This is a genomic window from Vibrio sp. QJM3NY_39 (assembly GCF_057785895.1).
This window is the reverse complement of the sequence record NZ_CM173505.1, coordinates 1,439,062-1,554,404: the sequence shown is the minus strand read 5'-3', so window position 1 is coordinate 1,554,404 and position 115,343 is coordinate 1,439,062. Positions and strand designations below refer to the sequence as shown.

At 43.3% G+C, this 115,343-nt stretch carries 101 protein-coding genes and 4 pseudogenes (2 of these 105 only partly in view); 53 read left to right on the top strand and 52 right to left on the bottom strand.

Going from position 1 to position 115,343, the window contains the following annotated elements; translation table 11 throughout:
* The 6 genes from AC3CHU_RS07010 to ihfA all read right to left on the bottom strand — a co-directional run.
* Positions 1–963, bottom strand: partial view of a sulfite oxidase gene (locus AC3CHU_RS07010; RefSeq protein ID WP_488525329.1) — the 5' portion only. It extends 264 nt beyond the left edge of the window; only the first 963 of its 1,227 coding nucleotides appear in the window; its start codon is at positions 961–963; its stop codon lies off the left edge, out of view.
* Positions 960–1,265 carry a c-type cytochrome gene (locus AC3CHU_RS07005; protein WP_488525328.1) on the bottom strand — a complete coding sequence of 102 codons (306 nt, stop codon included), beginning with the start codon at positions 1,263–1,265 and terminating at the stop codon, positions 960–962. Before AC3CHU_RS07005 ends, AC3CHU_RS07010 begins: the two co-directional genes overlap by 4 nt.
* Before the next feature lie 440 nt (positions 1,266–1,705).
* Positions 1,706–2,572, bottom strand: a complete 867-nt coding sequence (locus AC3CHU_RS07000) for a DUF302 domain-containing protein (RefSeq protein ID WP_488525327.1) — start codon at positions 2,570–2,572, stop codon at positions 1,706–1,708.
* 151 nt (positions 2,573–2,723) lie between these two features.
* Positions 2,724–3,389, bottom strand: a complete 666-nt coding sequence (locus AC3CHU_RS06995; protein ID WP_488525326.1) for a Rossmann-fold NAD(P)-binding domain-containing protein — start codon at positions 3,387–3,389, stop codon at positions 2,724–2,726.
* A gap of 39 nt (positions 3,390–3,428) precedes the next feature.
* Entirely contained in the window at positions 3,429–3,920 is a 492-nt protein-coding gene (locus AC3CHU_RS06990; RefSeq protein WP_065205653.1) for a hypothetical protein, read from the bottom strand.
* Between the two features lie 453 nt (positions 3,921–4,373).
* Complete coding sequence (ihfA, locus tag AC3CHU_RS06985) at positions 4,374–4,670, bottom strand: integration host factor subunit alpha (RefSeq protein WP_004734853.1); 297 nt, start codon at positions 4,668–4,670, stop codon at positions 4,374–4,376.
* 653 nt (positions 4,671–5,323) lie between these two features.
* On the opposite strand from ihfA, the gene AC3CHU_RS06980 reads away from it, so the two are divergent.
* The 3 genes from AC3CHU_RS06980 to AC3CHU_RS06970 all read left to right on the top strand — a co-directional run bounded on the left by AC3CHU_RS06980 (position 5,324) and on the right by AC3CHU_RS06970 (position 7,396).
* On the top strand, positions 5,324–5,779 hold the full coding sequence (locus tag AC3CHU_RS06980) for a Fur family transcriptional regulator (protein WP_479275411.1): 456 nt from the start codon (positions 5,324–5,326) through the stop codon (positions 5,777–5,779).
* A gap of 62 nt (positions 5,780–5,841) precedes the next feature.
* On the top strand, positions 5,842–6,402 hold the full coding sequence (locus AC3CHU_RS06975) for an LbetaH domain-containing protein (protein WP_122056208.1): 561 nt from the start codon (positions 5,842–5,844) through the stop codon (positions 6,400–6,402).
* Complete coding sequence (locus AC3CHU_RS06970; protein ID WP_488525325.1) at positions 6,392–7,396, top strand: CobW family GTP-binding protein; 1,005 nt, start codon at positions 6,392–6,394, stop codon at positions 7,394–7,396. Before AC3CHU_RS06975 ends, AC3CHU_RS06970 begins: the two co-directional genes overlap by 11 nt.
* A gap of 204 nt (positions 7,397–7,600) precedes the next feature.
* On the opposite strand, the gene AC3CHU_RS06965 is transcribed toward AC3CHU_RS06970, so the two are convergent.
* Positions 7,601–8,497, bottom strand: a complete 897-nt coding sequence (locus AC3CHU_RS06965; RefSeq protein ID WP_488525324.1) for an EamA family transporter — start codon at positions 8,495–8,497, stop codon at positions 7,601–7,603.
* A 73-nt stretch (positions 8,498–8,570) separates the two neighbouring features.
* Between AC3CHU_RS06965 and AC3CHU_RS06960 the strand changes: the two genes are divergently transcribed.
* Complete coding sequence (locus AC3CHU_RS06960) at positions 8,571–9,953, top strand: aminotransferase-like domain-containing protein (protein ID WP_488525323.1); 1,383 nt, start codon at positions 8,571–8,573, stop codon at positions 9,951–9,953.
* A gap of 108 nt (positions 9,954–10,061) precedes the next feature.
* On the opposite strand, the gene AC3CHU_RS06955 is transcribed toward AC3CHU_RS06960, so the two are convergent.
* Complete coding sequence (locus AC3CHU_RS06955; RefSeq protein WP_488524348.1) at positions 10,062–11,255, bottom strand: ISL3 family transposase; 1,194 nt, start codon at positions 11,253–11,255, stop codon at positions 10,062–10,064.
* Between the two features lie 314 nt (positions 11,256–11,569).
* On the opposite strand from AC3CHU_RS06955, the gene cqsA reads away from it, so the two are divergent.
* Positions 11,570–12,751 (top strand): alpha-hydroxyketone-type quorum-sensing autoinducer synthase, encoded by a 1,182-nt coding sequence (gene cqsA, locus AC3CHU_RS06950; protein ID WP_488525322.1) that lies wholly within the window; start codon positions 11,570–11,572, stop codon positions 12,749–12,751.
* Between the two features lie 187 nt (positions 12,752–12,938).
* Here the strand turns inward: cqsA and AC3CHU_RS06945 are convergent, their stop codons facing one another.
* The 3 genes from AC3CHU_RS06945 to AC3CHU_RS06935 form a co-directional block, all read right to left on the bottom strand.
* On the bottom strand, positions 12,939–14,987 hold the full coding sequence (locus AC3CHU_RS06945) for an ATP-binding response regulator (RefSeq protein WP_488525321.1): 2,049 nt from the start codon (positions 14,985–14,987) through the stop codon (positions 12,939–12,941).
* 255 nt (positions 14,988–15,242) lie between these two features.
* Entirely contained in the window at positions 15,243–16,058 is an 816-nt protein-coding gene (locus AC3CHU_RS06940) for a TauD/TfdA dioxygenase family protein (protein WP_488525320.1), read from the bottom strand.
* Positions 16,059–16,338: 280 nt separating this feature from the next.
* Positions 16,339–17,241: a Vmh family MBL fold metallo-hydrolase gene (locus AC3CHU_RS06935; protein ID WP_488525319.1), complete on the bottom strand. Its 903-nt coding sequence runs from the start codon at positions 17,239–17,241 to the stop codon at positions 16,339–16,341.
* 175 nt (positions 17,242–17,416) lie between these two features.
* Between AC3CHU_RS06935 and AC3CHU_RS06930 the strand changes: the two genes are divergently transcribed.
* Together AC3CHU_RS06930 and AC3CHU_RS06925 are read left to right on the top strand one after the other, a co-directional pair.
* Positions 17,417–18,310, top strand: a complete 894-nt coding sequence (locus AC3CHU_RS06930) for a LysR family transcriptional regulator (protein ID WP_488525318.1) — start codon at positions 17,417–17,419, stop codon at positions 18,308–18,310.
* Between the two features lie 128 nt (positions 18,311–18,438).
* Positions 18,439–18,840: an ACT domain-containing protein gene (locus tag AC3CHU_RS06925; protein WP_488525317.1), complete on the top strand. Its 402-nt coding sequence runs from the start codon at positions 18,439–18,441 to the stop codon at positions 18,838–18,840.
* A 106-nt stretch (positions 18,841–18,946) separates the two neighbouring features.
* Here AC3CHU_RS06925 and AC3CHU_RS06920 read toward each other — a convergent pair whose 3' ends face one another.
* On the bottom strand, positions 18,947–20,833 hold the full coding sequence (locus tag AC3CHU_RS06920) for a methyl-accepting chemotaxis protein (protein ID WP_428783476.1): 1,887 nt from the start codon (positions 20,831–20,833) through the stop codon (positions 18,947–18,949).
* 347 nt (positions 20,834–21,180) lie between these two features.
* A complete protein-coding gene (locus tag AC3CHU_RS06915) occupies positions 21,181–21,897 on the bottom strand; it encodes a DUF1826 domain-containing protein (RefSeq protein ID WP_488525316.1) in 717 nt (238 codons plus the stop codon).
* 291 nt (positions 21,898–22,188) lie between these two features.
* Between AC3CHU_RS06915 and AC3CHU_RS06910 the strand changes: the two genes are divergently transcribed.
* From AC3CHU_RS06910 to AC3CHU_RS06875, 8 genes are all read left to right on the top strand, one after another.
* A complete protein-coding gene (locus tag AC3CHU_RS06910; RefSeq protein ID WP_146454729.1) occupies positions 22,189–22,761 on the top strand; it encodes a YceI family protein in 573 nt (190 codons plus the stop codon).
* A 405-nt stretch (positions 22,762–23,166) separates the two neighbouring features.
* Positions 23,167–24,351 (top strand): YbfB/YjiJ family MFS transporter, encoded by a 1,185-nt coding sequence (locus AC3CHU_RS06905; protein ID WP_488525315.1) that lies wholly within the window; start codon positions 23,167–23,169, stop codon positions 24,349–24,351.
* Positions 24,352–24,406: 55 nt separating this feature from the next.
* The gene (locus AC3CHU_RS06900; protein WP_488525314.1) at positions 24,407–25,063 is read left to right on the top strand and encodes a glutathione S-transferase family protein; all 657 of its coding nucleotides are present in this window, start codon (positions 24,407–24,409) and stop codon (positions 25,061–25,063) included.
* A 171-nt stretch (positions 25,064–25,234) separates the two neighbouring features.
* Positions 25,235–25,930 (top strand): VC0807 family protein, encoded by a 696-nt coding sequence (locus AC3CHU_RS06895; protein ID WP_488525313.1) that lies wholly within the window; start codon positions 25,235–25,237, stop codon positions 25,928–25,930.
* A gap of 372 nt (positions 25,931–26,302) precedes the next feature.
* The gene (locus AC3CHU_RS06890) at positions 26,303–26,578 is read left to right on the top strand and encodes an HU family DNA-binding protein (protein ID WP_004734824.1); all 276 of its coding nucleotides are present in this window, start codon (positions 26,303–26,305) and stop codon (positions 26,576–26,578) included.
* A gap of 40 nt (positions 26,579–26,618) precedes the next feature.
* The gene (locus AC3CHU_RS06885) at positions 26,619–26,765 is read left to right on the top strand and encodes a hypothetical protein (RefSeq protein WP_004734823.1); all 147 of its coding nucleotides are present in this window, start codon (positions 26,619–26,621) and stop codon (positions 26,763–26,765) included.
* A 724-nt stretch (positions 26,766–27,489) separates the two neighbouring features.
* Positions 27,490–28,392: a VirK/YbjX family protein gene (locus AC3CHU_RS06880; RefSeq protein ID WP_488525312.1), complete on the top strand. Its 903-nt coding sequence runs from the start codon at positions 27,490–27,492 to the stop codon at positions 28,390–28,392.
* Positions 28,393–28,660: 268 nt separating this feature from the next.
* The gene (locus AC3CHU_RS06875; RefSeq protein ID WP_371722122.1) at positions 28,661–30,364 is read left to right on the top strand and encodes an FAD-dependent oxidoreductase; all 1,704 of its coding nucleotides are present in this window, start codon (positions 28,661–28,663) and stop codon (positions 30,362–30,364) included.
* Positions 30,365–30,516: 152 nt separating this feature from the next.
* Here the strand turns inward: AC3CHU_RS06875 and AC3CHU_RS06870 are convergent, their stop codons facing one another.
* The 3 genes from AC3CHU_RS06870 to pnuC all read right to left on the bottom strand — a co-directional run bounded on the left by AC3CHU_RS06870 (position 30,517) and on the right by pnuC (position 32,794).
* Complete coding sequence (locus AC3CHU_RS06870) at positions 30,517–31,197, bottom strand: Crp/Fnr family transcriptional regulator (RefSeq protein ID WP_488525311.1); 681 nt, start codon at positions 31,195–31,197, stop codon at positions 30,517–30,519.
* Positions 31,198–31,322: 125 nt separating this feature from the next.
* The gene (locus AC3CHU_RS06865; protein ID WP_146454737.1) at positions 31,323–32,051 is read right to left on the bottom strand and encodes a nucleoside phosphorylase; all 729 of its coding nucleotides are present in this window, start codon (positions 32,049–32,051) and stop codon (positions 31,323–31,325) included.
* Between the two features lie 8 nt (positions 32,052–32,059).
* Positions 32,060–32,794, bottom strand: a complete 735-nt coding sequence (gene pnuC, locus AC3CHU_RS06860; protein WP_054546503.1) for a nicotinamide riboside transporter PnuC — start codon at positions 32,792–32,794, stop codon at positions 32,060–32,062.
* Positions 32,795–33,165: 371 nt separating this feature from the next.
* Here pnuC and AC3CHU_RS06855 point away from each other — a divergent pair, with 371 nt between their 5' ends.
* The gene (locus AC3CHU_RS06855; RefSeq protein ID WP_017075162.1) at positions 33,166–33,366 is read left to right on the top strand and encodes a hypothetical protein; all 201 of its coding nucleotides are present in this window, start codon (positions 33,166–33,168) and stop codon (positions 33,364–33,366) included.
* A gap of 43 nt (positions 33,367–33,409) precedes the next feature.
* Here the strand turns inward: AC3CHU_RS06855 and AC3CHU_RS06850 are convergent, their stop codons facing one another.
* Entirely contained in the window at positions 33,410–34,501 is a 1,092-nt protein-coding gene (locus AC3CHU_RS06850; protein ID WP_488525310.1) for a transporter substrate-binding domain-containing protein, read from the bottom strand.
* Positions 34,502–34,712: 211 nt separating this feature from the next.
* Positions 34,713–35,132, bottom strand: coding sequence for a PaaI family thioesterase (locus AC3CHU_RS06845; protein ID WP_488525309.1), 420 nt, complete (start codon positions 35,130–35,132; stop codon positions 34,713–34,715).
* A gap of 35 nt (positions 35,133–35,167) precedes the next feature.
* On the opposite strand from AC3CHU_RS06845, the gene AC3CHU_RS06840 reads away from it, so the two are divergent.
* Positions 35,168–35,446 carry a DUF134 domain-containing protein gene (locus tag AC3CHU_RS06840; protein WP_009846970.1) on the top strand — a complete coding sequence of 93 codons (279 nt, stop codon included), beginning with the start codon at positions 35,168–35,170 and terminating at the stop codon, positions 35,444–35,446.
* 41 nt (positions 35,447–35,487) lie between these two features.
* On the opposite strand, the gene nqrM is transcribed toward AC3CHU_RS06840, so the two are convergent.
* A complete protein-coding gene (gene nqrM, locus AC3CHU_RS06835; protein ID WP_017075166.1) occupies positions 35,488–35,685 on the bottom strand; it encodes a (Na+)-NQR maturation NqrM in 198 nt (65 codons plus the stop codon).
* Positions 35,682–36,143 carry a NifB/NifX family molybdenum-iron cluster-binding protein gene (locus AC3CHU_RS06830; protein WP_488525308.1) on the bottom strand — a complete coding sequence of 154 codons (462 nt, stop codon included), beginning with the start codon at positions 36,141–36,143 and terminating at the stop codon, positions 35,682–35,684. The genes nqrM and AC3CHU_RS06830 overlap by 4 nt, the downstream gene beginning before the upstream one ends.
* Before the next feature lie 476 nt (positions 36,144–36,619).
* Here AC3CHU_RS06830 and AC3CHU_RS06825 point away from each other — a divergent pair, with 476 nt between their 5' ends.
* The 8 genes and pseudogenes from AC3CHU_RS06825 (at position 36,620) to AC3CHU_RS06790 (ending at position 46,640) form a co-directional block, all read left to right on the top strand.
* Entirely contained in the window at positions 36,620–37,342 is a 723-nt protein-coding gene (locus AC3CHU_RS06825) for a DUF1007 family protein (protein ID WP_488525307.1), read from the top strand.
* Positions 37,343–37,419: 77 nt separating this feature from the next.
* Entirely contained in the window at positions 37,420–38,517 is a 1,098-nt protein-coding gene (locus tag AC3CHU_RS06820; protein ID WP_488525306.1) for a nickel/cobalt transporter, read from the top strand.
* A gap of 298 nt (positions 38,518–38,815) precedes the next feature.
* Positions 38,816–39,319 carry a YcxB family protein gene (locus tag AC3CHU_RS06815; protein WP_065605588.1) on the top strand — a complete coding sequence of 168 codons (504 nt, stop codon included), beginning with the start codon at positions 38,816–38,818 and terminating at the stop codon, positions 39,317–39,319.
* A 95-nt stretch (positions 39,320–39,414) separates the two neighbouring features.
* Positions 39,415–40,140: a metallophosphoesterase family protein gene (locus AC3CHU_RS06810; RefSeq protein WP_488525305.1), complete on the top strand. Its 726-nt coding sequence runs from the start codon at positions 39,415–39,417 to the stop codon at positions 40,138–40,140.
* Positions 40,141–40,326: 186 nt separating this feature from the next.
* Positions 40,327–41,381: pseudogene (locus tag AC3CHU_RS06805) on the top strand (FUSC family membrane protein).
* Between the two features lie 669 nt (positions 41,382–42,050).
* Positions 42,051–43,019: a nucleoside hydrolase gene (locus tag AC3CHU_RS06800; protein ID WP_488525304.1), complete on the top strand. Its 969-nt coding sequence runs from the start codon at positions 42,051–42,053 to the stop codon at positions 43,017–43,019.
* Between the two features lie 801 nt (positions 43,020–43,820).
* Positions 43,821–45,440, top strand: a complete 1,620-nt coding sequence (locus tag AC3CHU_RS06795; RefSeq protein ID WP_488525303.1) for an endonuclease — start codon at positions 43,821–43,823, stop codon at positions 45,438–45,440.
* A 279-nt stretch (positions 45,441–45,719) separates the two neighbouring features.
* A complete protein-coding gene (locus AC3CHU_RS06790) occupies positions 45,720–46,640 on the top strand; it encodes an IS5 family transposase (RefSeq protein ID WP_488524388.1) in 921 nt (306 codons plus the stop codon).
* Positions 46,641–46,875: 235 nt separating this feature from the next.
* On the opposite strand, the gene AC3CHU_RS06785 is transcribed toward AC3CHU_RS06790, so the two are convergent.
* The gene (locus AC3CHU_RS06785) at positions 46,876–47,787 is read right to left on the bottom strand and encodes a LysR family transcriptional regulator (RefSeq protein WP_488525302.1); all 912 of its coding nucleotides are present in this window, start codon (positions 47,785–47,787) and stop codon (positions 46,876–46,878) included.
* A 121-nt stretch (positions 47,788–47,908) separates the two neighbouring features.
* Between AC3CHU_RS06785 and accD the strand changes: the two genes are divergently transcribed.
* On the top strand, positions 47,909–48,775 hold the full coding sequence (gene accD, locus AC3CHU_RS06780) for an acetyl-CoA carboxylase, carboxyltransferase subunit beta (RefSeq protein ID WP_488525301.1): 867 nt from the start codon (positions 47,909–47,911) through the stop codon (positions 48,773–48,775).
* Positions 48,776–49,067: 292 nt separating this feature from the next.
* Positions 49,068–49,310, top strand: a complete 243-nt coding sequence (locus AC3CHU_RS06775) for a hypothetical protein (RefSeq protein WP_017075180.1) — start codon at positions 49,068–49,070, stop codon at positions 49,308–49,310.
* A gap of 429 nt (positions 49,311–49,739) precedes the next feature.
* Here AC3CHU_RS06775 and AC3CHU_RS06770 read toward each other — a convergent pair whose 3' ends face one another.
* Positions 49,740–50,102: a NirD/YgiW/YdeI family stress tolerance protein gene (locus AC3CHU_RS06770; RefSeq protein ID WP_114633338.1), complete on the bottom strand. Its 363-nt coding sequence runs from the start codon at positions 50,100–50,102 to the stop codon at positions 49,740–49,742.
* A gap of 446 nt (positions 50,103–50,548) precedes the next feature.
* A pseudogene (locus tag AC3CHU_RS06765) lies at positions 50,549–52,356 on the bottom strand (PLP-dependent transferase).
* A gap of 142 nt (positions 52,357–52,498) precedes the next feature.
* Here AC3CHU_RS06765 and AC3CHU_RS06760 point away from each other — a divergent pair.
* Positions 52,499–52,954 carry an Lrp/AsnC family transcriptional regulator gene (locus AC3CHU_RS06760; RefSeq protein WP_488525300.1) on the top strand — a complete coding sequence of 152 codons (456 nt, stop codon included), beginning with the start codon at positions 52,499–52,501 and terminating at the stop codon, positions 52,952–52,954.
* A gap of 11 nt (positions 52,955–52,965) precedes the next feature.
* On the opposite strand, the gene AC3CHU_RS06755 is transcribed toward AC3CHU_RS06760, so the two are convergent.
* Complete coding sequence (locus AC3CHU_RS06755; protein ID WP_488525299.1) at positions 52,966–53,592, bottom strand: type II secretion system protein; 627 nt, start codon at positions 53,590–53,592, stop codon at positions 52,966–52,968.
* 409 nt (positions 53,593–54,001) lie between these two features.
* Here AC3CHU_RS06755 and AC3CHU_RS06750 point away from each other — a divergent pair, with 409 nt between their 5' ends.
* The 10 genes and pseudogenes from AC3CHU_RS06750 (at position 54,002) to folM (ending at position 63,827) form a co-directional block, all read left to right on the top strand.
* Positions 54,002–54,910, top strand: coding sequence for a dienelactone hydrolase family protein (locus AC3CHU_RS06750; protein WP_488525298.1), 909 nt, complete (start codon positions 54,002–54,004; stop codon positions 54,908–54,910).
* A gap of 287 nt (positions 54,911–55,197) precedes the next feature.
* On the top strand, positions 55,198–56,001 hold the full coding sequence (locus AC3CHU_RS06745; RefSeq protein ID WP_488525297.1) for a MetQ/NlpA family ABC transporter substrate-binding protein: 804 nt from the start codon (positions 55,198–55,200) through the stop codon (positions 55,999–56,001).
* 217 nt (positions 56,002–56,218) lie between these two features.
* Positions 56,219–56,899 (top strand): haloacid dehalogenase type II, encoded by a 681-nt coding sequence (locus AC3CHU_RS06740; RefSeq protein ID WP_488525296.1) that lies wholly within the window; start codon positions 56,219–56,221, stop codon positions 56,897–56,899.
* 82 nt (positions 56,900–56,981) lie between these two features.
* Positions 56,982–57,071: pseudogene (locus tag AC3CHU_RS06735) on the top strand (Lrp/AsnC family transcriptional regulator); the annotation flags it as partial.
* 468 nt (positions 57,072–57,539) lie between these two features.
* Positions 57,540–58,592 carry a polyamine ABC transporter substrate-binding protein gene (locus AC3CHU_RS06730; RefSeq protein ID WP_488525295.1) on the top strand — a complete coding sequence of 351 codons (1,053 nt, stop codon included), beginning with the start codon at positions 57,540–57,542 and terminating at the stop codon, positions 58,590–58,592.
* Positions 58,589–60,979 (top strand): putative bifunctional diguanylate cyclase/phosphodiesterase, encoded by a 2,391-nt coding sequence (locus AC3CHU_RS06725; protein WP_488525294.1) that lies wholly within the window; start codon positions 58,589–58,591, stop codon positions 60,977–60,979. The genes AC3CHU_RS06730 and AC3CHU_RS06725 overlap by 4 nt, the downstream gene beginning before the upstream one ends.
* 453 nt (positions 60,980–61,432) lie before the next feature.
* Positions 61,433–61,930: a 2-amino-4-hydroxy-6-hydroxymethyldihydropteridine diphosphokinase gene (gene folK / locus AC3CHU_RS06720; RefSeq protein WP_488525293.1), complete on the top strand. Its 498-nt coding sequence runs from the start codon at positions 61,433–61,435 to the stop codon at positions 61,928–61,930.
* 157 nt (positions 61,931–62,087) lie between these two features.
* Complete coding sequence (folX, locus tag AC3CHU_RS06715) at positions 62,088–62,465, top strand: dihydroneopterin triphosphate 2'-epimerase (protein ID WP_108208096.1); 378 nt, start codon at positions 62,088–62,090, stop codon at positions 62,463–62,465.
* Positions 62,466–62,475: 10 nt separating this feature from the next.
* A complete protein-coding gene (gene folE, locus AC3CHU_RS06710; protein WP_488525292.1) occupies positions 62,476–63,114 on the top strand; it encodes a GTP cyclohydrolase I FolE in 639 nt (212 codons plus the stop codon).
* Complete coding sequence (gene folM, locus AC3CHU_RS06705) at positions 63,111–63,827, top strand: dihydromonapterin reductase (RefSeq protein WP_488525291.1); 717 nt, start codon at positions 63,111–63,113, stop codon at positions 63,825–63,827. The genes folE and folM overlap by 4 nt, the downstream gene beginning before the upstream one ends.
* 415 nt (positions 63,828–64,242) lie before the next feature.
* Here the strand turns inward: folM and AC3CHU_RS06700 are convergent, their stop codons facing one another.
* Both AC3CHU_RS06700 and AC3CHU_RS06695 read right to left on the bottom strand, forming a co-directional pair.
* Complete coding sequence (locus AC3CHU_RS06700) at positions 64,243–64,680, bottom strand: RidA family protein (protein ID WP_488525290.1); 438 nt, start codon at positions 64,678–64,680, stop codon at positions 64,243–64,245.
* Complete coding sequence (locus tag AC3CHU_RS06695) at positions 64,680–65,732, bottom strand: quinone oxidoreductase family protein (RefSeq protein WP_341634922.1); 1,053 nt, start codon at positions 65,730–65,732, stop codon at positions 64,680–64,682. The genes AC3CHU_RS06700 and AC3CHU_RS06695 overlap by 1 nt, the downstream gene beginning before the upstream one ends.
* A 130-nt stretch (positions 65,733–65,862) precedes the next feature.
* Between AC3CHU_RS06695 and AC3CHU_RS06690 the strand changes: the two genes are divergently transcribed.
* Entirely contained in the window at positions 65,863–66,786 is a 924-nt protein-coding gene (locus AC3CHU_RS06690; protein WP_488525289.1) for a LysR substrate-binding domain-containing protein, read from the top strand.
* 76 nt (positions 66,787–66,862) lie between these two features.
* On the opposite strand, the gene AC3CHU_RS06685 is transcribed toward AC3CHU_RS06690, so the two are convergent.
* The 3 genes from AC3CHU_RS06685 to AC3CHU_RS06675 all read right to left on the bottom strand — a co-directional run bounded on the left by AC3CHU_RS06685 (position 66,863) and on the right by AC3CHU_RS06675 (position 68,541).
* The gene (locus tag AC3CHU_RS06685) at positions 66,863–67,231 is read right to left on the bottom strand and encodes a hypothetical protein (RefSeq protein WP_488525288.1); all 369 of its coding nucleotides are present in this window, start codon (positions 67,229–67,231) and stop codon (positions 66,863–66,865) included.
* 15 nt (positions 67,232–67,246) lie between these two features.
* On the bottom strand, positions 67,247–68,119 hold the full coding sequence (locus AC3CHU_RS06680; RefSeq protein WP_488525287.1) for a patatin-like phospholipase family protein: 873 nt from the start codon (positions 68,117–68,119) through the stop codon (positions 67,247–67,249).
* Positions 68,120–68,202: 83 nt separating this feature from the next.
* Positions 68,203–68,541: a hypothetical protein gene (locus tag AC3CHU_RS06675; RefSeq protein ID WP_017074550.1), complete on the bottom strand. Its 339-nt coding sequence runs from the start codon at positions 68,539–68,541 to the stop codon at positions 68,203–68,205.
* A 534-nt stretch (positions 68,542–69,075) separates the two neighbouring features.
* Between AC3CHU_RS06675 and AC3CHU_RS06670 the strand changes: the two genes are divergently transcribed.
* Together AC3CHU_RS06670 and AC3CHU_RS06665 are read left to right on the top strand one after the other, a co-directional pair.
* Positions 69,076–70,584 carry a DUF3360 domain-containing protein gene (locus AC3CHU_RS06670; protein ID WP_488525286.1) on the top strand — a complete coding sequence of 503 codons (1,509 nt, stop codon included), beginning with the start codon at positions 69,076–69,078 and terminating at the stop codon, positions 70,582–70,584.
* 680 nt (positions 70,585–71,264) lie between these two features.
* The gene (locus AC3CHU_RS06665) at positions 71,265–72,347 is read left to right on the top strand and encodes an MBL fold metallo-hydrolase (RefSeq protein ID WP_488525285.1); all 1,083 of its coding nucleotides are present in this window, start codon (positions 71,265–71,267) and stop codon (positions 72,345–72,347) included.
* A 183-nt stretch (positions 72,348–72,530) separates the two neighbouring features.
* Here AC3CHU_RS06665 and AC3CHU_RS06660 read toward each other — a convergent pair.
* A pseudogene (locus AC3CHU_RS06660) lies at positions 72,531–72,638 on the bottom strand (alpha/beta fold hydrolase); the annotation flags it as partial.
* Positions 72,639–72,648: 10 nt separating this feature from the next.
* A complete protein-coding gene (locus tag AC3CHU_RS06655; protein ID WP_488525284.1) occupies positions 72,649–73,791 on the bottom strand; it encodes an MFS transporter in 1,143 nt (380 codons plus the stop codon).
* Between the two features lie 649 nt (positions 73,792–74,440).
* Between AC3CHU_RS06655 and AC3CHU_RS06650 the strand changes: the two genes are divergently transcribed.
* Together AC3CHU_RS06650 and AC3CHU_RS06645 are read left to right on the top strand one after the other, a co-directional pair.
* A complete protein-coding gene (locus tag AC3CHU_RS06650; RefSeq protein ID WP_488525283.1) occupies positions 74,441–75,466 on the top strand; it encodes a hypothetical protein in 1,026 nt (341 codons plus the stop codon).
* Positions 75,467–75,615: 149 nt separating this feature from the next.
* Entirely contained in the window at positions 75,616–76,809 is a 1,194-nt protein-coding gene (locus AC3CHU_RS06645) for an ISL3 family transposase (protein ID WP_488525282.1), read from the top strand.
* 88 nt (positions 76,810–76,897) lie between these two features.
* Here the strand turns inward: AC3CHU_RS06645 and AC3CHU_RS06640 are convergent, their stop codons facing one another.
* Positions 76,898–77,824 carry a hypothetical protein gene (locus AC3CHU_RS06640; protein ID WP_488525281.1) on the bottom strand — a complete coding sequence of 309 codons (927 nt, stop codon included), beginning with the start codon at positions 77,822–77,824 and terminating at the stop codon, positions 76,898–76,900.
* Positions 77,825–78,121: 297 nt separating this feature from the next.
* Complete coding sequence (locus tag AC3CHU_RS06635; RefSeq protein ID WP_488525280.1) at positions 78,122–78,994, bottom strand: alpha/beta fold hydrolase; 873 nt, start codon at positions 78,992–78,994, stop codon at positions 78,122–78,124.
* A 712-nt stretch (positions 78,995–79,706) separates the two neighbouring features.
* Here AC3CHU_RS06635 and AC3CHU_RS06630 point away from each other — a divergent pair.
* Together AC3CHU_RS06630 and AC3CHU_RS06625 are read left to right on the top strand one after the other, a co-directional pair.
* Entirely contained in the window at positions 79,707–80,291 is a 585-nt protein-coding gene (locus AC3CHU_RS06630) for a hypothetical protein (protein WP_488525279.1), read from the top strand.
* Between the two features lie 133 nt (positions 80,292–80,424).
* On the top strand, positions 80,425–80,970 hold the full coding sequence (locus AC3CHU_RS06625; protein ID WP_488525278.1) for a hypothetical protein: 546 nt from the start codon (positions 80,425–80,427) through the stop codon (positions 80,968–80,970).
* Between the two features lie 238 nt (positions 80,971–81,208).
* Here AC3CHU_RS06625 and AC3CHU_RS06620 read toward each other — a convergent pair whose 3' ends face one another.
* On the bottom strand, positions 81,209–82,000 hold the full coding sequence (locus AC3CHU_RS06620; protein WP_488525277.1) for a hypothetical protein: 792 nt from the start codon (positions 81,998–82,000) through the stop codon (positions 81,209–81,211).
* 66 nt (positions 82,001–82,066) lie between these two features.
* Positions 82,067–82,948 carry a hypothetical protein gene (locus tag AC3CHU_RS06615; RefSeq protein ID WP_016789042.1) on the bottom strand — a complete coding sequence of 294 codons (882 nt, stop codon included), beginning with the start codon at positions 82,946–82,948 and terminating at the stop codon, positions 82,067–82,069.
* Positions 82,949–83,451: 503 nt separating this feature from the next.
* Between AC3CHU_RS06615 and AC3CHU_RS06610 the strand changes: the two genes are divergently transcribed.
* Positions 83,452–83,595, top strand: a complete 144-nt coding sequence (locus tag AC3CHU_RS06610) for a hypothetical protein (RefSeq protein ID WP_170962378.1) — start codon at positions 83,452–83,454, stop codon at positions 83,593–83,595.
* Positions 83,596–83,829: 234 nt separating this feature from the next.
* Positions 83,830–85,302 (top strand): group II intron reverse transcriptase/maturase, encoded by a 1,473-nt coding sequence (gene ltrA, locus AC3CHU_RS06605; RefSeq protein WP_488525098.1) that lies wholly within the window; start codon positions 83,830–83,832, stop codon positions 85,300–85,302.
* 198 nt (positions 85,303–85,500) lie between these two features.
* Here ltrA and pheT read toward each other — a convergent pair whose 3' ends face one another.
* The 7 genes from pheT to AC3CHU_RS06570 all read right to left on the bottom strand — a co-directional run bounded on the left by pheT (position 85,501) and on the right by AC3CHU_RS06570 (position 96,301).
* The gene (pheT, locus tag AC3CHU_RS06600; RefSeq protein WP_488525276.1) at positions 85,501–87,906 is read right to left on the bottom strand and encodes a phenylalanine--tRNA ligase subunit beta; all 2,406 of its coding nucleotides are present in this window, start codon (positions 87,904–87,906) and stop codon (positions 85,501–85,503) included.
* Positions 87,907–87,924: 18 nt separating this feature from the next.
* Positions 87,925–88,908 carry a phenylalanine--tRNA ligase subunit alpha gene (gene pheS, locus AC3CHU_RS06595; protein ID WP_004734764.1) on the bottom strand — a complete coding sequence of 328 codons (984 nt, stop codon included), beginning with the start codon at positions 88,906–88,908 and terminating at the stop codon, positions 87,925–87,927.
* A 391-nt stretch (positions 88,909–89,299) separates the two neighbouring features.
* Positions 89,300–90,472: a diguanylate cyclase gene (locus AC3CHU_RS06590; RefSeq protein WP_488525275.1), complete on the bottom strand. Its 1,173-nt coding sequence runs from the start codon at positions 90,470–90,472 to the stop codon at positions 89,300–89,302.
* A 289-nt stretch (positions 90,473–90,761) separates the two neighbouring features.
* The gene (locus tag AC3CHU_RS06585; protein ID WP_488525274.1) at positions 90,762–91,994 is read right to left on the bottom strand and encodes a hypothetical protein; all 1,233 of its coding nucleotides are present in this window, start codon (positions 91,992–91,994) and stop codon (positions 90,762–90,764) included.
* Between the two features lie 9 nt (positions 91,995–92,003).
* Positions 92,004–92,825 (bottom strand): outer membrane lipoprotein-sorting protein, encoded by an 822-nt coding sequence (locus AC3CHU_RS06580; RefSeq protein WP_488525273.1) that lies wholly within the window; start codon positions 92,823–92,825, stop codon positions 92,004–92,006.
* A gap of 44 nt (positions 92,826–92,869) precedes the next feature.
* Complete coding sequence (locus AC3CHU_RS06575; RefSeq protein ID WP_488525272.1) at positions 92,870–95,395, bottom strand: efflux RND transporter permease subunit; 2,526 nt, start codon at positions 95,393–95,395, stop codon at positions 92,870–92,872.
* Between the two features lie 120 nt (positions 95,396–95,515).
* The gene (locus AC3CHU_RS06570; RefSeq protein ID WP_017074568.1) at positions 95,516–96,301 is read right to left on the bottom strand and encodes a TetR/AcrR family transcriptional regulator; all 786 of its coding nucleotides are present in this window, start codon (positions 96,299–96,301) and stop codon (positions 95,516–95,518) included.
* Positions 96,302–96,854: 553 nt separating this feature from the next.
* Here AC3CHU_RS06570 and AC3CHU_RS06565 point away from each other — a divergent pair.
* Both AC3CHU_RS06565 and AC3CHU_RS06560 read left to right on the top strand, forming a co-directional pair.
* Complete coding sequence (locus AC3CHU_RS06565) at positions 96,855–97,622, top strand: hypothetical protein (RefSeq protein ID WP_488525271.1); 768 nt, start codon at positions 96,855–96,857, stop codon at positions 97,620–97,622.
* Complete coding sequence (locus AC3CHU_RS06560) at positions 97,543–98,328, top strand: hypothetical protein (RefSeq protein WP_488525270.1); 786 nt, start codon at positions 97,543–97,545, stop codon at positions 98,326–98,328. Before AC3CHU_RS06565 ends, AC3CHU_RS06560 begins: the two co-directional genes overlap by 80 nt.
* A gap of 173 nt (positions 98,329–98,501) precedes the next feature.
* Here AC3CHU_RS06560 and AC3CHU_RS06555 read toward each other — a convergent pair whose 3' ends face one another.
* The 4 genes from AC3CHU_RS06555 to AC3CHU_RS06540 all read right to left on the bottom strand — a co-directional run bounded on the left by AC3CHU_RS06555 (position 98,502) and on the right by AC3CHU_RS06540 (position 106,090).
* Positions 98,502–98,996, bottom strand: coding sequence for an outer membrane beta-barrel protein (locus AC3CHU_RS06555; RefSeq protein ID WP_017077897.1), 495 nt, complete (start codon positions 98,994–98,996; stop codon positions 98,502–98,504).
* Positions 98,997–99,138: 142 nt separating this feature from the next.
* Complete coding sequence (gene hrpA, locus AC3CHU_RS06550) at positions 99,139–103,224, bottom strand: ATP-dependent RNA helicase HrpA (protein WP_488525269.1); 4,086 nt, start codon at positions 103,222–103,224, stop codon at positions 99,139–99,141.
* 66 nt (positions 103,225–103,290) lie between these two features.
* Positions 103,291–104,484, bottom strand: a complete 1,194-nt coding sequence (locus AC3CHU_RS06545; RefSeq protein WP_488525268.1) for an ISL3 family transposase — start codon at positions 104,482–104,484, stop codon at positions 103,291–103,293.
* A gap of 292 nt (positions 104,485–104,776) precedes the next feature.
* A complete protein-coding gene (locus AC3CHU_RS06540) occupies positions 104,777–106,090 on the bottom strand; it encodes a MipA/OmpV family protein (protein ID WP_065205457.1) in 1,314 nt (437 codons plus the stop codon).
* Between the two features lie 81 nt (positions 106,091–106,171).
* Here AC3CHU_RS06540 and AC3CHU_RS06535 point away from each other — a divergent pair, with 81 nt between their 5' ends.
* The 3 genes from AC3CHU_RS06535 to AC3CHU_RS06525 all read left to right on the top strand — a co-directional run bounded on the left by AC3CHU_RS06535 (position 106,172) and on the right by AC3CHU_RS06525 (position 109,447).
* Positions 106,172–106,762 (top strand): VC1380 family protein, encoded by a 591-nt coding sequence (locus AC3CHU_RS06535; protein WP_372243796.1) that lies wholly within the window; start codon positions 106,172–106,174, stop codon positions 106,760–106,762.
* 6 nt (positions 106,763–106,768) lie between these two features.
* Positions 106,769–108,850 (top strand): metallophosphoesterase family protein, encoded by a 2,082-nt coding sequence (locus tag AC3CHU_RS06530; protein ID WP_488525267.1) that lies wholly within the window; start codon positions 106,769–106,771, stop codon positions 108,848–108,850.
* A gap of 147 nt (positions 108,851–108,997) precedes the next feature.
* Entirely contained in the window at positions 108,998–109,447 is a 450-nt protein-coding gene (locus AC3CHU_RS06525; RefSeq protein ID WP_372243794.1) for a TerB family tellurite resistance protein, read from the top strand.
* Positions 109,448–109,480: 33 nt separating this feature from the next.
* Here the strand turns inward: AC3CHU_RS06525 and AC3CHU_RS06520 are convergent, their stop codons facing one another.
* The 6 genes from AC3CHU_RS06520 to AC3CHU_RS06495 all read right to left on the bottom strand — a co-directional run bounded on the left by AC3CHU_RS06520 (position 109,481) and on the right by AC3CHU_RS06495 (position 114,616).
* Positions 109,481–109,918: a hypothetical protein gene (locus AC3CHU_RS06520; RefSeq protein WP_017077881.1), complete on the bottom strand. Its 438-nt coding sequence runs from the start codon at positions 109,916–109,918 to the stop codon at positions 109,481–109,483.
* A gap of 2 nt (positions 109,919–109,920) precedes the next feature.
* Positions 109,921–110,625, bottom strand: a complete 705-nt coding sequence (locus AC3CHU_RS06515) for a winged helix-turn-helix domain-containing protein (protein ID WP_488525473.1) — start codon at positions 110,623–110,625, stop codon at positions 109,921–109,923.
* 440 nt (positions 110,626–111,065) lie between these two features.
* The gene (locus AC3CHU_RS06510; protein ID WP_474355600.1) at positions 111,066–111,761 is read right to left on the bottom strand and encodes a hypothetical protein; all 696 of its coding nucleotides are present in this window, start codon (positions 111,759–111,761) and stop codon (positions 111,066–111,068) included.
* Positions 111,762–111,777: 16 nt separating this feature from the next.
* Positions 111,778–112,134 carry an antibiotic biosynthesis monooxygenase family protein gene (locus AC3CHU_RS06505; protein WP_488525266.1) on the bottom strand — a complete coding sequence of 119 codons (357 nt, stop codon included), beginning with the start codon at positions 112,132–112,134 and terminating at the stop codon, positions 111,778–111,780.
* A 325-nt stretch (positions 112,135–112,459) separates the two neighbouring features.
* The gene (locus tag AC3CHU_RS06500; RefSeq protein WP_004734743.1) at positions 112,460–112,990 is read right to left on the bottom strand and encodes a 3'-5' exonuclease; all 531 of its coding nucleotides are present in this window, start codon (positions 112,988–112,990) and stop codon (positions 112,460–112,462) included.
* 87 nt (positions 112,991–113,077) lie between these two features.
* Positions 113,078–114,616: a sensor domain-containing diguanylate cyclase gene (locus tag AC3CHU_RS06495; protein WP_146458133.1), complete on the bottom strand. Its 1,539-nt coding sequence runs from the start codon at positions 114,614–114,616 to the stop codon at positions 113,078–113,080.
* Between the two features lie 350 nt (positions 114,617–114,966).
* Here AC3CHU_RS06495 and AC3CHU_RS06490 point away from each other — a divergent pair, with 350 nt between their 5' ends.
* Positions 114,967–115,343 carry the 5' portion of a DUF2760 domain-containing protein gene (locus tag AC3CHU_RS06490; RefSeq protein ID WP_488518719.1) on the top strand. Its footprint extends 256 nt past the window's final position, so 377 of the gene's 633 nt are visible here — the first part of the coding sequence; its start codon is at positions 114,967–114,969; its stop codon lies off the right edge, out of view.

Sequence of the window (115,343 nt, the reverse complement as noted above, 5' to 3'; positions counted from 1 at the left end):
CCAAGCATGACCACTGACTTTGACCTTCTTACCTAACGTAAACTCAGTGCCACTCTTTGGCGAAGTAATTAACGATTTAACGATCATCTCTTCAATGATTCGGAAATCTTTGTTATCCACTTTCTCACCCGGAGCGATTGGGTTCTTAGGCACTTGATAAGCAGGAGCCGCCATCTTGTGCCCATCATGGATCTTATTTCGAATACTGATGCCAGTCGTGCATTTCTGAGAAACAGAAGCCGGTCGGCCGCCAAATACCGTTCGTAGCGGGTAACCATGAAGATAAGGGATCGGCTCGCCATTCATTTCCCATGCGATTAACGCGTTATCGTTCATCGCAGCTGCAATGGGAACGCCACGTGAAATCGCCTCACCTTTACCACTCAAGTGTTTATCAAAGCCATGGTTACCGACGTAAACCGCATCATCTTTAATTCCACAGTCTTTAAGCACATCACTCAGCAACACACCTGTCCACTGTGAACAATAGACGCCAGCATTGCTCCATTGATTGCCTTTAGTGCTTGGATAGAAGTTATTACGGCTGTTACCACCACACTCCAACACAAGGCTTTGTGTGTGATGTTTAAACTTAGATTTCAACTCTGCGATCGTATAGGTTTTGCTTTGCTTTACCGATTCACCTTTCACCTCGAAGGTCCAAGTATCTGGGTCCATCTCCGTAAAATCTGGCATCAAGCCATTCCAACGAACAAAGGGAACATCAGCAGGAGTCACGGCTGGCGCAAGCATACTTTCTGGCGGATACGCATTCAAAGGGTTGGTATTTAAAACGGTGTAGTAATCCGGTAGATCTTCTGCTTTTGCCCACGTTAATGCATTGATGTCCAGTGCAACTAAACCTTCAGGTCGATTCGCGGCAAATACCCACGACACCGGCAATGCAGATACTGCGGTTGCTGAAAGCGCGGCTTTAAGGAACTGTCTTCTATCTAAACTCATTGCGGTGACCCTGTGTTATTCAGTTGGTAAAAGTAATTGGCTAGCTTCTTGATGTCTTCTTCTGACAATAGCTGTGCGACTTTGGGCATCGTTTTGTCCTCACGCTTACCACTTTTAAAGTCAGTCAGTTGCTCAGTAAGGTAGACTTGGTTTTGCCACTTAAGGTTAGGGATAGAGGGAAACGAGGTGTCGTTGTTACTGCCATGACAAGCAATGCACATATTGGCGAGTTGCTGGTACTCCGCTGCCGAAGCGACAGTCGATAAAAAGAGTAACATCAAAGCTAAAGCGGACTTACGCAAAGCTTCTCCTTAGATTTAGATCAATAAAATAGATTAACTGGCTGTTTATTGAGCGCATTACAGCAAATCATTCGGGAGATTTAAATTCAATTAGATTTAACCTCTGTTCAATTTCACTGAACGGATTTAAAAAACAAATAAGGTGCGTTGAATACATACTGCCTAGCTGTCCATTTTAAATGTACGGGTAATAAATGAAGACGGGCGTCGATGTATGGAGACAAGATAAGGTGCTGGGAACAAAGTTGTATGACTGAGCTGAAATGGCAGGTATTGATCGACTGTGGAGAATAACTAGACATAAGAGCTCTGCTTGACGGGCGTAAACAGAGCTCATGCGATGGTAATTGGTAATTGGTAATTGGTAAACTATGGATATAGATATACAGACTTACTGAAACCGCTTAGCAAACAAATAGCGCTTCTAGTAAAAACACCCCCTACTTCGATACTGCTCCGCCAAGGGTTTTGCTTAATCGAAAGTTAATGATCTTGTGAGATATTGCGTTATCGCCGTAATGCAGTTCCGACATATCGACAATGTCGTTATAGAGCACAATAACCTTGCCTTCTTGCTCGATAACAAGAACCTTTTGACCAAAAGCATCTAAACCAATGCTAGGAAAATCAGTCATCGCGGTCGCGCCAGGAGCTGGCCCTCCAAACACCAACAAAGTTGCTTTAGGAATCGATTGTCCAATCGATTCGGCCCGAGCCTTGTAGTCCCAATTCATAAACCAAACCGTGTCATCTTGTTCAAGAACATCTCGCTTAATATTCTTTAAGGTCGTCTCAAAGTCATAATCAGATTCAAGCGCTTCAATGCCATACCCTTGCTCTAAGGTGTCACTATTAACCGCAGAAGCGTTGTCTAGCCCACGAACAAGCTGCTCAACCTGCAGTTGGTATTGTGTAAGCGTGGTTTCATCTGTGATCCCATGTCTTTTTTGAATAAACTCCGCGTCTGTGTAGACCGTCTTTTGAATCCCGCCTTCCATGCAGTTTAAAACTCGAAAAGGCAGATCGAGTCCTACTTCTGGGTTGAGTTTTAGTAATGCGGTATTAAGAGCGTCATTGGTGTAGAAATCCACACGACTTGGAGCCAAATACTCTCCTGCTTGTTCCGCTAAACGAGAATGGTCGATAGTCAGCACATGATCTAAATTTTGCCCTTGGGCATTAGCTTCGACGGTCAAAGCATTCTGATCGACGGCTTGTAGCTCAGAGACATAAGCAATGGGATCAACTGTTGACTCACATCCCATCAAAGGTAACGCCAGCAACATCATTAAAGAACGATTTTTCATTGATAACCTCTTAATTTTTAATCACATGCCCAACAAAGCTATGCCTATACCTATACCTATACAGTATCAGTATCAGTATCAGTATCAGTATCAGTATCAGTATCAGTATCAGTATCAGTATCAGTATCAGTAGAGTGAACGCTGATTCACGCTAAGAAATGAGCTGATTCATCGCAACCGAGTTCAATCTTTCAACCTGATTGGAATGGGGCATCATCGATATCGTCAAAATGCTTTGAGCAATAACAGACGACTCAATCGGGACATATTTACTTAGATTGCCGATCATTAGCGGCTTAACAATTTTCAATAAACCTTGCAGAAATTTTTCATCCGTTCTTTTCTCATCACGGTCGCCCGCTAAAGGCCCGGGATGTAAAAAAGTCGTTTGTTCAAAACCCAGAGATTCGACCTTTGCTTCCATTTCACCTTTGCAACGAAGGTAATGGGAACGAGCGTTAATATCCGCTCCAAGGCATGACACAACAATGATGTGACCTACGCCAAGCTGCTGCATTTTCTCAGCGGTAGCTGTGACTAAATTGACATCAATTTCGCGCAGTTTTTCTTTCGTGCCAGCTTTCTTAATCGTGCTACCCAAAGCAATGATGCCAATCTCAGGCGGTTGATCCATTGTGACGTCTGGAGAGAATGACAGCGCTTCGTCAATCACTTGAGTCAACTTAGAACCTTCAACAGCCAATCGATGTCGAGACAATGCATAAACGCGATTTACCTCATCACTTTTAAGCAGTGCAGCAAGCGTTTCTTTACCGACTAGGCCACTCGCACCAGCAATAATTATTGATTTGTTCATATTAGTTTCACCATTTAGTCGATTAACACTTACTGTGTACTATTCAATTTCTTCAAGCATTGCGTTAGGTATGATGCTTTCGATGGCAATGTACTGCTCAACATCGAGTAACAAGAAACAGCCATAAGCCAAACCACTCCAACCTAAGATCGACAACGTCAGCATGGCGAACGTCTTTCTCCAATCTTGATTAAGCCGCTTCGAAACAAAGGTGTAGCTTGGAATTCCCACCAGAACAGGGGCTAAAACAGCCATCGTGAGTTGACCGTATTTATTCCATCGCTTCATAAAGCGTCTCAGCTTGGGCTTAAAAGCAACGGTTTTGTGGCGATTAAAAATGCTCGAATAAACTGGCGCGACCTTCCACCCAACATAAGCTGCCAGTAATGCGGGAAGTAGATTAAATAATAGCATTTCAGGGTATGAATATGACATGAGTGCTGCCAGAGCAGGCCCTGAATACGTTTTCCAAAGACTCAATAGCGCCATTGAAAACCCAATGAATAGATAACTTTCCAATGCTAGTGTCATAGATGCGATTCTCTCTTTGAACTGCCTGTTTGAAAGGCTCTGTGCAGAAGTTTTCTGATTTTCAGCCACCCTTTCACTCTGTACTGCTGACACAATAAACAAAACAAACCGATCGGTCTAGTATTTTTTGTATCTGTTTACACTGAGTTCCTAGTACAAGCATAAGAAGCAAACTAGACAATTGGGTGAACTTTAAAAGTATATGGTGCAGATAAAGTTATTACAGGATCGGAAATACATCAGTCTTAAACTGTGGGATTGAGAGAACCAACCGTGAAATCAACGAATCTTAAGAGATGGGCATAATGATGGTGAATGGTGAATCTAGGATTGGGTTTGGAATTTGGAATTTGGAATTTGGAATTTGGAAGCTTAAAGCCGTTAGAGATTGAATGGGTGTTTTTCCTTGGGATAGATACAAAAAGACCACGCTAGGCGTGGTCTATTGCTTGGCTACTTCTCGATTTTAATATTCTCGACTCGGGCCTTTAGTTTTTGTCCCGGTCTAAAAGTAACAACACGTCGAGCAGAAATTGGAATGTCTTCACCAGTTTTCGGGTTACGACCAGGTCGCTCGTTTTTCTCACGAAGATCAAAGTTACCAAAACCAGACAGTTTTACCTGTTCGCCATTTTCAAGTGCCTTACGAACTTCTTCGAAAAACACTTCAACCGTTTCCTTGGCATCCCGCTTGCTGTATCCGAGTGTTTCAAACAGGTTCTCAGCCAAATCGGCTTTAGTGAGTGCCATAAAACTTTCCTCAAAGCTATGTTATACATTGCTACCATCGCCAGTAGCGCCAAAGCATTTACCCTATTCAATCAATGAGATAAGGTCGTTTACAAGGAAAGTGTATGCCAAGCTTCTGATTTTCGCCAACTTTTTTATCTCAACTATTTAATTATTCTTTCAAATCAGAAAGATAAGTCGCTTGTAAATTCACATATATGGCTAAAAAACATCTACTTAACCACCATCAAATAGAACAACATGCCTATTAATTGACTGAAAATAGAATTTAATACTTTAGAGGCCTAAATGATAATTTTTGAAACTTTTCTCCGATACCCAATAAAATCAGCCACTTGATTTGATATCGAACTCAACAGAGGTTACTAAATAAGCGTTATTAAATATGAGATTTGTATCATTTCAGCATTTAATTCGAATTAGCCTATATCAACACGTGTGCATTTAGGGTTTTACCCGACAATCACAACGTCATAAAAAAGCTTCTTTGGCACAACATGTAAAATGACTGGCAATAAACAGATAATATTCATCTACAAAGTAAGCCTGAAAAGAGAGATCCCACCTAAGAGGTTCTTTAAGTAAAAGTTCGTTCCTTGTGATTATATGTTATGTTATAACACATCTATATCATCACTAATTTTGTGGATTGAATGAGAGACATCGAAGCGATCATCGAGCACGTAAAACAAGGCTGTAAAACAAACGGAAAACAGTTTACCGCTAAGAGATTGTTGATACTGCGTGCACTGGTTCATGCCGATAGAGCGCTGTCTGCGTATGAACTCGTTGAATATTGTAAGGAACACTTTGATCAACACGTTCAAGCGATGTCGGTTTACCGGGTGTTAGAATTTCTCGAAGAGCAGCACTTAGCGCACAAACTAAAAGTCTCCAATAAGTACATACTTTGCGACCATATCCTTTGCGATCATGAACACGGTATCCCGCAATTTTTGATTTGCTCTAAGTGCGACAAAATCAGCGAGCAAACCATCGCCCCTTCCATTATTCGCGATCTTCAATCTCACGCAAAGCAAGAAGGCTTCACCGTAATAAGCCCGCAGTTAGAGATCAGCTGCGTATGCGATAAATGCGTCGATACATAAATGCCCAGCGCCATCAATGGTGGTATACCCAGTGGCATTACGAAAAAATAAAAGAGCTCAATATGTTAAGAAGAAACCCTAGCGGCCATATGCCAAACGTGTCCGAAACTGCCTTCATTGATCCGACCGCCATCATCTGCGGTAAAGTCATCATTGAAGATAACGTGTTTATCGGCCCCTACGCCGTCATTCGTGCCGACGAGATAAACGAGAAAGGTGACATGGAAGCGATTGTGATTAAGCGCGACACCAATATTCAAGATGGTGTGGTTATTCACTCTAAAGCAGGAGCAGCGGTTACCATCGGAGAACGCTCTTCTATCGCTCACCGCTCCATCATTCATGGGCCTTGTGAAGTCTGTGACGATGTCTTTATTGGCTTCAACTCGGTGGTATTTAATGCTGTGATTGGTAAAGGTTGCGTGATTCGCCACAACTGTGTAGTAGATGGGCTCGATTTACCGGAAAGCTTCCATGTGCCACCAATGACCAATATAGGGTCAGGGTTTGATTTAAATAGCATCTCAAAAGTGCCACCCGAATACTCTGCATTTTCAGAGTCTGTGGTTTCAGCCAACCACACCCTAGTTCAAGGCTATAGGAGAATTGCCAATGAGCTCTGATAAGTCACCTATGTTAAGTATTCCAACCAACATTATTACCGGATTCCTGGGAGTAGGAAAAACCTCTGCGATTCTCAACTTAATGAAGAACAAGCCAGTAAATGAACGCTGGGCTGTGTTAGTGAATGAGTTTGGAGAAATCGGCGTTGATGGCAGCTTGATTCAAGGTAACCAGACCACACAACAAGTGTTCATTCGTGAAGTACCCGGTGGTTGCATGTGTTGCGCGGCAGGTTTACCGATGCAAATCGCGCTCAACCAATTGCTATCAGAAGCAAAACCAGACCGACTATTGATCGAACCAACAGGGCTTGGGCATCCTAAAGAAGTACTGCAAGTTTTGTCTTCTGAGCACTACCGTAAAGTCCTGTCACTACAGAAGAACGTCACCTTAGTCGATGCGCGTAAGCTCTCTGATTCTCGCTACTCAAATCACGATACCTTCAATCAGCAAATCACCATTGCCGATACGGTGGTTGGTAACAAGGTCGACTTATATCAAGATGGCGACGCCGAAGCACTGGCTGATTACGTCACCGAGATTTGTCACCCGAATACCAAGTTGGTCTTCGCTCACCATGGAAAGATCCCTTTTGAAGAGTTCGAAGGAGACACTAGTTTTTTCAGTCGACAAGCGCACCATCACCACCACATCCATAAACAAGAAAAGCCGCTCGCTTCAGAACTACCCATGCCAGAAAGCGGCATGATCAAAGCGACCAACCAAGGTGAAGGTTTTGAAAGTGTTGGTTGGCGATTCTCAGCAGAGAAACTGTTTGACCACCAGCGTTTGAGACACTTTTTAGTTGGATTAAAAGCAGAGCGAATGAAAGCGGTATTCATTACCCCAAGTGGTATCTTCGGCTACAACTTAACAGAAGATGGTTTGACGGAATCAGAGCTCGATGAGTGTGCCGAAACCAGAATTGAAGTGATCGGGTACCAAATAGATGAAGACCTAGAGTGCCAATTGCTCAAATGTATGGTGACTTGATCGCCTAGTTTCCTGATCGTTTAGTTAATAGAGTTCTGAATTAAGAGCTAGTTAATTGAGAGCAAGTGAATAGAGTGCTGTTAATTGATGCTTTAAGTAACTTCACTTCTTCGACATAAACTAAGACCTCGCAAGTGCGAGGCCTTATTTTTATTCAAAGCATTTGAACTCTATCCGTTTCATTGAATGCTGCCCACTCATCAATCACTTTTGCTCGGCAAGTGTTTGTGTCGCTTTGGTATTCGATGCCTTAGCAGGCTTCACAATCAAACCGATACCGACGAGAAACAATATAGATGCAACAACTTGAGCGACTGACAATACTTCGTCATACATAAAGTAACCACTTATCAACGCGAATATTGGCACTAGCAAGGTTAACGGCGCTGTCGTGCTTAACGGGTATTGGATTAACAGCTTATTCCACACCCAATAACCAAATAGCGTGGTTGGATAAGCCTGAAACAGCACCGCAATCGTCGTGTTCCAATCCCATTGTTCAATACCCTGCCAGATAATTTGGTCACCGTGTAACATCACGGCAAACAACACCAATGGCACCGGAGCAAACAGCATCCCCCACACATTAAATGCAAAAGCCTGAGTGGTTTTAGATGCCTTAACAATCACGCCCATCAAGGTCCAGCTGCATGCCGCTATCATAATCAAGATAACACCATTGAGTGTCACGTTGCCCGTTGCTGCCGAAACCAACACTGCTAACGCACACATGGCTAGCATCGCACCCATTAGTTTGCGAACGGAAGCACTCTCCTTGAACACCCACACGCCAACCGCCATGCCGATTAATACGTTGGTTGAAAGCAATACCGATGAAAGCCCGGAAGACAAACCCGCAGTAATCGACCATGAAGCCATACCCCAAATTCCCACACCGAACACAAAGCCATAACTGACTAAGTAGCGCCAAGCAACATTAGGTCTCGCCACGAAAAATATCACCGGAATCACCGCTAGCGAAAAACGCGCAGCAGTGGCCAATAATGGATGAACGTTGGTCACACCCATTTTGATCATCGCGAAATTGAACCCCCAAATTGCCATAACGAATACCGCTAACAACAAATCATTTCTTTTCATACTCACCCCTCCTTTGTTTTGAATGAGTATCCCTTGAACAATAAAACCAGTACAGTTAATAACGGTCGTGACAATGAGCATCTACAGAAAGCTAGCCAATCAGTTTATCGATGAGATAGAAACCGGCAAAAGACCGGAAGGCGGACGCATGCCTTCGCTGCGTCAATTGGCCAAGCAACAGGCCATCAGCATGTCGACCGTGGTGAGCTGTTACCAAGAGCTAGAATCCCAAGGTTGGATCCACTCTCGACCTCAAGCTGGGTATTTTGTTTCGCCACATAAACCTTCTCATTCAACCCCTGAGTGGGCACAGTTTGAAAGCAAAATATCCATCGTTAAACCAACCTCTTCGACACATAACACCACCAATGGTCCTTTGGGTGTATCCAGTACCACCAACGATGAGCAAACAACCATTGAGTTGGAACGCAGCTTTCGTCGCTCAATCAAACGGATGGGCGGCAGGCTCAACCATTACCCTGATACACAGGGCGATCCGATGCTAAGACAGGCTTTATCTACCCACTTCGCCAAGCTCGATGTGCACTTTTCACCAGAAGAAATGGTGATCACTGCTGGCTGCATGTCGGCGATTAAAGCTGCTCTTGAATCGTGTACCAAAGAAGGTGATACCATCGCTATTAGCTCGCCATGTTTCAACGGTATTCTGGAATTGCTCGGACAAATGTCGCGAAAAATCATCGAGATCCCGTCTTTGGATGATGGTGTCGACCTACAACAGTTGGAAACACATCTGAAAAACAAGCGTGTGGATGCCGCTATCTTCTGTACCTCACATATGAATCCTCAAGGGATCAATATGTCGGCCAGTCAAAAACAAAAACTGGCTGAATTGGCGAATAACTATCGAGTACCAATCATTGAAGACGATGTGTATCTAGAGCTCTCATATTCTTCACACACACCACTACCTGCAAAATACTATGACAAAGGTGGGTACGTGCTGTGGTGTGGTTCAGTATCGAAAAGCCTGTCGCCAAGTTATCGTTTAGGCTGGTGCTTGCCAGGAAGGTACATAGACGAGTACAAGGCTCAGTTTTCTGCTGCGAGTTATGGCGTTGCCCTGCCCACTCAGCTTGCGGTTGCTGACTTTATCGAATCAGGCCAATACGCTAAACACATTCGAAGAAGGTGTGCTCAAATCCTTTCATTACGCCAGCAATATCTAAGCTATTTGGCTCAGCATCTTCCTCAAGATGTGAAGATAAGTAACCCACAAGGTGGCATGGTGCTTTGGTTACAAATACCCAACTTGAACCAATCAACCTTTGCTCAGGCAGTTGCCGACCAGAACATTGATATCAGACTTGGACACCTGTTCAGCACTCTCGACCTTTACAGCAATTGCTTACGCATCAATATTGGTTACTCGTTAGAGGGGAAAGCCAAGCAGCAATTAGACGACTTAATAGAACTGATTCACATTCATAGGTAATACGTGCTAATTCATAGGTAATACGTGCTAGTTAATAAACAAAGCTAGCACACCGTAGCTTTTCATAATCGACCTTTTCATAGCCATTCGAGCACCGAATTTTAAGGTTCATCGCGGCTTTCCGGGGAAAGCCGCTTTTATCTTCAAGAAGAAGTAGTCTGTATCTCGATACCCATACCCCATTCGCTTGATTAACTTTATCTTGTTGTTTATCCCTTCCAGTGTGCAGGTGTTCAACGGATAACTTGCCGATGCGATAATGCCGTGAAGATAAGGACTCAGTTTTCGTGCGAACTCTTTCAATGGCTTAATTCCACTCTCTTGCACTTGTTCCCACCACGTGTCCCAGAGCCCCTTCGCGTGCCCTTCGGATTCACAATACCAAAGCTCTTTGAGTTGGGCTCCGAGTATATAAGTGGTCATTAAGTCCTTATTGATATTCAATATTTCAGTAAGATAGCTATCTTGACGTGTATTTAAGTTGCCTCTATTTTTCAGCAGTACCCACCGTGAGCGCTTCACCCATTGCCTCGCTTTTTTATCTTGCTTGAGTTTGTTGGCTTGGTCGACTCTGACTCTATCCATCACCTCGCGACCGAACTTAGCAACAACATGGAATAAGTCGTAAACGATTTTTGCGTTCGGGCAGTGCGCTTGAACTTCAAGGTCAAAAGCCGTATTCATGTCCATCGCTACTGCTTCGATATTTACCCCATTCTCGCCTAGCTGCTCGAAGAACGGCCGTATGTCCTTGCGGCTGCGGCCTAATCCAACCCAAATGACTTGATGAGTCTTCGCATCAGCGATGACGGTGGCATATCGATGCCCTTTAAAGATGGCGAACTCATCCATCACGAGCTGCTTTAGCTCACCCCATTTCACTGGCGGCACCACTTGTCGAAGTCGGCGTTTATCTATTTCTTTAATGGTGTGCCAATGAACGCCCGTAATTTGGGATATATGCTTAATGGGAAGCAGGGGTAGCAGTTGTTCTATATAGCTTTTTAGGCGCTTTGTTATACGAGCATAAGGCTCTAACCAAGAGAGAGATTCTGTTTTTATGCCGCAGTCACGACACTTAATCCTTCGAGTTTGAACGGAAAGTTCAACAGGCACACCGAGCAACATGGCATCCTTTACGTGACGCCATTGATACTCATGGATAGCCTCGGCCTCAAGACCACAAAGGCATTTAGCCTCAGAGCTAGGTTTAAGAGTCAGGGTAATAAGTGATGCTGTCTGGAGAGACTTTACTATTTGAAAGCCTTCCCAGAATGAAGATAGGAAAGTATGATTCGGCATAGAAACGGTAGTTTGTGTATGATTTTTGTTTGGCGACTAAACCATATCACTTACTACCGTTTTTGTTTTTAGTTCCCGCTAATCCGCGATGAACCAATTTTAATAGCCTTTTATCATAAAAAAGAAGGCTATTATTCCCATCTAAACTAGGTTAAAGCCCCGAACCGTAAGGAAATTCACTCGCCTCAAAACCCTTAAATACTGAGTTTGCAAGCACGCACAAAATTATGCAACTTGGCCAATGACACCTCACTTTTAATCGTCAATATACAACCGTCAGCGCTGGCGTTATCCTGTATTTGAAGAGAACTATTATGAGTGATAAAACCAAAAAAAAACCATTACCTTCCTTTATTGAAGAACGCTTGAACTTCTATATTCAAGACCTGATTACCCAGAACCAAAGTCAGAAACACTTGGTGTTGGGTAAACGTCCACCGTGCAACGCCGTTGTCATGCAGAGCAATGATTACCTAGCCCTGTCGCACAACAAGCAGATCCAACAAGCTCACCAAGCGGCGATCAGTGAAAACGATGACAACGTGGTGATGTCGGCCATTTTCCTACAAGATGAGCAGTCTAAACCTGCGTTCGAAACTGAGCTCGCGAACTATGTCGGAATGGAGAGCAGTTTGCTTTCTCAGTCTGGTTGGGCAGCTAATATTGGGCTATTGCAAACCATCTGCCCACCGGGCACACCTGTGTACATTGACTTCTTTGCACACATGTCGTTATGGGAAGGCATTCGCGCTGCAGGCGCCCTCGCCCACCCGTTTATGCATAACAATATGAATCACCTGCGCAAACAGCTAGAGCGCCACGGCTCAGGCGTTATTGTGGTCGATTCGATTTACAGCACAATCGGCACCATCGCCCCACTACGCGACATCTACGAAATGGCGCAAGAGTTTGATTGTGCCGTTGTCGTTGATGAATCGCATTCACTGGGTACGCATGGAGAAAATGGTGCTGGCTTAGTTCACGCATTGGGCCTCACTAACCAAGTCGACTTTATTACCGTTAGCTTGGCTAAAACCTTTGCCTATCGTGCAGGTGCTATCCTTGGGCCAAAGCAGCTTTCAGAAACCTTACCTTTTGTCGCGTATCCAGCTATTTTCAGCTCGACCGTGTTACCACAAGAGGTGGTTCGTTTAGAGAAAACATTAGAGGTAATAAAAGGTTCAGAAGACAAACGAGAAGCCTTATTCAAAAGCGCTAAATCGCTTACTACTGGCCTCAAACGGATTGGCTTTAACATCCGCAGCGAGTCTCAAATCGTAGCACTAGAGTGTGGTAGTGAAACAAACACCGAGCGTGTTCGTGATTTCCTCGAAGAACGTGATGTATTCGGTGCGGTTTTCTGCCGCCCCGCGACGGGCAAGAACAAAAACATCATCCGCTTTTCGGTCAATGCCGACATGACACCAAGAGATATTGACCATGTGCTCACGGTTTGTCATGAAGCGTACAATCATCCGGAATTAGAGTTCGTGTGATTGTAAGGGCAATTCACACAAAAGGATTCTTTGAAAGATAAGACCCCTTCCGATAATCAATATAAACGGCAGGACTGAATGGACGCTATCATGTCGCTATACAAAAAGAGCCCAGCGAATAGCTGAGCTCTATCTTGTGTCTTTGTTCGCTGACAAAATGGTCGTGTGCTTCAACCTATGGCATTCACTAAATCCAGTGAGCAATCTTATCGAACAGGCGGTTTTTATCTGCCGGTTTGACGATAAAATCTGACATGCCTGATGATTCCATTTTTTCCAATGTCACAGGAGAACTGTCACCCGTGTGAGCAATAATTGGCACTGAAGAGTATGCTTTGTTAGCGCTTCGAATTCGACGAGAAGCTTCAACACCGTCCATGATTGGCATCTCGATATCCATCAGAATTAAATCAATATCATCGCTGTCCAACGCGTCTAAGGCTTGTTGCCCATCTTCTTTCTGCACGACATCAAAACCCTGCTTTTCCAATAACATTGCGGTAAATCGGCGCAGAGATTCGTTATCATCGACCACCATAATCGTGCGCTTATTGGTAACCTCTAACGGTTTTACAGAAACTGATGGCATCACATAGTTGGAGTCGAAAAGTAAGCGTTCGATGGTCGCCTTGGTATTCAGTAACCAAACTTGTGTTTCCACCCAAATAGGTTCAAAAGCAACGTTTCGGACACGTTTAATTGGGTGACGTTCATACAAATAGATGATTCGAGCTTCAGTGAATGAAAGTAAAGATTCAATTCTATCGAGGCAACTTGCTCTTAAATCCAAGCTCTCCATGTCAACGAATATCAAATCGAATTCGAACTGGTATTCCTTCTTTTTAAGCGCTGATGCTACATCCAACACCGTGAGCTCAAACCCCATAAAACGGGCTACCTCAGTCATTTTATTGGTGAGAACTTTCTGGTCACTCACCATTAGCACACTCTTAAGTTTAGTCAGTTCATTCTTGATTTCTTTCACCGAATGGGAAGACAAAGATGGAAAAGTCATCGTGAACTGTGTCCATTGTTCCACTTCAGACTGACATTTAATTTCACCACCAAACGAGCGCATTACCTTCTGACAAAATGGCAAACCTAAGCCGTAATTACCCGATTGGCCAGTAGTATAAAAGTCCTGAAAAATGCGTCGAATCACATCATTTGAGATGCCTGACCCGTTATCGGTAACCATTATTTGATTGGCCACTTCATCACTACACATGGTGACATGAATATGAAAATCTTCAGGGCTGCGATGGTGGAATGCGTTCTTGAACAAGTTATACATCACGTACTTCAACAGAGTGTCGCTACCCAAGAAATCAAAGTTACTCTGTACGTCTAAAGAGATTGCTGATTTATCGGCTGAACGCTTGTAGTTAAAGCTGTCTATCGCACCCTCAATCACCGCTTGAGCTGAATGCTTCTTGAAGGTAGATCGAGATACTCGGTTTTCATCAATTGAAGTCAGTAACAGGTCAATCGTCTCGTTACCTGAGTGAATGATCTCCATCGCTTCATCGCCCACTTCACGTAACTGTATGACTTCTTCGTTGCTTAAAGCATATTGCCCTTTGTGATCACCACTTTTAGGGTTCGGTAATATGGACTGCATAACATCAATAGAGGTCAACAAACCGCTCAGGGGGTTTCGCATCTCGTGCGCGATACCGGCTCCAAAAGATTTCGCCAACGACACCTTATTCTCGTGTTCCATCTGATTGCGGAAGTAGAACAAGTTGCCAAATAAGTAGATAAACAAAAAGATTGGCACATGCGTCCAATCCATTGTGAGTTCTAGGTAGAAGCCTTGTGCAATCCAAGCGCACAAGGTCGCCATCCCAATACCGGCAAAAGTTTGTGCAAACATCACTCTCGTCACGTGCACTAATAAAATATGGAGGAAAATGGCAGACATGAATGACATAACCCAAACATTGGACCAATTATTCATTAGTAACATGTAGAAGAAGAAAAACGGCAAGCAGAGGGTTACGGCGACTTGATAATAAACCGGAAGGTATTTTCGCCATTCAAATGGGACACGATTGCGATAGATAATGCCGAAAAACAACACTGAGCAAAACAAGCGCAGCATTAAATTTTCATAAGGTTGAGGGAACAAGAACTCCCACACTATGTAGTAAATTGGGAAGCCGACAAAGCCCATCCAACCCACGAGAGTAAGGTTTGGTTCTGCGTACTGATAAACTTTACGAATAGCGTTCATACGAAATTCTTTATTCTCTAAGCCCTAACGTTTACTAATTCTATGGTTTGATTTTTATTCTTATATTTTGGCGTCGATTATATTACAAATCACCTCCGATCAGTGAGGTTTCAATCAAATATGTATCAACGCTTTTGTTTTAATTATTGACTTAGATGAATGAAGTCTCAGTTTTATACTTTAATTCAGACACTAAACCTGAGTTCCTAAGGTTTGTCCGCTAGCGCTTACACCAATTACCCCTCTTACTTACCATTATGCCACTGTAACGCGATGCATCTTTCTTGGGGTATCGCCGTAATCAATCACCGCGTAATGCTGCGTTACCCTGTTATCCCAAATAGCCATTGCTCCCTTGTCCCATTTGAAACGAACTTGAAATTCAGGGCGGCGTGCAATTTCGAACAGTTGGTTAAGTAAAACATCACTCTCTTGTCGGTCGAGTTCATTGATATAACGAGTAAATTGTTCATTTATATAGAGCGTCTCTTTACCCGTTTCAGGATGAATTTGAACAACCGGGTGAATCACTGGTGGATTTTCATGTGCGGTTTTAATTAACGACTTATGCCAATCAAGCTCAATCTGATCCGACTCTATGCCTTCAAAAGCCACCAGCGAATGAGTCGCCGATAAGCCCCTCAGTTTTGCTTTCATACTTTCATCTAATGAATCAAATACAACGGTCATAGAGCACCAGATAGTGTCTCCACCGACGCTTGGAATATGTTGAGCATGCAACAAAGAAGCTTTAGATGGCAGGCTACGCCACGTTAAATCGGTATGCCAATAGCTTTCCACCGGGGCATTGCCACGCGTTGTTTCAATCACACTGACCTGAGGTACACTTTCCACGCAAGGAAAGAAAGGATGCGCAGGTTCTAACCTTCCAAAACGTTCTGCAATCATCAAGTGTTGTTCTGGTGAGAGTACTTGATCACCTAGGAAGATGACTTGATGGGTAATCAGCGCCTGATAAACCTCATCGAGTTCATTCGCACTGCATCTGGCAAGATCGACTCCATGGATACGAGCACCGATGTGAGGGGTAATGGGGTCTATTTTCAACATAAATTCGCTTATTGATGATGTGACATTTCAGAGTCAATTTAGATACTGACTATTAAACCGGACAATGGTGAGTTTTCTTTCCACATACTTCTAATACATCAAAAAAAAGAGCCCCTAAGCTGGAGCTCTTTTCGTTTTTTGATACTTCCTGTATCCATAGACAAGTCCAATCTGTAGTACTTTCACCGAAAGCCAGATCATCGATATCTCCAGTTGTGTATCAACTTAAATCTAGCACACAATCTTCAAGCTTTTCTGAGACACAACCGAGAGAATGAACTTAGTGCCACTCCATCTCACCACTTAGCACTTTGGCACCCAGCTCTAGGTCGCCTTCTGTTGCCTTAAATTGTGGGTATGCTTTCTTCATGTAATCACTGATATCAACAGACGTTGGATTGCTTGTACTTACCAGTGCGTTTTCAATATCTGCCACGTAATCCATCGTAAATTGAACGCCGTTAGTACCCGTTGGCATTTCACCTAAATAGTGACCCGGAATGACAACCTCTGGCTCAAGTGCTTTCAGGCGCTCTAATGATTGTGACCACTGGCTACGAATCTCTTTTGATGCGGTATCTGCCATCCATACATGTACGCCACTATAAACCGACACACCACCAAACACCGTTTTCTCAGACGGCACCCACAGGTACGCTTGATGCGTGTTAATTTCTCTCACCTCGATGGTTTCACCTTCGAGGTTCAACGTGGTGTCATTAAGAACGGTTGGGACAATTACTTTAGATGGCGCGTTATCTTCTAAGATTGGCCCCCAGTACTCTAGCTTTGCATCTTTAGTACGCTTGATGTGAGTAACGATCGCTTCACTGGCAACGACCTCAACGTTTGGAAATGCCGCAACAATCGGTTCTAAGCCAAAGTAGAAATCTGGGTCGCCGCTGCTGATGTAAACCATCGACAACTCTTTGCCAGTCACTTTGATTTGATCCACCAGCTTTTGCCCATCTGCGACGCTAAATTGCGCATCAAACAAAATCACTTCTTTTTCTCCAGCTACCAACACAGAGCTTGCGGGGAATATCGCGTTTTCACCCGGATTGTAATGAGTGATGTTTAGTTCAGCAGCAGAGACAACACTCGATGCAGCTAGCATGGCTCCTAAACTCATTGATCCTAAAAGCGCGGTTCTTGATACAAGGATTTTAGATAACTTTTTCATAGCTTTATTCCGTTATTAAGAGCTGAACGCCGGCCAACTCATTGAGTGTGCAAACATCTTATTTGATTGGAATTAGATGAAATAGACATCAAATTAACTTTCACTGTTTCGATTTTCGGACATATACTAGTTTTCTCGTAGCGATTAGATTCAAAATCATTTGGGTAATAGAACAATGGATAAACTTGAGGCAATGAACGTCTTTGTCACCATCGTTGAGCGTGGCAGCTTGAGTGCCGCAGCAGAGCACCTTGAGCTCTCTCGAACCAAAGTCACGCGCTATTTGGGGGAACTCGAAAGCTGGATGGACACACGCCTGCTTCATAGAACCACTCGAAGCTTGAGCTTAACCAACGCGGGGAAAGAGACGCTTGAAGTCGCAAGGGAGTTACTTGCCCTCGAAACATCGTTAGCAGGTATCAGAAACCAAAGCCGCGAGCACTTGAAAGGCCAACTGCGTATTACCGCGAGTTATTCGATTGTCGATAGCTTCTTGATGGACGTGATCGGTCGCTTCATCGATAAATGGCCAGAGGTCTCGATTGATATCGTTTCTACCGATCAAACGGTCAATCTTGTTGAGTCACGTATCGATTTAGCGATTCGTATTACCAACGAACTGACGCCCAATATTGTCGCGAAGCAGCTCGGTGAATGTCGGTCTGTGATTTGCGCGTCGCCTCAATACCTAAAAGAGAAAGGGACACCCAAAAATGCGCAAGATTTAACGCACCACAACTGCCTATCATTCAGTTATTTTGGCAAAACCGCGTGGACGTTTAATGGCCCGAATGGACTGGAATCAGTGCCAATCAAAGGGAATATCAGCGCCAACACCTCTGAGGTTTTGCTTTCTGCCACACTCAAAGGCAACGGTATCTGCTTACTGCCCTTTCCTTCAGTCGAAGGCTTAATTGAAAACGGGCTATTGGTTCCTCTACTCTCTGAATGGGAACCTAAAACGTTGGGTGTACACGCGGTTTATGGGACGCGTAAACAAATCACACCGCTGTTAAGAGCCTTTATCGATCATTTATCTAGCGAGATGGAGCAATCAACAAGCTGGTAGACAAGCTCTCTCATTAACGATGCTGATGTGGAATAAGTATTATTAATTTTACTTATGCAAAGCTAAATTCTATCTTGGCTGCATTATCCAACACCATAAACAAACGCGACTATACAGGGAAAAAGACGATGACTGCCATTACCGATTTAGACATTTTGTTAAAGTCCATGTCACCAGAGCTCATTGAAGGTGATTATGTTTTTTGTACTGTAGACGGGGGATTGGCAGATTATGTTCAACTCGACCCAATAGCGACCTTTCGTGAAAAAGAAGGCTTAACACTGGTTCTGAAAGAAGAAGTTGCGACCAAAGCTCAGCTAGACTTCGACGGTGTATTTGGCCTGATAACTTTATCGGTACATTCGAGCCTCGAAGCGGTTGGATTAACGGCTGCTTTTGCGACTAAACTTGGCTCATACGGCATTAGTGCCAATGTGATTGCAGGCTATTATCACGATCATATCTTCGTCCAGAAAGACAAGGCTGAAGCCGCAATGAATGCGCTTAGAGAATTTTCAGAAGCGGATTAGTAAAGAATTCTATTGTTCACAGACACAAAAAAAGCGACGTAATGTACGTCGCTTTGGCTTATTGCTTACCGCGCACTCACTGATCAGGCATCAGTGAGTAAACCAGTTAAGCAAGCTTAAAAGTCGCCACTTTGTCACTTAAGCCAGCGGCTTGACTCTTAAGTTCGTTCGACTCAGTTAAACTGTCCTGAGCACCCACAACTAAGTGGTCAGTGACATCTTTAATGGTCGTAATGTTTTGGGTAATTTCACCCGTCACGTGCGTTTGCTCTTCAGCAGCCGTCGCGATTTGAGTCGCCATGTCGCTGATCAAAGCAACTGCAGTATTGATCTCTTCAAGCGCATGCGAAGCTCGATCGGCATCTTCTACTGAATGTATCGCCAGTTTAGAACTGCTCTCCATCAGCTCAACGGCTTGGGTCGTCGTGCGCTGTAGGATATCAATGGTTGATTTTATCTCTTCCGTTGAAGAGTGGGTACGCTGCGAAAGCACACGTACTTCATCAGCAACCACAGCAAAGCCACGACCTTGTTCACCAGCACGGGCCGCTTCAATCGCCGCATTCAAAGCAAGCAAGTTGGTTTGCTCTGCAATGCCTTGGATTGTAGCTAATACTGTTGAGATCTCTTGAGCGTGCTTGTTAAGTTCGCTGATCACGTTACCCGCTTCGTTCACTTCATTGGCCAAGTTATTAATCGAACCTTTAGTGTCGACTACCAGAGCGTGACCACTGTTAGTGCTTGTCGCTGAGTCTTGTGCCGCTTTTGCTGTTTGCTCGGCATGCGATGCAATCTCTTGAGTTGCACAGGCCATTTCCGTTACAGCCGTTGCCACCATTGTGATTTCTTGCTGTTGATGGTTAAGTTCATCCACAGAACGGTTCGCACGTTGAGTACTTTGCTCTGACTGGCTATTTAGCTGTTCTGACTGCCCACGGATATGGCCAATCAACTGCTGTAAGCTTCCAACAAAGGTATTGAAGTTATGAGCCAACTCGCCCACTTCATCTTGGTTTTCTACATGAATACGTTGAGTTAAATCACCACTACCATTCGCGATTTGCGCCAATGCTTGAGATACGTGGTTCAACGGACGGAATAGAATCGTACACAAAAGGTTAAACAGTATGGTACATACAATAACGACCAGCAGTGTAGCCAAAACTTGACCAATCACTGCATCAAATAACGGTGCAACCAGAGAGTCATGATTAACAACACTCACTGTAATCAGGCTCGTTCCGTCAATAGCACGTGCGTACAGAACATAGTCGCTGCCATTCAGTTCGATAGAAGTGTCTTTACCGCTAGTCAGAGCCTTTTGTACATCGGAGAAATTTAACCCAAGTGAACTGATATTCTTGTTCAGTAACTTAGTGTCAGGGTGCGTGTAAACCGTGCCTTTGTTGGTCGCGATGAACATGTAACCTTCACCTGGAAGAATCACCTGCTCTAGACTGTTTAGGATGTCTGTAATTTCTACATCAGCACCCAACACAACCTGTTGCCCATGCAGTTGCATTGCTGTTCCTAATGAAACAACGTTCGCCCCAGTTGCTGCAGCAACCGTTGGGTTATCCATGAACACCTTACTTGGGTTCGCTACCGCATTGGTGTACCAACCCCATAAACGGGGATCATCATTACCCGGCGGCAGTACTACTCCGTTCGCATTCTTTTGCGAACCATCAGGAAATGCCAAGAAGACATTATCAAAAGAGGCTGAGTCACGAACCTGTTTTAGATGAGTCACCAAGCTGTCTTGCTTGGACTCTTTCGAAAGAGAAGTAAGCGCACGCTCTTTGGATAAGATCCAATCCGATACATATTGATTGTACGAAGCCGATGCGCCCTCTAAGCGCTGTTCAACTTCAATATCCAACCTTTGCAGTGAAGCACGAAAAGAAAGGGCCTCAACCAAAATCCCCCCCAGGATGATGGCCATACTAGCTGATATCGCTAGCTTATTTTTAAGCGAGAGTTTCTTGAACATAGGAAACCTATAATTTGGAAGTAAAAAACCGTGGCGAACAAATTGGTTGCCAAAGCGGTTTGCAAGCGGGATATATTTTACGCTTTAAAATAAATTAAGAAACCAGCTAACCGGTTGAATTATTCAAATGTGTGAGTAAGAGCACGCATCGTAATCCATTGATTTAGAGAATGGTAAACTCTAAATTTTGAATTAATACACGACTAATTGAGGTCGGCTGATGGGTGTCTTTATTTAGGAATAATAACGGCACAGATCGCGCTATGTCGTTAGCTCATTAGGAAGGTATTTAAATGTATTGAACGTCTGAAAAGAAACAGGCCGTGGACTAAATAGTCAAAAGTTGATCAACCAAAGTCCAACGTCAGCAGCAATCGTGTCTCTTCAGATGACGTAACTGGTGAACGGTGAACAAGGCCTCTATTTTCATTGCCACTCCAACGCTCCCCTTTTAATAACGCAACATCACCACTGGCCATTTTCTGTATGTCAGACTCGTCACAGTACAGGCCAGAAACAGAATCAAGCTGTCCGTCACTTCCACGGCCAAGCTTAGAACGGTCGACCGATTCGTTTGGCAGCCATTGAGTCGCAACGCCGTGATAGGTTGTCACTAAGCGGAAAGGAACTTGGTCAAAATGAAAACGAGGACACATCGCTTTATTCAGAACCGCCAAACGGAGCCCTACTTCTTCAAGATCGAACAAACAACAGAACATATACACCAGCTCTGTCATGTTTTCTAATAACGCTTTAGAAGCGGTTCCGTCGGTAGCAAATTCCAATTTATCGTAAGCGTTGTCTGGTGACAGGCTAATAGACTTACTGAAGCTAGGATTCGAGGCGATGAATTCACTAATTGCCATAGTTAAATCTTCATCAAACTGTCGCTGCCATACCGCTATATTAATATCGCTTTGGTAGATATCCGCTAATACCGTTGGCTGCTCAGAAGCGCTAAGTCCTGGATTATGATTCGCCTGATCCTTGATACTCACAACGGAACTAATGTTAAGTGGCTGATTACTATTCATTATCAAAGACTTGGTTAACACGGCATTCATTACGTCATCTCCTTGATGCTTGCTTATCGTTTATCTTTTAATACTGCAAACGTCGTTCACAGTAATGTTGGATTTAAGTTATGTTATAACATAACTTGATTTACACAAGTAACTTTGCCGATCATGGTTCCAATAATATGGCGATGCTCAACCTTCGTCAGGTAATTTGATCAATGCTGAACTAAGCTTCTATCTATCTTTTTCTAATTTATCTTTAGTTCAAATAAAGACTCCAAACATGCACGACTCGAGAACGTTAAACTTGTGAATTCATCAATGTGGTGACAACTTATGAAAAAACTAATCTCTACACTCGGCCTCCTATGCATCGTTATCTCCGCTCAATCTCTAGCGGAAACGGGCTACACGTTAGACCCCAATTTATCGAATATTACGTTCGCAACTATCAAGAAGCAGTTTGTTGTTGAGCCCGCATCCATCAAGCCTTTATCTGGTGGTCTTACCGAAGAGGGTCAATTTGCCATATTGTTGGATGTGAAAAGTGTGAGTACTGGCGTCGCTATTCGCGATCAGAGGCTCAATGAGCTCTACTTTGAATCGATGACTTTCCCTGAAGCAAAAATCTCTGGAAAAGTTGAACCGTCAATGTTGTCTGGTGACCCCAAAAGAACAACCATTGCAGCGGAGGTTACCTTGCACGGCGTAACAAAAACGATTGATTTTCCCGTTTTAATCGTTCCTTCAGAAGCGTTAGTGATGGTCAGTTCAGCCTCGACAATCATCGTCAATGGCGCTGATTTTGGAATATCGACAGACAACTTGAACAAGCTATCAGCTACCGTTGGTGGGTTAGCGATTTCCGACAAAATCCCTTTAAGCTTCAATCTGCTCTTCGATAAATAATGGGTTCACACCTACCCAGTTAGATCTTTCTGAATTCACATTCATCTATCGTTTAAGGTGGGTGAATGTGAGTTAGAGCCGGCAAGTCAGTACACAGATCTAGATAAACAAATCACTCATGTTCAATTAAGTCGGTCGGTCGTCCAACTTTAGTCTAACAATTGATCACTCAAATCTGCGGTGATTGAAACAATCGCTTATTGCTTTATCCTCGGCAGAACAACACATCCACCTAAGTGTTTAAACACACTCGCTATTTACCTATCTCAAACCGGTTTTAGATGAGCAAATCATATGACTAACCGCCTAGTGATATTGATGGCGAATGATGTCAGTATGCAAAACTAAACAAAGATCTTGTCCTAGTGCTAGAACATCTAGCTGAACCTAAAAAGAGCCCTTTTCATGCTGAATAAACACATCGTTAATCGAGACAGCTTGGCTGGAATGGGGGCGACTCTAATAGGCAACGGGATCGGTAGGTTTGCCTATATAGCATTAATGCCGGCTCTCATTCAAAGTGGTTGGTTTAGCGAAAGTGATGCATCTTACCTTGGTGTCGCGACCCTTCTTGGATACATATTGGGTGCACCTGCTGCCAACATACTGCTGCGTTACTTTAGTGCTGGGCAGTTAATTCGATTCGCTATGTTGATAAGCAGTTTTAGTTACTTAGGCTGTGCGCTACAAGAAGCGCCCTTAACATGGTTCTATGTTTGGCGAACTTTGGCTGGAATTGCGGGTGCCTTATTAATGGTTGTCGCCCCACCAGTGATTGTCCGAAAGTTTAATCCCGATGTGAAGGCGCGTGTCAGCGGTATCATATTTTCAGGCATTGGACTTGGTGCGATGTTATCAGGCACATTAATCCCAGCACTGATCTATTTTAGTGTGGTGTCGGCTTGGGTTGGCATGGGAGTCATCGCATTAGTCACAACGATACTGACTTGGAATGCATGGCAAACCCAACCTAACACGTCTAAAGCGCCTTATATAAAATCCTCCTTCTCTCAGCTCTCAAAGCCAAAATTAATCAGCGTTGCGCTTATTCTAGTGGCTTATACCTTCGATGCTATCGGCTACTTACCCCATACCTTATTTTGGGTAGATTACATCGTGCGAGAACTGGGTATGTCGTTCAGCAGCGGTGGTTTGTTCTGGGCAACCTTTGGTATTGGCGCCGCTATTGGACCATTGATTACCGGTGTCTTGGGAGACAAGTTAGGGCTTAAAAAATCCCTCTGCATTGCATTTAGCCTCAAGGCTTTAGGCGTCGCATTACCGCTTGTTAGTACACATCCTATCGCGCTGTTAATTTCTTCATTACTGGTTGGTATTTTCACGCCGGGAACGGTAACACTTGTGTCGACTTACACGTTGGAGATTGTAGGCTATGAACTGCATACCAAAGCGTGGGCAGGAATGACACTCTCTTTTGCTGTATCACAAGGTGTGGTTGGGCTTTTGATGGCGTACTACTTAAATCATATGGCTTCATACGACGTGTTGTTCACCGTTAGTACTGCTGCTTTGATGCTGTCTGCGGTGTGTACCTTAATGACTGTCACTCACTCTAAGCCTGAACATTGACCTAGACCTAAGCTAACTTCCTCAGTTCATCTGACGAATGCAATAAAGGATTATCATGCAACTCTACTTAAATGAAACCTCCCCGTTTTCACGTGTAGTCGCAGCAACTGCGCTTCTAACACGCTGCTCTCCTTTGTCTTTTGTTTGGGTTGATCCATGGAGCTCCCCGGCCAACCTAAAAAGCGTCAATCCGTTTTGTTTAATTCCAGCACTCAAACTTGAAGACGAAACAGCACTGACGGAAAGCTTGTGCATTTGCCAATACCTAATTGAAACGTACCAACCTCAAACGCTACGTCAGGTAACGTTAAGTCATGCCAATGAAATGCAAACGTTAGGAACAGCAAAGACGTTAATGGAGATCGCGTTTAGAACCGCGGCATTGATTCGCTATGCAGACAGTGACAATGCGCTTATCCATAGAGGGCAAGAAGGTATCGTTGCCGCCCTAGAGCAACTTGACCAAGAGATAAAAGAACAAGGGCTAGAATCCCTTTTGAGCGACAACTTGGCCACCTTGTATCTCCATGTCGCTTTAGATTACGTCCAGTTTCGACATACTGAATTGTTTGATGAAGTGGACAGCCGCAACATCATCGATTTTTTACGCCTTTCTCCGTTCGCAGACGTACTGACACTTATAAGCATTGAGAGTTTGGCAAACAAGCCTGATTATGAAACGTTGCTTGATTCGTTAAGTCGAGATACCTAAGAGCATCCAGAACTAGAATGCGTAAAGTCTTGAATTCAACGTGAGACAGGCTCAGAGATGTCGTTGATGTCACATGTCGTTACACAGCATGACGTGTTAAGGCTTTACATCTTGGGCGAGGTAAACAACAATCCCTGAGAATAAATCCATAACATAATGTATTTAGAAATTATGAGTAACACAGAAAACAAAAAATCGAACCCTCTTTTCGAAATCGTTTTTAACGTATTTCTTCCGTCATTCATCTTAATGAAGTTCAGTGGAGAGGAGCACCTAGGAACCGGTCCAGCACTGCTTGTCGCCCTTGCTTTCCCTATCGCTTACGGTGGTATGGAGCTAATCCGCAACAAGAAGTTTAACTTCATCGCTGCGCTTGGCTTCGTCAGCGTACTATTAACGGGTGGCATTGGTTTCTTCGAACTAGATACTCGTTGGTTAGCACTAAAAGAAGCATTAATACCTGGCCTAATTGGTTTAGCGGTCCTTGGCTCGACCTTCACTCGCTACCCGTTTATCCAAAAAGTTATCTTTACGCCAGCTCTGTTAAACATCTCTCTTATTGAAGAGCGTTTAAGACAGTTCGGTAACCAAGCAAGGTTTGATCGTTGTCTAATGACATCGAACTACATGTTCGCAAGTACCTTCGCTTTCTCTTCTGCGATGAACTATTTCCTAGCAACTTGGATTGTGACAAGCCCTGCTGGTACTGCAGCCTTTAATGAAGAACTTGGTAAACTGACACTTTACAGCTACCCAGCCATAGCTATCCCTAGCATGCTGATGATGTTAGGCATTTTCTATTACATTTGGCGCCAAGTTCGCGCTATGACGTCACTAGAAACAGAGAAAATCTTTATTACTAAGTAGATCTTACCTAACTAACTTAGTGTCTCGTCCTAAAATAGAAACACACACCAAAAGCTCAGCACATTCGCTGGGCTTTTTTGTTTCTGTTTTCTCATTTATCCGACAAGTGATATGCTGAATTATGATCAGCTTTCTCAAAAAATGAGAGATTACTTTCACCTTTCTCATACTAGCTTGATAGCTAGCATTTAAATTACCAATAGCTAAAGAACTGCATTCGGTTATACTGAAAGATGATTTAACGCTCAATCTTGTTGATTACTTTACAAAACCCTGCCTAGGTGTTAACACTATTTCAGCCCTTATTGCTAAGATAGAACAAGCTTGGCCTTAAAGTTAAGCGCCAGTCGTACTCAATAAGGAATATAGAATATGAACAAATCTCAGTTGGTTGAACACATCGCAACTTCAGCAGACATCTCAAAAGATCAAGCAGGTTCAGCGTTAAACGCACTTGTTGAAGGTATCTCTAATACATTGGCTAAGGGTGATGATGTTGCCATCCTTGGTTTCGGTAGTTTCAAAGTTAATTCTCGTGCTGCTCGCACTGGTCGTAACCCACGAACCGGAGAAGAGATTCAAATCTCAGCATCAAAAACGCCTGCGTTTAAAGCAGGTAAAGCACTAAAAGAGTCATGTAACGCTTAGAGTAAATACGATCTCAAAGCAGAATCCAAGGAAGATTACTATGTCTATAACCAAAGAAAAAGTTAAAGCTAGCCGCAGTAAAAAAGCAGGCAAGTCAACCAAAGCACAAGCCGAAACGCCCAAAACTCGTCAACGCATTGAAGAGCTTATGGAAGAGCGTGAACTGGCAAAACTGTTAGAGTTATAGTTTGTTATTCTTCTAATGCCACTGCAGCCTTGTAGTGGCATTTTTGATTTAAGAAACAGCGCTTCACTAATACAAGTGCTTATACCGATTAACCCTTTCAAGCGACCTCTTTCTGCAATTCAGTCACTCCATTAATACGTTGATGCAATCTGGTATCGATAGTCAACGAGATTAAAAAGCTCAGCAATGCAATAATAGCTCCTGTAACAAACACCCATTGATAGCCAGACATCCACACCACTCCCAATAAGAATGGCAGAAATACTGCCGCGATATGATTGATAGTAAACGAAAGACTCGCCGTGGACGCCACTTCGTTTGACCGGACGGTTTTCTTAAAATAAGTAGTCAACGCTATCGCAAAAAACGACCGTAACTGCGCGGTGATATGCTTCCTGCCATGTTTAATTCCTCAAAAGTATCTTTACTCCGAAAAATCAGTCATATGAAACTCAGCTTCGGAATTAGGAAGCATACTACTCGCCAGTCAATTGTTACACGATCGTTTTGTAAATGTTACTTTTTGCATTTATCAATCCGCGTTAAGCGTAAAATCCGCCCAAAATTTGAACGTTAAGTAACTGACTTAATTACATTGTCATACATACCCATACATACCCAAATCGCATTTTTCACTATCATCATTTTCATTGTTAGTTATGAGAGTCAGGGAAATGTTTGCAACACTAATGTGTTGGTGCGGCGTTTCTTTTTTGAGGTGATTATGAATGTCGTTCGCATGGGAATAGAAGCCAATACCCATAAAAATAAGGGTAAGTACAAGGCGATAATTAAGTTTACTATTCGAGCCCTGTTTTACTATTCAGCCACTAGAAAAATGAGTGAAAGTTTCAACTCTGAAGAGAGAAAGCTGTTATTTATCAAACAGCCTAACTTCTTATCCAAATTTGTAACTCCCTACTTATGTACTGGCTTTAGCAATAAAGAAAAGATAGAAATCTTATCCAAGCACTACGACTGGTTTGAAGAAACCTTCGCAACAGAAGCTAGACACCAAATCTATAATGAAAGACTCAATCTTTTAAAACTAGAGATATATGACAACGTTTATCTGGTTAATCTCAGCTTTGAACGAAACGCGAGAAAAGAAGGTGAACTGACAATTTCATTGACCAATTCTCTACTCGAAAAAATGTATAGCATCTCGTTTACTGTTTTCGACAACAGCATCTACATCGGTGGTATTCAGGGTGGAGCCAATGACAATGGATTTAGCCGTACATTCACAAAAGCTTTCTACGGTTTAAGACCTAAATCCTTCATGGTAGAAACACTACGACTGTTAGCCATTAGCTTAGGTATCGAAAATATCTATGCGGTAAAAGAATCTGGCCATGTGTCGAACTCATTACGCTACGGCAAGAAAAACAAAGACATCAGCCTTAAGTACGATAGTTTATGGGAAGAGCACGATGGACAGGTACACGATGACCATTTTTATCGTCTACCAACCAACCCCAACAAAAAAGATCTTGAAGCCCTAAAACGTCAAAAGCGTAAGTTGTATCGCGAGCGCTATGCCTGGTTAGATCTTTATGAACAAGATCTGAAGAACGTAATCAGTCAGCACATCCATGATCCTATTCATTATGCTCATGACAGTTAATTTGGCTAACCTGTACTCGACTCGCTAACGCGTATTACCTTTACTAGCGTGCTTTAGTCTAATCACAACCCTTGGACCAAACGCTCAATCCCGAGGTGATAGCTTCAAAATTAATATTAGACAATGCTAATTTACATCTTTATAGTATCTAGGTATTTCGAAAACTACTCAATCGCCGGCGACCAGCCAGTACTGATCATTAAGAAGATACAAGCTCTATGCTCGGCAATTTGTATAGTTAAACTTAGAGACAGTAATAGGTAAACGTATGACTAAAATTGTAATCATCGGTGGCGTAGCTGGAGGTGCTTCAGCTGCTGCACGCGCTCGTCGTCTTAGTGAAGAAGCCGAAATCATAATGTTTGAACGAGGACCATTCGTCTCTTTTGCCAACTGTGGATTGCCATACCACATAGGTGGCGATATCGAGGATAGAAGCAAGCTTCTGTTACAAACACCTGAAAGCTTCTTAGCTCGCTTCAACGTTGACGCACGAGTGATGAACGAAGTTACCTCTATTGATCGCACCAATAAAACCGTTACAGTCAAAAATCTTGTTGATGGTAATCACTACAGCGAGAGTTACGACTTCTTATTACTCAGCCCTGGAGCCGGTGCCGTCGTTCCTCCCATCTCAGGAATCGATAACCCCCTCACCCATTCACTACGCAATATTCCAGATATGGACCGCATCATCGAAACAATCCAAATGAATAAACCTGAGCACGCGACAGTTGTTGGCGGTGGCTTTATCGGCTTGGAAATGATGGAAGCGTTTCATCAGCTTGGGATCAAGACTTCGTTGATTGAGATGGCTGACCAAGTAATGACGCCTGTAGACCGGGAAATGGCCGGCTTTGCCCATGCGGAGATTCGTGACAAAGGCATCGACCTAAAACTCGGCGTCGCGCTTGAGTCTGTGAAATATATACCTAACGAACACATCGCCAGTTTTGATTCAGGCGAGAGCGAGAAGCACCAACACATAGAGGGTGAATTAGAATTAACACTTAATAATGGCGAGTCATTAACTACTGATATCTTAATCATGGCTATCGGTGTGCGTCCTGAGACTAAGTTAGCAAAAGAAGCAGGACTTCAAATTGGCGAACTAGGTGGTATCTACACCAATGAAATGATGCAGACTAGCGATCCTAGCATCTACGCTGTGGGTGATGTGGTCGAAGAAAAAGACTTTGTCACAGGTGCACAAACTCTAGTTCCGCTTGCTGGCCCTGCTAACCGTCAAGGTCGTATGGCTGCCGACAACATGCTCGGACGCAATGAAATCTATCAAGGTACACAGGGCACAGCTATCTGTAAGATTTTTGACCTAGCCGTTGCCTCAACAGGGAAAAACGAAAAACAGTTGAAGCGTGAAGGCGTCGACTATGAAAAAGTCTATGTGCATACCGCAAGCCACGCTAGCTACTATCCTGGCGCTGAGATTGTCTCATTCAAGATGTTATTCGCCCCTAAGACAGGGAAAATACTAGGTGCGCAAGCCGTCGGTAAAGATGGCGTTGATAAACGCATTGATGTTATGGCAGTAGCTCAACGTGCAGGTATGACCGTTGATCAGCTTCAACACCTTGAATTAACCTATGCACCACCTTACGGGAGTGCCAAGGACGTGATTAACCAAGCCGCATTTGTTGCCAACAATATTATTAAAGGTGACGCGACACCTATTCATTTCGATGAGATTGCAACATTAAGCGACAACCAACTCCTACTCGATGTTCGTAACCCTGGCGAACTAGAAAATGGTGGCTTTATTGAAGGCGCAATCAACATTCCTGTCGACCAACTGCGTGATCGAATGAGTGAGCTCCCAGCAGACAAAGAGATTGTAATCTACTGCCAAGTCGGGTTACGTGGTAACGTGGCTTATCGCCAACTCGTCAACAACGGCTTTAAAGCACGCAACTTAATCGGTGGTTATAGAACGCTCATGTATGCAAAAGCTTAAGGATTAATACTTAGTCGCCGGTAATGGTGCGCGGACACTTACGGGCTAGTTGCTAGTTGCTGAGAGAAAGTCGCTCATAAATAGATGCGAGTAGTTAATAGTAAACATTGAAAAACCGAGCTTGGCATTTAAGTAAGTGCCAAGCTCTTTTATTATTCGTAGGAGTCAATAAAAGCTTGCAGTGCTCGCTGGTCGACAATTTCCAACCCTTGGTCTCCTTTTCTAATGAAACCTTTGTCTAATAGGTCTTTAACCGCTCTTCTATACACTCTGCTCGATGTGCCAAAACGTTCCGCTTCTTGATTCACTTTATCGAAACCGCCTAACACGGTATTTGTCTGGCTTTGAACCAATAAGTCGTAGGCAATGTTGTAGGTAATTGAGTGTAGAAGACGGTTAGTGTAAATGCCCATAGAGTCTTGATAATCTTCCGCTAGTGCTGAGGCAAAAAAGAACATCATCTCCGGATTTTCATGTAGTGCTTCTGCTAGTTTCTGAATGCAAATGACATCAACTTGCATGTGTTCGTCAGCCACTACGTTCCATTGGCAGGGCGTTTGAGTGAAGAACTCCATCTCACCGAAGATATGATAATCACAATTCACCTCACCCAATTGAAAGCGTCGTCCATTAGCCGCAGAAATACTCATAGAGACTCTCCCTGCGGGCACTACATAAAGATACTGAAGTTGCTCACCTTGACGCAGAATTTCATCATTTTGATTGAAGTAACGAGAGTTAACTTGGTGTTGGTAGATGAGATCTCTAAATTCAGAGCTTTTTTGTTCTAAGTAGTTTTTAAAGCGTCCGCTTGAGTATGGTGCAATCTTCATACTTACTCTCTCATTGCATTACTGCTGTTTATATTCAAACGATTGTAACCACTTAAACCACAGGAGAGAACCCAATAAAAAAGCGACGGTCTCCCATCGCTTTCGTCTTGTATTTCTTCAGGCTCTTATTGAGTAATTAATGCTTCCAGTGCCGCTAATGATGCTAGCCGCTCTCCTTGCATCATTGCCTCTGCCTCATCGACATATTGCCCAACGCCCTCCTTTACATCTTGTTCGTACAAGACAACATTGTTCAAGATAGAAGCTACGTTAAGCCCTCTCAAGCGCCCCACGGTAAACAGCGCGGATGTTTCCATGTCTGCACCTAAAATGCCCTTACCATTCCAGTACTGACAAAGCGCCTGTTCGTCATCGGTATAAAAACTGTCGTGTGAGCGTACCGTGCCCAAATAGTAAGGTGTTGTTTGCTGCTGCAAGAACTTGTCTAGCTCTTTAAGCAGAGAGAAGCTTGCATAAGCGGGATACGACGGCTTAACGTAAGCGGTAGAACCACCCTCATCGCGAACCGCACCCTCTGCAATAATTAGCTCACCAAGCCCAATCTGTGACTGCATCGCACCTGCAGACCCTACTCGAACGATATGAGTGACACCACAAAACTTAAGTTCTTCTACGGCAATGATCATTGAAGGTGCGCCAATACCAGTGCTGCAAACTGATATCGCTTTCCCTTGATAAGTTCCAGTGAAGATTCGATACTCTCGATTCTCAGAAACCATCTCTGCATCTTCTAGCAAGCTCGCGATTCGATTCGCTCTATCAGGCTCACCACAAACAATGACTAACGGAGCAATTTGCGTTTCATCAACGCCAATATGAGGTTGCTTTGCCATCTTCACTCCTAAGAAGCCGTTGCTTGAGTTAACGATTTATCACTGTTTCGTTTAGCTGTGCGTGCCCACTCGCGAGTACCGTTTGCCGCAATGAACATTAAGATTGCATATTGAACAGACATTGCGTACACGCCCTGTGTCGCATAAATACCAACACTGATAATGTTAATCACAATCCAAAGTATCCAGTTTTCAACATACTTACGTGTCATAAGAACTTGAGCAACAATAGATAGAATGGTCATCGTTGCATCCCAGAATGGGAACGCATCAGGTTCAAGTACTGGTTCCGTTAAATCAGCACCAAATAGATTCAGGCTATCAACCGCGATGTTCGCCAACGCAAAGAAGAATGGGTCGATATACATTGTGAGCAGTGCAATCGAAACCGCACACGCTGCAGCTGTTGCCACCAGCTTATTTTGACTCAACCAGCGAACTTCTAACGTTTCACCTTGCTCATTAGGGCGTGTCCATGCGTACCAACCGTAAATATTGGCGCAGAAGAAAAAGAGTTGAAGAAGTAACAATCCGTATAACTGAATTTGGAAAAAGATAACCGCAAATAAGGTGACATTCAGCAATCCGAACAGGTAGTTAATGGTTTTTTCTTGGCTTGCAAACCAAATACACAACAGGCCAAATACAGTGCCAAAAGCTTCAATCCAGCTCATGGCATAGCCATCCCCTATTGGGATGTTGACTAAGGTATTATTGATATCAAGTAGGGCGAATAGGTCCATAAAAGTGTCCTTTATTATTTGTTTTTTAGTAGCACTTATCTTATTGCGCCTTCAGAAACAAATAGGAGGACATTTGTCCCCCCTAGATTGCATGCGATCATAAATCAGAATAATAATTGGCGAAATTGAAATTCATCGTAATAAGTTCAACTGTTCCTCACACATTCAATCCTTTGCGTATATCTCCATTAATGAAAAGAACCACTTCCAAAAACGAAACTTTAGCTTACTGGTTTTAGGCGGATATCGCGTTGACGGGCGCGTTTGAGAAGCGCATTCTTTAATTTCGAACAGAACAAGTTTTAACCTCACGAGAGTGTGATTAACCTATCCCTTGTTCTGGTAACGCATCTAATTGAATGGCAGGTCACATGAATAAGATTGTTATGTTAGTAATGGGGCTGTTTTTCACCAGTCGATTGTTTGCCAGTATTGTTCCGCATGCTAGTCAACTGGAGCACGATGCGCCTATCCTAATTCGCTCAGCATTGATTGTTGGTGTTGCGGCTTATGCCGTCTGGACAGCAGTTAAATATTTCAAAAAGAACAAAGCCTCTAGTTCAGAAATGTAGCAGTAAGAACCCATAAAGCTTTGTAGTGTGCCACTGTTGTTGATTATTGATCCGCAAAATAGTCGACCAAGATTTTACGCCACTTTCGCGACTCACGAATCTTCAATAATGCACGGTTTATCTCTTCTTCGTACGCGTTGTTTTCCGTAATGATAAAGCCATAATTTTGTTTTTCTAGTTGGTACGGCAACACTTCCAGATCTTCAAATTGCCCGCTTATTCTGCCATTACCGATCATATATTTGAGAACCACATCATCAGCGACAATCGCTTCCACTTCGCCTTCTTCTAAAGCCGCTAACAGTCTTGGCATATCGATATAACTCTTGTGTCGAATACCAAAACTGGTGAGCATCAAAGAAGACGTCGTGGCGACTTTTGCCCCAACTTCCACGTTCGCAAGATCATTGATGCCTTTAATCTGCGAAGACCCTTGGCTAAGCGTGAGCTTGCTGGCTAACACGGCGGTAATACTGGCGATGAACAACATACTCAACACGCCAATGAACACTGTGGCAATTCGCCCAGTTAAGCTCTTAAACTCAAAGTAATTGAATGGACCTCGGGTGATGAACAGCAATCCCAGTATGAAGCTTTCTAACCAACGACCCGTTCTGCTTTTCATCGAGTAGAGTTTTTCATTTTCTCCGTGTTCCAATAGGTAAAAAAACGCACCTATTAAGCCGGAGATAAAGATGATGACACCAATGATTATCCATAAGGCGGGGTTTAAGAATATGGAATGTAGGGAGTGAAGATAACCTTGCTTCTTAACCGCGATCGCGAGATGAGTTTCGTAAAAGGAGTGGGAAAAGTCAGCGAACAACTCACGCTCTGGAGTGATTGAAATGCAGGATACACCGATGTCGATTTGCTCTGTTTCAATGGAATTGAGTAAGTCATCCAAGCGATGAGTCTCTATCGTAAACTCAACCTCCATTTCCTTCGCTATCTGCTCCCAAAGCTCGATACTCAGGCCATTCCATTCACCTTCCATAGAACTAATTACAAAAGGCGGACAAGGGTATACACCGACTTTAAGGGGAGAAGAAGAAGCAAAAGCACTGAAGAATAGAAAAAGAGAAACGATTGAAGTGACACTGTATCGGAGTGTCAATTTGAAGAATTTGTGCATCAGCAGCCCTCCGGAAGAAGACAGCAATGAATTGAATACGAAGGATCGACTAATGACACACATCAGCGCGATCAGAAGTGAAGAAAGTTTATGATAAATTCAATACTGCCCTAGCTTTAATAGTTATTACCTTAACTATAGAAAACCTCTATTTATTGTGCAAAAGAATGGGCGTAACAAACTAACGGCATAGGAAACCTCGGATCGATAACTACTGGGATGCCATAAACTGGCTTTGTGCCGATGAACACAATTTTCCGCACTGCGTAATTTGGCTTTCTAAGAAATAGATATTTCGTCTGCTTTTGACCCATCGTGCGCGAACTTCCAGTTCTTGACCAATCGAGATTGGATGATGGAAACGAGACGTTAAGCTGACCGTCATGGCAGTGATGTTATTTTGGAACAAGCAATGAAGCATCGCGCTGTCATGTAACGCAGTAACAATGCCCCCCTGCATAATGCCATCGTAGCCCTCAGCTTTATCTGTTGGTACAATCTTGGCCCTGGTTTTATATTTAGCTAAAGTCTCGTGCTCGCTAACGGCTTCAAAGCAAATCGGGCTGTCTGAAAAGAAACCTTGGCTGCATACTTGGCAGCGCCGATGATTGTGTGGAATGAAAGCCTTCATACTTACCTTTTAACCTTTAATACTTAGAGATTGATATGGCTCGACCAAAAAAACATCGCCAGTTATGCACCCGAGCAGCTTACTCTTGTTTTAAGCCTAATGGTGTTCCTATGGACGAGCTTCATAAAGAAGAATTGCTATTAGAAGAGCTGGAAGCCTTACGCTTGGCTGATCAAGAAGGACTGAGCCAACTTGAAGCCGCTGAACAAATGCAGGTGTCTCGCCAAACGTTCGGCAACATCATCAAGCGTGCACGAGCCAAAGTCGCCAAGTGCATCGTCAACGGCCACGCGTTAGTGATTCAAGGCTCATAGTTCGACGCTTTAACGTTACTTGTCGAGAGACTCCTATAGCCTTAACTTGACGGTTCAGAGATCTGATATAGCTTTCGACTCTGCCCTTCACATACGTCTTTGCAATTACATTCACGCTCAATATCTATCTGCGCCAACCCTCCACAACTGCCTTTAATTGGTTGGCGTGAGAAAATCACACCGATCGCCATCAACGCAACGATTCCAATGAAGCCTAATAGTGTTAGTAGGAATGTCATTTACGACACCCTCGTATAACGCCTAGTTGATTCGGTTGTGACGTAAAAATCGCGCTATCTTTCTTGTGTTCTTTGTTGCCACACCCTTTCTTGCTTTGCCCTTTTTTACTGTGACAAACGTTTCGAGGCTCTCGACCATAATCTAAATCGGTCACTTCTTGCAGATTATCAAAATCCAAAGCACCGATTTCCACCTTCCTTGTTGTTGCCAACACTCTAATATCGTTATTGAACAAGTGCGCCAGCATCCTCTTTCCTATGTGACGGACAACGACAGCCTGCACGTCGTAAGAACGGAGGACTGAAATCCATTGCTTCTTTTTATTGCAAGACGAGTCGGACTCAACCAAAGGAACCATCTGCTTTATTTGTCGTTGGTCATCCACAATCGCTATCTGTGGTGAACGAGCAAAATGGTTGCCGACATGGAGGTCGCGACAAGGTACTGCGTATAACATAGTAACTTCCTGTTATTGATGATCAGAAGTTCAGCATACGCCTCATTATTGGCATATGCCAATAATTATCATGTGAAAAATAAGATTTACTGGATCGATAGCTAAGATCACAAGCACCCAAACTTACCGTCATCTTCAGCCTATCTCAGTTACCTTTCAAATAACCATATATACTAGGGGGTAGTATTTTATGCTGGGGGTATTTTTTGCGTTGTTAATGCCTGTTATCAAGAGCCAAGCTCAAACCCATTACAAAAAGGCCTCGCACAACCGAGAGCTTAATCGACTATTCAACGTCACACACTAGTCTGAATAATGTCGAATCAGGGACCAATCAAAGATGTTTATAGGAAAAATAGGTTGGATTGAAAATCAAGAATTACAGTCGGCTTCAATGTAAACAAGCTTATAATTTGAAGTGAACAACGCATCGAGTTGTTATAGTATAACATCACACTAAATTACCATCATTTCTCATGAAACAGCCATTTATTCTAATCGATGTCATCAATCGCCTCTCCACACGCTATGTAAGCCGTTTCTCGACATGCTTTCGCTCTCTCAAGGGCTTGACTGTTGGCCTAGCATTATTGTGTTTTGCGCCAAATCTATATGCCCACCCTCACTCTTGGATAGAGATGAAAACTCATATTGAGGGAGAGAATGGCATGATCACCGGTCTCTCTATGGAGTGGTCTTTTGATGCAATGACCTCGATGTACATGTTGGATGGAGAAGACGTCTCTGCCGATACAGAAACTGAAACATTCAAAAAGCTCGCTGCGTCTGTAATCGAAAACATGATGTACGAGCACTACTTCACGTATTTTTATGATGGTGAAGAGCCCATCAAATATCAGGTGGTTGAGAACGCAAAGTTTGAGCGTGATAAAGCCAAGATGGTTCTAACATTTGACCTACCACTTTCTAAACCTAAGCCAGTGACACGAGACTCGCTTCGCGTATTGATTTTTGACCCTAGTTACTTTGTCGACATGTCGTGGCTATCCAATAGAGACGTGACATTGTCACCTAAACTAGCGAGACAATGTCAGTTGGAACTAATCGAGCCCAACCCGACGCCAGAACAGATGAGTTATGCGATGTCTTTACCTGTCGATGCAGATCCAGATAACACGTTAGGCCAACTGTTTACTCAATCGGTCAAGCTTCATTGTGCGGCAGTTCCTACACCCTAATAAAGCAACTCTTTACCGCCATGACGTAAGCCTCTCAATTCATTTAGAGAAAAATATCTGATATAGGTTCTTGTGAAATGCAGACAAATCAAATTAAAACAAACTATTACCTTATTAGCGCCGGAGCTTTATTGCTTGTTGCTGTCGGTGCATATCAACTGTGGTCTATGTGGCCATCGTTAGTTATCTCTAGCATCCAATGGCAAAGAGAAATCAATTCAGAGCTTGCAGACCTACTCTATGAAGCTAAGTCCAACCCTTGGGGTGCAGGCAGTTACCTTATCGGGTTCAGCTTTATCTATGGCATGCTTCATTCTCTGGGGCCTGGGCATGGCAAAGTTATCGTGTCTACTTACTTAGCGACTCACCCAACCAAAGCCAAGGCGAGTTTAGTGCTGACGATCGTCTCCGCTTTTTTACAAGCATTGGTCGCAATCTTACTAGTAAGCGTGTTGCTGTGGGGCTTTAGTGCTTCAATGCGAGTAGTGAATGACAAAGCGAATATGTTTGTTTCATTAAGCTTTGCCTTAGTCGCGGTCGTCGGCGCGCTTATATGTTGGAAGGCTTTGAAAAACATCTACACCGCTATGCGTAAGCCTAAGCTAAAAGTGAAAGCCATCACCACATTCGCAACAGACACAACTGCGCCAATTTCAGCGCGTTCGCCAATGGCACTTCGTTCATCAATATCAGCCCCTTCCCCGATAATAGGCGCTACTAGCGCAATGCAAGCTGCTGATCACACTCATGCAGATCATTCTCATGCCGACTGTGGGTGCGGCCACCAGCATGTAGCAAATGCAGACGTAATCAACAAAGCCTCAACGCTCCGAGAATATGCGGGAATCATCGTGACGATTGGCGTAAGGCCGTGTACCGGAGCCATCATGGTTCTGCTTTTCGCGAACATGGTTGGCCTATATTGGATGGGCGTATTGAGCGCCTTTGCGATGGCCGTAGGCACAGCACTAACAACCTCATTAATTGCAATGATGACGCTAACAGGCAAACACCTAGTGAAGCGCTACTTGGCAGCAGGCAACAAGAACAGCAACGCCTCATTGAAAGCCGCAGGTCACTACTTACAACTCTTTGGCGGCATTTTGCTTGTGTTGATTGGCTTGTTGTTAATGAACGGCCAAGACAGCGGTATGTCCCCTGTATTCACTATGTAGCGCACAACCGAGTAGCAATTAAACTCAGGTTCTTTTCACTCGTACCGCATACATCAAGGCCTCGCAAACGCGAGGCCTTAGTTTTAGTCATCATTTAATATCAATTTTTAATATAAATTCAGGTAAACGAGTGAGCTATGCCGAGAGCAAACCCCGTCGGTATTATTGATTTACAAAAGAGCATCAAAACCGTTAAAGAAAAGTACCGACAAGCGATACAATGCTGGAATTACGAGATTGCAGCGCAGCAGCCCCTTTATAGAAATCTCATTCACAGAAAACATTAAAGTAGCCAGACATGTCTAAAGATCCCGGTTTCACCACAGAATACATCCTCGACAAAACGTTTTTCACAGAGTGTTATGATCAAACTAGCCTTCCGACTCAATTTCCAAAAGCCTATTTAAAAGGAATACTGTTTCTTATTTTTGGTGTGGTTTTATTAGAGTTTGAACTACTACCTAACGGTTACGTTGGCTGGTTCTTTATCGTTTTGAGTGTGATTGAAGCGTTCAGTGTGTACTGCAAGAGAACCTGGTGGATATGGCGACAAAAAATTAGCTCCGGTGCTGGCAGCAAAGTGGTCTTTCAAGGTGACGTTAACGGTGTGAGTTATAAAAACGCTAAAAATACCAATACTATCGCTTGGACTGACATCTCCCAACTGCAACAGACCGATTTAGGCTTTATCCTTCATATTGGTAAACAGCGCCAATATGTCAGTAAGTCTTGTTTAAGCGATGAAGCCATTGCGTTCATGGTTGAACAACACGAAGCTTCCAAAGCACCTAAAGCAAATTAGCATCAATAAATGCCTGCCAATTTGGCAGGCATTTTTCTATCACCTTTGATAATGCGTATGGCACAACCTGAGTATGGCACAACCGGACAACAACAATGAACACCATTTACCAAATCAGTGATTGTCATCTTTCAGATGAATCCAGCTATGAAAACCTGCGTAGAGCATTGGAATACGTCAGCAAAGACACAGCATGCAAGACCATTTTTCTGACCGGTGATATTTGTTGTAACCCAAAATCGGGAGACTACGTTCGATTAGAAGCGTTCATTAGAGAGCACATTAACGAACAATCTATTTACGCCATTGCGGGCAACCATGACGACTCTTGCTTAATGCGCAAAGAGCTAAAAGGATCGACGATTTTCGTCACCAATAAAGCCACTGTCTGTAAACGAGAGTTTGTATTTCTGGACTCTAGCTTCAAGCCGTTGGATAAGCGTCACCCACTCGGTTCAGGTCGTATTGATAACCGCGGCATGGTTCAGCTAAAACAACATTTAAGAAAAGCCAATGACCCTATCGTCGTTATACACCACCCTGTCATTCCCGTCGGTGCTGAATGGATGAAAGCCATCCGTCTAGAAAACAATGCTGATGTGATGAGCGTGCTTCGAAAATATCGCGTTCGTGACGTGATCTGCGGTCATGGCCATGATGGAATAACGGCGACACAACAAGGCGTAGCCCAATACATGGCGCCTTCAACAGCCTATGGCTTTGACCACTCGATCAATGAATACAATCGCAGCGAGAAAGTAGGACTGAGTCGAATCTCGTTCTCTGCTGATTCAATCGACTACCAAACTGTCTATTTTTGAACCCTCTATCTTGAATCTTGCTGTCTTAAACCTTTGTAGATTCGCTTTCGAATAAACCAAGCTATATCGCGTTCTATGCCAATAGAAGAAGCTTGCAGCGATTCAATTTATCAATCTGTGATTGAAGACAGCGCGGAGACAGATTTGGCGTTACACTCATTAAGATCAAACAAATAACGAGGGTCTATGACGTTTTCTCCTGCCATTTTGCGTAAAGTCTGGTACTCCCCTTCTATTAACCTTGGGCTTCGAGCCACCAGTGCCATTGTGTTATTTCTCGGTTTAGGGGTGCTGTCGAATCAAACCACTATCGCCATGACCGCTCTCATGACCATGCCAGCCGCTCTGATTAGTGCCCTCGACGCAGCAAGGCCAAGGAGGTGGACACGTTTTACGATTACCGCCACCGCTTGGGGCATGACTCTAGTCGTCAGTTACGCTCTGCTGAAAAGCGGACTGCCTTTATGGGTGACTTATGGTGCAATGGGTGCTTTACTTGCCAGTGCGGCGGTCAATGGTCCATTTTGGGCGCGACTTGGCATGTCCAGCCTCTTAATTGCTGTCGTCACCCTATCACTTCATAATTCCAACACAGCGCTAAGCTTGTACCCAATGTTGGTACTTGGCCCCCTTACTTTTGCACTGTTTAGCTGGCTTTGGTTTGCCTTGTGGAAACACTATGCGCTGCGCGTATGTCTATCTGCAATTTACGAAACGTTGGCAGACTACATCCAATATCGACAAGCCTTCTTAATAGTTCAAAAAGCTTATTTGTGTATTGCTACGAACAGCTGCAAATTGGCACCGAACAACATGACCATACTGCGCTAACCAAGCAACGTGCCGCTATGCTAACCGCCGAAAGCGACCTTGAGCTGATTTACAACGAGATGCAGCAAGAGCCAAAACATACTCGAGCCGATTCTCACTATTATGAAGATATGCTGAGTCACTATCGATTATTAAGCCATTACCTCTGCTTGCTGATTCCGTTAGTCAGAAAAGGCACGCAATACCAAGGCTCTCAACAAGTCGAACGCTTAATTCATGATGCGATGGACGCGTTAATCAATACCATTCGTGATAACCGCGTCCATGAGCTACCCGCGCTCACCAATCAAACTGAAGCCCAACACCCAACTTCCACAACGGGTCAACGTTCGGTAGAAGAAATCATCTGGTTGGCGCTGATGACAATTAAGCAAATGCACGATTTAGTTCGGCGTAATCTAGAAGGCTAAATCAGGGCTTAACTATCAAAGGACTTAAATACCAAAGCTCTTAAACCCCAATAGCCACTCAGATTTTTATCTGTATTTTTAAAGCGAAGCGTTTGGCGCACCTTTAGGAAAAAGAAGAGTCTCTAAAACTTGTTATTTAACTCATTCCAATACTTACATTCTTTTTCAGTTATTGAATATATATGGTCATAACGACCACATCGACCTAATTGCCTTAAGTGACCGTGCAAAACCAATTCGTTTAGAGAATTTATAACGTTTACAACATCATTATTTGTAGATGGCATCCATTCCAAATTAGGACCTATTTCGCTTTTGATCTTGGAATCTTAAAAATAAAAACCCCACCGTAAGCAACTGATTTACGAGCCATTATTAAATTCACTACATACATCGTGATAACTTTCTTTAGTATCGAACATTCTGTTCTACTGGTGGTCCATCACTGTCGAAAAACTTGTAGTGGCATGGTGAATTTTTCCAATATTTTAAAGGTACTAATACCTTATAAAAGGCGGAAAAAAAATGACCGGAGTACAATATTCATACGAGCAATTCAAACCTTGAGTGTTTAAGTTAAATTGCTCTCATCATGAGATTCAAGTCACGTTCATCAGTGTTTTTTCTAGGTATCGTCTACTCCTCTCAACTGTTTAATTAGAAGCTGATATGACAAAGAAAATCATCCTAGATACAGATCCGGGCATCGATGATGCAATGGCAATCCTATTTGCAGAAGCACATCCAGATATTGAGCTGATGGGGATCACGACCGTTTATGGAAATGCGACGATAGACAATGGCACTCAAAATGCTCTCTATCTGAAGCAAAAATTCGCTATGAAGGCACTCGTTGCTAAAGGTTCGGATAAGCCCTTATTAAGAGATCCTGTTGGAGCAACGGTTGTTGTGCATGGTGAAACGGGGTTGGGTGATGTGACGGCACCAAGTTCGCTAGATTATGAATCGATTAAAAAGCCAGCTTATCAGTTCATTATCGACAGTGTTCGAGCTGAACCTAGAGAGATCACTCTTGTGGCTGTCGGTCCTCTGACTAATCTTGCACTTGCACTGGAAGCTGCTCCTGACATCGTCGACTTGGTAAAAGAAGTGGTCGTTATGGGTGGTGCATTCGGTGAAAACGGCCACAGAGGGAATGTAACACCATTTGCCGAAGCGAATATTCATGATGACCCTCATGCTGCCGATAAGGTGTTTACGGCATCATGGCCAGTAGTCATTATCGGGCTCGATGTTACAGAGGAGAGTTTTTTTACCAGTCAATACCTTGATGAGTTGCGAGATGACGCTGGAGAAGTTGGGCAGTTCATCTGGGACATTAGCCGTTACTACTTAAAGTTTTATTCTGACAAAGTAGGAATGGATGGTTGTCATGTTCATGACCCATCAGCCATTGCTTATGTTATCCAACCGTCTCTTTTTACAAGTCGTAATGGCCCGGTCAGGGTTGTCACAGATGGGCCAGCGGAAGGGATGACCATTCAGAAAGCTGATCAACGTAACTATATGAATGATGAATGGGGTTTATTTCCTGCACAACAAGTCGGCGTTCAAGTAGATAGCGATACTTTACTCTCACTCTACAGAGAGACATTGATAAACTATTCACAGCAGTAAAGTGGGCCTGTCGTAAATATTGAGAAATGCGCGACAGGCTAATGCTCTAGATACAATAATCCTACAATTGCGTAGAAACGCTCAAAGGCACTGTTAGCTTCATCTGGTTCAGATGAAACTGATCTTCAATATCAATACACGATCTAAGTGTCTATCCATATTAAAAAGTAATTTTCATTGACTAAGTTCGAGAATTGACTAGCTCACTTATGCCCCCAAAGTGAGCCTGAGAGGGATTGAACTCAGTTTCAAACCCTGCAACTTGCCTTACTTTTCCTGATGTCTAGAGTTCCAACAATGTAGCTAAATGTTTTAATCCACAACAGACTGACCTTTAATCACACTTACGCACGAATATGTTGTTCAACTATTTCTAAGCCATTGAATAATAGAAAACTAAAAGGAATTTTTTGATTGATAACGCGCCTTGAATCGGAAGCAACATGTGCTTGCACGGTTTTCAACTAGAAATTAGAACCAAACTGAATTATATACATAATTTTCAGTTGGTTAGGCAAGGGCGGGATCGAACTTTAGTAGAGGTTACATTTACTATAGGCAGGGCTTGTGGATAAGGGCTTATTTTTGGTTCATCGCAGCTTTCCCCTGAAAGCCGAGATGAACTTTTTTCAATAATCTAGCGTGCGAAAGCATTTGACAGATCGATACCACATTGCTTTACATCACATATATTAATAAAAGTGACAATGCTTACATTTATAAATGTGATGTGTATCTCCATTCATTTTTTGATTACTTTCTAAGCTTAGTTGGTTTTTATCCGATTAAACAGAAGGTTATATGATAAATAGAATAATAAAACTAAGTGGCGTTGCATTACTTTGTTCAGCGAGTGCGCATGCGCAAATGCAAAATGGAAGTTTCGAAAACTGGGAAGGAAACGTACCATCTGGATGGAGTGTGATTGACTCCGGCATTGCACTTTCCCTCTCTACCGACCCTGTAAATAACGGCAGTTTCTCTGCGCAAGTAACAGTGAATACAAGTACTCAAAGTAATACCGACTTACTTCAAACGATAAGTGTTGAACAAGGGAAAACTTATGATTTTTCTGTCGATGTTTATCACACGGAAGGTAACGTGAAAGCTCGCCTTTTTGTTGATGGCTATTTAGGCTACTCGAATAATGGTTTAACGAATCAGTGGCAAGCATTAACTCACTCGTACAGCGCTACCAGCACTAAAGATATCGTTGTGGGCATACGATTTTATGATGATGCAGGTTTTGATGGTTCGGAAGTGGTGTATTTAGATAACTTTCAGCCTACGGAGACTCCACCCACACAAAGCTGCAAAGACACAAGTGCCGCACTCACGCTAGTGACGGATAACTATGGTTCTGAAACCAGTTGGTCTCTCAAAAACTCAGTTTCTCAAACTCTTTATTCTGGTTCAGACTATCAAAGTAACACCATCAATGAAGTGGAAATGTGTTTAGCGGATGGTAGCTACACCCTAGAAGTCTCAGACTCTTATGGAGATGGAATGTGCTGCAGTGTGGGGAATGGTTCATACAGTTTGTCGGTAAACGGAACCGTTGTGGCATCTGGTGGTGATTTCCAAGCAAGTCAGAGTACAGAATTTACGATTGGTGGCTCAACGACTACACCACCAACTGAACCACCCGTTTTAGGTGAGTATTACAAAGACGCTGAAGACAAAGTGGGCTTTGCGTTAAAAACGTCCTTATATCAAATTATTGATAATCATAGTAGTCAGGGTTACACCGCTATTTGGACATTAGTGTCTGAGGCTGACCTAGACGCATACTATGACACTGATGGGTCGATTCTCGATATGTATTCGGAGAAACCTTCAGGCTCAGATTCAATCCAATTTACGAAGGTGATCGATCAATGTGGTCAATACAGCAAAGAAGGTGATTGCTACAACCGCGAGCACTCATTCCCGAAAAGCTGGTTTGGTGGAAAAGTCGAGCCAATGAACTCTGACGGTCACCACTTATTTGCCACTGACGGCTACGTTAACTCGAAACGTAGTAATTGGCCATTTGGTGAGGTAAGTAGTCCAACATACACATCAAGCAATGGTTCTAAATTAGGCAGTGCAGCAAACTCTCTTGGTTATGCAGGTACGGTGTTTGAGCCAATTGATGAGTTTAAAGGTGATTTCGCAAGAGCATATTTCTACATGGCAACACGCTATGAAAATGAAATCGCTAATTGGGAAGGGAACTCTACAAGCTCTGACGCCGTTCTGGATGGAACCAATACAACCGTTTTTGAACCTTGGCTACTTACCATGCTAAAGCGTTGGCATTCTGAAGATCCAGTAAGCCAAAAAGAAATCGACCGAAATAAGGCGGTACATGATTTCCAAGGGAATCGTAATCCGTTTATTGACCATCCAGAGTTTGTAAGCCAAATCTGGGGAAATTAATCGGAATATAACCACCATGACAATGGTTTTATGATTATTGAATTGAGCCCAATCCTTTGTTTGGGCTTCTTTTTGATAGGCATTAGAGAGCATGATTTTAAATATTTGAAAAAGCATATTGTCATGAAGGTCCGTATGTTTGTCAGTGATCTGCACCATCAATACTAGACGCTACATTAAGCGACTTTCCATACCTTTAGGGCTTTGTTGCGTAATTCAATGGAACTAAATCAAGAGCCTACGATCTGATCAGCTACGTTCACTCCTTCTCGTAGCTCTATGCCTAAACCTCGTTACAAAACAACCAACTGGAAGCAATACAACCAATCACTTATTAACCGTGGCTCTCTGACCTTTTGGATTGATGAAGAGGCAATAAACGGGTGGGCGCAAAGCAAACAGAGTAAGCGCGGGAGGCCACGTCGGTTCAGCGATTTAGCTATCACGACAGCGCTCATGGTGAAACGAGTTTTTTCTATGCCACTGAGAGCTCTGCAAGGGTTTATCGACTCAATATTTAGGCTTGCCCATGTTCCATTAAGTTGTCCGCATTACACCTGCATCAGTCGTAGAGCAAAGCAAGTTGAGGTCTCATTTAAGACTAAAGCGAGAGGAGCAATACAGCACCTGGCCATTGATGCAACTGGCCTAAAGGTTTATGGCGAAGGTGAATGGAAAGTCAAAAAACACGGGACAGATGGCAAGCGTAGAGTTTGGCGAAAGCTGCATATTGCCGTTGATACAAGCACTCATGAAATTATCGCAGCCGAGCTAAGTTTATCGACGGTTACAGATGGAGAAGTCCTCCCGAACTTACTGAAACAAACACGCCGAAGTATCCTTGAGGTGTCTGGTGATGGAGCTTACGACACGAGATTGTGTCATGCTGCTATTAAGAGTAAGGGAGCCATTGCGCTTATTCCCCCAAGAGAAGGGGCAGCCTTCTGGGAGCGTGGTCATCCTCGAAACCTCGCCGTGGGTTGCCAGAAGTTATACGGCTCAAATAAGTATTGGAAAGAGCGGTATGGGTACCACAGACGTTCACTATCAGAAACAGCGATGTATCGAGTTAAACAGTTACTAGGAGGACGATTGAGCTTAAGACATTACAATGCGCAGGTGGGTGAGACTTACGCGATGATAAAAGCGTTGAACAAGCTTACTGGGTTAGGTATGCCTGAAACTTGTCGTATTGACTAAGAAACACACGAAATGGGGTAGCTCTATCTATAAATTTAATTACGCAACAAAGCCTACCTTTAGTTATCTATGAATTGCTAACTTAGGGGAAGTTGTAGCTCATTTATGTCAAAAAGTTTGTTATCACTACCCGAAAAACAAAAATCCTCGCAAACGCGAGGTCTTAGTTTTATCCATAAATAATGACTACATCTCTAACCTAGGGAAGAGCCCCTACTAGCCTCCGAATTTTCTGTTATTTTTGCGCGTCTAGATTCGCTTGATGTTTTAAGTGCTCAATGAACATCGGAACCTTTTTTGCTATGTGCTTTCTCGACGCATAAAAGGCGTACAGCACCAAATCTTCAGGTTTGTATTCAAGTTCTATGACTTCCAAAGAGCCAGTATCTATTTCATCGCGACAAAATTCAGCAGGGAGTATCGCAAGCCCCAAACCAGCCAATGCACCTGCTTTAGCGAGTTGTCCACTATTCACTTTAAATGCAGATTTTACTCTTTGAGTAATTACCTGACCTGTTTCGTTCTTAAATACCCATGGCATACCATTTAACGCGGTAAAGCTGCTAATACAAGGTACATGTTTCAAATCCGTAATCTTAAAAGGCTTAGAAGATGTATGAAGAAGTTTGGGTGAAGCCACAACAACACTAGTCCAACGCTTAATCTCTTTCGCTATCCAATTGTTATCCTCTAGCTTCCCTCGATGAAAACTCAAAATAACGTCAAACCCGTCAAGCGGATCCTCTTTAGGGCTGATACTCGTATCACAACATAATGAAATAGATGGATATTGAGTACAAAACGAAACGACGGCTTGGGCCAAGTCAGGTGAGTCTGGCATTAAAACATTGAGTTGCCCTATGACTTCACGAGAGTGTTGTGTCACCTCCTCAAGAGCATCATTGAGTTTATCCAACAATGGCTGAGTTCGTAGATAGAGGTGCTCCCCTGCTTCTGTCGAAGAAATTCGGCGAGTCGTTCTATCAAAAAGTCGAGCATCCAGCTGCTCTTCTAGCAACGCGATATGACGACTGACGTTTGATGTCGGCAAACACAGAAACTCCGCAGCTCTCTTAAAGCTATTGTTCTCATAGACACAGTGAAAACTTTTTAGCCATTGTTGATCAATCTTCTCAAGCATTCCCATTAATCCCACCCATTCTAATAATCCCACCCAGTTGGATTATAAAGCCAATATTAGCCACTTTATTACCAGAAACAGGCTTATACAATGCTCATCATTAAAAGTGAACTGGATAAGGTTTCCAATGAGTTGGTTAGAAAAGCTATTAGATAAGAAAAATATAATCAGTACGTGTAAAGCGAATATTCCAGAAGGCGTATGGACAAAATGCCCCTCTTGCGACCAGATCCTGTACAGCATAGCCCTTAAAGAAAATCTGGAGGTATGTCCAAAATGCGATCACCACATGAGGATGTCGGCACGCTGTCGCTTAGACAGTTTTTTAGATAAAGGTATGAAAACTGAGTTAGGCAAACAACACGAGCCGCAAGATTTGCTCAGTTTCAAAGACAATAAACGCTACACAGAGCGCCTTGCCCTAGCCCAAAAAAGTACAGGTGAGAAAGATGCAATAATCGCGATGCAGGGAGAGTTGTTAGGGATGCCTGTTGTGGCGTGCGCTTTCGAATTTTCTTTTATGGCTGGCTCAATGGGTGCCGTTGTGGGCGCTCGCTTTGTTGATGCTGTTAATGCAGCCATCGAGACTAACTGTGGATTAGTATGCTTTTCGGCTTGTGGTGGAGCGCGCATGCAAGAATCGCTCATTGCTTTAATGCAAATGGCAAAAACAAGTGCTGCTTTAATGCGACTATCAGATGCAAAGCTCCCTTATATCTCCGTATTAACCGATCAAACTTTTGGCGGTGTATCGGCAAGTATTGCGATGTTAGGTGATATAAATATCGGTGAACCCAAAGCGAGAATTGGTTTTGCCGGGCGTCGTGTAATTGAGCAAACAGTACGAGAAAAGTTACCTAAAGATTTTCAGCAGAGCGAGTTCCTATTAGAGCATGGCGCATTAGACATGATTATTGATAGACGTGAGATGCGCAAAAGGATTGCAAGTCTCATCGCAATGATGACCAATACTCAGATTCAAGTTGATCATTAAAAACCTCCCCGTCAAATGACGAACAACGATCTCTTTAGATTAACGACCGAGGGGAGAACATTCTTGATCGCTAAATATACAGCATCACTTGTAACGTTCGCATTCAGTTACTCCCCTTTCCGACTATCAATAAGAGGTTGAAGAAGTAAACCGTACCCAGCTACATTCCTTTGGATTACTGTATTTACACTAGCTTCTTATGGTTAAAATGCCGTATGGTACAAACAATCAAATTATAAATACTTGCGGCCTTTGCCACAGAGACTCTCCATTCTAAACGAAAAGACTTACTATGAATTTTGATATCAATGCACTAAAACACCACCAACTGGTCGAAGATGGTCAACTCGAGGGGTGTTACATTCATCAGCCAGTACAGGGCAGTCAGCCAGATGATAAAGCTGTTTTAACAGAGCGCCAAGCGCTGGAAAATCTGGGGTATAAGGTGGTACAGGTTAAAGCTAAAGGCGGGACAACAACGTTTGCCGAGGCTATGCAAGAGCTTGCGAAGAAGACTGGCCACCAGCCTAAATAGTAAACGAGTGAGCAGAGAGAGTTACAACGTTCTCTAACGACAGTTTTTTGAGTCTCTCTGCCGAGTAATCTCAACATGAGCCATTTCATGCTGACAACCAATGGAGCAGATACTTTTTGCGTCAGTGAGTTAGCTCCTGCTCTCACCGTTTTCCCCAAAATGAGTCACCGCTATATTTGGTCCCAAACACAAAAATGGGTTGGTACAGCCGAAATTCAGTCTATTACCTAAGAATCTAGCTTTATTAGAGACGGAGACTGTTTACTGAATTAATGTTGGACGGGTATGGCACTTAGCTATGAGTTATGAGCAATAACACAAAGTAAATACATGCTCTCTATTTGTCATAGTTATAAAACTTTAAAGGAGCCACAATGAGCTCCTTTGAGGTTTAAGTTATCGCTTCAGTTACTACTGCATTCACTCGATTTAGCTACCAATCGCAATTCTATCGACTTCAATTGTTGCCTCTTCCCAGCTATCTTTTTCAACGTTGCCAACAATCGTTATCTTGTCATTTGGAGCAATCGTCAAACCAGCCCAAGCTTCATCCTCTACTTCGATCACAATTGTGTTTTTGCCATCAGTAAACTTGTACTCGTCATCTCCCAAAGAGTGCACAATGTTACCCGTCACCTGAACTTGGGTATCATCTCTTGCTTCTAGGACTTGAGCAACCGTAACAGGAGCGCTAGCCGTCGGGCCACTAAATCCGCCCGTTGCTGGTAAAGTGTTTGCTGTTGCTAAGCCTGAAGCCAGAACCAGTGTAGTAGCAATAAGTACGTTTTTCATAAGAACCTCTAAGGAGTCATAGTTTGTTTTGATGGGTGTACTATGCAGGAGGTGGTATTAATCGCGGATGAAAGTAGCGTTCATAATTCATTCATGTTGAAAATACGTAGAATGACAATACCCAAAAAAACCATAACCATATGATCTTAAACGCTATCTTAATCGAATAATTTTACTTTTTACGAAAATCATTCCTTTTCTAGAGCTCTTGCTCTTTGTTATTCAGTATTCGCCCAGTAATAGGTCATCAACAGAGTCGCTTTCCAAGCACCAATTAAATAGCACTCGATGAAACTACACAGTGAGAGCTTTCTAAAACTAAGGCCTCGCGTGCGGCCTTAGTTTTTCTATCTAGTGATTATAACTGCACTCTAACGGTTACAGTTACCCTACTTCACTGACTTTTCTTGCTAACCTTTATTGCCAGCTTAGCTTACTGACCTAAGTTACTGAGTAAGCTGACTGAACTTCGGCAAGCTCTTCACAAACCTCTGATGTACATCCATATAGGTTTGCATATAGATTTCATCGATACTGTTACCACTAGGGAAACTCGATGAGAAGTCTGCGTGTTTGCGGTCGATTGACAATTTGGCTGCCTCGATAATGTGAGCAATGAACATTCGAGGATCTTCCAAGCCGATAGAGATACGCATTGTGGTCGGTTTGATGCCTGCTTCATTGAGCGCCTCGTCGCTGAGTTCAGAATGCGTAGCCAGTGTCGGGCACAGTGCCACCGTATTGGTTTGCCCTAAACTCACTTGCATGCCGATTGCGGGCTCAAGCATGTCGAAGAACTGTTTAAACCCATCTCGATTGATTGGCGCCCGATCGCCGTTGCCTTCCATGTCTATGGTAAACAGCGCTGCAGGTAACCCCAAGTACATGTTGTTCTGGCAGTGTTCATAGTTATCACTATCTGGCAAAGCTGGGCACGACACATTGATGTCTGGGTGAGCATCGAAGATCTTCGCGAGAGTCAGAGTATTAATGGTTTTCTGCACCACGCGCATCTCATAGGTTTTCATACCATTGAGCACTTCGAACGCTTTGTCTGCGTCTAGGAATGCGCCCTTAATTACACATTCCAAAACAGCGTTTCGTTCCATGGAATGGTGGCCACATCGCCGTTAGGTTTGTTACAGGTGACCTCTTCTCCTTTTGGCACAAACATGGTCTCGTTACGACCGATGACTACCCCAGCCGTTGTGGTGCCGGAACCCGCCAGTTCTTTGGTGTAAGAGTGAATGACATAATCTGGCCTTTCCATAACATCATCGCGTTTTAGTACTGGGTGCAACAATGGCGTACCTACTGTTGAGTCGACAATCACATCCCAACCACGAACGTGACCAGCTTTGCTGATACTAGCAACATCCAACACATATCCATGCGGGTTACACGGTGACTCTAGGTAAACGTAGATTTTCTTACCCGCAGCGAGGCGATCAGCGTATTTATCGGCAACCTCATCTAGGCGAGTCGCAAACTCATCACCAGAGTAACCATCGACCCACTCTACCGCGACATTCAGGTTCGAAGGCTTGCCAAACCAATCTTCCAACAGCTGGTAAGAACCGCCATAGATATTGCGTGAAGCCAAGACAATGTCTTCATGCCCAAGCAAGTGGCTTAACAACCCATCAATAGCCGCCATCCCCGAGTTAAAGTTCCATGCGAGATACTCGTTGGCTCTAGAACCTGCCTCAATATCAACCATGTGATTAGCCAGTGAAATCGATGTAGGATTGAGAAGACGAGAGTAAATATCGTGCAGCGGCTCTTTACCGTTGAACGCATCTTCAATCCATTCTGTACAAGCAAACAAATACGTCGCTGTACGTGTAATAACAGGGCTGGCAGAGAAAATAGCGGCAACATTATCGAAGATAGGATACGCGCCTTTAGACGCAAAATTACCGTTATTGGTGGCAATGGATTGGTAAGTGGCACGCATTGGGTTTTGCAGATTGTCGAGGATCTTAGCGATCTGGAATGACAGAAAGCGTTTAGCGTTAAACCAAGCGATTCGGTCACTCTTGTCAAGCTCTGAAAGCCCATCAACGGTTAACGCCCAAAGGTCATGCGTCTTGGTATTGGCTTTATACAATGTCGCCGCCAGTTCAATCAGTGTGACGCCGTAATCACTATTTGGGTCGATACCAAAGTGTTTTGCCTGCTCAATGGCAAGAGCTTCTGCTTGTTCGTGTTTGGTGGTTTTACGCAGCGGGCTAAGTTGAGTTGAAGTATTCATAATTCCTAAGTCATTCCATGCTTGTTATTCCTCCTTTAATTTTAGTTTTGGGCAGATGTTAAAAATTGCTATTTGCGAAGTAAGACATACACTTTGAGCAATAATATTGCCAAACTAAATTCGATATTGATGGATTATGCTAATGGACGAGATCGATAAGAAAATACTGGCTGAACTGCAAAGCAACGCTCGGCTCACCAATCAAGAGTTGGCCGATCGCGTGGCACTTTCACCCTCTCCTTGTTTGCGTCGAGTTCGCTCATTAGAGAAACAAGGGATTATTCGCGGCTATCACGCTAGTGTCGACCAAGAAGCATGCGGCTTGCCTGTGAATGTGTTTGTGTTGGTGAAACTTGAAAAGCCAACTGAAGAGAATATGCGCGACTTTGAACAACACATTGAAGTGATAGATGAAGTATTAGAGTGCTTTCTGATGACAAGCAATCACGACTACCTTTTGCATGTGGTCAGTGAATCGCTCAAAAGCTATGAACAATTCATCCGCAAACAATTAACCCGCCTACCCAATATAGCTTCTATCGAATCCAGTTTCGCCTTCGGTCAGGTAAAAACAAAAACGAAGCTGCCAGTGAGATAATTAGAAACGACTTAGTTTGACTGTGCAGAAGACATTGGATAGTCATCTCCAATCATACAGATAAGTGCACCGCCAAAAGCTTTGTCGTAACGTACTTTTCCGGTCGTATTCGAACTTTCTATATCCGTGTTGCCGTCGATAATCTGATTAATTTCTTGTGCCACTTTTGTTGGTACCAACCATATACAAGCCGCAAGAGAACAGGTTGCTGACGACGATTCACAACCTGTCTCGGAGCTTCCTCGTGCCCATTGGCTGCCCTTTTCCTTAAGCAGTAATTGCGTTGCTATGTAATCTGGGTGATCGATGTACTGATCACCACCTATCCATGTATCGCCATAAGGTAGGTACGGCCCTTGCCATGTTGATAAGCCCGGATTTTCAATTAAGTGATTGATGTTTAAGTAGCCGAAGTTCGTGTCGGTATCGGAAGTAATTGGAGGTAAAGAGCCATTGTCATGAGAATATTGCTCCGCTGCATCCAAGACAGTATTCAGTTGCCCGATCAAAAATGTTGCCTCATCGACACGGGAAATACGATTACCGATCTGGTTGTAGATAAAAAATGCGGCAATGAGCATGAGTAAACTAAACGATGCAAGTTTCCATTTTTCTATCTGACGCAAAAGTCTTAACATCTATTTTTTATCTCTCATCAAAACGGTTCTAATAACGCTATGGCTTCCCTTATAAGGAAAGATTATACCAGAGTAAAATCAAGCGGTTTGTATTGAAACATTCTGCCCTATTGACCGTAAATATGCCTAGCTCTTAAAGGTCAATTTAGAACTAGACCCTCCCCAAAAACAAATAATAGTCACCACCCAACTTCACTGACTTAATCGCATACCTAAACCTTGTGTAGATTGATTCCGTCAAACAAACCTAAGACATGGGAATCGATTCGAAGTGATCGTTTATCTGACTGTCATCTAATTTTTGTACTTTGATATAACAAATAGCCTAAAAGATATTGAGCGATCGTTCAAATATATTGAAATTTCCACTATAGTTGATTGGTAAAACAACTCACAACAAGGAAAAGTTATGAATCAAAGTACCGAGTCTCAATCAGATCCAACTCGATCTATCCCTCAAGAAGCATTTGATTGGTACGACGAATATGCGCACGGTCTGATTGATCGCAGAGAATTTATGGCTCGTCTATCTGGGTTGGCTGTACTTGGCTTAACCATGACAACGCTAACTTCTGCACTGATCCCTAATTATGCGCAGGCAGAGCAAGTCTCTTTCAATGATCCTTCCATCACAGCAACCTACGAGACATTTCCTTCACCTAAAGGATACGGAGAAGGCCGTGGTTATTTAGTGGAACCAAAAGAGTTAGCGGATAATGCGCCAGTTGTCTTAGTTGTTCATGAAAATAGAGGCTTAAACCCATATATAAAGGATGTGGCAAGACGACTCGCAGCCGCGGGGTTTATTGCGTTTGCACCTGATGCACTCTATTCGCTTGGTGGGTATCCAGGTAATGATGATGAAGGTCGAGCAATGCAAAAATCATTATCCAGAGAGAAAATCGAAGAAGACTTTATCGCCGCTGCAAACTTTTTGAAATCTCATGAAAAAAGTAACGGTAAGCTAGGCGCAGTCGGATTTTGCTTCGGTGGCTATATCGTAAATATGTTGGCGGCGGTAATGCCAGAACAACTGGATGCGGGCGTTCCGTTTTATGGTACTCCTGCCGCACCAGATTTAAGAAAGAATGTTAAAGGGCCATTGCTCATCCAATTTGCGGGAATCGACAAACGTGTGAATGCAACTTGGCCAGAGTATGAAGCTGAACTCAAAGAGATTGAGGCAGACTACACCGCTTACATCTATGACGGTGTGAATCATGGCTTCCATAACGATTCAACAGGTCGATATGCTGAAGAAGAAGCAGAGTTAGCGTGGGCACGTACACTTGAGTTCTTTAATAAAAAGCTTTCTTAATAGGCAGCTTTACCGAACCCGTTTTCTTTAAATTCCAAGTTACTGCCCTATACCTTATTCAACGAAACCCAAAAGGCCTCATACGTGCGAGGCCTTTGTTTTCTCAACGCTATATGGGCTTGCCCTACAGATAGGTTTGGGGTGTCGACATTCTGGTATTAAGTACACCTAGCTGCTTAATATCAATCTAGCTTTGCTTCTAACAAACCTATTGACCCGATCGCATAAATAGATAATATAGACATCCAGACACCTACATGTCTTTTGGTTAATTAAATGGAGTTATCATGAACAGCTACAAAAAAATCACAGCATCCCTGTTGGCATTAGCTTTCGTATTCGGCGTAACAGGATGTGGAAAAAAAGACGAGGCTGTCATCAAGATTGGGGCGACAGTTGGCCCACATGCACAAGTTGTACAGGCAGTCGCCAAAGAAGCAGCAAAGCAAGGGATTAACATTGAACTCGTCGAATTCTCAGACTACATCACCCCTAACGCAGCATTGGACGATGGAAGTATTCAACTCAATAGTTACCAACATCAGCCATTTCTCGACAACTTTAATGCCAATCACGATAGCCAGTTAGTTTCTATCGGACGTTCAATTTTGATGCGTATGGGCGTTTACTCGAACAAGTACACTTCGCTTGACTCTATCCCTGATAACGCACGAATCGCGATTCCAAACGACCCAACGAATGGTGGGCGTGGGCTATTACTACTTGAAGATGCTGGACTGATTTCTTTAAAAGACAACGCTGGTTTCAACGCATCTTTAAACGATATTGTTAACAACCCGAAGAACATTCGATTTGTTGAAGTGGATGCCGCTCAGCTCCCTCGCTCTCTTGACGATGTAGATGCTGCTGTAATTACCATGAACTATGTAATGTCGGCTGGACTCGATCCTAAGAAACAAGGCATTTACTTAGAACAAAAAGACGCACCTTTAGCCGTGATGGTTGTGGCGGCGCGAGAAGAAGACAAAAATAATGAAACGTATAAAAAGATCATCTCAATTTACCACTCTCAAGAGATCAATGACTTTTTAAACAGCACTTTCAAAGGCACCATAGAAGCCGCAAATTAGACCAAGAAAGTCACCTTAGATTTGGCGTTGCCTGTTACTCATTAAGCAACGCCAGACATTAAGCAAAGCCAGATTGAGTTGACGTGTTCATCACTGACTCATTCCTGCCCCTTTTCAAATTAGAAGCAAAGCTTAAGTTACTTAAATCGAGGTTGAAAACGGTGTGATGAGAGCGGATTATGTAAGTATGAAATTCAATTAATTCTGGGTTCTTCGCATGAAAAAAGAAGTGATACTGTTTGATATAAACGAAACGGTTTTAAATTTGGAGTCATTACAGCCTAAATTTAAAGCGGTGTTTGGCAGTGAGGATGCATTATCGCTCTGGTTTTCAAAGCTTTTACACTCCTCAACGGTTTGCATCGCAACAAACGTAAAATCTACTTTTTCTGAATTAGCGAATGCAGCGCTCGACGCTATTGCACAGCGGTACAAATGTGATTTAACGGTGGAAAGCAAAGATGCCTTATTAACTTCCTTTGCCAATCTACCACCGCACACTGATATCAAAGAGTCTTTACATAAGTTGCGTAAAAGTGGTTTTAAAACAGTCGCGTTTTCTAACTCATCCCTCGACCTTATCACTTCTCAAATCAAGAACTCGGGCTTAGAAGATTATTTCGACACCGTCATTTCTGTTGAAGAAACAGGCAGTTTCAAACCAAATTCAGACGTGTATAAATTTGCAGCAGAAACTTTACAAGAGCCTGTCGATAACCTTCGTCTTGTCGCTACTCACGATTGGGACACTCATGGTGCGTTATCTGCTGGCTTACAAGCCGCCTATATAGACCGAACAGGAGTTGAGTATCATTCCTTGTATTTGAAGCCGGAGATTAGCTCAAAGACGATGGATGGTGTGGTAAAACAGATAATTAAGCACAATTTAGACAAGTAAAACCTCAAGAGGCTTTTGCTACTCCCGCTCGATACAAACAAAAAGGCTTCGCACACGCGAGGCCTTAATTTTATCTACGGGGCAATTAACCCGCCTACCCAATATTGCGTCTATTGAATCCAGCTTCGCCTTCGGTGAGGTAAAAACAAAGACTAAGCTTCCCGTGAGATAAATCTGTGACGCTGTTGTTTGGGTTTATGGGGCGCTAGAGGCTGAACTTCATCATCCCTGAACTGCACCAACAAATGTTTTGCCCCATTCCGCATTAACGTAATGACTCCGTGGAAGATCGAGCTACTGGAATTTCAGTACTTTTTCTCAAAGCAAACTGTCGACGTGGAGTTGCAAGTTGGTGATGTTTGAGTTTGATTTTGATTTTGATTTTGATTTTGATTTTGATTTTGTAGTAAAGAACATGCTCCGATTTGATCCAATATGAAAAATAACGTTTAACGATGTTTTACACTTTCAATTCTCTATGTCTACTCTAGTCCCACAAATCAACTATTTGCACGATATCTAATATACATCTCACTAATATATTGAATGATGAGGCACAATTACGCTTATGTTTGATAAATAAGACCAAAACCAACGTCATGGTTAAACACCATCGAAAACAATTAGTAATAGGTATCTGATGCGTTTTTTAACTTGTTTTACTCTAACGTGTACTATTTTTTTATCCGTTAGGTGTTTTGCCGAAGAGCTAAAAATTTTCACTTGGGAAGACTATATCTCTGACATTCTGATAGAAGAGTTTGAAGAACAATACGGTCATACTGTTTCTCAAGTTTATTTTGAAAATGAAATGTTGCGTGATGCTGTGGTGTATTCAGGTAAAGCCCTAGCCTATGATTTGTTTATCATTGATGGGCAAACCATTGGCGAACTGGGCAAATCAGGCACCTTAGGGGATTTGTCTAATACTTTGAAGGAAGGTAATTCAAACTTTACAGAGGAGTCTCGCAGAGCTTGCGGGGTGAATGGCATTCCGTACGCTAATGGTACCATGGGGGTCGCATTTCGGTCTTCAAGAGCTACCGAAGGTATAACCTCTTGGATGGACGTTTTCGACTACGCATTAGAGCATCCTCAAACTGTTGTGATTCCTGATGACGATGTAGATACCATTGCAATCGCATTATTGGCGTTAGGGTTCGATCCTATGACCGAAAATGAAGTCGAATTGGCACAAGCGTACAAACTGTTAATGAAGGTCCGTGAACAGCTATTAGTGATAAGAGCGGCTATTGGCTACGCTCTAGATAAAAAATCTGGCTCTAAAATGGAAGTTGCCGTTATCTATTCAGGAGAAAAAGAACAAATAGCGTCGTATACAGAGCAAGATGATTGGATCTATACCATTCCTCAAGAAGGTACTTTGATGTGGCATGAATGCTTTAGTGTCCATAAAGACAGGCCTATTAGCAAAGCGTCGATAGAGTTCCTTAACTTTATTAACACACCTGAAAGATCGGCATTAAATGCAGAAGAGATGTGGTTCGCAAGCTCGAACAGACACGTCTTGGGCTTAGCATCTGATGATTATCTGTTAGATGAAGAGTTGTTCCCAACGGGATTAGACAACGGTTCATCGTTTACCTATAAGACACTAAGCAAAGAAGCTTCAGACCTGAGAAGCCAAATACTCTTTGTTATTCATAACCAAAGATATAAAACAAAAAAATGAAACTGTCGCTAAAGATCAATTATATTCTGCTCCCTGTTATGGTGGTAATTTTCTCCATCGCCGGAGTGTTTTCGTATACCAGTCAAAAAATGCAACTGAACTCGTCGCTATCGGAACAATTACAAAGTGAACTTACTCATATCTCTCATGAGCTTAATGAAGCGCTTAGAGAGCTCGATTCTGCGATTAGAATGAGTCTAGAGAACTACTACATTCAAAAGTATCTTATTGAAATATATGATGACACTGCTCAATATTACACGGAGAAAGAGCTAACGGCTTATATCAATCAATTAAAGCTCAATCACAGTACGATCGAGAGCTTTGCTCTAGTGGATATTAATGGCAAAGAGCTTATCTACTTTAATACGTCGGATCCATTTGCAAAATACTCTGCTGATACGGTTGTGACGGATCACCTTGCTACGATTCAACAAGCATTAGATTTGAAAGGTGTGGCTCACGTTAACGCTTCTACCTACAAACTGAACGATGGTGTTGAAGGCCCTGAATTTTTAGTTGTAAAAACATTTACACCTGAGCAGAGTTTTACTGTCCCAACCTTTTCTTATGGGCAGACATTACTTACTGCAGTGGTTCGCTCAAAAATCAGGCACTACGATGAATTTCAAGCGTCTGTGAAAAGTAGGCTCGGTCCTGACGCTCAACTGATACTCAGACCTAATTCTACCTCGTACTCGCTGGGTAACGAAGAACAGACAAAAGATATTACCTTGCCAGACTATGAATTAGGTTTTCAGTTAATACATGACTTATGGTCTATCAAAATTTGCCTATCTCAAATACACCTCAATAAGTTGTATAAACCCTTTCAACTTCTTTACGCTGTTATTGTTTTGTTAGTAACGGCTGTCACTTTCTTACTACTAAAGTGGCTTATCGTAAAACAAATCATTAAGCCAGTGGAGAGACTGACTAAGAAAGTGGAGTCCGTAAATCATGATGGCTTAGTCTACATAGAGCGTTCCAAAAGTAACGACGAAGTCTCCATCCTCACCAATAAGTACATTAATTTGATTACTGATCTCGATGATCTGGCAAAAAGAGACTCTCTGACGGGCTTACCAAATAGGAAAAAATTCAATTTAGATATCACGCGTATAATGAATAGCTGCACCGAAACAGATACAAAGTGCGCCGTTATCTACTTTGATATTGATAACTTTAAACACGTAAATGACAAGTACGGACATCATGTTGGTGACCACTTATTCGTAGTGTTTTCAGAACGCCTTGTCGACAGCTTTGTTGATTTTGAGTGGGGAAATCTAACTATCTCTGAGCTTGAGTTCGCCAGGCTATCTGGGGATGAATTTGCCATCATAGTTGGTGGATTGGACGACTTAGATATACTTACCGAATTTGCCCATCGAATTCTCTCTCTCTTTGAGGACGGCTTCGAGGTGGATGGTACTCAATTTGATATTGGGGTCAGTGTCGGTATTTCCGTTTACCCTGATGATGCTAACTCTGTCACCGAACTGGTTAACAATGCTGATTCAGCGATGTATGCCTGCAAAAATGTCGCGGGAAGAAACCATTATCAATTCTACTCAAAAGAGATGGATAGAGAAATAAAGCGTCATACTCAAATTAATGAAGACTTGAAAGATGCGATTAAATCTAACGGGTTCTATCTAACCTATATGCCTGTTTATGATATCGAAAAAGGTAAGATAAAAGGTGCAGAAGTTCTAATTCGAACAAGCCACGAGGCTCTACTCTCCTACGGGCCAGCGGATTTTATACCTGTAGCAGAATCGTCAGGCTTAATTAAACATATTGATTATTGGGTTTTTGAAAATGCTCTGCAGACGCTGTCCGTCTGGATAGAAGAGCTGAATTTTGATGGTACATTAGCGATTAACTTCTCATCTTGGCAGCTCTCTAATTCCGACTTTGTCAATGTACTTTCTGGGTTACTGACGCGCTATAAGATTCCAGCCTACATGATTGAAATGGAAATCACTGAAACCTGCTTTATACCCGGAGACGAACAGAATATTGAGAGACTTAAGGCGTTGAAACAACTCGGAGTGAAGGTTTCTCTTGACGATTTTGGTACCGGCTATACGGCCTTTAGCCAACTGATAAATTATCCTATCGATACGCTTAAGATCGACCGTATGTTTGTCAACGCAATTGACTCTGAATCAACAGACAAACAGCTTATTGAAGTGATCATTGAAATGGCCAAAATTTATGATCTCAATATCATTGCAGAAGGCGTAGAAACAGTGAGTCAATTAGATTACGTTCGAAACAAAGGATGCCAGGAAGTACAGGGGTTCTTACTATCTAAGCCTTTAAAAGAAGATGATTTTATCGCGGCATGGAAGAGAGGGAGTTTGCCTGAATACAGTTAAAATATGTGACACCATAGAATATGGTCTAGTTCTGCGCCTTGGAATGACACATCGCTTTGCCCGTTCGATTGATGGCTGTATGTTGTGGCCTGATTAATCTAACCTCCTGATTAGAATTGTTGTCATGAGCTTTGACATGGGTAACGATAAAAAGCCAGATGCACCTCTATTTGAGGCGAGCCAACTTCAGTAAAGCGGTGTTTTCGATGCTATAACTAATCCGTATTCTATTAACTTAGCAAAACCACTGACAAAATAGTTATCCAATACCTTCATAGGCTGAGCTTTGACTCGTGGCACTTTCTAGCTCACAGGTGCCCTTTTTTCGGGCTCAAAACGGGCAAAACTTGTAACAGAGCCGTATTTTTCTTTCGCCGTCCTGCCATTAAAAGGACGCATAGCTGATCTTCATAGCAAGTCGGACGTATAGCTCCTTAAAAGGAAGGTAATACTATGGCCAACGTCTATGTCAGCATCGGAAGCAACATTAACCGCGAACATCACGTCACAGAATCTCTCAAAGCATTACATGACCGCTTTGCGCCCCTACACATTTCCAAATTCTACGATTGCGAGCCTGTCGGTTTCAAAGGGGATAACTTCTTAAACCTTGTCGTTGGGTTCGAATGTAAACTTCCTGTCGCAGAACTGGTTAAGGTTCTGCATCAAATCGAATCAGAGAACGATCGCAAGCGTCAGACCAAAGCCTATGCTTCACGAACGATGGATATCGACATCCTTCTTTATGGTAATCAAGTGGGCGTTATTGATGGCGTAGAGCTGCCTAGAGGCGAAATCACCGAGTACGCTTTTGTACTCAGGCCATTAGTCGATGTTGCCGCGCAAGAACGCCACCCCACTCTAGACATCTCATATCAGCAGCTCTGGGAAAGCTTCGATCAATTGAGCCAGAAAACCGAACCCATCCCTTTCGAGCTCAGTTTCACTTAACGTTTGCATGACTGAAAAAAGAACGGCTGCAACAGGAACAATTGCGAAAGGAACATCTGCAACAGGAACAGCTGAACTCTTAATCGCGTGAGCTTTACTGATCTTTTCTTAAAACAAGTACGTAACTGACTTCACTTTCTATGGATTGGACACTGTTATGAATCACAACGCCATTATCACCATTACAAACCTGAGACTAAGAACCTTCATCGGTTTCAACGAAGAAGAAAAGTCTAAGCAGCAAGACATCGTTATCAATGCAGAGATCCACTACCCCGCTAACAACCTTTGCCTCTCAGATGATGTGGAGAACGCACTCAACTACAAAAACATCTGCAAGAAGATCATTCAACATGTCGAATCCGGAAGATTTCTGCTTTTAGAAAAGTTAACCAGCGACGTACTCGGCATTTGTATCGATCACCCATGGGTACGATACGCTCAAGTGAGAATTGACAAGCCTCATGCGCTACGCTTTGCCGACTCTGTTTCGCTCACCCTGAGTTATGAAGCAGACAACGACAATAATTCATAAGGAGAGAGTCATGCTGAATACAGAAGCCGAAAAAGTAAGAGAAGCTTTGCTCGCAAAAGGACTTGAAACCCCAATGACTCCGAGCGAAATGAACCCTAGTAAGAAGTACAACCGCATCAAAGGGCTTTTAACAGAAGTGGTCAGTACGCTTGGACTGGATTTAACCGACGACAGCCTCGCTGAAACCCCTCATCGCATTGCGAAGATGTACGTCCATGAGATTTTTTCAGGGCTCGATTACGATAACTTTCCCAAAATCAGTGTTATAGAAAATAAAATGTCCGTTGATGAAATGGTTAAGGTATCGAACATAGATTTAACGTCGACGTGTGAACATCACTTCATCACCATTGATGGTTTAGCAGAAGTGGCCTACATCCCTGAAAACAAGATTCTTGGGCTGTCTAAAATAAACCGTATTGTTCGATTCTTTGCTCAGCGCCCTCAGGTACAAGAACGCCTTACTCAGCAAATCTTGGTCGCGATACAGACTCTCGTTGAAACAGAAAACGTGGCCGTGACGATTAAAGCGACTCACTATTGCGTTAAATCTAGAGGTGTCATGGATGCCAACTCTGAAACTTCAACAACCGCTCTCGGTGGTATTTTCAAAACTAACCCTCAAACTAGAGCTGAGTTTTTACGATGAGTGAAACGATACTAATAACTGGCGTGGGAAAGCGACTAGGCTTCGCACTGGCGCAGCAACTTTTAGCGGATGGATACAAAGTGGTTGGCACATATCGCAGCGACTACCCTCAACTGCAATTACTGCGCGACAGTGGAGCCGACTTGCAGCAGGTAGATTTTTATCAACAAAGCAGCTTAGAGGGCTTTCTTCATTACGTGGGGCAAGAATATAAGACACTTCGAGCCATCATACATAACGCTTCCGACTGGAAGCCGGAGAACAAGAAAAACCCCAGTGAAAATGCCTCACAAATCATGCATCAGATGATGACGATTCACGCGACCGTGCCTTATCTGTTCAATTTAACACTCAAAGACCAACTGATGTCTGGCGATAAAACGTCAGACATCATCCACATCAGTGATTACGTCGCAGAAAAAGGCAGTAAAAAACACATCGCTTACGCGGCCAGTAAAGCTGCGCTCAACAACCTGACTCTGTCGTTCTCAGCAATGCTGGCTCCCAAGGTCAAAGTAAACACCCTCTCTCCAGCCATGATTAAGTTCAATGAAAATGACGATGAGGCATACAAAACCAAAGCGCTGAAAAAAGCTCTGATCCCCACAGAAGCGGGCTTTGAGGAAATAATAGATGGCATCAAGTTTGTGTTGGCCAGTCACTACATGACGGGAAGAACCTTGCACCTAGATGGCGGCAGGCATTTGAAGTGAAGCCATTTATTTTGAGCTTCTGGCTGCATAGTGAACGTCACTGTCTAAACCTGATTGACTGAGCATGACCTAACATAATACTAAATACTATGCCGCGTCAGGTGAAACTGAACCAAGCAAATTTACAGCACGAAAAGTCCAATTTAGAGTTAGAACTCACCAGAAACCTTCCGCCAAAAACAAAAAGACCTCGCACACACGAGGCCTTAGTTTTATCTATCGAGCGATTGTAACCACCCTACTTCACAGACCTAATCGCTTTCATCTGCATTTTGTTGAACCGTTCTAGTTGCTCTAGCATTGAGCGACGCACCTCAGCTTCTCAATACACACATGCATCAATAACTATCAAGCAACAAGTTAAGGTTAAGGTTATGGATGTTCTAATGGAAACTAGCATTGAAGCAAGAGCTAGCTAAGGCGCCATTGAGAAGCTAGCCACTAGTTCAATGCTAGAATTAAGCGGTAGTTGGGACACTCCAATCGCACTTCTAGCATGAGCTCCTTTTTGGCCGAGTACATTTACCAACAAATTAGAGGCAACGTCTACAACCTCCGCATGTTGATAAAAGCTGTGACCGCTTGCTATGTAAGCGTCCATTCTGAGAATACCATCCAGATCTGCAAAACCATTGGATGCATTACTCAGCTGTGATAGGACATTCAGCGTAGCAATCTCGATAGCATGCTTTGCATCAGAGACTGAAAGCTCTTCACCTACCTTCCCTTGATAGAGCAATTCACCGTTCTTAATCGGAAATTGTCCAGAAATAGATCCAATACCATTACAAATAATATATGGTTGGTAATTACCTAATACCTTGGGGGCTTCGGGAAGCACGAAACTAGCCATTAGAATTTAAATACCGTTAGACCGAGTGCTTTCCCATCAGCCAAGTATTGGTGTGCTTCTACTGCCTGATCAGGAGTGAAAACAGTATCGACTCTAGGTTTAATTTTGCCATTTTTAACTTGCTCTAGTCCCCATTCAAGATCGCTCACACTTCCCATCAGCGTGCCTCTCACTTGTTTCTGAGGAAAGAATACGCTTCGCACTGGAATCGTAGATTCCAAGCCAAGAACATTCCCCATTAAAACAACAATACCAAGCGGTTTAACCCATTCAATAGACGTCGCGAGGCTGTCTCCACCAAGTTGGTCAATAACAACATCCACACCTGCGCTTTCAGTCCATTCATTAAGTAATTCCATACTATTTTCAGGGCTGCCATGAAGAACTAAATCGGCACCAATGGATTTCAAAAACTCTACTTTATCAACTGAACGCGTCGTCGTTGCAACCTTTGCTCCTAGTGCCTTAGCGATTTGGATCATGACTGAACCCGTACTAGATGCTCCGGCATGAATAAGAACATATTGACCAGCTTGTACTTCACCAACCTCTTTTATGGCTCTCACACCCGTCACCAACGGCATTGGTAACCCTGCCAATTGTTCTGCTGGCAGCCCTGTTGTTTCTTTCAAAAGCCATTTTTCTGGCATTACCATATATTGCGCGTATGACCCGTTTTCAACCAAACCACGAATTGCATATGATCTTGAGGTCGCAAGTACTTCATGTCCGTCGTCACTCGGGTCAATAGGGTATCCCGGCATTGGAATGACGCGTTCACCCAACTTAAACTTCGTCACATCAGCACCAAGCTCGACAATGTGACCCACAGCATCTGACCCTAAAATAAACGGGAAGCTTAGTTCAGAGTTAACACCACCTTCTCGGATATAGTGGTCAAGACGGTTAATGCCAGCGGCTTCAATTTTGATAAGCACTTCATTAGTCTTAGGGCGCGGTGTCGCAATAGATTTTAAAGATAAAACGCTAGGTTCGCCAAATTCTGACATCATGATTGCTTGCATTGTTTTTGGCATAATTGTATTCGACATAACACTTCTCCAGTAAATAAGGATAAATCAAAAACATCGGTTCAATACCGAAGTGATAGCGTAATTATCCATTGCTAATAGCCGTCAAACAAACTAGTCTTTCTGCTTAGTACACGAAGGAAATCTTTGGATGAATACCGTTACACACTTAAACTCACTTAGAGCAATAGAAGCTACAGCAAGGCTGGGAAGTTATGCTAGTGCGGCTAGGGAAATAGGAGTGACTCCAGAAGCCATAGGACAATTAGTTCGTGGTTATGAAACCTATATTGGCTACAAACTATTTCGAAGAAAGGCGTCCGGAGCAAAGAGACTCACGCTTAACTCTGATTTCTCTGACATCATATTGGAAGTTAGTGGTGCGTTTGAGGTACTTGCTAAAAGTGCCCAATCGCTTAAAGATATGACAAAGGGTGGAACACTGACCGTTTCCGTTCCTCCGTCCTTCGCAAGTCGAGTTCTAATTCCTAATATGTACCTGTTTAGGGAAAAGTACCCAGAGATAAACCTCACACTTGATATCTCTGATGGCATTATTGATGTATTCAATCATCACTCCGAAGTCGCCATACGTTATGCTAAATCTGGGTGGAAAGATGAAAACGATGTTTTGTACCATAATGAAAAAGTGTTTCCAGTTTGCACTCCTGACTACTTACAAAGAAACCCGCACCTATCAACCCCTGAAGGGCTGAATGATGCCACCTTGATCCATGATCTTACCATTTCAGGATCAGACTTCCCCCATTGGAAACATTGGTGTGAGACATTCAATATTGAATATAAGAACTCCACGTCAATGTCATTCAACACTTCCACTTCCGTCATTGATGCCGTTTTGTTAAACCATGGCGTGGCGCTAGGTCGAGAAGATATGGTAAAGAAACAATTAATCGCAGGTACACTCGTCAATCTTTATCCTGAATTAACTTTGGATACAGGTCGCTCTTATTTTTTAGCTTATGCCGATGATCCAACCCCAAAGTTATTAAATTTTATCTGTTGGCTAAAATCTATCTACATACCCGACTATCTAGGTAGGGAAAATAACTAATACTGTGATTGGCCAGAATTATTAAGTTATGCTTTTTTAACGTCACTGTCGTTGCTGTTATCAAAAAGCCGCTAACCTAAAAACTGCTAAAAGAGTGAGGAAGGCATTTTTCTTCGTCCCAGCCGGATAGCTCAATATTGATCAACGATTTACGCTTCTCATTACACAGTGAAGCGATATTGATGATAGGTAATTGGCTACGAAACTGCGCGGTAAGTATCACCTTTTTACTTTCACTCAGGCTGTTTCGACATTGCGCTAAAACCGCTTCGCTATCTAATTGGCGCGCGTTCTCCATAATGTCGATATCAGTATTCTCTTGATAGCAATCTATCAGCCAAGATACAGCAGGCTCTTCTAAACTGGTGATTACGACGACATCTTTGTTTGCCATAAGCTCGTGGAGTTCAAGCTCTTTTAGTTCAGTTTCCATAATTACTCTCATTCAGCAACAAATACATTAAAGTCGATTACCCAGTTTAGCCTGTGCCAAATGGTAGCCTCTATCTATCATCTCTTGTGAGCGATCAAATTCTAAAGTGCCACAGGCATTGCGTGGGAGCTCAAGCGTAATATCGGCGGGGTAAGCGGCCAGTTTTTGGCGAGCAATGGTCGATTGCATCGCATCAAACGCTTGGTTGGCAATGTCGTAGGCAGCAAAATTGAAGTTCATTTTACTTTTTACACTGCTACCTAGATTATCGATAAAGTGAACAACCTTCTCATGCAGATTGCTCTCTTTTGTAGGTAGGGAAACCGGTATCACTTCCTGTTGAAGCATCTCAGGCTCACCACCTAAGTTCACAGCCAGAGTAAAGTCTGTCTTATCACTAAAGGTAGGCGCAATCGGTACGGGATTGAGCACTCCGCCATCAATCAGCACTTCACCATTGATGACATGAGGTGTGAAGAACAGTGGCAAAGAGATGGAGGCGCGAATGGCATCAAACAGAGAACCAGATTGCAGCCAAACCTCTTTTTCATCGGCGACGTTAGCAGCAACTGCGGTATAAGGGATAGGCAGATCTTCAATTGAAATTTCGCCGATCAGTCCACGCAGTGTGTCGATGATCTTGTCCCCTTTGAAGATACCGCTCGATTGCCATGAAAAGTCCAACATCATAGCCATATCCGATTGGTCGATACTGGTGACCCACTCTTCAAATTCATCCAACTTGCCCGCCGCATAAACACCACCGATAAGTGCGCCAATTGAACAGCCAGAGATGGATTTTATCTGATAGCCATGCTCAATTAACCAACGGATGATTCCAACGTGAACCAAGCCTCTTGCGCCACCACTGCCAAGTACCAATGAGACCGTTTTTGCCATCGTATTAATCCTTTAGTTTTTAATTCTAGGGGAGCTAACTCGCCGATTTACCAATTCGCAGATCTCAACTCACTGAATCACTCTCAGTTCATACGGGTAATGAAGGTTTGCTCGTCATCCACAAAAGCCACATAGTCGCCGTGATAGATAAACACCCGACCACGCCCTTCCACTATACACGCAAGCTGTGGGTTCAAATCTTCTTCAAGATTTTCACTTTGATACGTGCCGGTATCGGTGATCACACCGCGGAGTTTAGGCAAAAATCCATAGCTACGCTTGGCTTGATCAATCAGGCTCAATTCACTGGTGGTAGAGAAGTAAGCTGGGATAGGACCAGCATCTTCGATAAACATCGGTTTCAGTTCTTCAAAAGCTGTAATCACCAGCCAGTCGATGCCGTTTACGTGATGGATAAACATTGTTTATAAATACCTAGTTTCTCGATAGTTCTTATCCGGAGATTCTAACACTATCAGGGGCCAAACGTAGGAGAAATTGAGTTACTAGAGGCAATCCCTACCTCTGCTTATTACCCAATATATCCAGCATAAAACTGGAAAAGATGATCACCATCCAATCACACCAAGAACGCAACCAAGAACGCAACCAAACATGCAACCAAACATGCAACCAAACGTAAGTTGTTGGACTTTTTTCTGGGTCTTTAGAGTCGAACTATTTCTTGTTGAAAGTGACTTTGTTGTTCCTGAGATTAAGAGCCTACAAATAAACAGACACATACTATCTACAGTGTCTAATACTAGTCGGCTTGCTCTACGACTAATGTCTAACCGACTGAGTCTATTTGTTTTTTTTGGTTTGGTATAAGGTACTAACAACTAAATGTTAATGAATTTTTAATGATAGGTTGACGCATTGTTTACACTTCACGCCGTGAGTCAACAACGTTTGTTGGAATAACACACCTCAGAGTGTGAACGAAAGGAATCAAAATGAGCACTACTTTAGAGTCCGCACATATACAAACAGAGAAGCCTCAAGCCAATGAGGATGAACTCACCTATGAACAACAACATAAACCAAGATCGGAATTTGATTCCCGAGAACAGTATTTAGAACATGAATTACAAATCATGTCGCCTAAGCGCTGGCGTCCAAATTTGCCGTTTAAAGATTATCGATTTGAGATAGAAGATACCATCCCAGCGATGGCGGCGACCATTGGTAAGATTGTTATGGTGGGCGCCATTGCAGCCACCTTTGCCGGGGCGCTAGGATTAAATGAAGACTTCATTCTAGAAAACGTTCGTTATGAACTGCTCATTGCCTCTGTTTTCATCATTCTTTTCTCTGGCTTTTTATTGCCGACCGCGAACCTCGCGGGTACACACGGCCCACTCATCCCGTTAATCCCAATTGTGGTTGCAGCAGGCGGACACCCTATGGCGTTTGGGTTGCTGATTGGCGCTTTTGGCCTCATCTTAGCCATCAGTAAAGGTGGCAGTATGTTGGCCAACCTCACCAGTAAAGGCGTGTGTGGCGGTTTACTACTCTACCTTGGCTTTGTTGGAACCGCCTCTCAAGTGAAAAAGCTATTCGCTTGGGCTGAGGGAATCGGCATGAGCCACATCGCTTTTGTCGTGATCTTTTGCACCATTATCTTGTACGCGCTATTGGAACACTTCCGTAAACGTTGGTTAGCTGTGCCTCTTAGCTGCTTGCTGGGTGGTACGATTGCATTTGCCATGGGTGCCCCATTTGCTTTTCACACCGAGCCAGGCTTGCCTAACATGAACCCTATGTATTGGTGGGGAGAAGATACAGGTTGGATGCTAGGCCTACCAACGATTGAACACTTCATGGTGGTATTGCCGTTTGCAATTTTGGCTGTCGCTATGTGGTCTCCAGATTTCTTAGGGCATCAAGTATTCCAAAAGATCAGCTACCCAGAACGTACCGAGAAAGTACACATGAACATTGACGACACCATGACCACGGCATCAATTCGTCAAACGTTCGGTTCTCTGCTCGGTGGCACTAACTTTACGTCTTCGTGGGGTACTTATATCGTACCGGCGGCGATTGCTAAACGCCCTATTCCTGCCGGTGCATTGCTCACGGCTCTGTTCTGTATCATCGCCGCTGTTTGGGGCTACCCGATGGATTTAGCTATATGGCAGCCTGTACTATGTGTTGCGCTAATTGTTGGGGTATTTGTACCATTGCTAGAAGCTGGAATGGAAATGACACGTGAAGGTAAAACCACACAGTCGGCCGCGATTGTTGTTTTTTCTTCAGCGCTCGTTAACCCTGCATTTGGTTGGGCTCTCACCATGCTGTTAGACAACTTAGGCTTAGTCGGTTGTAAAGAACGTAGCAGTGAGCTAAGTAAAATGAGCCGTTGGGTGTTGCCTGGCACTATGTTCATTGTGCTAAGTGGTGTGATGGCGTTGGTTGGTCTTCTACCGGGCATACCGGCGATTATCCCAAGTTTTCGTTAAGCTCTAGATTAGAATGATTGAGTGGTTGCTTCTTTCTGTTGTTAACTTTCAAACTGGATTCGTTATCTGCACTAAAAATTGAAGCTATCGTGATAGTCTTTTTTGACAAAAAAAAGCCACTTAATGTAAAAAGTGGCTTTTCTATTTTTCTACAATGTACATATCTTTTCTTTCTTTTACAGTGTTACGGTTTACGTTGAAACTTGTTCGTTTTCCACTGACGATGTTCCATCAGTTATTAAAGCGTAGTCTAATTGCTAGCCTTGTCAATAAACACGTCGACTCAGATTAACCAATCTTTTCTAATATCATTTTCTCCAACCAGACTGGATTCTGGGCAGCTCAACTCCGTTAAGCTAATGGCCAAAACTATTGGTGCGAATCACTCACGAGCACTATGAACTTGGCTATGACAAATGAGATAACGTGCAAAACCATCGAGGTATGGTAATTCATTGAAATATTGATACTTAATAAAAGGCTGTAGAGACCTTACGTAAAGGCATTCACTTTGGGTTTTTGCGGGCTTGAAGTTGATAGAATCGGTTTTGAGCTATACGCTCGTTGTTAACAGTACGCTCGCCGTTAACAAACAGTTGGTTAACTTAGTGTGGTTATAGCTAAGTTTATTTTAAACTGGCACATTATCGAATCACCATATAAAGAGTTTTAGAGAGTCAATGATGAACGATACGAAAATTTTCATTAGTGCCATTTTAGTCTTAGTTACTTTATCTGCATGTTCTTCACACTCGCCTGAATCCTCCCAAAAACCTTCATTGGTGGATGAGCCAAACCATCATACAAGCAACGGTTATCAGAACCACCCATTTGTAGAAACTGCCGCACCTAAAGGGGGCTTGTTTTATATGCAAAGAGCATGGGACTCGGTGTTTGTCCCTGATATCCCCGATGGACATCAGCTAACAGAGAAGGAGTCTCTTCAACTTTTAAACTCTATTGAAAGCGATAGTGTTACTTGGTTAGGGCATGCAAGTTTTTTAATTACGACCTCTGGAGTGACGATCCTGACTGACCCTTTTTTGTCAAAATTCGCCAGCCCCGTCCCATGGGCCGGCCCAAAAAGGTTTGTTGATTTACCCATACCTATAAATAAATTGCCTCCTATTGATATAGTGATTGTTTCACATAATCATTATGACCACTTGGATGATCAAACAGTTAGGAAGTTAGAAAACAAAAACAATATTCATGTCGTTGTTCCTTTAGGACTTAAGTCTTTTTTTACCGAACGAGGGTATAACAAGGTTACTGAGTTAGATTGGGGAAAGTCAGTGTCAGTTTCAGGAATAGAGATAACAGCGGAGCCTTCTGTTCATGATTCAGCAAGAAGTACATCTGATCATAATGAAACGCTATGGGCCTCTTGGGTTATTGAAAGTTTACAAAATCGTCTCCTTTTTGTTGGCGATACAGGTTACTCAGAAACAATATTCAATAATGTCGGTGAGAAATATGGCTCCTTTGATTTTGCTATTTTGCCTATTGGAGCATATGAACCTAGGGAATTATTGTGGATGTCGCATGCCACACCTGAAGAGGCTGTCTCTATCGGCATAGATGTTCGCGCAAAAACATTGATTGCTTCTCACTGGGGAACCATTAGCGGTTTATCGGATGAGCCAGCATTTGAACCTCCGATACGTTTTAAGAAAGCGGGAAGAGATAGTGGATTTTCTGACAAAAATCTATGGACAATGAAAATTGGTGAAACAAGAGGGATCGCACCAACGACTAACTAACTAACTACATTGCCCTACCAAAGATAATCCGTCATTTACTAAATTAGAAAATTCACTGACTCACTTTGTTAAATTCCTCCCCTTTCTCATTACCAACAAGAGATTAGAGATGTCAATCAAGGGGAGCTCAGTAGGGGATTGTTAGTCGAACCATTACAACTATCCTTTAACAACTACAACGCCCTACTTCACTGACTTAAACGCTTTCATCAACGTTGTGTTGAACTGTTCTGGTTGCTCTAGCATTGGGAAGTTGCCTGAGTCTTCAACGTAGTAAATACTGTAGTTTCGATGAGTGTCACTATTGTTTCTGTAGCTTATCGAATCCATTAATCCGCTGATGAAGCTGCGTGCCCATAGTCAACGATACCAAGAGGCTAATCAAAGCAATAATTGATCCTGTAACAAACACCCATTGATAACCAGACATCCAGATGATTCCCAACAAAAAGGGTAGGAACACCGCTGCAATATGGTTGATAGTGAATGACAAACTCGCCGTTGAAGCCACTTCATCTTCCCTAATTGTCTTTTTAAAGTAGGTGTTTAAAGCTATGGCAAAACTAAAAATGATACTGTCGATAACATACAACCCCGCAGCCGCATAATGATCATCCACAAATGCGTAAGATAGGAATACCAACACTAACGCGGCATACTCAATGATCAAAGCTAGCCTCTCTCCTACTCGATCGATAAATTTCCCAACATAAGGTAGAGCAAGAGTCGCGGCTAAGCTGGATACCATAAATAAAGCGGCCATCATCGCAATCGTATATTGAAATTTGGTCACCATCAGTAAGCCAGCAAAGGCCACAAAGATCTGTCTTCTTGCCCCACTCAAAAAGGTAAGAATGTAATAGGTCGTGTATTCACGTCGGACAATGAGTTTAGTGTGTTGTTTAACCTTTGTTTGAGTATTTTTAAATGTGACTAAGTAAACCGCTAGCCAGAAACATATTGCTCCACAAGTAAAGAAAATGACCTTATCTGAAACGTCAAAAAGATAGCTCGCGACCATAATGCACAGAAAAGTCACCATCGAGAAAAACGAGGCAGCAGAGCGAATTTTTCCCATTGATTCACTAAAGTTCTCGGTCGCTAACAACTGTGTTGAGAGTGATTTGTTCACCGCTTCTAAATAATGAAAGCCAATAGACATGATCGTTGTGCTGAAATAGAAGCCATAAATCGAAGGCAAATACCCAGTCACGGCAACACCTAGCCCTAATGTTGCAACCGACAATACCGCGACTCTTTGTTCTGAAGCGATGAACAACAGAAACAAAACAGTAAATGAGAGCAAGCCTGGGATTTCCCTAACACTCTGCAATACACCCACATCAGCCTCGGTCATACCAATAGTGTCGACAGCGAAGTTATTCATCACGACTCGCCATCCAGTATTCGCTATCACTGACGAGATAGCGATGATAACCAACATCGCGAATGAGCTCCGCGATGTTAAAACCCTAAGCCAGAGAGTCATTTAAGCCGCCGATTCTAAAAGAAAGTCTTGAATATGATCGCGCATGAATAAAGCCGTTCTTAGTTTTCCGTTCATATTCAGATCCTCAAAAATAATGGTATGTTCTGAGCTTGGTAACGATATGCAACTAAGACAAAGAACACAGAGACAATACATATAGTTAATAAATTGTTACACGATCATTTTTAGAATGTTATTTCTTGGGATTGATAAGTATTCAGAGAACTTTTACTTCTTTGAGAAACTCATTGGAGATTATTATTTTTCGCTGAACATATAGCGGCACTTGTCACGATCGGTATTCAGTTCCTCCCCTTTCCCGTTGCCAATAAGAGATTAGAGATGTAAACCAAGGGGAGGTTAGGAGGGGATTGGTTGCCTAGCAGATACGGAAATTCCACTTAATGGACTTAACCCGCTAAATAAAGGTCTTAACAAACTGCTTTGTCGTTCTAGTATCGCGGGTTAGTCAATGGGTAAAACTGACCGCAGCTTTACTATTCTGTGAAGCTTGTAACAAAGAGAGGCTCGCACCGTATGGTAATAGATTGATTTAAATTGATAAAATGACATTATATTTCAGAAGTTACAGGATGTTTCAAAAATGAAAACCAAGTCACTCATCATCTTTTCCACTTTATTCACGGCCTTAGCTCTCTCCGGTTGTACCTCCATGTTTACAGGTACATTTGGTACTACTACAGAACGCACTATGCTAAATGCCGAACCTTTTGAAGATTATGATTTAGCGTCCGAAACCGACTACAAACATTCAGATGCGATGCAACTAGCCTATCTGGTTAGCCGTAAGGCTCCGACCAAATCGAATGACCTCGATCGAAACGTTGATGGCTATACCAATGTTTCAGTTCGTACGACCCAAGCCGCGAACGTCGCCGCAGTAGCAACCACCACGCTAAACCCCTTTCAAGCTGCGTTCAATGTTATTGGGCTTCAGGGCAGCTTGTCTAAAATGATCTACCACTATAAACGTAACATTCTTTTTCGTGTGATACCTGTCGATTCAAAAGACGAAACCGACATCGCAGCGACTCTTTTAAAGAACCAGAACGAACTGACAACGATAATTGAGAAAGCTTATTTGAAGAGTAACGATGTGGTAAAAGTAGAAAAGTTTGTTCCTGTTGATGTGGGACTGTCTACTTTTGTTGATACGAGTTATGTTGTTCCACTGAACGATGAAGGTAACGTTTCACATTGTTCGGATCCAGATATATTCAATAAGTTTACTGGCTATATGGATTCAGATTACGAAGCTAATAGTCACTTGCCGATCTCGACTTTAAACTGTTTTGGGCGTGTAGAGGCTAAAGGTCACTATTACTACAACAACGCTGCTGGTGATGACACTTTGATACCTAATTCTGACTTCATTATAATGAAGGCATATATTCCCACTCTATTTCCAATTGATAGTTTAGTGTCTGACAACCCGAATGATTATTTCTACCAAACAGCGCAGTCTTACATTGAAGATGAAAACATCAAGGGGTACCTGATAAAAGATATTAACTCTTTGAAGCCGTATTGGGAGCAGGGTTACTTTAGTCCAACGCCAAAAATCATCAAACTATCGACCCAAGAAACTTTAAAGTTCGGTCAACAGTAAGCAGTCAGTGCTTTTTTCAGTAATAATGGTTTATTGAAACTAGTGGAAAAAAAAGGTTCATCGCGGATTAGCGGGAACTAAAAACAAAAACGGTAGTAAGTGATATGGTTTAGTCGCCAAACAAAAATCATACACAAACTACCGTTTCTATGCCGAATCATACTTTCCTATCTTCATTCTGGGAAGGCTTTCAAATAGTAAAGTCTCTCCAGACAGCATCACTTATTACCCTGACTCTTAAACCTAGCTCTGAGGCTAAATGCCTTTGTGGTCTTGAGGCCGAGGCTATCCATGAGTATCAATGGCGTCACGTAAAGGATGCCATGTTGCTCGGTGTGCCTGTTGAACTTTCCGTTCAAACTCGAAGGATTAAGTGTCGTGACTGCGGCATAAAAACAGAATCTCTCTCTTGGTTAGAGCCTTATGCTCGTATAACAAAGCGCCTAAAAAGCTATATAGAACAACTGCTACCCCTGCTTCCCATTAAGCATATATCCCAAATTACGGGCGTTCATTGGCACACCATTAAAGAAATAGATAAACGCCGACTTCGACAAGTGGTGCCGCCAGTGAAATGGGGTGAGCTAAAGCAGCTCGTGATGGATGAGTTCGCCATCTTTAAAGGGCATCGATATGCCACCGTCATCGCTGATGCGAAGACTCATCAAGTCATTTGGGTTGGATTAGGCCGCAGCCGCAAGGACATACGGCCGTTCTTCGAGCAGCTAGGCGAGAATGGGGTAAATATCGAAGCAGTAGCGATGGACATGAATACGGCTTTTGACCTTGAAGTTCAAGCGCACTGCCCGAACGCAAAAATCGTTTACGACTTATTCCATGTTGTTGCTAAGTTCGGTCGCGAGGTGATGGATAGAGTCAGAGTCGACCAAGCCAACAAACTCAAGCAAGATAAAAAAGCGAGGCAATGGGTGAAGCGCTCACGGTGGGTACTGCTGAAAAATAGAGGCAACTTAAATACACGTCAAGATAGCTATCTTACTGAAATATTGAATATCAATAAGGACTTAATGACCACTTATATACTCGGAGCCCAACTCAAAGAGCTTTGGTATTGTGAATCCGAAGGGCACGCGAAGGGGCTCTGGGACACGTGGTGGGAACAAGTGCAAGAGAGTGGAATTAAGCCATTGAAAGAGTTCGCACGAAAACTGAGTCCTTATCTTCACGGCATTATCGCATCGGCAAGTTATCCGTTGAACACCTGCACACTTGAAGGGATAAACAACAAGATAAAGTTAATCAAGCGAATGGGGTATGGGTATCGAGATACAGGCTACTTCTTCTTGAAGATAAAAGCGGCTTTCCCCGGAAAGCCGCGATGAACCAAAAAAAAGGCCTCGCACACGCGAGGCCTTGTTTTATCTGAGTTTCAACGAATGAGTCTCTAACAATTTACGACGATAAACCAAATCAACTCGAGAGCCATTCATCCAGTACTTTGATGAATTTAGGATTAATCAGATAACCGATGGAAGCATGCGGATTGCTTTTTCCGTTGCGAATATTAAGGTTATAAACTGGGTGGATGTCTTTCATTCCGCCGGGTATCAGATCCAGTTTGAGCATATCTTTAAAGTCATTTCTAATTTTGCTGTCATGAGAGATAAAATCATCTTCTGCCGATATGTTTATCCATTGCTGAATGTTTAAAGGATACTTCTTCTCATCTTTCAAGCGGCTCCCCTTTAGCCTATCTTTTACGTTTTCATCGCCTAACGGTGACCCAAGCGTCAGCAATAAGTTAACCTTCTTGTCTGCTCCATAGTCGTGTCTATACTCTCCGTAGTGAGACAACTTCCATAACACGTCATAACTGATCATTGACCCAAGGCTGTGCGACACAATCATCACATCATCCTGATTATCAAGCGCTTCCTTCAGCTCAACCATCAGCCTATGCCTGACATCGCTACCAAAATAAGTATCTTCATACCAATAATGCGCCATATCCGGCGCGACCTTGGTTATGAGTGTCTCAGCCACTCCCAACTTTCCAAATAGCGATGAAAAAGTATCTGCTAACGCCTCTTTTAGAAAACCAATTTTAGATACCTTGTTATACGTTGTTTTATTGAACTGGCTTGTCTTGTACTTTTTGAGTTCAGACAGCGCTTGCTGTCGACTTGCAGGGTCTTCTGTTGGTTTCTCTAACAATGTGTTTGATAGTTCACCGTAATAGACAAACCGTTTATCGACATCTTTAAAAGCTTGTAATGAACTTGAGCCGATACAATCTCGCTGTAAGCCATGCTCTATAGCCTCGTACCAGAGTGCTTGAAGGGAAGCTTTATCGGGCTTTTGAGCGCGACCATGAATGAATATTATTTTCTTAGCCATAGCAGGACGTCCTAAACACATAGTTAAAATTATTATCAGTAGAAAGCACCACTAGATTCGGTCAGCCCTTACTAATAACAGTGGTGCTAATTACGTATCTAGGAGTGGTTGATAGAACATTTATATAACTATGAGGCCGTCGTTTAAGGACCATAAACGAGTGAACGATGCGATCATTACTCGCAAATTGAAATGAATGTATCTAACAAAATCTCCAACTAACAAAAAGCCCCGCACACGCGAGGCCTTAGTTTTATCTATCACCGATTACATCCATCTTTTAACAACTACAGCACCCTACTTCACTGACTTCACCGCTTTCATCAACATTGAATTGAACTGGTCTTGTTGCTCAAGCATTGGGAAGTGGCCTGAGTCTTCAATGTAGTAAATGCTGTAATCCTTGATATGTTTCTTGTTCGCTTCTGAATCCGTTGGCCATAGGCGAGCGTTCACTAAGATTACTGGCACATTCACGTTCTCATACACGCGGTGTGCTTCGCCTGTCACGTATTGGCCTAGATAATGGCGGAACTGATTAATCGCGATAGCTGGTGGTGCTGAAGCCATGTCTTGTGTTGCCCAATAAAGTAAATCTGCGTCTACGTCTTTTGGTAGCGAATCTTTCACGAACATAGTGATACCCACTTGGAAGTCTGCTTCAAATGGTTTGGTCATTGCATCTAGGTCGCTTTGTGAAACCGCTAGTGCGACGTTTTGCGATGTATCGACACCAATAATGCCCTTCACTCTTTTCGGCATCAGTTTTGCGGCTTCTGCAATCACACCACCCGCCATGGAATGGCCGACTAAGATGACGGATTCGAGTTGTTCTTTCTCGATGACTGCTTTGATGTCTTCAGCGAATGCAACCATGGTGTACTCTTCGCGGTTAAACGATGAGTTACCATGCCCTGCTAAGTCCATGGTGATGACTTGATAGTGTTTTGAAAACTCACTCACTTGGTTTTTCCACAGCCTACTGTCTAAGCTCCAGCCATGAATGAAGATCAGCGCCGTATCCCCACTCCCACTTTTGCCATACGCAATTTGCTCACCATCGTGAGATATCGCAATACCGTACTTAAGCGTTGAATCATGAGCTATGGCATTCATGCTACCAAGCGCCATGAATACCAAGAGTGTGATGTTTACAATTAAACGTTTCATAGTGTCTCTCTACTTACTTTGAAGGGAACACAGAAAGCGCCCCTCTCAATCAATATAGTCACTATAAAGTGTGAAGTTGTAGACGGGTCAAGAGTGGTTTAAATACAAAACTCTTTTATTGTTGTGGCTCGACCAACTCATTTTTGCCCCAAAGTGAGCCAGAGAGGGGGTGAACTCAGTTTGAAACCCTGCAACTTGCCTTACTTTTCCTCATGCCTAGAGCTCTGACAATGTAGCTAAATGTTCTAATCCACAACAGACTAACCTTCAATCATACTCACGCACGAATATGTTGTTCAACTATTTCTAAGCTATTGAATAATTGAGAACTAAAGGGAAGTTTTTGATTGATAATATGCCTTGAATTGGGAGCAATATGTACTTGCACGGTTTCAACTAGAAATTAGATTTAAAATAATTATATGCATAATTTTCAGTTGGTTAGATAGGGTTCTTGAGATATGCTGAATACATAAATTCGTGCTGGCACGATATTAAAATGTTAGCACTCAGGAGGTATTCGTTGGAAAAGTGTAAGTTGTGTTGTATTAAATCAGAGTTATGTAATTCACATGCAATACCTGATTCTGTGTTCAGGTCGTTGTTTAAAAAAGGTAATGGTCAAGCAATAGAACTTTCATCCAAAGAATTAGTTCCAAATCGTAGATCTCAGGATAGTTGGGCTACCGACCAGTTGTGTAGTAACTGCGAAATGAAGTTAAACATTAATTACGACCAATATGGTTTGAATTTGCTGCGGGGTAAAGTTGGCAATATTAAAAAGGGCAATGAAGGAGTTCATGTTTCTGACATTGATACTTTAAAGTTCAAAAGCTTTGTTCTGTCTGTTTTCTGGCGTGGGGCTGTTTCTGAACATGAAAACTATAGAACAATTAAAGTATCTCCGCGGTTTTTAGAGCTTATTCGTTCTAGTTTGGTAAGGTCAACTAACGTTTCAAAGAACTCATGTACAGTTGTTGTTCAAAGGCTAGTAGATACAACAAAAGAGGGAGGATTCAGCGAAAGCAATCTCAGAGAGCTTGTTGTTTCTCCATTTCCAAGGACATACGAAGTTAGAGGGCAACTGTATAGCTCTATTACAATGTTATTCTTAGGCTTTTGCTTCGAAATATTTCTTAGCCCCATACGCACTGGTGACAAGGTATCTAAGTTTGCACTAGGTAGTAGTAAAACAAATTATACATTCTCTTATCTTGAGATCATGGAAATACCCGAAGTATTGGATTTAATGGTTCGTGGTTTGCGGAAAGAGAATCAAGGTTTAAGCCATGTGTAATGAGCAAAGAGTGTTAACAAAGCAATCAACACAATGCTATTACACTCGGTATTCGCGGTTTAGGGTGTAATTGGTTTTGAAAGTAAGGCGTTCGAACGTGTTATTGCGGTGTTATGTTTAAATGGAGTTTTAAGTGGGTTTTCTATCCTCAATTTTTGCTGAAAAAGCTCAGCAAGCACAGTTAATTTCGATAGGCGTTTCAGCTTTTGTAGCTCTGGTAGTTGTCTTGCTAAATCAATGGTTTCTGAGTAGACGAGCCAAAAAAGAAGTTTATATTAAAAAAATAGAAGAGTTGTATCTCGCAATTGATGAGTATGAAGAAAGAGCATACGAATTTCTATCGCTGTTATACCAACATGACCAAAGCTTAGATGAAACCACTATTAAAAAGCACTTTAATCAGGTTTCAACATCTCTACAAAAGGTAGAGATGTATATGCAACTACATTTTTATTCGGTGAATTTTGAACGCGAGAAATACGATAAATTGCATCATGAAGCCTATGAGCGTTTGTTTAAAAAAGGATTTAATCAGAACCAAAAGTCTTATTTAGCTAATGTGAGTGATGATTATCGAGAAGCCCTAGAACAGCAGACTCAAACCTACGGAGAGATTAGAAAAAATGCGCAAGAGATTAAAGCGTTAGCTAAGTATCTGATGCAAAAGTACACACATTGACCTTGAACATACGAGCGTTTAAGGTTTCAAGGTACTTTTTCTGACTTGATCTGAACGAAACGATTTAGAGCAGCACAACTAAAACGTTTCTGTCCAGAGATGTGTTATGTCGCCATGCTTTGGGACAAAAGCGCCTTAGAACTACTAACTTAGAGTGTGAAACATCTTAGACCATATAGCAGCACTTGAACCAGTGCCGCTAACAAAACAAGCGTAAGCTGAGACTACGCCAGAAACGTTATCCCCATCTACGCTCTGCAACAGTGGCTAAATCATATTCTGATTCATTATCTAAAAACCTCAATCTGCCAAAGTCTTTGCACAATGTATCTATAAAAACACCACTTTCTAACACAGTCTCTAGAGGCACAGGAACTATTTTATCGTTGGGAACATTACTTAGGGCCAACTTATAACGTTCATAAGAATGACGTTCCTCGTCGCTCAAAGATGACTTCAATTTATGCTCAAAAACTCGGCCATACAGCCAGAATTTGATATTGCCGAGAGAAAACTCGATAAGTGGTTCTCCGAAGCTTGTTCCATCTTTTCTATCATCAGCCTTAAGCATCGAATGAACCGTTAGTACCAAAGCTACACTGTACGATTTACCAGTCACCTCAATTTCGGGATATCCAATCTCACATTTATGATCAGCATCAGATAATTCATACAACTTGTCTTTTCTGATTCTTGCGGCATCGATGTTTTCTTCCCGCAAATAAGGGTGAGAATGAGCGGTTCCTATATATTGATACTGGTCTCCGAACACTTTCGCGATGTCTTTTTTAATCAAAAGAGATTCAGAGCTAAATTCAACTGAAGAGCGCTTTCGTTTTGCAGACGTCTCTACAGAGACATGATTTATCGTACATTTAAATGGATGTGTTTTGTTCACGTACCCCCAAAGGTGAGCGGCGGTTTCTACAGAAATACTCTTGCTGCCCTGATGTTTTACAGCATAAGCTTCTAAACCAGCCATGATTAGCTCAAATATCGCACTTTTGCTGACTGAAATTGTCGCGGTCATTTTTTCTTTGTTCCTTTTATTGACAATTATTTGCTTAATTTTGATTAGAGGTAAGACACACAAGAGTTATTGGGCGAACTCGACATGTTCTTTCAGTTTGTTTTTATAGCGCTCATAAAGCGAATCCCATACATCTTCACTTACCATGTCTAGTGGTACGTATTCTTCAAAAATGACACCACTCTCATCAGGGTAGGCAAGCTCGGTATACGCATAACGTGGGCCATCTGCATAAAGCGCTTCCCAACATTCGATGCATTCATCTTTAAACCATTCTTTTTTGATTGGCGCAGGGGTGTTATTCAGAAGATGAATTAAGTTCTTAGAATCAAAGAAACTATGCTCTTCACTTTTGACATTAAACAGGTAGCTAGAAAATAAATTGATGGCTCTTCCGTCCCATAATCTGTAGCGGTGGTAGTGAGACGTATAACGCTCCTTTACTCGATCGAGAAGGTGACGTTCACATAAAGCTCTTAAGTCGTTGTTCCTCAATGTTGGGACTTCTGGAATTGGTTCAACGTCATAAAAGCGTCTATGGCCAAACAAGTAGCGTTGAGTCAGCTTTGCGGCGATGGAATCAACGGAACCTTTAAGTGCAATGTCATTGCATGGCAGTTTTTGGGAAGAGTCTGCAATTTTGTTGGCCAGCGCCTTAACAATGTCTGTAGTGGTTGATTTGACTTTCTCAACCAATTTTATACTTAAATAGCCTTGAGCTGAGATTTTTAAAATTCCCTTTTGTGCAGGAATATAACGTGGAGAGGAAAGCGTGAGTGCTGTTGCGGTGTCTAGTGATTTCAAGGTCGCTTGCTGGTCTAAGTCAACCTTTAGGTAATCACAGAACACTGCCAACTGCTCTTTAAAGTCGTTCAGTAGCTCAAGTCTTTCGTTTTCTAGTTCTTGAAGCTCTTCTTTCGAAGCATCTTGATAATCCATAACTGACATATTATTCTCCTCACAATGCATTCAGTTGCATCAATATATACTCTCTTCAAAGAAAAATCTGATGATTTTGACGGAAACTCAAGTCGTTAGAGTGAACATGGCGTTGTTGCCTAAATCAGTTGAACCTTTTCGGAGTTCTGCGATCTGATCCCTTGTGATGGTTAGAGCGGTGATGGTTAGAGCGGTGATGACATAGGGGGTTTATCATTGACTTCCACTTTAGTGGGGGGATTGGTTCGGTCAGAATACATCAAGTAATGAATAGAGGGTTATTTAGAGCATCGACTCTAACTGACTTTTGTCCGTGCGACCTGAAGTCGTATGAAGCGTTGTTCACCGCTTTATGAGTGAACCGTCTGTATCACCAGATGAACCTACGAGCCTGAATAAAGCAGCGGCTCGGACAATGTAACGAAACTTGGCCGTTTGGCCGAGTGGGAAAAGAATCGTGAGAGGACGTTCCTCCTGAAAACCACAATTCGGGTAAGTGCTAGGTAGTCAGTATGATGAACGTATGTGAATCCATTCAAGGTGCGTTATGTGATGAAGCAGCGGAAGTGGTTAATACGCTGTGGCCAAAAGGCAATGAGAGTTGGAAAGAGGTTGGACAGTACTTTTTCGTGGTCGCTGTACTCTCCGCACTATAGTGGGCATCTAAGCTGACATTTTACGTAACATACGGAACAGGGTAAGCCTGAATCACTCCCTTTGGGAAAGCCTTTGTGGCCGATAGTGATGCAGGTATAGGAGGTCGGAAAAAGCGAAAGCTGCATTGTAATGATGTAGATACAGACCTGTGTCTGATCACGAAAGTGAGCCCACTTCCGACTGGTCTCCCATTGCGAGATAATTTGAAGAACTTTATTCAAGGAGAAAAGCAAATGATGATCTCGAAAGAGATTAGTGCACCTTCTGACGGCGCTCAATGGCAGTCCATCGATTGGAAATCCGTTGAAGCACACGTATTGAAGCTTCAAATGCGTATCGCAAAAGCAACTAGAGAAAAGAAATACGGTAAGGTGAAGTCCTTACAGTGGCTCTTGACTCATTCTCGCTCAGCCAAGCTTCTTGCGGTTAAGCGAGTCTCTCAGAATAAAGGCAGTAAAACGCCTGGAATAGACGGTGTCACCTGGAACACAGATGCACGCCGTATGAAAGCAGTCAATCAACTGAGTCGCAAGGCTTACTCTGCAAAACCACTCAAACGTATCTACATTCCCAAAAAGAACGGCAAGCTCAGGCCATTGGGTATTCCATGCATGATTGATAGAGTGCAACAAGCCCTCCACCTTCTAGCATTAGATCCTGTGTCCGAAACATTTGCCGACCTCAATAGCTATGGTTTTAGGCCAAATCGCAGCACGGCTGACGCTGTCAGTCAGTGCTTCAAATGTTTGGCTCTAAAGCGATCAGCGAAATGGATTCTTGAGGGAGATATTAAAGCTTGCTTCGACAAAATCGGGCATGAATGGCTGATGGACAATATCACTGTAGATAAACGAATGTTAGAGCAATGGTTAAAATCTGGCTATGTAGATAAGGGGCTGTTCTACGATACCGAAGAAGGTACACCTCAAGGCGGAATAATATCTCCAACCTTGATGCTAATGACTCTCGCGGGAATAGAGCAACAAATAAAATCTACAGCCCTGAAAAAGGGTGCTAGGGCCAACTTTATCGGTTATGCGGATGATTTCGTGGTCACCTGCTCTTCAAAGGAAGTGCTAGTGAACGATATCAAACCGTTGATTGCTGACTTTCTGGCAAAAAGAGGGCTAACCCTCTCCGAAGAGAAAACAAAGGTCACTCATATTGATGATGGCTTTGACTTTCTGGGTTTCAATCACAGGAAGTACAAAGGGAAATTGCTCATTAAACCGAGCAAATCCAACACGTTGTTATTCTTGAGAAACCTACGTGAACTTATTAAAAAGCACGCAACCATCCCTGTTAACGATCTTATCAAGTTGATAAACCCGAAACTCAGAGGATGGGCGAATTACTATCGCCACTGTGTTGCTAAACAAGTATTCGGGTATGTCGGCCACAAACTATTCCAAGCGCTATGGCACTGGGCAGTTAGACGTCATCCAACCAAGTCCAAAGACTGGGTTGTTCATAAGTATTTTCTTAATCGTAAAGGCCAGTGGCAATTTCACGGTTGGCAGAAAATTATGACCATGGACTGTCACTTCAATCTGTTCCAAATAGCGAAAGTACCCATCGAGCGACACGTAAAAATCAGGAATGCAGCGACCCCTTTTGATCCTCAATACCAAGAATACTTGGCGAAGAGAAAACCCAAAAGGCTAGCCCGCAACTCTTGGAAAGAACCTGTCCCGACTGCGTTATAAGTTGCTGGGTATCAATGATGCCTTAGTGGAGGCTTGAGCCGTATGCAGTGAAAGTTGCACGTACGGTTCTTAGAGGGGCGGCACTTGGTAACAAGTGTCGTCTACTCGACAATTCGAGTTAGCCCTCGACTCCTTACCCAACACAAACAAAAAGGCCTCGCAATGCGAGGCCTTTGTTTTTCTATCTATCAGAAGAGATTAGTCGCGAAGTGCTGCGCCGAATTTCTCTGAGATTGAAGCTACGATAGCATCTACTGAACCAGCGATGTCTGCATCTTCAAGTGTGCGCTCTACAGACTGTAGGCTAAGTGCGATTGCTAGGCTCTTCTTACCTTCTTCAACGCCTTGACCAACGTATACGTCGAACAGTTTAGCGCCTGTTAGGAATTCGCCACCAGCAGCGATACACGCTTCAACGATGTCGCCAGAAGCAACTGCTTCATCAACAACTACTGCGATATCACGACGGTTTGCAGGGAACTTAGATACGGCTACTGCTTCTGGAAGCACGCGAGTGTTGATAGCTGCCCATTCGATTTCGAATACGATAGTACGGCCGTTTAGACCAAACTTACGCTCTAGTTCTGGGTGAACAGTACCAATGATACCCACTTCTTTGCCATCTACTACGATAGCCGCAGTTTGACCTGGGTGAAGTGCTGGGTGCTTAGCTGCTTTGAAGCTGTATGCGATTTCGTTTGCAGAAAGCTCAAGAACTGCTTCTAGGTCACCTTTAAGATCGAAGAAATCTACAGTGTTAGTTGCAATGTCCCAGTGCTCTTCGCCACGAGTACCAGAGATAACGCCCGCAAGCATCATTTCTTGGCGCATGCCGTTTTCAGCAGTTGCTTCAGGGATGAAACGTAGGCCTGATTCGAATAGACGAACGCGAGACTGTTGACGCTTCTGGTTGTGAACAACTGTGTTTAGAAGACCTTGGATTAGGCCAAGACGCATAGCTGACATGTCCGCAGAGATTGGGAATGGCAGGATTAGCGGCTCAACACCAGGTACAACAAGCTTTTGCTGCTCTGGTTCTACGAAGCTGTATGTGATTGCTTCGTGGTAGCCACGGTCTACAAGAAGGTCACGAACGCGCTTAAGCGGTTGGTTAGCTTCTTTGTGGTCATTCATTTTAAGTGCCGCTTTAGGCGCTTGGTTTGGAATGTTATCGTAACCGTAGATACGACCTACTTCTTCAATTAGGTCTTGCTCGATTGCGATATCAAAACGCCAAGATGGAGACGTTGCCGTCCAACCTGCGTCTGTCGTCTCTACTTCACAGCCTAGGCGAGTAAGAATTTCCACTACGTCTGTAGATGGGATTTCGTGACCTAATAGGCTGTCTAGCTTAGCGCGACGTAGAGCAACTACGTTTGCTTTAGGTAGATCAGCTTCAGATTCGCTGCCGTTTACTGGCGCAACTTCACCACCACAGATTTCAACTAGAAGCTGTGTTGCACGCTCCATTGCTGCTGCTTGAAGTGTTGAATCAACACCACGTTCGAAACGTAGCGAAGAATCTGTGTGAAGGCCGTAAGCACGTGCGCGACCACGGATATGATCCGGTGCGAAGAATGCTGCTTCAAGAAGTACGTCTGTTGTTTCAGTCGTAACACCTGAATCTTGACCGCCAAAGATACCAGCGATTGCTAGTGCTTTGTTTTGGTCTGCGATAACAAGTGTGTTGCTGTTAAGTTCAGCTTCGTTGCCATCTAGAAGTGTTAGCTTTTCGCCCTGCTCTGCTAGACGAACCACGATACCGCCTTCGATCTTAGCTAGATCAAATGCGTGCATTGGTTGGCCTTGCTCTAGCATCACGTAGTTTGTGATGTCTACAACTGGGTCGATTGAACGGATACCACAACGGCGCAGTTTTTCTTGCATCCAGATTGGAGATTCCGCTTTCACGTTTACGTTCTTAACCACACGGCCAAGGTAACGTGGACAAGCATCAGTTGCTTTGATTTCAACAGATACTGTGTCTTCAATGCTTGTTGCAACAGCTTCAACTGTTGGCTCTGTAACGTCTGCGCGGTTTAGTACGCCAACTTCACGAGCAAGGCCACGGATGCTGAAGCAGTCTGCGCGGTTTGCTGTTAGGTCTACGTCGATAGTTACGTCGTTAAGCTCAAGAAGCTCACGTACGTCCATACCTAGCGTTGTGCCTTCTGGCAGCTCAAGGATGCCGTCAGACTCTACGTCGATACCTAGCTCAGAGAAAGAACAAAGCATGCCGTGCGATGGAACGCCACGTAGTTTTGCTTTCTTGATTTTGAAGTCACCAGGAAGTACTGCGCCAACTGTTGCTACTGCTACAGTTAGGCCAAGACGACAGTTAGATGCACCACATACGATGTCTAAAAGCTCTTTATTTCCATCAAGATCGGCTTCACCAATATCGATCTTTGTAACTTGTAGTTTGTCTGCGTCTGGGTGCTGACCGCACTCAACCACTTTACCTACTTTAACGCCGGTGAAAACACCCGCAACAGGTTCTACATCGTCAACTTCCAAACCAGCCATAGTGATTTGGTGAGCTAGCTCTTCGCTGTTAATTGCAGGTTTAACCCACTCGCGTAGCCAAGATTCACTGAATTTCATAGTTTTGACTGCCCCGGATTACTTGAATTGTTTAAGGAAACGAAGGTCGTTCTCGAAGAACGCACGAAGGTCATTTACGCCGTAACGAAGCATCGTTAGACGCTCTACACCCATACCGAATGCAAAACCAGAGTATTTCTCAGGGTCGATGCCAACAGAGCGAAGTACGTTAGGGTGAACCATGCCACAGCCTAGAACTTCTAGCCATTTGCCATCTTTACGTTTCACGTCAACTTCAGCTGAAGGCTCTGTGAACGGGAAGAATGAAGGACGGAAACGCACTTCAACTTCTTCTTCAAAGAAGTTACAAAGGAAATCGTTAAGAATACCTTTAAGTTGTGCGAAGTTTACGTTCTCATCAACTAACATACCTTCCACTTGGTGGAACATTGGCGTGTGAGTTTGATCGTAGTCGTTACGGTAAACACGACCCGGAGCAATGAAACGGAAAGGCGGTTTGCCGTTTTCCATCGTACGGATTTGAACACCAGAAGTGTGCGTACGTAGCATTAGATCAGGGTTGAAGAAGAAAGTATCGTGATCAGTACGAGCTGGGTGATCGTCTGCGATGTTTAGTGCATCAAAGTTGTGGAATGCATCTTCGATCTCAGGGCCAGACTCAGTGCTAAAGCCAAGCTCACCAAAGAACTGTTCGATACGCTCAACAGTGCGAGTAACTGGGTGAAGACCACCGTTCTCAATGCGACGACCTGGTAGGCTCACATCGATAGTTTCTTCAGCTAGTTTCGCTTCAAGCTCTGCACGTTGAAGTGCGTCTTTGCGAGCTGCGATCGCTTGTTGAACAGCACCTTTCGCTTTGTTGATCTCTTGACCAGCAGTGCGACGCTCTTCAGGTGGAAGTTTACCTAGGCTTTGTAGTTGAAGAGTTAATTCACCCTTCTTACCTAAATACTGAACTCGCACTTCATCAAGTGCGACTAACGAATCTGCTGTATCAATAGCAGTCGTTGCATTAGCAATGATCTCTTCTAGATGTTGCATCATTTCCTCATCTACCAGTTGGTAGTGTCCGTATCGGATGATTAGTTTTTTTAGATAGCTACACATACTAATCAAACACGCTAACAATGCCAAATTGAATCGTTAAAAGAGCAAGTTATTGACTAAAAACACGGCAAATTTAACAGGATATTAATGAGGAGTAAGAAGAAGTGGAACAATTACTGGTTCCACTTCTTTATTTGGAGGTGAGCTAGGTTTTAGATTTAAAGCGGCTAGGCTCTAGATTTGAAGCGAGCGGAGCTCTAAAACTAAAGTGAACTGTGTTCTAAATCTGACGTAAGTTATGTTCTAAATTAAAAGCGAGCTACGTTCTGGATCTGAGGTGAACTGAGCTCTAAGTCTAAGTCTAAGTCTAAGTCTAAGTCTAAGTCTAAAGTGAACCGTGCTCTAAATCTGAATGGAACTGCGCTCTAGATTTTAAAGGAACTGAGTTCGATATCTGAATCGAGCACACGCTGTTTTTGCCCGCGTTTTTCGCTAAATAAACGGACTCATCGGCGGCTTTAACCAACTCATTCATGGACCCGAATTCTTGGGTTATTTCAGCCACACCGACACTAATACTGCCAATCCAAACTTGATTACTGGTTTCAACCTTTAATTCAGACACTTTCTGTCGAGTCGTTTCCGCGATGTGCATACCGCCTTTAAGGTCGGTATCTGGGCAAATCACCAAGAACTCATCGCCCCCTAATCGACACACAATATCGTCATTGCGAAACGCATTTTTCAGTTCACGCGCGAGGGTTTGTAACACCAAATCACCTGCATCGTGGCCACTGGTGTCGTTAATGCGCTTGAAGTGGTCGGCATCAATCATAATGCACACTAAAGGCATGCCAAGTTCTTTTGAGTCTTGCCAATGTACCGCTAACTGTTTAAAAGCACTGCGACGGTTAGGTAATTTAGTGAGTGAATCTGTTAACGACAGTTCTTCAAGTTTCTTGTTCGCTTGTTTTAACTCTGCCGTACGTTCCTCGACTTTTTCTTCGAGTAACTGGTTGAAGCGTAACAACTGTTTGTTGCGCTCAGAGACTTGTTCAAATAAGCCGTTAAGAGCAGCGAGTAAAGGGATGGTTGACGAGTCTTTCTGCTTTTCTTCTGCTTCAAACGCTTGTTGAGGTGTTGCCCCCTTTTCTATCGCGGCCACTTGTCGAGCCATGTTTTGGTCGATACCGAGGATGTGGTATGCAAGCCAATGGATTAGGAAATCAAGTAACTGCCGTGCTGACGACTGATCTTCTTCCAAGATGAATGCTTGCATGCTGTAGATATCTCGCATAAACATGCGATGAACTTTGATGTGTTCTTCAATATGTAAATCGTATACACCGCAATCTCTCATTAAAGATTCTTCTTCTTTAAAATGAAATTCGGCATAGCGTGTGAGATCGAGTAAAGCGACGCTCATGTCGTCTATAGAGATAGTATTCTCTGACAACAGGTTTCCGTAGTGGTTGATAAAACCAACAAGGTATTGATGTTGTTCGTCTACGACACCAATGCCTGTTTCAAAGTTATTATCCCAATTGAATGAATTCATATATCCCTTAGGGCCGATACCACCAGCACATTTCACATGCATATTCGGAGGTTATAGATGCTCGAAAAATATAACCATTTTACCTGTGGGACTATTCGATTGTTTGATCCATTTTATAAAAATACGACTTTGAACATTCTAAATATGGCTCATCTTAAATTTGAGACGTTCCCTTTAACAAGAACGCCTCACGAAACCAATGCTAGCTTTTCGGGAAATGCTAACTTGTTGGAAATGCCATTTTTTTTGGACATGCTAAATGGTTGGAAATACTAACTCGTAGGAAATACTAAAAATAATATTCCAACGCCAGTTCAACAAAATCATCCTTACGCGCAAAGAACAACAAGTCTTCTGGGGTTTCGTTCTCAAACAACCATGCGTTTAATCGCCACTTGAGGTTGTTGTTAATACGGCTAGATGCTTCGAGCTTTGCACTGTAGACATCGCTGTTATCTAAGTCTTGAGTAATGCCCGTTAACACCTCGGTCCCGTCTTCATCGTTCAAGGCGAAGCGCGCTCCAAGAAACACATCGTTTTGACCGACACTTTGGGCATTGTTGCCTCGGCTGTCGTACAGATATTCAGCAATAAAGCCAATATCCCAATACGACTCTAGCGCGCCAACCCATGTGTATTCAAAGCCTGTCGCGACACCTGTGTGGTTGTCGTAGCTGTCACGATAGATGCTTTCCAGCTTCCATAACCAGTCGCCCATAATGCCTTGCACATCGAGCCCGAAGTGCTGCATTTGCGCGTAATACGGCTTGAGCTCATTGCCTTCTACACGGTAATAAGGGTCTCGGTTCGTACCACCTAGATAACTTAAACCGACATCCCAATCGCCGTACATTTGGCTATAGCGCAGTGCTACATCGACGTGCTTTTCTTCTTTCGATGATTCGTAAAGCGCATCGTCTGAAACGGGTACGGGCGTTCTTAACCGACCGTCTCCCCCTGCAAAGGTACGTTCACGAAAATATGGCAGTAACATAGCATCAATGGTTCCCCAGTCTTTGATGGACGTAAAGTGCACCATAGGCTGACCCAATTTCGATTCGCCATCGACCGATTCAATCGCATCGGTTTGGTTTACTACGTCCACTAAGTGCGCTGATTCAGTCACGCCCCAGAACACTTTGCCGACACCCACTCGCAGTTCATAATCGTCCCAATAATTGAGGTACAGAGCTTCACGAACGTCACCATGGGTTCGCTCATCGTCTTCGCTGTCTAGGCGATAAAACGGCGTGAAGGTAAAGCTGCTATTGCCCTCTTGTTGCTCCCAGTAAAACTCCGGTTGCAACACCAGTGAGCTTTGCCCTTTATCTTGCCCTTGCAAGCCGTCGCTAAAGAACTGCCTGTGTTCAAGGTTAACCTGCCCTGCGAGCTGTGGGGTGACCTGTTCTACGAACTCAGAGCTAAAACCTGCCGCCACACATGGCAACGACACCTGCATTAGCCCAACGGTCGCCGCCAAGGTTAAGGATAACTGCGTTCCTGTTAACACAATCCTTTTCATATTCTTGCCTTACTTTGCACGTTTAAGTGTGTTTTTTTGAAAATCCTTGTCCTTAAGACCGGTCTGGAACGCTAAATCTGTCGTGGTTAATACCGTACTTTTGCCTGTTTGGTGGTTTTGCATCGACATGATGTGCGCGCGCCAGTATTGGTTTAGGTATTGTTTGTAGTCTTGGAACGACAGGGTTTTTAGCAATGCGCCTTTACGGTCGTAAAACTCCACTTGAACTGGGCGGTAATATTGTTGGTCTAGCCATACTTTCTGCATGGTGTAGCCAGAGTTTTTGTCGGTCGGAACTTGCTCCAATACAAAGGTATCCACGCCTTCGATTTTGGCGTCTTCAATGTAGTTGAAGGTGTACTTTCCTAGCTCGAACGAGCTCAAGTCTTCGTAAGCAAATTCACTGCCCATAAACGGGCCCGATTTGTTACGTGAAGAGATGCGTTTTACTCGTTTCAATGCTGGCAGATACAGCCATTGATCATCTGATTTCGCTATGTGTGAGTGGTTCAAGAAAGCCGTACCTTTTACGTCACGTGGCTCATCAAAAATGGTCAGCCCTTTATCACCATCGTCATCAACCTCTAACGACTTCAATCGCATTAGGCGCGAGCTACTTTCGCCTTGTTTGTTGCGAAGTAGCATTTCCATGGTCGCAACAGAATCACCCCACCCCATATCAACGGCTTTACGTTGTTCAGCAATTTCTAGACCTTTTGCAGGGTCGGCTAACGCTGGAAAAGCTGCGAGTGTGCCTATTGTTAACGTGCTGACAGTTAATGAGCTAACGGTAAATAATGTAGTAACGAATGATTGTTTAAAGCTATTCATAATGATCTCCTTGAGTCAGCCCACCGCAGCAGGCTGACGATTCCTTATTTGGTTGAAGTAGTCAGTTCGCCAACTGGTTTAGACGGGCTAGATTGCTCTTCTTTAGATAGCTTTGATTCGTGCTGAGGTTTATCTGAATAGTGAGTCTGTTTGTCGAAGATCATCAGCAAGCTTGGTAACAAGATGAAGTCGACCACCAGCGCAATAAAAATCACAATCGCACTGAGTAAGCCCATGTCGGAATTGAGTCTGAAGCTCGACATCGCCAATACAGAGAAACCCGCCACTAACACAACCGTGGTGATCCACAATGCGCGACCGACGGTGTGGAAGGCGTAACGAACGGCTTCCTCTGCTGATTTACCTTCTAATCGTGCTCGTTGGTATTTACTTAAGAAATGCACCGCATCATCGACAACAATACCCAGCGTGAGCGTGACTACGACGGACAGACCAAGGTTGATTTCACCGGAGATAAGCGCCCACAAACCAAAGCCAATAATCGCCGGGGCAATGTTTGGTACTAGGCTGATAATGCCCAAGCGAACCGAGCGCAATGCAAAGATCATCAAGCCAGAGATAAGTACTAAGGTGATAGGCAGAGTTGATAGCATGCTCGCCATGTTGGTTTCCCCGATATGGGCAAACATCAGCGACGGGCTAGATGCCACCACTTCATATTGAGGCGCATTGGCTGCAAACCATGAGTAAATACGCTCTTCGAGTTCCACCAATTCCACGCTGCCTAGGTTGTCGACCGTCAGTACCATTTTTATCGATGATTTATCGACGTTGATTTGGTTGTTCAAGTCCAAACCATAAGGCAGAGACATCTCATAAAGCAGTAGGTATTGCGCCGCAAGTTCACGGTTAAGCGGCAGTTGGTAGTAGCTGTCATCATCGCCATGCATGTTCTTATTCAAACGCATGTAAACATCGGAAAGCGTGGCCACATGATCGGTTTCTGGTTGTATGCGTAGCCAATCGGTAAAGTCACCAATCGCTTGCAGGAATACAGGATCAGCAATCGCTTGAGATTCGTTGGTTTTCACCGCAATACTGATGGTCGTCATGCCGCTTACGGTCTGTTCCATGAAGTCTGCCGCTTGTCTGAACTCGCTTGAGGTATCGAAATACTTCACCGATTCATCATTCACTCTGTTCAATGGAATTAACGCGGCTGCGCCAACAATCACTAAGGTAGAAATAGGCAGCAGTGCTTTACGGTTCGCTACGACAAAGTCGCCCAGTTTATCCATGAAAGTGACTTTGCTTTCCGCTGCTTCATTGGCTGGTAAAGTCTTTACTGGCAATAGTTTTAACAGCGCAGGCAGCATAGTCACGGATAGGAAACACGCGATGATCACGCCCAATGCCGACAAGTTACCGAAGTCTCGCAATACTGGAGAATCCGACATGTTCATCATCAAGAAGCCAATCGCGGTGGTGACAGAAGTAATCAAAATCGGCATCGCATTAAGCTTGATGCTGTATTGAATGGCTTGGGCTTTCTCCATACCGCGTTGCATCGCTTGTCTCATGGTCACAATCACGTGAACACAATCGGCAACAGCAAGGGTTAACACCAAGGTTGGCACGTTAACCGTTGCGGTGCTGAGGAACATCCCTGCCCAGCCAGACAAACCCATGGTCGCGACAATCGAAGAGATAATCACAACTAAGGTAGCAAGCACGCTAAAGAACGAGCGCAGCATAAAGGTTAGGAACACCAACACCACTAACAGCATTAACGGCACCAGTGTTGAGCTGTCTTCTTGAGCCGAGGTCATAAAGGCGTTATTCATGGCAATGATGCCCGCCTTGTGGAATTCGACATTAGGATATTGTGCCTCGTAGCGGTCAATCATGGCGTTGATGGCCGCAATGACTTCTTGCACTTCCGCCGTTTTGTCCACTTCGGGCAATTGCACCGTCACGTTAACAATGGTCACATCGCCGGAGGCCGATACCAATGCATTCTTAAGCAGTGGTTCGTTGAGCGCGATCTGTTTTACTTTGGCGATCCGCTCTGGCGTGTGCTCGTATTCTTCGTACAGCAAGTCTTCCACTAACAAGTCGTCTTCAACGGCTTCGGTATACTGATAATTGGCAAGCGAATCGACACGGCTTGAGTACGGGATCTGCCACGCATCGACCGTGAGGTTTTGAATTAAGGTGAGGGTTTCTGGAGTGAAGACATTGCCGCCTTCAGGTGCGACAACAATCGCAAGGTTGTCGGTTTTCGCAAAGGTAGTTTGAATTTCATCGAACGCCATCAACTGTTTGTTGGTGCCTTCGAAGAATATGTTGTAGTCCCCTCTAAAGTAGAGGTTCTTCGCCCCTAATGCAGAGAGCATGATGATTGAAAAAACCACCAGCAGAACGATAAACGAACGCTTGGTCGGTATTGAGTGCCAACTGTTATTTAGATCCCCGTTTACGCTATCGACATTACGGTTATCTCGATTTTGGTGATCGAAAGCGGGCTTCTGGCTGTCATGTTCCATCACAGTCTCCATTTGTGACGATTCGTCATAGTTGTGTCTTAAAAAGCCAGCCGAAGCTGACAAAAACACAATTCTTAGTCATACACTCAAGAAAACCAAAACTACACTAGGCTAAACTTAAGTTTATGACGAATCGTCACTAATGGTTATTAATAAACCCACATAGGTGGGCTTAGTTGAAGCTTATCGACCTACTGACTCTAAGTAAGCGACTTCTTCACTGAACAGTTCTTGTTCTACACGGCGCCAGGTTTTACGGTAATCCCAATCACTCGAAAGGGGCTGCCAGTTGAGGCCGTCTAAAATCATGTTCGCGTTATGTAATACTGAATACGGGTCTTGTAACCGCTTGATACAATGACTGTTTGAAGCATTCTGAGACAAAGCATTTGAACCAAATGCGATTGACCAGTTGGCGAATACGATGGCATCTGAACCCACGCCAGAAGAGAACTTTAGGTCACCGGCTTCTACTGCTTGATTGACGAGCAGATCCGCTTGTTCGATAACGATTTCTTCTAATTGATTCATCTCGGCCACGCGTGCACTGGAGGCTTTCTCTAGTACCCATGGGCTTTTCGCCATAATCGCGCAAGTTGATAATACCGGTTCCATACGAGCATAAACTCGGTACGCAACATGCAATGCCACAATCTTTTCGCGTGAGTTGCCTTCAAACTCTCCAGAACGAGCAAACAACAGTGCCTCAGACTTTAGAGAATGAATACATAACGCTAAAACCACGTCTTCTTTGCTGCAAAAATGATTGTATATCGTACCTTTAGAATAAGAGCTTGCCGCCGTTAGCCTATCCATCGTTAGATTTCCGAACCCTTGTTCTCGAACCAGATCTTTTGCTAACAACATCAATTCTACTTCTCGGTCGGCTATGGATTGCTGCTTCTTAGACAGCACCGCCTTGCAACCAAAGATACTTTGTTTATCGCCTTTACAACCAAAGCCAAACATAATTTTTCAGTCCGTATTTGAGCTTAGCTATTACCTAAGCTTAATCAGCATTTAAAACGCTCCTGTCCAATATATTAACACGAATAGTAAATTCATGTGGTTAACCATTTTATGACGCTTCGTCATTTCTGACTTATCGTCATAATAGCGCAAATATTGATCATATCAAGGTGTTTTATAAATTAAATACAACTTATGAATGTATGGATAAATAGGTCAATAAGTAGATAAAGAAATCATCAACAGTCACTAGAGAGAGAAGGTTGGCATTTTCATGAAGACAACACGAAAGTTAGAAGCTCATTCTGAACGTTAATAGACCACATTATTTTAAGCCTTGGTGCAGAATCAGACACGAAAAATACGACCGTAAACCCCATCTTTAGCCACCTTCTGACCTAAAATGAATGAGTGTAGGCTTACTTTTTGGGGCAGACCTCTCCTTATGGTCAATATTTGGCTTACTAATGTCGTTTTCTGTTAAGTTGCTATAAATTCGGTAAGGGGTGACTTACAATAGTGACAACGACTTACCTTTTTTGAGAACACGATATTGAGCGCCAAATATTCTTATTTAGCTTGGCAAGTGAATACTTCTAGCCCAGCAGAAAAGCTGGTTTTATTGATGCTTGCAGATGGTGCTGATGAATTCGGTTACACCAATGTATGCTTGCAAGCGGCAGGTCAACTTTGTGCTCTCTCGACGTTCGGTTTAGCCGACTGCCTTAAGTGCTTAGTCGACCAAGGTTTTCTCGATAAAGTAAAAGTAGATTATCGAGACAAAAAAGAAATACACGTTTTCAAAATGCTCATTGAAAGAGAGCAAGCTGCGGTTCAAGTTGAAGCTCAACCGACCAATAGCATACCGGTTTACTCTACTGCACCTGCACCTGCACCAAAGTTTCAGCCAGCGCCGGCACCGATGCAACATACGCAGTATGCCCCTCGCCCACAAAGCCGAGGCTCAATGAACAGCAACACCGTCTCTACTCATGATCTCAACGAAGAAGAGATACCATCATGGGCAGAACGTGCGTTTAAATTCTCCGGTTTGACCGGTGACCATAGTTTAGTATGGAAGAAATTTGTCCTCTGGTATAAAGCCAAAGCCAATGAATTAATGCCATTATCTCGGATTGAATCCAAGCTGCAGTACTGGCTAGTTAACGAGAAGCAAAATGAAAGACAACAACAGCAGAAGACCTCTCAATATTCAGGAAATGCAGGACAAGCTCAAGGAAATGGGTATAGACAAAAGCTTAGCCCATCTGAACGCTTCAGGCAGCAGCTCATTCAAAAAGGCAAAAAGCCAACCTTCTGAGCCAGCTCAACCTGTTGTTCCTGACGCTACAGTACAGCCTAAAGTACCTGAAGTGATTGAAGCACAAAGTACAGAAGTAAAAGTAGCGACACCAAACGCTGCGGGCTCTGGTGCGTCTCAACAAGTGCCTGTTGTTGATCAAGATCCAGCAGAGCTTGAGCTAACCGATTGGTGTATCCATGTGTTCGGTTCTTTCTTGAGCGTGTACGAAACTCAGTGGGAATACCAATACGGTAGTGAACCGAGCGGTAAGTTTCTTGAGTTTGCCCACTCTGTTGACTCAGACGGCCTTAACCGTGTGCTAATGCACTGCCATGAGCGTATTCAACTTGGAAACAGTTGGCCGCCGCAAATGGGTGAGCTTTGGATCCTTAAAGATTCTTTGACTGAAGAAGAGCTGCTTGATAGCCGTATTCGTGTATTGTCGCGCACTGCTGTGAACAAGATTGAGAAGTGGTTAATCCAAAACAAACTGTACGACTTAAAGCGTACGGCTGAAAACAAGCTCGATGGCCTGTTTAAGAAATACTACTTGGAAGCAAAGCGTTTAGATGAGAAAGGCATGCTGGAAACAGAATTGCCGCAGTTCCTGCTTGCCGCTAACTCAGTGAAGAACTTGAACGACTTGAAACGCGAAGAGTATGAAAGCCAACACGGCAAAGCGATTAACCCAAGAATTCAGAAGATTCTAAACAGTAAGAAATAGCGCTGCTCGCTTAACTTATACCGCTTAAGTCAGCGACATTACTATTCTACAGATACAAAAATGCCAGCTATCAAGCTGGCATTTTTTATGAATTCTTACGAACTCTTTAACGAACATCCATCATTAACTGTAAGTAAGTGACTAACTATCAGCTCGTCACTCACTATAAACAATTACAGTAGGTGGATAGTTGCGTTTAGCGTAAATACGCCAGAGTCGTCATCTTTCATTTTGAAGTTTTGGTAGCTAGCGCCTACAGATAGTGGGCCAAAGATGAAGTATTCAGCGCCTACACCGTACATGATATCCTCTCCTGATTGCTTGAAGCCGTCAGATTTAAGATCGTAAGAGTGAACACCAGCCTTCGCGTATACGTGAAGAGGACCGAAGTCGATGCTTGGCTTGATCGCTAGGTAAGCAGTGCTTGCATCTAGGTTTGTAAGGTCACGGTTGCCGTACTTAACGCTGTCGAAAGAACCAAGATCCCAGTAACCCGCTTCAATACCGATTAGTGGCAGGATGCCTGTACCCACGTGGATACCCATCGCTGTTTCTTCTTCATTACCTAATGAGTTTTGACCACCCATTACGCCGCCGTACAACCAAGAATCAGCCATTGCTGTTGAAGATGCACCTAGCAGTGCTAGTGCCAATAACGTTTTTTTCATATTCGACCTTTTTCGTCCTAGTGGCAGGCCTTGAGTGGTAATAAATTGCCACCAAGTCGCCCTGTATGTAATAACTATTCAATTAGTAATGCAATAAGCAAGATTTATACCTAAACCTTGCTATTGCGTCTAGCTTTATTCCTTAGCAAGCATCAATCGCGTTTTTAACACGCTTATCTGATACTGGGTAAGGCGTTCCGAGCTGCTGTGCGAAGAAGCTTACACGAAGCTCTTCTACCATCCAACGCACCTCTTTTACATTTTCTGGAACCGCGATCCCTTTTGGGATTTTATTCAGCAGCTCTTTGTAATCATTCATTACTGACTCAACTTTGATCATATGCAAGCGATCTTTGTTCGGGTCAATCGGCAGTTTTTCCATGCGGCGTTCAATCGCTCTCATATAGCGTAGAATATCCGGCAGGCGTTTCCACCCGCATTCTGTGGCAAACCCCTTAAAAATCAAACCTTCTACCTGAGCTTTTATGTCAGAAAGTGCGAATGCCATTGAAAGATCGACACGTCCTTTGAGCTTCTTACTGATGCTGAATGCGGTCGTTAGGATGGTTTCAACCTGTTGAGCAATCTCAACCACGCTGTCGCCCAGCTCTGCACGTACGTGTTCTTTCAGTGCTTCAAACTGCTCTGGTTCCCAAACCAAACCGCCCTTCTCTTCAATCAGCTTATCAATACCACAAGCGATACAGTCATCGATAAGATCGAGCACCTGTCCGTATGGGTTGAAATACAAGCCAAGCTTAGATTTGTTCGGCAAGTTAGAGTGCAAATATTTGATCGGCGATGGCACGTTCAACAGGATTAAACGACGCTGACCCGATTTCATTGCCGAGATCTGCTCTTGCTCGGTTTCGAACAATTTGATCTCTACGCTGTCTTTAGAATCCACCAGCGCTGGGAAGGCTTTAACATCGTAGCCGCCACGCTTCTGTTGGTAGACTTTTGGTAACTCACCAAAGCTCCACGTATGCAGGTTTTGCTGTTCGATGTCATCGTCTGCCACTTTAGAAAGCGTTTCTTGAACCTTGTCTTTTAGGCTCTCTTTCAATTCATGCAAGTCTTTCTGTTCTTTAAGCTTACGCTTGCGATGATCTACAGCGCGGAATGTTACCTTTAAGTGCTCTGGAATCTGGTCTAACTTCCAGTCATCACGTACCACTTCTACACCCGTCATGCGACGGAGCTCTTTCTCAAGAGAATCCAACAACGGAGCTTCTAACGGTGTAACACGAGCCAAGAACGCATCGGCGTAGTTTGGCGCAGGTACAAAGTTACGGCGTAGCGTTTTTGGTAGCGACTTAATTAAGCTGATCACCAGTTCCTGACGTAGGCCTGGGATCTGCCAATCAAAGCCGTTTTGGTCGATTTGGTTCAAGATAGGCAGCGGGATATGTACCGTTACACCATCGTTGTCATCGCCCGGCTCAAATTGGTAGCTCAACTTCAGCTTGATACCATTTTGGTGCCAGAAATTCGGGTAATCCAAATCAGTAACGTGGCTTGCATCGCCTCGGAACAGCATCGACTTTTCAAAGTTCAGCAACTCAGGTGTTTTTTGGCTGGTTTGTTTCCACCATGAATCAAAGTGACGGCCTGAAACGGCCTCTTCACCAACACGTTGGTCATAGAAATCGAACAGCTCATCATCGTCGATCAAGATGTCACGACGACGCGATTTATGTTCTAGCTCTTCTACTTCTTGCAGTAGCTTACGGTTCTGCTTGAAGAAGGCATGTTTAGTTTCCCACTCACCTTCTACCAACGCGCTGCGCACGAACAACTCACGGCTGACAGTGGCATCAATCGCTCCGTAGTTCACCAAACGTTTCGGGATGATTGGGATTCCGTAAAGCATCACTTTTTCGTGTGCCATTACGGCCGCTTGCTTCTTCGACCAATGTGGTTCGCTGTAGCTGCGCTTAATCAGGTGTTTTGCTAGTGGTTCAATCCATTCAGGCTGAATCTTAGCGATAACACGACCCCAAAGTTTTGAGGTTTCCACCAGCTCAGCAGACATGGTCCACTTTGGTTGTTTCTTAAATAAGCCAGACGCAGGGAAGATATGGAAGCGTGCGTTACGAGCACCTTGATATTCATTCTTCTCTTGGTCTTTCATACCGATGTGCGAAAGCAAGCCTGATAGCAGTGACATGTGAATGCCATCGTAGCTGCCCGGCTCTGTATTCAGCTTGGTATCCAATTCACGCATTGCTTGGTGAATTTGGAAGTACACATCTTGCCATTCACGGATACGTAAATAGTTCAGGTAATCTTGCTTACACTGTTTGCGGAACTGGTTACTCGACAGCTCTTTTTGTTGCTGCTTAACGTAATCCCAAAGGTTCACAAACGTGATGAAATCTGACTCTTTATCGAAGAAGCGTTTGTGCTTATCGTCAGACGATTGTTGTTTGTCTGATGGGCGCTCACGCGGATCCTGAATAGACAACGCAGAAGCAATTACCATCACTTCGTGCAGGCATCTATTACTTGGCGCTTCAATCACCATACGAGCTAAACGTGGATCAATCGGCAGCTTAGCGAGCTTGCGACCAATCGCGGTTAGCTTCTTCTTGTCGTCGCCATGATTCTTGTTTTTGTTCGCAGACGGTTCGACTGTCGCGATCGCACCCAACTCTTCAAGCAGCCTTACACCATCTTGAATATTACGTTTATCTGGCGCTTCAACAAATGGGAATGCTTGAATGTCGCCCAAGCCTAGCGCAGTCATCTGAAGGATAACCGATGCTAGGTTAGTACGAAGGATCTCTGGGTCAGTAAACTCTGGGCGTGATTCGAAATCTTCCTCAGAATACAGACGAATACAGATACCTTCAGCAACACGACCACAACGACCTTTACGCTGGTTAGCACTCGCTTGAGATACTGGTTCAATCGGTAGGCGTTGTACCTTGGTACGATAGCTGTATCGGCTGATACGCGCCGTACCCGGGTCGATGACATACTTGATGCCCGGAACGGTTAACGAGGTTTCTGCCACGTTGGTCGCCAGAACGATGCGTCGACCAGTGTGAGACTGGAAGATACGGTTCTGCTCACCCGCCGATAGACGCGCGTACAGCGGAACAATCTCAGTATCACGCAGGTTACGTTTACTTAAAGAATCGGCAGTGTCACGAATTTCACGTTCACCGTTCATGAAGATCAAGATATCGCCTTGGCCTTCATCACACAGCTCATCAACGGCTTCAAATATACCTTCGATTTGGTCACGATCTGAATCACTTTCATCACCACCTAGTGGGCGGTAACGCGTATCAACTGGGTAAGTACGACCTGATACTTCAATAATCGGCGCATTGTTAAAGTGCTTCGAGAAACGTTCTGGATCGATGGTCGCTGATGTAATGATAACTTTAAGATCAGGACGCTTTGGCAGAAGTTCTCTTAGGTAACCCATGATGAAGTCAATGTTCAGGCTACGTTCGTGGGCTTCATCGATAATGATGGTGTCGTATTGGCTTAAGAAGCGGTCATGCTGAATTTCCGCCAGTAGAATACCGTCGGTCATCAATTTGATTTGTGTGTTATCAGATATTTGGTCGTTAAAACGAACCTTATAACCAACAAAATCACCCAACTGTGTTTCCATCTCTTCCGCAATGCGGTTGGCAACTGAACGTGCCGCAAGACGACGAGGCTGAGTGTGGCCAATTAAGCCCATGCGGCCACGGCCAAGCTCAGAACAAATCTTTGGTAACTGAGTGGTTTTACCCGAACCCGTTTCACCCGCTACGATAACCACTTGGTTTTCAGAAATGGCTTTCGCAATATCATCGCGCTTTTGGCTAACAGGGAGAATCTCTGGGTATTCGATGGTTGGTTTGTGCGAGGCACGCTGATTTGCCGTCATCATTGACTTGGCAATATCTAACGCAATCTCATCGAAGACAACGTTCTTGGATTGTTCGTTCTTAATTCTACTCGCACCAGCAATTCGCTTACTCAAACGGAAGCGATCGCGCATCATACATTCGTTGAGCGCTTTACGAAGAGAAGCTGGGCTATTTTGAGATGCTTTTGTATTGGCTGCTGCTGAACGATCGGCAGGTTTAGCTTTTGGTTGTTTAGCTTTTAGTTGTTTAGCAGGTCGGTTCGATGCAGGCTTATTTGATTTCGCTTCGTTCTGTGGAGAACTTGGCTGTGCTGCATTCTTGTTGTTGTCTGCTTTTTCCGGAGACGAAGTCAAAGCGTGTCCTATTCTTGTACTTATTAAACTCGCGCGATTATATCACAAGTCTCAAACAAAAAAGGTTCATCGCGGCTTTCCGGGGAAAGCCGCTTTTATCTTCAAGAAGAAGTAGTCTGTATCTTGATACCCATACCCCATTCGCTTGATTAACTTTATCTTGTTGTTTATCCCTTCCAGTGTGCAGGTGTTCAACGGATAACTTGCCGATGCGATAATGCCGTGAAGATAAGGACTCAGTTTTCGTGCGAACTCTTTCAATGGCTTAATTCCACTCTCTTGCACTTGTTCCCACCACGTGTCCCAGAGCCCCTTCGCGTGCCCTTCGGATTCACAATACCAAAGCTCTTTGAGTTGGGCTCCGAGTATATAAGTGGTCATTAAGTCCTTATTGATATTCAATATTTCAGTAAGATAGCTATCTTGACGTGTATTTAAGTTGCCTCTATTTTTCAGCAGTACCCACCGTGAGCGCTTCACCCATTGCCTCGCTTTTTTATCTTGCTTGAGTTTGTTGGCTTGGTCGACTCTGACTCTATCCATCACCTCGCGACCGAACTTAGCAACAACATGGAATAAGTCGTAAACGATTTTTGCGTTCGGGCAGTGCGCTTGAACTTCAAGGTCAAAAGCCGTATTCATGTCCATCGCTACTGCTTCGATATTTACCCCATTCTCGCCTAGCTGCTCGAAGAACGGCCGTATGTCCTTGCGGCTGCGGCCTAATCCAACCCAAATGACTTGATGAGTCTTCGCATCAGCGATGACGGTGGCATATCGATGCCCTTTAAAGATGGCGAACTCATCCATCACGAGCTGCTTTAGCTCACCCCATTTCACTGGCGGCACCACTTGTCGAAGTCGGCGTTTATCTATTTCTTTAATGGTGTGCCAATGAACGCCCGTAATTTGGGATATATGCTTAATGGGAAGCAGGGGTAGCAGTTGTTCTATATAGCTTTTTAGGCGCTTTGTTATACGAGCATAAGGCTCTAACCAAGAGAGAGATTCTGTTTTTATGCCGCAGTCACGACACTTAATCCTTCGAGTTTGAACGGAAAGTTCAACAGGCACACCGAGCAACATGGCATCCTTTACGTGACGCCATTGATACTCATGGATAGCTTCGGCCTCAAGACCACAAAGGCATTTAGCCTCAGAGCTAGGTTTAAGAGTCAGGGTAATAAGTGATGCTGTCTGGAGAGACTTTACTATTTGAAAGCCTTCCCAGAATGAAGATAGGAAAGTATGATTCGGCATAGAAACGGTAGTTTGTGTATGATTTTTGTTTGGCGACTAAACCATATCACTTACTACCGTTTTTGTTTTTAGTTCCCGCTAATCCGCGATGAACCACAAAAAAGCCTGACAGCAAAGGGAAAACCTTTTGCTATCAGGCTGATTAATCTCGCTAACACTCGCAGGAGCTATAGAAGCGAGGTCAAATGCAAGTCGTACTTAGTAAACTCTGGCTTAAAGCTAACGTTAAAAACTGTCTCTACGAAAATGACAGTCAAAAACCACGATTAAAAAGAACAGCTAAAAACTACGCTTAGAACTCGTATTGGAAATATACCGTGTTGTAGTTACTGCCGCCTTTGATTCGTCCGAACTGGGACGCGTTTTCAAAGATTGCAGAACGGTGATGCAATGAGTAACCGAACCATAAATTGTTCAAGTCATTCTTACCAATCAAGTCGCCGACGTTTACATCGAATGAGAAGTCTAAGTAATTCAACAGATGGCTTGCTGTGTAACCTTTACGGTCCATCTCAGAGCCTTCGATATAGGTAATCGAATCGATGTAAGACATACCTTCTGCCACACCAACACGCCACTGAGTTGGCCAATCAAAGGTGTAGTACGCTTTGATTGCGATGATGTATTCAGTGCTGCTTGATTGAACCTCTGAACTCCAATGATGCGCGATACCTGGCGTTAGGTAGATGTCCAATGGAAAGCCGAAGATCTCATCGGTTAACGGGTGGCCATAGAAGAACGAGGTCAACTGGTTGTTGTATTCGTCTTTCTCTCTATTGAACTTCATGATGTCGCCAATATTGGATGGCGTAGCCCAGCCGTGTGCGACACGTAAATACGGCGCATTGCTCAGCTTAGGTTTCGGCGCTTTCTCTTTGTCGTTAAAGAAACCAAAGCCAAGGTACAATTCACCTTGATAACGGTCTTCAACTATCGACGAATCATAGGCATTATCATCTAATCGAGTCACACCGGTTGAACCCAATAAGTACAAGTTTGAAGCCACATGGTAACGCGCTTCAACGCCGACATTCAGATCTACACCTGCACCAATGGTTTCATTAGACGCTGAGTAATACTCGCTATTGAAATCAGCACTTTTGTAACGAAGTGTCGCACTTGGGTAAAACTCCCAATCTCCGGTTTCATACTTGGCTTTCGCACGTAAGTTACCGTGGAGGTTGAATTCACTGTCGCTCATTAATTCCGTCTCGACAGACCAAGGACCATCAAGTTGGTAAGTCAGTTGAGCACCGAAGTCCGCAGTATCGCCTTCAATTGCGTTCTGCTCAGAAGCTGGGATATCAATAAAACGCATGCGAGAAATAGCATTAAAAGACCATTTCTCGTCATCTGTTTGATAAAGATAAGCACCCATCTCGGTACCATCAATGAACACATAGTCGTTCTTGAAAAACAGCATCGGTACGAATGAGTTAACCGATTGGTCACCACCAGACGTGTCATAAGGGATGCTTGCAGTACGGAACATTGCAGCGATGCCCCACTCTTGTTCTTCAGCAGCCCACGCATTAGCACTTAGGAAAGCGCTACTTAGTAAAGCCACTCCAGTTGAAGTGAGAGTCGGTAAATATTTGAGCTTCATTCTTATGTAATTACTCTTTGTAATAAATATTGTGTAACTGAATAGACATTTATTAACCATGATGGCTAACTATTTTTAGGTTTGATCGGCATTGACCGTTACAATGTAGAATATTCTCGGTTAAATGAAAGTATTGTGAAAGTCTCCGAATTACAAAACATTATAGATCAGTTACCCAAAGATTCCGATCCAGATATTGTTGTGGGTGAGGCATGGCTGCCCGAGCGTTTGGTGGATACCAACCTAGACGGCGACATGCTATTTCTTGAATTCGATAATGCCCCTGAAGACAATCAAGGGGATGAAGAAGGCCGTGGCTTTGTTGAGCACGAGATTGCTATGATTCGAGAAAAGCTCGAACTGTTGTTAGACGAGCCTTCCGATACCAAGACCAAAGCAGATGCCCTATTGGCAATATTTCTAATGGGTCATGAACTTTCTAGCTCGGAAGTTATCGAAGTTCTTGAATCAACAGAATCCGAATCAACAGAGCTTGAATCAACGGAATCTGAAATGACGGAGCTTGAGGCTACTGAGTCTGAAATGAGAGAACTCAAGATCATAAAGCCAGAAGCAACCGAGCCTGAAATGACAGAACTCAAGATCATAAAACCAGAAGCAACCGAGTCTGAAATAGCAGAACACGAAACAAAAGAACTCCACGACGACTAACCACCAATGATTTTAGGTACCGTATTGAAACCCTCTACGACATCATCTCTTCCCCTGTTACTCGCCGGACCCATTTTAAGAAAAACCACCGCTACTGAAGTAGTACTTTGGTTGGCCACCAGCTCGCCTCTTGTTGGCCGGGCTGATATTTATATTCGTGAAACTGAGCACATTCGTGAAACTGAGCATAGTCGTGAAACAGGCTTTTCGAACAAAAAAGAGCATTCTCAACCAAAACAAGACCAACCGTTTTATAGCTCATCGCTTGAAGAGCATGATTCGATTCAAATCGGTACGCATGCGTGGGTAACGCTAATTCGCTTACAAGGTGAGTTTCCGACTAATACGCTTCTTGAATATGACATTCACACAGAGTCAGGTTCACTGAAAGAGCTCGCCCCTCACCTTGTTTACAACGGTAAATCTCGCGTTGAGTTTAAGATATCAACCTCGGCTGATTATATTCTGCATGGCTCTTGCCGTAATCCGCATCATCCAAGCAAAGACAGCCTAGTCGCAGCCGATAACAAGATCGCCGATCAAACCGTCGCTGAAAGACCTGACATACTGATGATGAGCGGCGACCAGATTTACGCCGACCATGTGGCAGGCCCAACACTTGATGCTATTCAACAAGTGATTCAACAGCTTGGTCTTGTTGGTGAGAGCTTACCGACCGACTCACAAATTAAAGAAATCAACAGCAGTGACGCACTGTATAGCAGTGAATATCACTTATATCAGCGTCATCACTATTTACCGCACCACACCGCTTCAGAATCCATGCTCGATAAGTTCTTCCCGAATCGTGGCGTGCCGATTTTTAGTTCTACCGATTGTGAAAACCACTTGGTCACGCTGTCTGAGTTTATCGCGATGTACTTGTTGGTTTGGTCTCCAACACTGTGGCAATGCGTCAATCGAGAGCGTTTAATTGAGAATAACTTCACTCAAGGTGGACGCCAATTAACACCGACTGAGCAGCAACAGTGGCGTGATGAAAGCGTCATCATGGATGATTTCATTGCTGGCTTGCCGCAAGTGCAACGTCTGTTCGCCCATATTCCAACGTACATGATCTTCGACGATCACGATGTGACTGATGATTGGAACCTTACCGTAGGCTGGGAACATGCCGTCGACCAAAACCAGTTCGCAACTCAAGTCATTGGTAACGGCCTCGCGGCCTACTGGATGTGTCAGGGTTGGGGTAACAAACCGGAGAGTTTCGACGAAACGTTTATCGAGCAAGGAAAACAGCTTTTTGTCGATCAACCGCGCATTACTAAACAAGCGCATAATGAAGCCGATGATAGCAATACTATTCACTCTGTTAGCAATATCGAGCCAGATAAGCATCAAGCCTTTATTGAGATGCTGAGTCGCTTTGAAGAGTGGCATTACACGATAGACACCTCACCCAAAGTCATTGTGTTGGATACTCGAACGCGTCGTTGGCGTTCAGAGTCACGCATGAATAAGCCTTCAGGTTTAATGGACTGGGAAGCCTTGATTGAGTTCCAACATCAGTTATTACATCAAGATAAGGTGGTGATCGTTTCTGCTGCACCGATGTTTGGCGTGAAGTTTATTGAAACACTGCAAAAAATGGCGACCACGATCGGCAAGCCATTAGTGATTGACGCTGAAAACTGGATGGCGCATCCGGGCAGTGCTAATACGCTGATCAGCATCTTTACCCATACCAAAACACCGACCAATTTCGTAGTGCTTTCTGGTGATGTTCACTACTCCTTTGCTTACGATATCAAGCTTAGGTATCGTCGCAACAGTCCGAACATCTACCAAATCACCTGCAGTGGCATTAAAAATCAGTTCCCTGCTTCGCTGCTTAAATTCTGCGATGTGTGGGACCGCCTGTTATACAGCCCTCGCTCAGTTTTGAACTACTTCACTAAGCGTAAACGCTTGAAGATCGAAAAGCGAAGCCCTGACAATCAAACCTTCTATCGCCTTTCAAACCGCAGTGCGATTGGGGAGTTGAGGCTAGACACCGATGGGAAACCGCAATCGATCACGACTCTCAGTGGCGACGGTAAAATTACCCGTTTCCCAGAGCCCGATTGATAAAGTGCTCCTTATCGCTCGCCTATCCGTAATGTCAGTTTTTAGTAAAGACGCTTGCGATCACACTCTGTAGACCCAATAGTTGTAATTATAGTTGATAGCTATCAGCGTTACGGAACCCGATACAAATTTTAACTGGAGCTCGTTATGTTCAATTCTCTCACATCAATGTTTAAACAATTGATTGAAGGCCAGGACCTAAGCAAAAACCAAGGCGCATCACCTAATGTCGCCATTGCGAGTTTATTGTGTGAAGTCGCGGGAGCCGACCATCAGATCAATGAATCAGAAAGAGTCGCTAAGCTACAGCTCCTGCAACGTTTGCTGGGTTTAGATGAAGAGCAAGCAAAAGTACTGCTAGCGCAAGCAGAACCAAAAGTAGAGCAATCAGTCTCGCTGTATGACTTTACATCGCAACTCAGAGACCTGTCTCAGCCAGTGCGAATCGACTTAATCAAAGCGATGTGGGAAGTGGCGCATGCCGACGGAGAAATTGACCCTATCGAAGACTCTGTGATCCGTAAAACAGCAGAGCTGCTCTACGTTGACCACAGTGACTTTATCAAGACTAAGCTGAACGTACTCGGTAAAAGCTAACCAAAGGCTCTCTACTAGCATTAAGCCTCTGTATTAGCGTAAGCGATCGCCATGCATGATGCCTTTGAGCTCTAACGGCGTGCCCTTCTTAGTGACATAAAGGCCACGCTGATTTGATACCAACACACTGCGCTTGCCTTGCGTTTGTTGAATGTATAAGTGCTTGATATTGAATGTCTGCTTATCTTGAGCCTGATCCTGGTCTAATTGATAAAGGTAGTAATGATTCCCCCAGCGCAAGAACACACCAAACATCTGCTTAGTTTGAGCGACATTCCCATCCATGTCATAGCCAATGTACTGCATTTTGACTCGACCATTTTCCAATCGGAGCGAGATTCTCTCCCAACCGACCATCGGGTATTCCGCAGAAAATCGATAGGTACTTTTGGTTGCGAGCCCAGAGATTAAGCCTACATTTAGAATCACAAAAAGCGTCAATAAGATAGGCATCCAAAACTTACGATTCATACTTATTGCCCTCGCTCATTGTTATTGTCGCCTTCGCAAGAGACAGTTTTAAACTGATGGCTTATCTCTTTCCAATGTCCATTTATCAAGGCGACGGCTTGGATATTTTGACACCCAACGCCAATGCGATGCAGATAGAGCGAATCAACACCGAGCTCTGACACGGCATCCAACTCTTTTATGACGGCTTCATCAAAATTCAAACTGTCGTGATAAACATCCATACCTCGGTACGCACTCTTATCTATAAAAAAAGCAAACTGATAAAACAGCATGAAAAGAAGCGCGCTGACTACAATTCCGGCAATACGAGATTGGTGACGAGCGATAAAGTGCTTCGCCTTGAACTGACGTGATTGTGGAGCCTGTTGCTTTGATTGCCCAGCTTGTTGGTTCATGCCAGAAGGCTTAAACGGTGTCGCTGATGTTAACTCATCGACGATGGCACCTTTCTCTGAAAACGCAGCTTCAACATGCGCTTCAGCGGTAGATGTTGGCATCGATAAATAACTACCGACCTGTTTCAAACCATTGAAGCTGTATCCTTCCTTTTGAACCGTTAAGATTTTGCAATCACACTCAAACGAATTTAATGCAGTGCGAATGTTCTTAACCGCGACATTAAGTGAACTGCCCGTCACAACCCTGCCCGGCCAGCAATGCTCAAGTAAAAAGTCTCGACCAACGGCTTTTGGGCTGTTCTTCACTAGATGCTCAAGGATCAGACCTTCTGAGGGGGATAAGGTGACCCGCTTACCAGATTCCGAATCAATGAGTGTGTTATTAATCAACTCGATGCTCGAAGCGTCTAAGGTGATTTTTTCATGGCTATTGGCGTTCATTTCGGCGAGGTGTTCATAAATAAAAAGGTCATCAAAAAAGTGTTTGTTTGGTCGAACTAATAGCAAACCATACATAGAAAAGAGTAGTGATAAGTTTAGCCAATAATTAAGCTAAATATAAGCTCAGCGAGTAACAATATAAGCTCAGTGAGTAACAATATAAAATAACAACAAGGTGAGTCAGTCACGTAAACTAACTCACCTTTGAACATAGCCAAGGTTTAACTCTAAACTGGTCATGCCCTATATTAAAACCTCGTCGTCACGCAATCTGAAAACGAGGTCACAATTCTGTTCTAGCGAAATTAGAGTTCCAGTTTGAATCCAAGTTCACTTACCATAACTTCAGCGAAGCCTAACTTTACTGCATTCAACTGATTGGCAACTTCGCGCGCTTGCTCTTCGTTTTTAGCCAATATTGCCATTGAATAGACTGGCCTGATCATCGCTTTTTGGTTTGGCTTCTCTTCTGCTATTTCTTGGTGTTTTAAGTAAGCAGACGTAATCACACCTTGAGCACTCCAATCGACAACCATTTGTAAATCTTTGCTAATAACCTCATCGACAATGAATTGATTCTCAGGCTCTTTCCAAGCGAGTTCTACTGCGTAGTTTGTGAAAGCGACATCCGTGTTTAACCACTTATTACCGATGTCTCTGATTTCAGTCACCTCTACAAGCTCTTTAAATTGGAATGGTAAGTTACCAATCAAGTCTCTAACGTGCTGCTCACTGTCCGCTTCAATCACAAACTTAATCATCGGAAACTTTTTATCCCCAATATAGCTTTGTGATACGAACATATCGTGTACCAAGCCCGCATCAATCAGGTTGGCAAATGCTTTTTTCTGATGAGGCATTGCCTCAAATACAGCTTGGGCGTCATCGGTTTTCCAAGCCACTGACACGCCGTATGCCGCTGCGTGGGCATGGGTTGAAAAAAGAATGGCTGAAAATAGAAAGCTAAAAATAGCTAAAAAGGTTCCTAGAGTTGTTTTCATTGTGGTGGCTTCCTAATTAGTCGCGAATAATTTCATACAAGTTAGGGTCAGCAGAAACCCCTTCAATTTTTAAAGGTGGTAATTCTTTTCTCATCGCCTGTATCGCATCATGGAAATGCTTTTTACTTTCCCACTCTGCAACATTAATAAAACGGTATGTCGCATCCGAGCTTAACGAGCGGTGCAATTTGGTAGAGATATATCCTGGTTGCTTCACCAATACGTCTCGCGCATCTTCCCAATACATTAACGTAGCGGCTTCATGGGCTGGCTCGACTGAAAAAGTGTTTATCAATACAACGGGTTGTGCCGAAACCAACGCACTTACGCTTAGCGCCCCCAGTGCCAATCCATACTTAATAATGTTCTTCATCCTATTCTCCTTGTTTTGGGTGAGCTAACGCTACCACCTAGCCCTACCCAATCAAGGTCGAAACCTGAGATTTAATATTAATTAAAAAGCTAAATTTCAAACGAATATTATTCACTCGTAAAATAAGCGATGTAGCCATTCACTATTGATAAACCACTTGTTGAAATTAGGTTTTTGAGGATCGTCATTACCCTCAAATAACAGGCACAAAAAAACCACCTAATAAGTAGGTGGCTCTTCATTTTAATAACTCACAAGATTCAGGCTAACTTTAAGTGTTTAACCTTTCAGTATTTAACCAAGCGCCTCTCTGAAATACAAACGATCACAACATCGTCAGCGCAAGCTTTGCCAAGTTATAAGCGTCAACATAACCAGAGTGCTGACGACCTTCCCACTCAATGTTTTTCGCTTCTTGAGCAGCACGGTGACCAATACGTTTCTCTTTCAATCGATTCTGAACTCGATAAAGCGTGGCGATATTCAAGAACTCGCTGAACGGAGGTTCGATGCCTTTCTCAATACACTCTTTGTGTAAGATAAGGTCGTCACGTCCCCACGCTGCATAGATTTTCTTTGGGCCACCGAAGTTCTTAATCATCGACTTGATAACAGACTCTAATGGGCGACCCTGTTTTTCGATTTTACGAGGTGTAATGCCCGTTAACTCGGCGCAGAATAGAGAGACTTCGTCTTTTTCGGGCTTAACGTAATATTGCGCGCGCTTCACGATGGTTCCAGATACAAGATCGATCTCAGCAAGACCAATTTCAATGATCTCCCCTGTTGTTCCTACACCGTCTTCGCTCCAACAGCACATTTCCAAATCGAAACACACCACTCGATTGTGATTCATACGTCGCCTAATTCTCTCGTCAAAAATTTCGTGAAATTGTACATGAGCCTAATAAAGAACTCGACCCCAGTTACATCAAGTGCTCATTTAGCCTGCAATTGTGACTCGATTTCGGCCATTTGACTTACTTAGGTATAACATGCTGTCAGTTTTTTGAAGGAGCGCTTCAATGTCTTCATTAGTGCGGATGGTCGCCCCGATGCTTAGAGTGCAACTCAATAGCTGGCCAGAATGCTCGCAATGAGACTCACTCACCGTCTCTAAAATACATTCTAAATAGCGAGACAATGAGTCATGTTCGGTGATGCTCGAAATAATACCGAACTCATCCCCTCCCATCCGGAATAGGTTATCTCCAGACTTCAAGCTCACTGAGATAACCTTAATCACATGGATAAGTAACGCATCACCGGCTGGGTGCCCAAACTTATCATTGATCTCTTTAAACTTATCAACATCAAACACTATTAAGCTAAACGGCTTATCGCTTTGTATCGATTGACCAAGCATCTTATTAAAAGCTCGGCGATTATAAATTTCCGTTAAACTGTCATGATTGGCAAGAAAGCGAAGTTCTTCTGTTCTTTCATCAATCATTCGATACAAGCGCTCTTTCTCTCTAATTTGCAGGTTCACGATATAAGCAAGCAGTAACGAGATAGTGGTACCAACTATGCCGATTCCCGCCAACACTAAGTAACCATTAAATGAAATACATGCATCTATCTTGAAGTCGATAATCCATTCACGATTAGTTAATGTAATCGTCTTTGTAATGTGCTGCCCAGTTACCGCTTCATAACCATTGGTTTCGAACATTATCGGGGCATCTTCAGCTTCAAAACCACTATCGGTAACACGCACATAAACGTCCATATCGCCGACAGTAGATGCCAGAAGTTTCTCAAAATAGTATGTGGTACGAACAACACCAATCACAACCCCTAACAAATTGTCCGTTTCACCATCAAACACAGGGTGGTAGACCAACATTCCGCTCTTAGGTGTGTTGCTGTCTAAACCATCTTGCAATAGACGAACTTTGTCTGAAATATTCGCTTCACGTGTTTTTTTAATGTTATCAATGATCAGATTAAACCGCTCACGAGAAGAGTAAAAACCCAAAACACCGTTGTTCACTGGATCATTCGGATATATATCTGTCGCGATAAATACGGGCTCGCCATCCAAGATATAACCATAAGTTTTTGGCCCATGTTTAGGGATAGTAAACATTCTATAGGATGGGTATTGAGCTTTCATTTTGGCGGTGTGCTCGGCAAGATCTTCTACCGCTACTTTTTGCATCCACTGCAATCCGATCAGGCTTTTCGAACCGTTAATCGTTTGCTGAGCAAAACGATCAAATCGATCCCGACTATCGACATCATTAGAATAGAAAAAATTTGCACCGGAACCGATATAAGCAACATCGTTATCAATAAACGCTTTTAAACTGAGCGTTTGATGCTGTGCAAAGCTGTCCAGATTCTCATTCAAAGACCTATTTTGATTCAACGCAACCAAAACAAAACACAACACCGTCATCAAAAATGTGGCAAAAAAGACAACTAACGGCAAAGTTCGTTTCTTCAACCCTGTTATAGGGTCGGTAGTGTGGGGCATACAGCTTCCCATATGATGTTATTTTGAGTCGAAAGTATACACTGCCGGAATGCTAGGCTCTATTTATCTTTGACTCTCACAATGGGATAAAACTAACACTATTTACAACCCATGGACATTTGCGGCTAATAAACCAACAAATCTCGATTAACTTTCAAGCTAACTCACCAAAAAGCCAGTTTATTGAAAACATTAAATAAAGCCCTTAAGCCTTGAATATGCTAGTATCCACCCATATTTATAGCTTGAAAGTGACCATTTCGGCCTTATGCCACTGAGTTTCTTTCCAACCTGTATATTCCTTTAAACCGACGAATATACCGTTAAATCAATTTTAAAGAGAAATCACTATGATCGTTGATTTGAACCTAATCCCACAAACGTTTGATATGCTTCACGCAGGCCTGACTGCATCAAGCGTTTTACTACTGCTAATTGCCGTTTCTCGTAAAACCAAAGTGGTTGAGAAAGTCGTAGAAAAACCAGTAGAAAAGATCGTTGAAGTTGAAAAGCCAGTTGAGAAAATTGTCGAAGTAGAGAAAGTTGTTGAAGTTGAACGTGTGATCGAAAAAGTAGTAGAAGTTGAATCTAAGCTGGCAACAGCACCAACAGATTCTGCAATGCAGCTACTGTCTATCATGCAGCAAGAAGCACGTTTAATTGACTTCCTAAAAGAAGACCTAGCGTCATTCTCTGATGAAGAAGTTGGCGCAGCTGCTCGTGTTAT

Excerpts from the sequence above, each read along its gene's own strand:
- AC3CHU_RS06545 (WP_488525268.1), bottom strand. The coding sequence starts at position 104,484 with ATGCCGAATCATACTTTCCTATCTTCATTCTGGGAAGGCTTTCAAATA.
- pheS (WP_004734764.1), bottom strand. The coding sequence starts at position 88,908 with ATGCAACATCTAGAAGAGATCATTGCTAATGCAACGACTGCTATTGAT.
- AC3CHU_RS06725 (WP_488525294.1), top strand. The coding sequence starts at position 58,589 with ATGAAACTGTCGCTAAAGATCAATTATATTCTGCTCCCTGTTATGGTG.
- AC3CHU_RS06885 (WP_004734823.1), top strand. The coding sequence starts at position 26,619 with ATGTCTATAACCAAAGAAAAAGTTAAAGCTAGCCGCAGTAAAAAAGCA.
- AC3CHU_RS06670 (WP_488525286.1), top strand. The coding sequence starts at position 69,076 with ATGAGCACTACTTTAGAGTCCGCACATATACAAACAGAGAAGCCTCAA.
- AC3CHU_RS06890 (WP_004734824.1), top strand. The coding sequence starts at position 26,303 with ATGAACAAATCTCAGTTGGTTGAACACATCGCAACTTCAGCAGACATC.
- AC3CHU_RS06820 (WP_488525306.1), top strand. The coding sequence starts at position 37,420 with ATGCAGACAAATCAAATTAAAACAAACTATTACCTTATTAGCGCCGGA.
- AC3CHU_RS06960 (WP_488525323.1), top strand. The coding sequence starts at position 8,571 with ATGAGCATCTACAGAAAGCTAGCCAATCAGTTTATCGATGAGATAGAA.
- AC3CHU_RS06870 (WP_488525311.1), bottom strand. The coding sequence starts at position 31,197 with ATGAAGATTGCACCATACTCAAGCGGACGCTTTAAAAACTACTTAGAA.
- AC3CHU_RS06980 (WP_479275411.1), top strand. The coding sequence starts at position 5,324 with ATGAGAGACATCGAAGCGATCATCGAGCACGTAAAACAAGGCTGTAAA.
- AC3CHU_RS06695 (WP_341634922.1), bottom strand. The coding sequence starts at position 65,732 with ATGTCGAATACAATTATGCCAAAAACAATGCAAGCAATCATGATGTCA.
- ihfA (WP_004734853.1), bottom strand. The coding sequence starts at position 4,670 with ATGGCACTCACTAAAGCCGATTTGGCTGAGAACCTGTTTGAAACACTC.
- AC3CHU_RS06760 (WP_488525300.1), top strand. The coding sequence starts at position 52,499 with ATGGACGAGATCGATAAGAAAATACTGGCTGAACTGCAAAGCAACGCT.
- AC3CHU_RS06880 (WP_488525312.1), top strand. The coding sequence starts at position 27,490 with ATGAATGTCGTTCGCATGGGAATAGAAGCCAATACCCATAAAAATAAG.
- AC3CHU_RS06975 (WP_122056208.1), top strand. The coding sequence starts at position 5,842 with ATGTTAAGAAGAAACCCTAGCGGCCATATGCCAAACGTGTCCGAAACT.
- ltrA (WP_488525098.1), top strand. The coding sequence starts at position 83,830 with ATGATGATCTCGAAAGAGATTAGTGCACCTTCTGACGGCGCTCAATGG.
- AC3CHU_RS06685 (WP_488525288.1), bottom strand. The coding sequence starts at position 67,231 with ATGAGAGTAATTATGGAAACTGAACTAAAAGAGCTTGAACTCCACGAG.
- accD (WP_488525301.1), top strand. The coding sequence starts at position 47,909 with ATGAGTTGGTTAGAAAAGCTATTAGATAAGAAAAATATAATCAGTACG.
- AC3CHU_RS06800 (WP_488525304.1), top strand. The coding sequence starts at position 42,051 with ATGACAAAGAAAATCATCCTAGATACAGATCCGGGCATCGATGATGCA.
- AC3CHU_RS06665 (WP_488525285.1), top strand. The coding sequence starts at position 71,265 with ATGATGAACGATACGAAAATTTTCATTAGTGCCATTTTAGTCTTAGTT.
- pnuC (WP_054546503.1), bottom strand. The coding sequence starts at position 32,794 with ATGGACCTATTCGCCCTACTTGATATCAATAATACCTTAGTCAACATC.
- nqrM (WP_017075166.1), bottom strand. The coding sequence starts at position 35,685 with ATGACATTCCTACTAACACTATTAGGCTTCATTGGAATCGTTGCGTTG.
- AC3CHU_RS06920 (WP_428783476.1), bottom strand. The coding sequence starts at position 20,833 with ATGTTCAAGAAACTCTCGCTTAAAAATAAGCTAGCGATATCAGCTAGT.
- AC3CHU_RS06555 (WP_017077897.1), bottom strand. The coding sequence starts at position 98,996 with ATGAAAAAAACGTTATTGGCACTAGCACTGCTAGGTGCATCTTCAACA.
- AC3CHU_RS06510 (WP_474355600.1), bottom strand. The coding sequence starts at position 111,761 with ATGAAAACAACTCTAGGAACCTTTTTAGCTATTTTTAGCTTTCTATTT.
- AC3CHU_RS06675 (WP_017074550.1), bottom strand. The coding sequence starts at position 68,541 with ATGTTTATCCATCACGTAAACGGCATCGACTGGCTGGTGATTACAGCT.
- AC3CHU_RS06930 (WP_488525318.1), top strand. The coding sequence starts at position 17,417 with ATGGATAAACTTGAGGCAATGAACGTCTTTGTCACCATCGTTGAGCGT.
- AC3CHU_RS06955 (WP_488524348.1), bottom strand. The coding sequence starts at position 11,255 with ATGCCGAATCATACTTTCCTATCTTCATTCTGGGAAGGCTTTCAAATA.
- AC3CHU_RS06690 (WP_488525289.1), top strand. The coding sequence starts at position 65,863 with ATGAATACCGTTACACACTTAAACTCACTTAGAGCAATAGAAGCTACA.
- AC3CHU_RS06570 (WP_017074568.1), bottom strand. The coding sequence starts at position 96,301 with ATGTTTGGCTTTGGTTGTAAAGGCGATAAACAAAGTATCTTTGGTTGC.
- AC3CHU_RS06810 (WP_488525305.1), top strand. The coding sequence starts at position 39,415 with ATGAACACCATTTACCAAATCAGTGATTGTCATCTTTCAGATGAATCC.
- AC3CHU_RS06785 (WP_488525302.1), bottom strand. The coding sequence starts at position 47,787 with ATGGGAATGCTTGAGAAGATTGATCAACAATGGCTAAAAAGTTTTCAC.
- AC3CHU_RS06910 (WP_146454729.1), top strand. The coding sequence starts at position 22,189 with ATGAAAAAACTAATCTCTACACTCGGCCTCCTATGCATCGTTATCTCC.
- AC3CHU_RS06775 (WP_017075180.1), top strand. The coding sequence starts at position 49,068 with ATGAATTTTGATATCAATGCACTAAAACACCACCAACTGGTCGAAGAT.
- folE (WP_488525292.1), top strand. The coding sequence starts at position 62,476 with ATGCTGAATACAGAAGCCGAAAAAGTAAGAGAAGCTTTGCTCGCAAAA.
- AC3CHU_RS06790 (WP_488524388.1), top strand. The coding sequence starts at position 45,720 with ATGCCTAAACCTCGTTACAAAACAACCAACTGGAAGCAATACAACCAA.
- AC3CHU_RS06855 (WP_017075162.1), top strand. The coding sequence starts at position 33,166 with ATGAATAAGATTGTTATGTTAGTAATGGGGCTGTTTTTCACCAGTCGA.
- AC3CHU_RS06520 (WP_017077881.1), bottom strand. The coding sequence starts at position 109,918 with ATGAATCGTAAGTTTTGGATGCCTATCTTATTGACGCTTTTTGTGATT.
- pheT (WP_488525276.1), bottom strand. The coding sequence starts at position 87,906 with ATGAAATTCAGTGAATCTTGGCTACGCGAGTGGGTTAAACCTGCAATT.
- AC3CHU_RS06935 (WP_488525319.1), bottom strand. The coding sequence starts at position 17,241 with ATGAAAAAGTTATCTAAAATCCTTGTATCAAGAACCGCGCTTTTAGGA.
- AC3CHU_RS06965 (WP_488525324.1), bottom strand. The coding sequence starts at position 8,497 with ATGAAAAGAAATGATTTGTTGTTAGCGGTATTCGTTATGGCAATTTGG.
- AC3CHU_RS06525 (WP_372243794.1), top strand. The coding sequence starts at position 108,998 with ATGTTCAATTCTCTCACATCAATGTTTAAACAATTGATTGAAGGCCAG.
- AC3CHU_RS06590 (WP_488525275.1), bottom strand. The coding sequence starts at position 90,472 with ATGAATTCATTCAATTGGGATAATAACTTTGAAACAGGCATTGGTGTC.
- folK (WP_488525293.1), top strand. The coding sequence starts at position 61,433 with ATGGCCAACGTCTATGTCAGCATCGGAAGCAACATTAACCGCGAACAT.
- AC3CHU_RS06640 (WP_488525281.1), bottom strand. The coding sequence starts at position 77,824 with ATGGCTAAGAAAATAATATTCATTCATGGTCGCGCTCAAAAGCCCGAT.
- AC3CHU_RS06530 (WP_488525267.1), top strand. The coding sequence starts at position 106,769 with ATGATTTTAGGTACCGTATTGAAACCCTCTACGACATCATCTCTTCCC.
- AC3CHU_RS06560 (WP_488525270.1), top strand. The coding sequence starts at position 97,543 with ATGGGTATAGACAAAAGCTTAGCCCATCTGAACGCTTCAGGCAGCAGC.
- AC3CHU_RS06755 (WP_488525299.1), bottom strand. The coding sequence starts at position 53,592 with ATGTTAAGACTTTTGCGTCAGATAGAAAAATGGAAACTTGCATCGTTT.
- AC3CHU_RS06850 (WP_488525310.1), bottom strand. The coding sequence starts at position 34,501 with ATGCACAAATTCTTCAAATTGACACTCCGATACAGTGTCACTTCAATC.
- AC3CHU_RS06970 (WP_488525325.1), top strand. The coding sequence starts at position 6,392 with ATGAGCTCTGATAAGTCACCTATGTTAAGTATTCCAACCAACATTATT.
- AC3CHU_RS06895 (WP_488525313.1), top strand. The coding sequence starts at position 25,235 with ATGAGTAACACAGAAAACAAAAAATCGAACCCTCTTTTCGAAATCGTT.
- AC3CHU_RS06650 (WP_488525283.1), top strand. The coding sequence starts at position 74,441 with ATGAAAACCAAGTCACTCATCATCTTTTCCACTTTATTCACGGCCTTA.
- AC3CHU_RS06745 (WP_488525297.1), top strand. The coding sequence starts at position 55,198 with ATGAACAGCTACAAAAAAATCACAGCATCCCTGTTGGCATTAGCTTTC.
- cqsA (WP_488525322.1), top strand. The coding sequence starts at position 11,570 with ATGAGTGATAAAACCAAAAAAAAACCATTACCTTCCTTTATTGAAGAA.
- AC3CHU_RS06830 (WP_488525308.1), bottom strand. The coding sequence starts at position 36,143 with ATGTTATACGCAGTACCTTGTCGCGACCTCCATGTCGGCAACCATTTT.
- AC3CHU_RS06940 (WP_488525320.1), bottom strand. The coding sequence starts at position 16,058 with ATGTTGAAAATAGACCCCATTACCCCTCACATCGGTGCTCGTATCCAT.
- AC3CHU_RS06540 (WP_065205457.1), bottom strand. The coding sequence starts at position 106,090 with ATGAAGCTCAAATATTTACCGACTCTCACTTCAACTGGAGTGGCTTTA.
- AC3CHU_RS06990 (WP_065205653.1), bottom strand. The coding sequence starts at position 3,920 with ATGACACTAGCATTGGAAAGTTATCTATTCATTGGGTTTTCAATGGCG.
- AC3CHU_RS06505 (WP_488525266.1), bottom strand. The coding sequence starts at position 112,134 with ATGAAGAACATTATTAAGTATGGATTGGCACTGGGGGCGCTAAGCGTA.
- AC3CHU_RS06585 (WP_488525274.1), bottom strand. The coding sequence starts at position 91,994 with ATGAAAAGGATTGTGTTAACAGGAACGCAGTTATCCTTAACCTTGGCG.
- AC3CHU_RS06905 (WP_488525315.1), top strand. The coding sequence starts at position 23,167 with ATGCTGAATAAACACATCGTTAATCGAGACAGCTTGGCTGGAATGGGG.
- AC3CHU_RS06610 (WP_170962378.1), top strand. The coding sequence starts at position 83,452 with ATGATGAACGTATGTGAATCCATTCAAGGTGCGTTATGTGATGAAGCA.
- AC3CHU_RS06945 (WP_488525321.1), bottom strand. The coding sequence starts at position 14,987 with ATGAACGCTATTCGTAAAGTTTATCAGTACGCAGAACCAAACCTTACT.
- AC3CHU_RS06730 (WP_488525295.1), top strand. The coding sequence starts at position 57,540 with ATGCGTTTTTTAACTTGTTTTACTCTAACGTGTACTATTTTTTTATCC.
- AC3CHU_RS06620 (WP_488525277.1), bottom strand. The coding sequence starts at position 82,000 with ATGACCGCGACAATTTCAGTCAGCAAAAGTGCGATATTTGAGCTAATC.
- folX (WP_108208096.1), top strand. The coding sequence starts at position 62,088 with ATGAATCACAACGCCATTATCACCATTACAAACCTGAGACTAAGAACC.
- AC3CHU_RS06500 (WP_004734743.1), bottom strand. The coding sequence starts at position 112,990 with ATGAATCACAATCGAGTGGTGTGTTTCGATTTGGAAATGTGCTGTTGG.
- AC3CHU_RS06915 (WP_488525316.1), bottom strand. The coding sequence starts at position 21,897 with ATGAATGCCGTGTTAACCAAGTCTTTGATAATGAATAGTAATCAGCCA.
- AC3CHU_RS06740 (WP_488525296.1), top strand. The coding sequence starts at position 56,219 with ATGAAAAAAGAAGTGATACTGTTTGATATAAACGAAACGGTTTTAAAT.
- AC3CHU_RS06815 (WP_065605588.1), top strand. The coding sequence starts at position 38,816 with ATGTCTAAAGATCCCGGTTTCACCACAGAATACATCCTCGACAAAACG.
- AC3CHU_RS07000 (WP_488525327.1), bottom strand. The coding sequence starts at position 2,572 with ATGAAAAATCGTTCTTTAATGATGTTGCTGGCGTTACCTTTGATGGGA.
- AC3CHU_RS06840 (WP_009846970.1), top strand. The coding sequence starts at position 35,168 with ATGGCTCGACCAAAAAAACATCGCCAGTTATGCACCCGAGCAGCTTAC.
- AC3CHU_RS06630 (WP_488525279.1), top strand. The coding sequence starts at position 79,707 with ATGAAGTTAAACATTAATTACGACCAATATGGTTTGAATTTGCTGCGG.
- AC3CHU_RS06700 (WP_488525290.1), bottom strand. The coding sequence starts at position 64,680 with ATGGCTAGTTTCGTGCTTCCCGAAGCCCCCAAGGTATTAGGTAATTAC.
- AC3CHU_RS06680 (WP_488525287.1), bottom strand. The coding sequence starts at position 68,119 with ATGGCAAAAACGGTCTCATTGGTACTTGGCAGTGGTGGCGCAAGAGGC.
- AC3CHU_RS06655 (WP_488525284.1), bottom strand. The coding sequence starts at position 73,791 with ATGTTGGTTATCATCGCTATCTCGTCAGTGATAGCGAATACTGGATGG.
- AC3CHU_RS06995 (WP_488525326.1), bottom strand. The coding sequence starts at position 3,389 with ATGAACAAATCAATAATTATTGCTGGTGCGAGTGGCCTAGTCGGTAAA.
- AC3CHU_RS06750 (WP_488525298.1), top strand. The coding sequence starts at position 54,002 with ATGAATCAAAGTACCGAGTCTCAATCAGATCCAACTCGATCTATCCCT.
- AC3CHU_RS06635 (WP_488525280.1), bottom strand. The coding sequence starts at position 78,994 with ATGAAACGTTTAATTGTAAACATCACACTCTTGGTATTCATGGCGCTT.
- AC3CHU_RS06865 (WP_146454737.1), bottom strand. The coding sequence starts at position 32,051 with ATGGCAAAGCAACCTCATATTGGCGTTGATGAAACGCAAATTGCTCCG.
- AC3CHU_RS06845 (WP_488525309.1), bottom strand. The coding sequence starts at position 35,132 with ATGAAGGCTTTCATTCCACACAATCATCGGCGCTGCCAAGTATGCAGC.
- AC3CHU_RS06580 (WP_488525273.1), bottom strand. The coding sequence starts at position 92,825 with ATGAATAGCTTTAAACAATCATTCGTTACTACATTATTTACCGTTAGC.
- AC3CHU_RS06875 (WP_371722122.1), top strand. The coding sequence starts at position 28,661 with ATGACTAAAATTGTAATCATCGGTGGCGTAGCTGGAGGTGCTTCAGCT.
- AC3CHU_RS06825 (WP_488525307.1), top strand. The coding sequence starts at position 36,620 with ATGAAACAGCCATTTATTCTAATCGATGTCATCAATCGCCTCTCCACA.
- folM (WP_488525291.1), top strand. The coding sequence starts at position 63,111 with ATGAGTGAAACGATACTAATAACTGGCGTGGGAAAGCGACTAGGCTTC.
- AC3CHU_RS06495 (WP_146458133.1), bottom strand. The coding sequence starts at position 114,616 with ATGCCCCACACTACCGACCCTATAACAGGGTTGAAGAAACGAACTTTG.
- AC3CHU_RS06795 (WP_488525303.1), top strand. The coding sequence starts at position 43,821 with ATGATAAATAGAATAATAAAACTAAGTGGCGTTGCATTACTTTGTTCA.
- AC3CHU_RS06925 (WP_488525317.1), top strand. The coding sequence starts at position 18,439 with ATGACTGCCATTACCGATTTAGACATTTTGTTAAAGTCCATGTCACCA.
- AC3CHU_RS06615 (WP_016789042.1), bottom strand. The coding sequence starts at position 82,948 with ATGTCAGTTATGGATTATCAAGATGCTTCGAAAGAAGAGCTTCAAGAA.
- AC3CHU_RS06645 (WP_488525282.1), top strand. The coding sequence starts at position 75,616 with ATGCCGAATCATACTTTCCTATCTTCATTCTGGGAAGGCTTTCAAATA.
- AC3CHU_RS06770 (WP_114633338.1), bottom strand. The coding sequence starts at position 50,102 with ATGAAAAACGTACTTATTGCTACTACACTGGTTCTGGCTTCAGGCTTA.
- AC3CHU_RS06900 (WP_488525314.1), top strand. The coding sequence starts at position 24,407 with ATGCAACTCTACTTAAATGAAACCTCCCCGTTTTCACGTGTAGTCGCA.